Annotated in this window: 94 protein-coding genes, 1 tRNA gene and 5 pseudogenes; 50 read left to right on the forward strand and 50 right to left on the reverse strand. The window is 67.8% G+C overall.

From position 1 onward, the window contains the following. Window positions 1-215: pseudogene (locus BN996_RS08205) on the reverse strand (prephenate dehydrogenase); the annotation flags it as partial. Between the two features lie 145 nt (window positions 216-360). Here BN996_RS08205 and BN996_RS08210 point away from each other — a divergent pair. Continuing rightward, the gene (locus BN996_RS08210) at window positions 361-1206 is read left to right on the forward strand and encodes an SDR family oxidoreductase (RefSeq protein WP_089778161.1); all 846 of its coding nucleotides are present in this window, start codon (window positions 361-363) and stop codon (window positions 1204-1206) included. Window positions 1207-1378: 172 nt separating this feature from the next. Next, on the forward strand, window positions 1379-1900 hold the full coding sequence (locus tag BN996_RS08215; RefSeq protein WP_089778163.1) for a hypothetical protein: 522 nt from the start codon (window positions 1379-1381) through the stop codon (window positions 1898-1900). A gap of 39 nt (window positions 1901-1939) precedes the next feature. On the opposite strand, the gene BN996_RS08220 is transcribed toward BN996_RS08215, so the two are convergent. Further along, window positions 1940-3115, reverse strand: coding sequence for a M24 family metallopeptidase (locus BN996_RS08220; RefSeq protein WP_089778165.1), 1176 nt, complete (start codon window positions 3113-3115; stop codon window positions 1940-1942). A gap of 321 nt (window positions 3116-3436) precedes the next feature. Between BN996_RS08220 and aroA the strand changes: the two genes are divergently transcribed. Then, window positions 3437-4729, forward strand: coding sequence for a 3-phosphoshikimate 1-carboxyvinyltransferase (gene aroA / locus BN996_RS08225; protein ID WP_089779884.1), 1293 nt, complete (start codon window positions 3437-3439; stop codon window positions 4727-4729). A 66-nt stretch (window positions 4730-4795) separates the two neighbouring features. Then, window positions 4796-6034, forward strand: coding sequence for an alkaline phosphatase family protein (locus BN996_RS08230; RefSeq protein ID WP_089778167.1), 1239 nt, complete (start codon window positions 4796-4798; stop codon window positions 6032-6034). Here the strand turns inward: BN996_RS08230 and BN996_RS08235 are convergent. Next, window positions 6023-6562, reverse strand: a complete 540-nt coding sequence (locus tag BN996_RS08235) for a DUF6653 family protein (RefSeq protein ID WP_089778169.1) — start codon at window positions 6560-6562, stop codon at window positions 6023-6025. The genes BN996_RS08230 and BN996_RS08235 overlap by 12 nt on opposite strands. Window positions 6563-6668: 106 nt before the next feature. Here BN996_RS08235 and aroC point away from each other — a divergent pair, with 106 nt between their 5' ends. The 6 genes from aroC (at window position 6669) to BN996_RS08265 (ending at window position 14718) form a co-directional block, all read left to right on the forward strand. Next, entirely contained in the window at window positions 6669-7877 is a 1209-nt protein-coding gene (aroC, locus tag BN996_RS08240) for a chorismate synthase (RefSeq protein WP_089778171.1), read from the forward strand. A gap of 199 nt (window positions 7878-8076) precedes the next feature. Then, on the forward strand, window positions 8077-9972 hold the full coding sequence (locus BN996_RS08245) for a 2-oxoacid:acceptor oxidoreductase subunit alpha (RefSeq protein ID WP_089778174.1): 1896 nt from the start codon (window positions 8077-8079) through the stop codon (window positions 9970-9972). Window positions 9973-9975: 3 nt separating this feature from the next. Then, window positions 9976-10914 (forward strand): thiamine pyrophosphate-dependent enzyme, encoded by a 939-nt coding sequence (locus BN996_RS08250; RefSeq protein ID WP_089778175.1) that lies wholly within the window; start codon window positions 9976-9978, stop codon window positions 10912-10914. A 118-nt stretch (window positions 10915-11032) separates the two neighbouring features. Further along, window positions 11033-11461, forward strand: coding sequence for an HTH-type transcriptional regulator LrpA1 (gene lrpA1 / locus BN996_RS08255; protein ID WP_089778177.1), 429 nt, complete (start codon window positions 11033-11035; stop codon window positions 11459-11461). A gap of 104 nt (window positions 11462-11565) precedes the next feature. Beyond that, window positions 11566-12894, forward strand: coding sequence for a DNA polymerase IV (gene dinB, locus BN996_RS08260; protein ID WP_089778179.1), 1329 nt, complete (start codon window positions 11566-11568; stop codon window positions 12892-12894). A 63-nt stretch (window positions 12895-12957) separates the two neighbouring features. After that, window positions 12958-14718, forward strand: a complete 1761-nt coding sequence (locus BN996_RS08265) for an ATP-binding protein (protein WP_089778180.1) — start codon at window positions 12958-12960, stop codon at window positions 14716-14718. Window positions 14719-14772: 54 nt separating this feature from the next. Here the strand turns inward: BN996_RS08265 and tpiA are convergent, their stop codons facing one another. The 11 genes and pseudogenes from tpiA to BN996_RS08320 form a co-directional block, all read right to left on the reverse strand. Further along, entirely contained in the window at window positions 14773-15417 is a 645-nt protein-coding gene (tpiA, locus tag BN996_RS08270) for a triose-phosphate isomerase (protein ID WP_089778182.1), read from the reverse strand. A gap of 155 nt (window positions 15418-15572) precedes the next feature. Further along, window positions 15573-16094 carry a multiprotein bridging factor aMBF1 gene (locus BN996_RS08275; RefSeq protein WP_089778184.1) on the reverse strand — a complete coding sequence of 174 codons (522 nt, stop codon included), beginning with the start codon at window positions 16092-16094 and terminating at the stop codon, window positions 15573-15575. A 104-nt stretch (window positions 16095-16198) separates the two neighbouring features. Then, window positions 16199-16633: a hypothetical protein gene (locus BN996_RS08280; RefSeq protein ID WP_089778186.1), complete on the reverse strand. Its 435-nt coding sequence runs from the start codon at window positions 16631-16633 to the stop codon at window positions 16199-16201. Between the two features lie 54 nt (window positions 16634-16687). Then, a pseudogene (locus BN996_RS08285) lies at window positions 16688-18101 on the reverse strand (ATP-binding protein). A 196-nt stretch (window positions 18102-18297) separates the two neighbouring features. Continuing rightward, a complete protein-coding gene (locus BN996_RS08290; protein ID WP_007273592.1) occupies window positions 18298-18900 on the reverse strand; it encodes a CDP-alcohol phosphatidyltransferase family protein in 603 nt (200 codons plus the stop codon). Next, window positions 18897-19406 (reverse strand): adenylate kinase family protein, encoded by a 510-nt coding sequence (locus BN996_RS08295; RefSeq protein WP_089778189.1) that lies wholly within the window; start codon window positions 19404-19406, stop codon window positions 18897-18899. Before BN996_RS08295 ends, BN996_RS08290 begins: the two co-directional genes overlap by 4 nt. Further along, window positions 19403-20488, reverse strand: coding sequence for a histidinol-phosphate transaminase (hisC, locus tag BN996_RS08300; RefSeq protein WP_089778191.1), 1086 nt, complete (start codon window positions 20486-20488; stop codon window positions 19403-19405). Before hisC ends, BN996_RS08295 begins: the two co-directional genes overlap by 4 nt. Before the next feature lie 78 nt (window positions 20489-20566). Then, window positions 20567-22147, reverse strand: a complete 1581-nt coding sequence (locus tag BN996_RS08305; RefSeq protein WP_089778193.1) for a GMC family oxidoreductase — start codon at window positions 22145-22147, stop codon at window positions 20567-20569. Then, on the reverse strand, window positions 22140-22757 hold the full coding sequence (locus BN996_RS08310; RefSeq protein ID WP_089778195.1) for a gluconate 2-dehydrogenase subunit 3 family protein: 618 nt from the start codon (window positions 22755-22757) through the stop codon (window positions 22140-22142). The genes BN996_RS08305 and BN996_RS08310 overlap by 8 nt, the downstream gene beginning before the upstream one ends. A gap of 41 nt (window positions 22758-22798) precedes the next feature. Further along, on the reverse strand, window positions 22799-23167 hold the full coding sequence (locus tag BN996_RS08315) for a DUF1648 domain-containing protein (RefSeq protein ID WP_089779886.1): 369 nt from the start codon (window positions 23165-23167) through the stop codon (window positions 22799-22801). A gap of 63 nt (window positions 23168-23230) precedes the next feature. Further along, a complete protein-coding gene (locus tag BN996_RS08320; RefSeq protein WP_089778196.1) occupies window positions 23231-23962 on the reverse strand; it encodes a fumarylacetoacetate hydrolase family protein in 732 nt (243 codons plus the stop codon). 308 nt (window positions 23963-24270) lie between these two features. Here BN996_RS08320 and BN996_RS08325 point away from each other — a divergent pair, with 308 nt between their 5' ends. Both BN996_RS08325 and BN996_RS08330 read left to right on the forward strand, forming a co-directional pair. Next, on the forward strand, window positions 24271-24987 hold the full coding sequence (locus tag BN996_RS08325; protein ID WP_089778198.1) for a metal-dependent hydrolase: 717 nt from the start codon (window positions 24271-24273) through the stop codon (window positions 24985-24987). 104 nt (window positions 24988-25091) lie between these two features. Next, window positions 25092-25490, forward strand: coding sequence for an OsmC family protein (locus BN996_RS08330; RefSeq protein ID WP_006600356.1), 399 nt, complete (start codon window positions 25092-25094; stop codon window positions 25488-25490). Between the two features lie 100 nt (window positions 25491-25590). Here the strand turns inward: BN996_RS08330 and BN996_RS20665 are convergent, their stop codons facing one another. The 3 genes from BN996_RS20665 to BN996_RS08340 form a co-directional block, all read right to left on the reverse strand. Next, window positions 25591-25725 (reverse strand): hypothetical protein, encoded by a 135-nt coding sequence (locus BN996_RS20665; protein ID WP_004968055.1) that lies wholly within the window; start codon window positions 25723-25725, stop codon window positions 25591-25593. Between the two features lie 78 nt (window positions 25726-25803). Then, window positions 25804-26400 carry a DJ-1/PfpI family protein gene (locus BN996_RS08335; RefSeq protein WP_042663859.1) on the reverse strand — a complete coding sequence of 199 codons (597 nt, stop codon included), beginning with the start codon at window positions 26398-26400 and terminating at the stop codon, window positions 25804-25806. Window positions 26401-26525: 125 nt separating this feature from the next. Further along, window positions 26526-27308, reverse strand: coding sequence for an HAD-IIA family hydrolase (locus BN996_RS08340; RefSeq protein WP_089778200.1), 783 nt, complete (start codon window positions 27306-27308; stop codon window positions 26526-26528). Window positions 27309-27386: 78 nt separating this feature from the next. Here BN996_RS08340 and BN996_RS08345 point away from each other — a divergent pair, with 78 nt between their 5' ends. From BN996_RS08345 to BN996_RS08365, 5 genes are all read left to right on the forward strand, one after another. Continuing rightward, complete coding sequence (locus tag BN996_RS08345; RefSeq protein ID WP_042663858.1) at window positions 27387-27641, forward strand: hypothetical protein; 255 nt, start codon at window positions 27387-27389, stop codon at window positions 27639-27641. Window positions 27642-27713: 72 nt separating this feature from the next. Then, a complete protein-coding gene (locus BN996_RS08350) occupies window positions 27714-28499 on the forward strand; it encodes a GTP cyclohydrolase III (protein ID WP_089778202.1) in 786 nt (261 codons plus the stop codon). A gap of 3 nt (window positions 28500-28502) precedes the next feature. Next, entirely contained in the window at window positions 28503-29501 is a 999-nt protein-coding gene (locus BN996_RS08355; protein ID WP_089778203.1) for a zinc-binding dehydrogenase, read from the forward strand. Window positions 29502-29507: 6 nt separating this feature from the next. Next, complete coding sequence (locus tag BN996_RS08360; RefSeq protein ID WP_042663854.1) at window positions 29508-29885, forward strand: 6-pyruvoyl trahydropterin synthase family protein; 378 nt, start codon at window positions 29508-29510, stop codon at window positions 29883-29885. A 1-nt stretch (window position 29886) separates the two neighbouring features. Beyond that, window positions 29887-30984, forward strand: coding sequence for a glycosyltransferase family 4 protein (locus BN996_RS08365; RefSeq protein WP_089778205.1), 1098 nt, complete (start codon window positions 29887-29889; stop codon window positions 30982-30984). Here BN996_RS08365 and BN996_RS08370 read toward each other — a convergent pair. From BN996_RS08370 to BN996_RS08380, 3 genes are all read right to left on the reverse strand, one after another. Then, window positions 30981-32291, reverse strand: coding sequence for an MFS transporter (locus BN996_RS08370; protein WP_089778207.1), 1311 nt, complete (start codon window positions 32289-32291; stop codon window positions 30981-30983). The genes BN996_RS08365 and BN996_RS08370 overlap by 4 nt on opposite strands. 98 nt (window positions 32292-32389) lie before the next feature. Continuing rightward, window positions 32390-32875: a dihydrofolate reductase HdrA gene (gene hdrA, locus BN996_RS08375; RefSeq protein WP_089778209.1), complete on the reverse strand. Its 486-nt coding sequence runs from the start codon at window positions 32873-32875 to the stop codon at window positions 32390-32392. 89 nt (window positions 32876-32964) lie between these two features. After that, complete coding sequence (locus tag BN996_RS08380; RefSeq protein ID WP_042663850.1) at window positions 32965-33345, reverse strand: DUF7522 family protein; 381 nt, start codon at window positions 33343-33345, stop codon at window positions 32965-32967. Between the two features lie 105 nt (window positions 33346-33450). Between BN996_RS08380 and BN996_RS08385 the strand changes: the two genes are divergently transcribed. From BN996_RS08385 to BN996_RS08390, 3 genes and pseudogenes are all read left to right on the forward strand, one after another. Then, window positions 33451-33708, forward strand: a complete 258-nt coding sequence (locus tag BN996_RS08385) for a hypothetical protein (protein ID WP_089778211.1) — start codon at window positions 33451-33453, stop codon at window positions 33706-33708. A 613-nt stretch (window positions 33709-34321) separates the two neighbouring features. Beyond that, window positions 34322-34450: pseudogene (locus BN996_RS20900) on the forward strand (toxin-antitoxin system TumE family protein); the annotation flags it as partial. 23 nt (window positions 34451-34473) lie between these two features. Then, window positions 34474-34878 carry an HVO_A0114 family putative DNA-binding protein gene (locus tag BN996_RS08390; protein ID WP_089778213.1) on the forward strand — a complete coding sequence of 135 codons (405 nt, stop codon included), beginning with the start codon at window positions 34474-34476 and terminating at the stop codon, window positions 34876-34878. A 73-nt stretch (window positions 34879-34951) separates the two neighbouring features. Here the strand turns inward: BN996_RS08390 and BN996_RS08395 are convergent, their stop codons facing one another. The 5 genes from BN996_RS08395 to BN996_RS08415 all read right to left on the reverse strand — a co-directional run bounded on the left by BN996_RS08395 (window position 34952) and on the right by BN996_RS08415 (window position 37069). Then, window positions 34952-35251: a plasmid stabilization protein gene (locus BN996_RS08395; protein ID WP_089778215.1), complete on the reverse strand. Its 300-nt coding sequence runs from the start codon at window positions 35249-35251 to the stop codon at window positions 34952-34954. Continuing rightward, window positions 35244-35438, reverse strand: a complete 195-nt coding sequence (locus BN996_RS08400; RefSeq protein ID WP_042663455.1) for a DUF7557 family protein — start codon at window positions 35436-35438, stop codon at window positions 35244-35246. Before BN996_RS08400 ends, BN996_RS08395 begins: the two co-directional genes overlap by 8 nt. Before the next feature lie 46 nt (window positions 35439-35484). Continuing rightward, window positions 35485-35676 (reverse strand): hypothetical protein, encoded by a 192-nt coding sequence (locus BN996_RS20505; RefSeq protein WP_089778217.1) that lies wholly within the window; start codon window positions 35674-35676, stop codon window positions 35485-35487. A 164-nt stretch (window positions 35677-35840) separates the two neighbouring features. Continuing rightward, on the reverse strand, window positions 35841-36878 hold the full coding sequence (locus BN996_RS08410) for a tyrosine-type recombinase/integrase (protein ID WP_006600358.1): 1038 nt from the start codon (window positions 36876-36878) through the stop codon (window positions 35841-35843). Then, entirely contained in the window at window positions 36878-37069 is a 192-nt protein-coding gene (locus BN996_RS08415) for a hypothetical protein (protein ID WP_006600359.1), read from the reverse strand. Before BN996_RS08415 ends, BN996_RS08410 begins: the two co-directional genes overlap by 1 nt. 544 nt (window positions 37070-37613) lie before the next feature. Here BN996_RS08415 and BN996_RS08420 point away from each other — a divergent pair. Further along, window positions 37614-37925, forward strand: coding sequence for a helix-turn-helix domain-containing protein (locus BN996_RS08420; RefSeq protein ID WP_226908724.1), 312 nt, complete (start codon window positions 37614-37616; stop codon window positions 37923-37925). 519 nt (window positions 37926-38444) lie between these two features. Here the strand turns inward: BN996_RS08420 and BN996_RS08425 are convergent. From BN996_RS08425 to BN996_RS08450, 7 genes are all read right to left on the reverse strand, one after another. Beyond that, entirely contained in the window at window positions 38445-40085 is a 1641-nt protein-coding gene (locus BN996_RS08425) for a hypothetical protein (RefSeq protein WP_089778219.1), read from the reverse strand. Between the two features lie 289 nt (window positions 40086-40374). Next, on the reverse strand, window positions 40375-41049 hold the full coding sequence (locus BN996_RS20510; RefSeq protein ID WP_226908725.1) for a hypothetical protein: 675 nt from the start codon (window positions 41047-41049) through the stop codon (window positions 40375-40377). Between the two features lie 81 nt (window positions 41050-41130). Beyond that, window positions 41131-41307 (reverse strand) — tRNA-Trp (locus BN996_RS20080). A 56-nt stretch (window positions 41308-41363) separates the two neighbouring features. Then, entirely contained in the window at window positions 41364-41591 is a 228-nt protein-coding gene (locus BN996_RS08435) for a DUF5795 family protein (protein WP_013035372.1), read from the reverse strand. Between the two features lie 102 nt (window positions 41592-41693). Further along, window positions 41694-42080: a secondary thiamine-phosphate synthase enzyme YjbQ gene (locus BN996_RS08440; protein WP_042663866.1), complete on the reverse strand. Its 387-nt coding sequence runs from the start codon at window positions 42078-42080 to the stop codon at window positions 41694-41696. Between the two features lie 42 nt (window positions 42081-42122). Further along, window positions 42123-43037 carry a DUF5794 domain-containing protein gene (locus tag BN996_RS08445; protein ID WP_089778221.1) on the reverse strand — a complete coding sequence of 305 codons (915 nt, stop codon included), beginning with the start codon at window positions 43035-43037 and terminating at the stop codon, window positions 42123-42125. 84 nt (window positions 43038-43121) lie between these two features. Then, window positions 43122-43319, reverse strand: coding sequence for a DUF8099 family protein (locus BN996_RS08450; RefSeq protein WP_081603265.1), 198 nt, complete (start codon window positions 43317-43319; stop codon window positions 43122-43124). A gap of 392 nt (window positions 43320-43711) precedes the next feature. Here BN996_RS08450 and guaB point away from each other — a divergent pair, with 392 nt between their 5' ends. The 4 genes from guaB to BN996_RS20085 all read left to right on the forward strand — a co-directional run bounded on the left by guaB (window position 43712) and on the right by BN996_RS20085 (window position 47628). Next, window positions 43712-45208 (forward strand): IMP dehydrogenase, encoded by a 1497-nt coding sequence (guaB, locus tag BN996_RS08455; protein ID WP_089778223.1) that lies wholly within the window; start codon window positions 43712-43714, stop codon window positions 45206-45208. Between the two features lie 228 nt (window positions 45209-45436). Then, window positions 45437-46525 (forward strand): TrmB family transcriptional regulator, encoded by a 1089-nt coding sequence (locus BN996_RS08460; RefSeq protein ID WP_089778225.1) that lies wholly within the window; start codon window positions 45437-45439, stop codon window positions 46523-46525. Between the two features lie 153 nt (window positions 46526-46678). Then, window positions 46679-47266, forward strand: coding sequence for a HalX domain-containing protein (locus BN996_RS08465; RefSeq protein WP_042663842.1), 588 nt, complete (start codon window positions 46679-46681; stop codon window positions 47264-47266). Window positions 47267-47487: 221 nt separating this feature from the next. Continuing rightward, window positions 47488-47628: a DUF7503 family protein gene (locus BN996_RS20085; protein WP_167344118.1), complete on the forward strand. Its 141-nt coding sequence runs from the start codon at window positions 47488-47490 to the stop codon at window positions 47626-47628. On the opposite strand, the gene BN996_RS08470 is transcribed toward BN996_RS20085, so the two are convergent. The 5 genes from BN996_RS08470 to BN996_RS08490 form a co-directional block, all read right to left on the reverse strand. After that, entirely contained in the window at window positions 47629-49659 is a 2031-nt protein-coding gene (locus tag BN996_RS08470) for a hypothetical protein (protein ID WP_089778227.1), read from the reverse strand. It lies immediately after the preceding gene. A 134-nt stretch (window positions 49660-49793) separates the two neighbouring features. Then, the gene (locus tag BN996_RS08475; RefSeq protein ID WP_089778229.1) at window positions 49794-50510 is read right to left on the reverse strand and encodes a DUF7504 family protein; all 717 of its coding nucleotides are present in this window, start codon (window positions 50508-50510) and stop codon (window positions 49794-49796) included. 149 nt (window positions 50511-50659) lie between these two features. Beyond that, entirely contained in the window at window positions 50660-51085 is a 426-nt protein-coding gene (locus BN996_RS08480) for a universal stress protein (protein ID WP_089778231.1), read from the reverse strand. A gap of 95 nt (window positions 51086-51180) precedes the next feature. Further along, window positions 51181-52332 (reverse strand): pyridoxal phosphate-dependent aminotransferase, encoded by a 1152-nt coding sequence (locus BN996_RS08485; RefSeq protein ID WP_042663839.1) that lies wholly within the window; start codon window positions 52330-52332, stop codon window positions 51181-51183. Further along, window positions 52329-52814: an Lrp/AsnC family transcriptional regulator gene (locus tag BN996_RS08490; protein ID WP_089778233.1), complete on the reverse strand. Its 486-nt coding sequence runs from the start codon at window positions 52812-52814 to the stop codon at window positions 52329-52331. The genes BN996_RS08485 and BN996_RS08490 overlap by 4 nt, the downstream gene beginning before the upstream one ends. 136 nt (window positions 52815-52950) lie before the next feature. On the opposite strand from BN996_RS08490, the gene BN996_RS08495 reads away from it, so the two are divergent. Beyond that, a complete protein-coding gene (locus BN996_RS08495) occupies window positions 52951-53580 on the forward strand; it encodes a PH domain-containing protein (RefSeq protein ID WP_089778235.1) in 630 nt (209 codons plus the stop codon). Next, the gene (locus tag BN996_RS08500) at window positions 53577-54209 is read left to right on the forward strand and encodes a PH domain-containing protein (protein WP_089778237.1); all 633 of its coding nucleotides are present in this window, start codon (window positions 53577-53579) and stop codon (window positions 54207-54209) included. The genes BN996_RS08495 and BN996_RS08500 overlap by 4 nt, the downstream gene beginning before the upstream one ends. 49 nt (window positions 54210-54258) lie before the next feature. Here the strand turns inward: BN996_RS08500 and arcD are convergent, their stop codons facing one another. Continuing rightward, the gene (arcD, locus tag BN996_RS08505; RefSeq protein ID WP_089778239.1) at window positions 54259-55716 is read right to left on the reverse strand and encodes an arginine/ornithine antiporter ArcD; all 1458 of its coding nucleotides are present in this window, start codon (window positions 55714-55716) and stop codon (window positions 54259-54261) included. 230 nt (window positions 55717-55946) lie between these two features. Here arcD and BN996_RS08510 point away from each other — a divergent pair. The 7 genes and pseudogenes from BN996_RS08510 to BN996_RS08540 all read left to right on the forward strand — a co-directional run. Further along, window positions 55947-57518, forward strand: a pseudogene (locus BN996_RS08510) (vWA domain-containing protein); the annotation flags it as partial. Between the two features lie 52 nt (window positions 57519-57570). Beyond that, window positions 57571-59892, forward strand: a complete 2322-nt coding sequence (locus BN996_RS08515; RefSeq protein WP_089778241.1) for a vWA domain-containing protein — start codon at window positions 57571-57573, stop codon at window positions 59890-59892. Next, the gene (locus tag BN996_RS08520; RefSeq protein WP_089778243.1) at window positions 59889-60512 is read left to right on the forward strand and encodes a uroporphyrinogen-III C-methyltransferase; all 624 of its coding nucleotides are present in this window, start codon (window positions 59889-59891) and stop codon (window positions 60510-60512) included. The genes BN996_RS08515 and BN996_RS08520 overlap by 4 nt, the downstream gene beginning before the upstream one ends. Window positions 60513-60522: 10 nt before the next feature. Beyond that, a pseudogene (locus BN996_RS08525) lies at window positions 60523-60751 on the forward strand (DUF7502 family protein); the annotation flags it as partial. Continuing rightward, window positions 60744-61760, forward strand: coding sequence for an AAA family ATPase (locus BN996_RS08530; protein ID WP_089778247.1), 1017 nt, complete (start codon window positions 60744-60746; stop codon window positions 61758-61760). The pseudogene BN996_RS08525 and the gene BN996_RS08530, both read left to right, overlap by 8 nt. Before the next feature lie 7 nt (window positions 61761-61767). Next, entirely contained in the window at window positions 61768-62658 is an 891-nt protein-coding gene (locus tag BN996_RS08535; protein WP_089778249.1) for a DUF58 domain-containing protein, read from the forward strand. Between the two features lie 66 nt (window positions 62659-62724). Beyond that, the gene (locus BN996_RS08540) at window positions 62725-63963 is read left to right on the forward strand and encodes an MFS transporter (protein ID WP_089778251.1); all 1239 of its coding nucleotides are present in this window, start codon (window positions 62725-62727) and stop codon (window positions 63961-63963) included. Between the two features lie 41 nt (window positions 63964-64004). Here the strand turns inward: BN996_RS08540 and BN996_RS20090 are convergent, their stop codons facing one another. Continuing rightward, a complete protein-coding gene (locus BN996_RS20090) occupies window positions 64005-64157 on the reverse strand; it encodes a hypothetical protein (RefSeq protein ID WP_167344119.1) in 153 nt (50 codons plus the stop codon). 149 nt (window positions 64158-64306) lie between these two features. Between BN996_RS20090 and BN996_RS08545 the strand changes: the two genes are divergently transcribed. After that, window positions 64307-64753 (forward strand): ester cyclase, encoded by a 447-nt coding sequence (locus BN996_RS08545; RefSeq protein ID WP_089778252.1) that lies wholly within the window; start codon window positions 64307-64309, stop codon window positions 64751-64753. Window positions 64754-64790: 37 nt separating this feature from the next. Here the strand turns inward: BN996_RS08545 and BN996_RS08550 are convergent, their stop codons facing one another. Beyond that, window positions 64791-64988 (reverse strand): DUF7501 family protein, encoded by a 198-nt coding sequence (locus BN996_RS08550; protein ID WP_004063678.1) that lies wholly within the window; start codon window positions 64986-64988, stop codon window positions 64791-64793. 197 nt (window positions 64989-65185) lie between these two features. On the opposite strand from BN996_RS08550, the gene BN996_RS08555 reads away from it, so the two are divergent. Both BN996_RS08555 and BN996_RS08560 read left to right on the forward strand, forming a co-directional pair. Then, on the forward strand, window positions 65186-65611 hold the full coding sequence (locus BN996_RS08555) for an EamA family transporter (RefSeq protein ID WP_004968015.1): 426 nt from the start codon (window positions 65186-65188) through the stop codon (window positions 65609-65611). A gap of 82 nt (window positions 65612-65693) precedes the next feature. Continuing rightward, window positions 65694-66257, forward strand: coding sequence for a thioredoxin family protein (locus BN996_RS08560; RefSeq protein WP_089778254.1), 564 nt, complete (start codon window positions 65694-65696; stop codon window positions 66255-66257). A gap of 39 nt (window positions 66258-66296) precedes the next feature. Here the strand turns inward: BN996_RS08560 and BN996_RS08565 are convergent, their stop codons facing one another. After that, the gene (locus BN996_RS08565) at window positions 66297-66725 is read right to left on the reverse strand and encodes an RNA-binding protein (RefSeq protein ID WP_004977322.1); all 429 of its coding nucleotides are present in this window, start codon (window positions 66723-66725) and stop codon (window positions 66297-66299) included. Between the two features lie 35 nt (window positions 66726-66760). Continuing rightward, window positions 66761-66967 (reverse strand): DUF1918 domain-containing protein, encoded by a 207-nt coding sequence (locus BN996_RS08570; RefSeq protein WP_089778256.1) that lies wholly within the window; start codon window positions 66965-66967, stop codon window positions 66761-66763. Window positions 66968-67127: 160 nt separating this feature from the next. Here BN996_RS08570 and BN996_RS08575 point away from each other — a divergent pair, with 160 nt between their 5' ends. Further along, window positions 67128-67703, forward strand: a complete 576-nt coding sequence (locus BN996_RS08575) for an NUDIX hydrolase (RefSeq protein WP_089779889.1) — start codon at window positions 67128-67130, stop codon at window positions 67701-67703. Between the two features lie 13 nt (window positions 67704-67716). Here BN996_RS08575 and BN996_RS08580 read toward each other — a convergent pair whose 3' ends face one another. Further along, a complete protein-coding gene (locus BN996_RS08580; RefSeq protein WP_089778258.1) occupies window positions 67717-68094 on the reverse strand; it encodes a 2Fe-2S iron-sulfur cluster-binding protein in 378 nt (125 codons plus the stop codon). Between the two features lie 182 nt (window positions 68095-68276). Between BN996_RS08580 and BN996_RS08585 the strand changes: the two genes are divergently transcribed. The 3 genes from BN996_RS08585 (at window position 68277) to BN996_RS08595 (ending at window position 70387) form a co-directional block, all read left to right on the forward strand. Next, on the forward strand, window positions 68277-68960 hold the full coding sequence (locus BN996_RS08585; RefSeq protein WP_089778259.1) for a DsbA family protein: 684 nt from the start codon (window positions 68277-68279) through the stop codon (window positions 68958-68960). Window positions 68961-69107: 147 nt separating this feature from the next. After that, the gene (locus tag BN996_RS08590; protein ID WP_089778261.1) at window positions 69108-69695 is read left to right on the forward strand and encodes a TlpA family protein disulfide reductase; all 588 of its coding nucleotides are present in this window, start codon (window positions 69108-69110) and stop codon (window positions 69693-69695) included. After that, window positions 69695-70387, forward strand: coding sequence for a cytochrome c biogenesis CcdA family protein (locus BN996_RS08595; protein WP_089778263.1), 693 nt, complete (start codon window positions 69695-69697; stop codon window positions 70385-70387). The genes BN996_RS08590 and BN996_RS08595 overlap by 1 nt, the downstream gene beginning before the upstream one ends. 39 nt (window positions 70388-70426) lie before the next feature. Here BN996_RS08595 and BN996_RS08600 read toward each other — a convergent pair whose 3' ends face one another. Then, window positions 70427-71725: a DUF7405 family protein gene (locus tag BN996_RS08600; protein ID WP_089778265.1), complete on the reverse strand. Its 1299-nt coding sequence runs from the start codon at window positions 71723-71725 to the stop codon at window positions 70427-70429. A gap of 145 nt (window positions 71726-71870) precedes the next feature. Between BN996_RS08600 and BN996_RS08605 the strand changes: the two genes are divergently transcribed. Genes BN996_RS08605 through BN996_RS08615 form a run of 3 tightly spaced genes read left to right on the forward strand, consistent with a single transcriptional unit; the run spans window position 71871 to window position 74874 of the window. Further along, a complete protein-coding gene (locus BN996_RS08605) occupies window positions 71871-72542 on the forward strand; it encodes an SCO family protein (protein WP_089778267.1) in 672 nt (223 codons plus the stop codon). Further along, window positions 72539-73600, forward strand: coding sequence for an iron transporter (locus BN996_RS08610; RefSeq protein WP_089778268.1), 1062 nt, complete (start codon window positions 72539-72541; stop codon window positions 73598-73600). The genes BN996_RS08605 and BN996_RS08610 overlap by 4 nt, the downstream gene beginning before the upstream one ends. Before the next feature lie 56 nt (window positions 73601-73656). Then, window positions 73657-74874 carry an MFS transporter gene (locus BN996_RS08615; RefSeq protein WP_089778270.1) on the forward strand — a complete coding sequence of 406 codons (1218 nt, stop codon included), beginning with the start codon at window positions 73657-73659 and terminating at the stop codon, window positions 74872-74874. Here BN996_RS08615 and BN996_RS08620 read toward each other — a convergent pair. Both BN996_RS08620 and BN996_RS08625 read right to left on the reverse strand, forming a co-directional pair. Further along, entirely contained in the window at window positions 74850-75344 is a 495-nt protein-coding gene (locus BN996_RS08620; RefSeq protein ID WP_089778272.1) for a hypothetical protein, read from the reverse strand. The genes BN996_RS08615 and BN996_RS08620 overlap by 25 nt on opposite strands. 43 nt (window positions 75345-75387) lie before the next feature. Beyond that, on the reverse strand, window positions 75388-76362 hold the full coding sequence (locus BN996_RS08625) for an aldo/keto reductase (protein WP_089778274.1): 975 nt from the start codon (window positions 76360-76362) through the stop codon (window positions 75388-75390). A 211-nt stretch (window positions 76363-76573) separates the two neighbouring features. Between BN996_RS08625 and BN996_RS08630 the strand changes: the two genes are divergently transcribed. The 4 genes from BN996_RS08630 to BN996_RS08645 all read left to right on the forward strand — a co-directional run bounded on the left by BN996_RS08630 (window position 76574) and on the right by BN996_RS08645 (window position 81785). After that, the gene (locus BN996_RS08630) at window positions 76574-77695 is read left to right on the forward strand and encodes a bactofilin family protein (RefSeq protein WP_007273536.1); all 1122 of its coding nucleotides are present in this window, start codon (window positions 76574-76576) and stop codon (window positions 77693-77695) included. Window positions 77696-77758: 63 nt separating this feature from the next. Continuing rightward, window positions 77759-79375, forward strand: coding sequence for an acetate--CoA ligase (locus BN996_RS08635; protein ID WP_089778276.1), 1617 nt, complete (start codon window positions 77759-77761; stop codon window positions 79373-79375). Window positions 79376-79444: 69 nt separating this feature from the next. Further along, complete coding sequence (locus BN996_RS08640; protein WP_089778278.1) at window positions 79445-80239, forward strand: creatininase family protein; 795 nt, start codon at window positions 79445-79447, stop codon at window positions 80237-80239. A 49-nt stretch (window positions 80240-80288) separates the two neighbouring features. Then, the gene (locus BN996_RS08645) at window positions 80289-81785 is read left to right on the forward strand and encodes a cryptochrome/photolyase family protein (RefSeq protein ID WP_089778280.1); all 1497 of its coding nucleotides are present in this window, start codon (window positions 80289-80291) and stop codon (window positions 81783-81785) included. Between the two features lie 139 nt (window positions 81786-81924). Here the strand turns inward: BN996_RS08645 and BN996_RS08650 are convergent, their stop codons facing one another. The 3 genes from BN996_RS08650 to BN996_RS08660 form a co-directional block, all read right to left on the reverse strand. Beyond that, on the reverse strand, window positions 81925-82119 hold the full coding sequence (locus BN996_RS08650; RefSeq protein ID WP_004967996.1) for a cold-shock protein: 195 nt from the start codon (window positions 82117-82119) through the stop codon (window positions 81925-81927). Between the two features lie 84 nt (window positions 82120-82203). Continuing rightward, on the reverse strand, window positions 82204-82785 hold the full coding sequence (locus tag BN996_RS08655; protein ID WP_050458946.1) for a peroxidase-related enzyme: 582 nt from the start codon (window positions 82783-82785) through the stop codon (window positions 82204-82206). A gap of 75 nt (window positions 82786-82860) precedes the next feature. Then, window positions 82861-83355 (reverse strand): metal-dependent hydrolase, encoded by a 495-nt coding sequence (locus tag BN996_RS08660; protein WP_089778282.1) that lies wholly within the window; start codon window positions 83353-83355, stop codon window positions 82861-82863. Between the two features lie 96 nt (window positions 83356-83451). Here BN996_RS08660 and BN996_RS08665 point away from each other — a divergent pair, with 96 nt between their 5' ends. Beyond that, complete coding sequence (locus tag BN996_RS08665; RefSeq protein WP_089778284.1) at window positions 83452-84663, forward strand: mechanosensitive ion channel family protein; 1212 nt, start codon at window positions 83452-83454, stop codon at window positions 84661-84663. Window positions 84664-84752: 89 nt separating this feature from the next. After that, window positions 84753-84890, forward strand: a complete 138-nt coding sequence (locus BN996_RS20095; RefSeq protein ID WP_167344120.1) for a hypothetical protein — start codon at window positions 84753-84755, stop codon at window positions 84888-84890. Between the two features lies 1 nt (window position 84891). Here the strand turns inward: BN996_RS20095 and BN996_RS08670 are convergent. Continuing rightward, window positions 84892-85781 (reverse strand): DUF5059 domain-containing protein (locus tag BN996_RS08670; protein WP_139043127.1); only part of this gene is annotated, 890 nt, incomplete at its 5' end.

The raw sequence follows: 85781 nt of genomic DNA on the forward strand, positions 1-85781 counted from the left end.
TTGTCGGCGACGGCGTCGGCGGCGAGGCGCATCGGGACCGCGAGACAGACCACGTCGAACCGCTCGTCGCCGTCCAGCGGGACCGCCCGGCCGCCCAGCGCGTCCGCTGTGGCGACCGCTTTCTCGGGGGCCGCGTCGGCGAACGCGAGGTCGGCGTCGACGGTGCGGCCGAACCAGCGTCCCATTGCGCCCGCGCCGACGATGAGCACGTCCATCGGTACGGGTGTGGAGGTGCGGCGGGCAAAAGGGAATCGGTGGCGGCGGGTGTGGCGAGACGGCCGTCCGCGCCCGACCCGCAAACCCCGTTCAACGGACACCCGGTGTCCGAACCGTCAAGTGGTCGTTAGCCGATAGGAAACCATGGCATTCGATGATGTGGATTTCGAGGGTCGGACGGCCTTCATCACGGGAACCAGTCGCGGCATCGGGAAGGCCATCGCGCTCGATCTCGCCGACCGAGGCGTAAACGTCGTCTCGACGGGCAAGACCGTCGACGGGCGCGAGGACCTCCCCGGAACCATCGTCGAGACGACGGAGGAGATACGCGAGCGTGGCGGGAACTCCATCTGGTGTCAACTCGACGTGCGCGACGACGACTCGGTGCGGACGGCCATCGACGAGACGGTCGACGCCTTCGGCGGCATCGACTTCGTCGTCAACAACGCGGGCGCGATTCACATCGCCGGCTTCGAGGACACGCCGCCGAAGCGGTTCGACCTCCTCATGGACGTGAACGCCCGCGGGGCCTACGCGACCACGCACGCCGCGCTCCCGCACCTCCGCGAGAGCGACCGCGCCCACGTCGTCACCTTCTCCCCGCCGATGCCCGCCCGCCCCGCGCCGGGCAAAGTGGCCTACGCGCTCTCGAAGTACGGCATGACGTTCATCGCGCAGTCGCTGGCGGGCGAACTCGCCGCCGACGACATCGGCGTGAACGCGCTGTGGCCGGTCGCCGCCATCGAGTCCGAGGCGACGCGACACTTCGGGATGGGCACGCCCGAGGACTGGCGCACCCCGCAGATAATGTGCGACGCCGTCGCCGAACTGTTCTCGCGCGACCCGACCGACTGCACCGGCAACGCGTTCTACGACGAGGAACTGCTGTCCGAGGCGGGCGTCGACGACTTCTCTTCGTACGCCGTCGTCGAGGGGAGCGACCCCGGCCCGATGTCGGCCCGGCTGTTCGACCCCGACTACGAGCGATGACGCGCCCCGGTTATCGGCGCTGAGACTCGGAGGCAGACGTTTATACCGCGTGAACTCGATAACACGCACGATGAGTTCACGTGTCGTCGATACTGTGGAAACAGCCTCTCCGACGCGATGTTTTACCGAATCGGCAATTAGACTTATCTACCGGTGGGGAATCGCATAGCGCATGGAGTTCCCTCGCCTCCCGACACGAGACACGAGCGGTCAGAAGGTCGTCCTTCCCGACGACTTGGAGGGCGAACAGACGCTCGTGCTCATCAGCTTCGACCGCCGCCAGCAGTCGCTGGTCGGGTCGTGGCGCGGGTTCGCGAAGGAGCTATGCGAGACGTACGGCCATTTCGGGTACTACGAACTGCTCGTCCTCGGCGGGCGAAGCGGGATGATGCCGCCGATGGCCGGCGGCGGGATGTCTCCGGAGGCGGCCCGGAGCCGACCCCACGACAACGCGCTCGTCGCGCGGGTGGACAAGACCGCGCTCCAGCGCCGCCTCGGACTGCTCGGCGAGGGCAACATCTACGCGCTTCTCATCGAAGACGGGACGGTCGTCCGGCAGGCCGCGGGCGTGCTCACGCCCGAGACGGGCGACGCGCTGGAAGACCTACTGAAACAGTGGCGCGAGGCCAACTCCGGATGGACCGACGCGTCGGCCGTCGGCAGTCCGACGGGCGACAACGCTCTCGACAGCTGATTTTCCGCGCCGACCGCGATTTCGCGTCCGCCGCGCCGGCTACTCGACGACGAGTTCGACCGGGTACTCCGTCAGGTTCTCGTAGCCGTCCTCGGTGACGACCACGAGGTCTTCGATTCTGACGCCGCCGACGTCGGGGTCGTACAGGCCCGGTTCGATGGTGATGACGTGGCCGGGGCGAAGCTCCTCGCCGCTCGGACTCAGCGAGGGCAGTTCGTGCACGTCCAGACCGACGCCGTGGCCGGTGCTGTGGATGAAGCCGGTCTCCGCCGAGGGGTCCGCGCGGAGCGTGTTCTCGCCGGCCGCTTCGTACACGTCGCAGACGGCGTCGTGGACGTCGGCTCCGGTCGCGCCGGGTTCGACGGCGTCGAGGGCGGCCTCGAACGCCTCCTCGGTGAGGTCGAACCACTCGCGGATTTCGGGCGACGGCTCGCCTTTCACGAACGTCCGGGTCATGTCGCCGTTGTACTTCGTCTCCTTGTCGCGCGGGAAGATGTCGATGATGACGGGCTCGTCGGCGCGGAGCGGGCCGCTCCCGCGGTCGTGGGGGTCGGCGGCGTCGGCCCCGCAGGCGACGATGGTCTCGTCGAGGGCGCAGCCGTGTCGCAGGAGCGTCACCTCGATTTCCTCCCTGACGCGCTCGCTCGTCAGGGGGTCGCCCTCGTGGGTGAGCGTGCCGTCGTCGGCCACGTCGGCGTCGCGGATGAGGCCCTCGGCGGCGCGCATCGCGGCCTCGTTGGCGTCTTGGGCGGCGTGGACGTGCTCGACTTCCTCGTCGGTCTTCACCGCGCGGATGTTCGTGAGCACGTCGTCGGTCTCGGCCTCGACCGCGACGCCCTCGTCGCGCAGGCCGTCGGCGGTGCCGAGCGGGAAGTCCGCGGGGACCGCCAGCGAGTCGACCTCGTGGTCGGCGAGGAACGCCGCGACCGTCTTGGCCTTCCCGACGACCGCGCCGTGTTCGGCGTGCTTGTCGCGGTAGTCGTAGTCGGAGAGCCGCGAGACGGTGTCCGCGCGGCTCTCCTTCTTGGCGCGCCCGAACTCCAGCGTCGAGACGAGGAGGTGGATTCCCTCGGGCGTGTAGAGCGTCACGTACGGGTCCGGCGCGTCGAACCCGGAGAGGTACAGCTGGTTGGAGTCGCCGCCGTCGGCCGAGATGAGATAGCCGTCGAACTCGTCGCCGAGGAACTCGGCCAGCGGTGAGAAATCGGGTTCCATACGCCGGAGTTCGCCCGGCCGGTAGTAAAGCCCTCGCGTCGCGGTCGGCGGGTTCCGGTATCGGCACCGCGACGCTCCTCTTCGGGCGGGAGACGCGCCGCGGATGGACCGCCGGAACTCGCCGTGAGCGGTGACTGAGTGCCGCAATCCCGGCGCGACTCGTCCGCGGTTGCGGCGGTTCGCCGCCGGCCGTACGATACGCTCCCACGCGATATATGTTTGTTGGCAAACACGAAATCGAGCGACCGCGGTGCCGTCGTCGCCCGGGAGAACGTCGCCGCGTCCGGTACCCTGATACCGGACCCTGCCGACCCCTCGCGTATGGACGCCCACGTCTCCCCGTCTCGGGTCGCCGGACGCACCCGAGCGCCGCCGTCGAAGAGTTACACCCACAGAGCCGTCCTCGCCGCGGGCTACAGCGACGAGGCTGTCGTCCGCGACGCGCTCGTCAGCGCCGACACCAAGGCGACCATGCGCGCGGTCGAGGCCTTCGGCGGGTCGGTCGACCGCGACGGACAGACGGTCGAGGTCGCCGGCTTCGGCGGCCGACCGGGCACGCCCGACGACGTGGTCAACTGCGAGAACTCGGGAACGACGATGCGCCTCGTCACCGGCTGTGCCGCGCTCGGCGACGGCCTGACGGTCCTCACGGGCGACGCGTCGCTCCGGTCGCGCCCCCACGGCCCGCTTCTCGACGCCGTCTTCGACCTCGACGGCCGCGCCGAGAGCACGCGCCGAAACGGACAGGCCCCGCTCGTCGTCGGCGACGGCATGACCGGCGGCACCATCGAGATTCCCGGCGACGTGTCCTCGCAGTTCATCACCGCGCTCCTCATGGCCGGCGCGGTCACCGAAGAGGGAATCGACATCGAACTCACGACGGAACTCAAGTCCTCGCCGTACGTCGATATCACGCTCGAACTCCTCGCCGACTTCGGCGTGGAAGCGAGCCGAACCGACGCCGGTTTCTCGGTCCCCGGCGGCCAGTCGTACGCCCCCGAGGGCGGCGCGTACAGCGTCCCCGGCGACTTCTCGTCTATCTCGTACCTGCTCGCGGCCGGCGCGGTCGCCGGCGCGGAGGGCGAGGACGTCGTCATCGAGGGCGCGCGGCCGTCCGCGCAGGGCGACAGCGCCATCGTCGATATCGTCCGCGACATGGGTGCGAGAGTCGACTGGGACGAGGGCGCGGGCGAACTCACCGTCTCCGCGGCCGACCTCACCGGCACGACCGTGGACGTGGGCGACACGCCCGACCTGCTGCCGACCATCGCGGTCCTCGGCGCTATCGCCGACGGCGACACGGTCATCGAGAACTGCGAGCACGTCCGCTTCAAGGAGACCGACCGCGTGAGCGCGATGGCGGAGGAACTCGCGGAGATGGGCGCGAACGTCACCGAGCAACAGGACCGCCTCACGATTCACGGCGGCGAGACCGACCTCGTCGGCGCGGCGGTCGACGGCCGCGGCGACCACCGAATCGTCATGTCGCTCGCGGTCGCCGGCCTCGTCGCCGAGGGCGAGACGACGATTGCGGGCAGCGAGCACGTCGACGTGTCGTTCCCGAACTTCTTCGAGGCGATGCGCGACCTCGGTGCCGAGATGACCGAGCGCTGAGGGCGCGACCCCACAGCGACCCGCCCGGACGGAACTTTTTTCGCGCGCCCGCACGCCGACCGTGGTATGTTCGACGCCGACGCGCAGGCGCTCCGCGAGCGACAGTCGGACGGTGACTACCTCCTGCCGGCGTACGACGACTGGTGTTTCTCGCGGGTACCGGGGACCGTCGCCGACCTGCTCGGCGCGGACGCCGGGCCGCGACTCCCCGCCGAAGCGACCGCGGGCTACGACGACGTGTCGCGGGTGGTCGTCTTCCTCGTCGACGGCTTCGGCCTCGCCCAGTGGGACGGCGAGCGCGACCGGATTCCCTTCCTCCGCGAGTTCGAGCGCGCGGGCCGGGTCACGCCGCTCACCACAGTTTTCCCGTCGGAGACGGCCGCCGCGTTGAACACGTTTCACTCCGGGGCGCTCCCGGCCGAACACGGCGTCGTCGGCTGGAACGTCTACGACCCCGACGCCGACGAGCTGTTCGAGGCGTTGCCATTCCTTCGGAAGGACGGCACCGAACCGGAGCGAATCGACCGCGCCGACGTGGCCGACTGCGAGAGCGTCTATCCCGACCTCGCCGCCGCGGGCGTCGAGACGCACCACGTGACGCCGTTCCCCTCCGAGGAGACGGTCCCGCACACCTACGACCCCGAGGACCTCTCGACGTTCTCGGACGCCTTCGCCGAGGCCGCCGAGGAGGCCGCGGACCCGTCGTACGTCTTCGCGTACCTCCCGCAGACCGACGCCGTGGCGCACCCCGAGGGCGTCGACTCCGAGGCGTACCGCGAGACGGTCGCCGAGACGTTCGCCCGCGTGGAAGACGCGATAGCGACGCTCGCCGAGACGGCCGACGGAGACGCGGGCGAGACGCTCGTCTGCGTCACCGCCGACCACGGCCTCGTCGACACCGACCCCGAGCGCAACCCCGACCTCTCGGAACCGCCGTTCGACCTCGTCTCGGACCTGCGGACGCTCACGGACGGGACGCCGATTCGGTTCTCGGGGAGTCCGCGGAACGTCCACCTCCACCTGAAGGACGACCGAATCGACCCCGTCTACGACCTGCTCACGACCGAGTTGGACGCGCGGGTGTTCCGGAAACGGGAGGTGCTGGAGCGGGAACTGTTCGGTCCCGACCCCTCGCCGACGTTCGAGCGGCGACTCGGCGACCTCGTGGTCGTCCACCGCGACCTCGGCGTCTGGTACGGCGACGAGGAGCCGGGGAACCTCGGCTTCGTCGCCATGCACGGCGGCCTCCACCCCGACGAGATGCTGATTCCGCTCGCCACGGCGACGCTGGACTCACTCCGCTGAGTCGGAGTCGGGGCCGCGGCCCGTCACGCCCGTCTCCCGCACGACGGCGTCGACCCACCAGAGCTTGAGGACCATCACGCCGAGCGTGCCGAGGAGCGTTCCGACCGGCCTACGCCGTATGGCCGAGGCGAAGGCGTAGAGCGTGACGGGGACGTTGAGCACGTTGAGCACGTTCGGGTAGTCCAACCCCATCGTCCCCCGCTCGGCGTCGAGCCACTCGCGCTCGGCGAGGACGATTCGGCTGAGGTAGTTGTCCGTGCGCGCGGGCCGCGGGAACAACACCGGGTTGACCGCGGTGAACGCGAGGGCGGCGAGGAAGAGCCGGCGGTCCCGCCGGTAGACGGCGTACATCAACACCGGGTAGACGAGGATGCGCGTGCCGGCGCTCCACGGGTTGGCGTGGCGCTCCCAGAACGCCGCTTCGAAGCGGTCGCGGAGGCCGGAAGCGGAGGTGGAGGCGGAGGCGGGGCCGCGGTCGGGGGCGGACCCGCGGTCGCGGTCGGGGCCGGTGGAGGGCGTCGATGCCATACGCCCGATTCGTCGGCGTCGACCATGAACGTGGGGTCGCGGGACCCCCTCCCACGATTGCGGCTTTCTACAAACACTAAATGGGCGGCCACCCGAGGGGCGGGTAATGAACGGCAACGAATTCGGTCGTCTCTTTCGGATGACCACCTACGGCGAGAGCCACGGCGACGCGATGGGCGTCACGGTGTCCGGCTGTCCCGCCGGCGTGGAGCTATCGGTCGAGGACGTACAGCACGAACTGGACCGACGCAAACCGGGCCAATCGATGATTACGACGAGCCGCGGCGAGCCGGACGCCGTCGTCGTCAACTCCGGCGTGCAGGACGGCTACACGACGGGCACGCCCATCGGGATGGTCGTCCAGAACAAGGACGCCCGCTCGGGCAAGTACGAGCCGTACGTGACCGCGCCGCGGCCCTCCCACGGCGACTTCACGTACTCGGCGAAGTTCGGCACGCGCAACTGGGGCGGCGGCGGTCGCTCCTCCGCGCGCGAGACGGTGAACTGGGTCGCCGCCGGCGCGGTGGCGAAACAGGTCATCGAGCAGAGCGACTACGACATCGAAATCAAGGCGCACGTGAACCAGATCGGCGACGTGGAAGCGCCGGAGGTCTCGTTCGAGGACCTGCGCGAGCACACGGAGGAAAACGACGTTCGGTGTGCGCACCCCGAGACGGCCGCCGAGATGCAGGAGCTCATCGAGGAGTACCAGAAGGAAGGCGACTCCATCGGCGGCTCGATTTACTTCGAGGCGCAGGGCGTCCCGCGCGGCCTCGGCGCGCCGCGGTTCGATTCGATTTCGGCGCGACTCGGACAGGCGCTCATGTCGGTTCCGGCGGCGACGGCGTTCGAGTTCGGTCTCGGCCGCGAGGCCCGCGAGTGGACCGGCCACGACCGCAACGAGAACTGGGAATTTGACGAGAGCGAGTCGCAAAGCGACTCGGAAGACGCGAGCGGTGACGAACCGCGAGCGCACGGCGACCCCCGACCCGTCGGCAACAAACACGGCGGCATCCAGGGCGGCATCACGACCGGCGAACCGGTGTACGGCGAACTGACGCTCCACGCGCCCACGTCCATCCCGAAGAAACAGCGGACCGTGGACTGGGAGACCGGCGAGGAAAAGGAGATTCAGGTCGTCGGCCGACACGACCCCGTGCTCCCGCCCCGCGGCGTCCCGGTCGTCGAGGCGATGCTCTACGTGACCATCCTCGACTTCATGCTCCTCGGCGGACGCATCAACCCCGACCGCCTCGACGGACGCGCCGGCGAGTACGACACTCCGTACCACCCGTCGAGTCCGGACAACGAGTAGCGAACGCGATTCCGCGTTATCGTTCGCGCTATTCGGCGAGCGTGATAGCCCGTTCGTCCACTTTCGATGGTGGGACGGTGAGTCAGTTTAACAATATTAAGTCCTTCATTATCTTTCCTTGTTAATCCATAGCAAAGTCTTTAATCGGACCCTCCCCAACTTTTCAGGTAGCGCCCCAGCGGGGCCGTGAGCTCAACATATGACTGACCACGAACTTATCTGGCGGATCGCAGGGGGTTCCGGTGACGGTATCGCCTCGACGAGCCAGAACTTCGCCAAAGCCCTGATGCGAGCGGGGCTACACGTTTTCACGCATCGCCACTATCCATCGCGCATCCGCGGCGGCCACACGTACACCGAAGTGCGCGTGAGCGCAGACCCCGTCAAGTCCCGCGGCGACGGGTACAACTTCCTCCTCGCGCTCGGTGACTCCTTCGCCCGCAACCCGAGCGAGGGTGCCTACTACGGCAACGAGGAGATCAAGCCGCTGTCGGAGAACCTCGACGAACTCAACGAAGGCGGCGTCATCGTCTACGACTCCGGTCTGCTCGACGCCTCCGAAATCGAGGACTTCGACGAGCGCGTCGAGGAGAACGACTGGCACGTCTACGACATCGACCTGCGTACCATCGCCCGCGAACACGGTCGCGAGGTCATGCGCAACACCGCCGGTGTCGCCGTCACGTGCGCCATCGCCGACATCGAACCCGACGTCATCAAGAGCCTGATGTCGGACGCGATGCCGGACAAGATTCTCGAACCGAACCTGACCGTCTTCGACGACGCCTACGAGATGGTCCAAGAGGAGTACGACGTCGAGGCTCCCGACGTGTCCGCGCCGACCGGCGAACACGACGAAGAGCAGGTGCTCCTCTCCGGCTCCGACGCCATCGCGTACGGCGCCATCGACGAGGGCTGCCGCTTCATCGCGGGTTACCCGATGACCCCGTGGACGGAAGTCTTCACCATCATGACCCAGAACCTCCCCGAACTCGGCGGCATCTCCGAGCAGGTGGAGGACGAAATCGCCGCGGCCGCGCTGGCAATCGGTGCCTCCCACGCGGGCGTCAAGGCGATGTCCGGCTCGTCCGGTGGCGGTTTCTCGCTCATGTCCGAGCCGCTCGGGCTCGCCGAGATCACCGAGACGCCGCTGGTGCTCGTCGAGGCCATGCGCGCCGGCCCCTCGACGGGGATGCCGACGAAGCCCGAGCAGTCCGACCTCGAACACGTTCTGTACACCTCGCAGGGCGACTCCCACCGCATCGTCTTCGCGCCCGGTAACGCCGCCGAGGCGTACTACCAGACGCGCAAGGCGTTCCAGATCGCCTACGAGTACCAGATTCCGTCCATCGTCCTCTACGACCAGAAGCTCGGGGGCGAACTCTCGAACGTCCCGGCGTCGGTCTTCGACGAGGAGCCGAACGCCGACCTCGGCTCGGTCCTGACGGAAGCGGAACTCGAAGACGCGCCGCACGACGACTCCGGCAAGTACCAGCGCTTCCAGCACGACACCGAAAACGGCGTCTCGCCGCGTTCGCTGCCGGGCCAGAAGGGCGGTCGCTACCTCGCGACGGGTAACGAGCACATGCCCGCGGGTCACATCTCGGAGTCCCCCGAGAACCGCGTCGCGCAGATGAACCGCCGCATGCAGAAGGTCGACAACATCCGCGCCGAACTCGACGCCGACGGCGAGTTCAACACGGTCTACGGCGACGAAGACGCCGACCTCGGTCTCATCACCTTCGGCAGCCAGCAGGGCACCGTCGAAGAGGCCGCCGACGTCCTCAACGAGAAGGGCCACTCGGTCAAGGTCCTCGGCGTCTCCGAGATGATGCCGTTCCCGAAACAGCAGGTCGCGGAGTTCCTCGACAGCGTCGACGAGGCGCTCGTCATCGAGATGACCGCCTCCGCCCAGTTCCGCGGACTCATCTCCAAGGAACTCGGCGGCTACGGCGACCAGATGTCGAGTCTCCTCAAGTACAACGGCAACCCGTTCGAGCCCGCCGACATCGTCGAGGGCTTCGAGACGGCGCTCCTCGAAGGCGAGGAGCTCCCAGACAACCGCACGAAGTTCGTCCCCAAGGTGGGTGAATAAATCATGAGTGCATTCAGCGCAATCGGTGAAGAAACGGAGCAGGACCAAAACGAGTTCACCCCCGGACTCGAACCCCAGCCGACGTGGTGTCCGGGCTGCGGTGACTTCGGTGTCCTCAAGGCGCTCAAGGGCGCGGCGGCCGAACTCGGCCTCTCGCCCGACGAGATGATGGTGACGACCGGTATCGGCTGTTCCGGCAAGCTCAACAGCTACTTCAACAGCTACGGCTTCCACACCATCCACGGTCGCTCGCTGCCCATCGCCCGCGCCGCGAAGCTGGCGAACCCCGGGCTGACCGTGGTCGCCGCCGGCGGCGACGGCGACGGCTACGGCATCGGTGGCAACCACTTCATGCACACCGCCCGTGAGAACCACGACATCACCTACATCGTGTTCAACAACGAGATCTTCGGCCTCACGAAGGGCCAGACCTCGCCCACGTCGCCGATGGGTCACAAGTCGAAGACCCAGCCTCACGGCTCGGCCAAGACGCCGCTGCGTCCGCTCTCGATGTCCCTGAACGCCGGGGCGTCGTACGTCGCGCGGACGGCCGCCGTCAACCCGAACCAGGCGAAGGACATCATCGTGGAAGCCATCCAGCACGACGGCTTCTCCCACGTCGACTTCCTCACGCAGTGTCCGACGTGGAACAAGGACGCCCGTCAGTACGTCCCGTACATCGACATCAACGACTCCGACGACTACGAGTTCGACAAGACGAACCGCTCGGAGGCCTCCGAGATGATGTTCGAGACGGAGAACGCCCTCCACGAGGGCACCGTCCTCACCGGCCGGTACTACGTCGACGAAGACCGCCCGTCCTACCAGCAGGAGAAACAGCGCATCGGCGAGATGCCCGAAGAGCCGCTCGCGGAGCGCTACTTCGACGACTCCTACGAGTGGGAGCGGACGTTCGACAACTTCCTCGACAAGCACAAGTAACGTCGCCGACGTCGTCGGCGGCGTTCGGTTTCCGGCCGGCGACCGCGCCGGTTCGATGTGACCGAGAACCCTTTTCGGATTCGCAAGATATTTTTTACCCGTGAGAAAACCAACGGGCATGGAAACCACGTCCACGGAGGGACGCATCCTCGCGGTCTTGGAGGAAGACGCGAAAGCGTCGTACGCCCAGATCGCGGACAGGGCGGGCGTGTCGAAGCCGACGGTCCGGAAATACATCCGCAAACTCGAAGACGACGGCGTCATCATCGGCTACTCCGCCGACGTCGACCCGAAGAAACTCGCCGGGCAGTCCATCGCCATGGTCGGCATCGACGCGACGAGCGAGCGCTACGTCGAGGTCACGCGCATCCTCAAGGAACTCGACTCGGTGGAGGCGCTGTACACGTCCTCCGGCGACCACATGCTGATGGCCGAGGTCCGCGCCGTCGACGGCGACTCCCTCGGCGACGTCATCTCCGACGAGATTCTGTCTATCGACGGCGTCACGGCCGCACACCCCTCGTTCCTGCAGGAGCGACTGAAGTAACGCGACCGACTGCGACCGCGACCGACCCGCCGCGTCCTTCCTCGTCCGTTCACTTTCGCCGCGCTATCTGAAGCTTCAGGTGCGTCGCGCCCGTCCCCTCGACTATGGCGGAGGAGACGCTGCCGGGCACGGCCGACGACGACGGTCCCGACAGCATCGTCCTTCACGTGGACATGGACTGCTTTTACGCCGCCTGCGAGCGCCTGCGCGAGCCCGAACTCGAAGGCGAGCCGGTCGTCGTCGGCATGGGCTACGAATCCGGCGAGGGTCACGGCGCGGTCGCGACGGCGAGCTACGAGGCCCGCGAGTTCGGCGTCGAGAGCGCCCAGCCGATTTCGACCGCGCTCGAACGCCTCCCGCGAATCGACGACCTCGCCCCCGACGACGACCCCGCGGCGGCGGGCCACTACCGCACCGTCGACCTCGACTTCTACAAGCGCGTCGCCGCCGACGTGAAGGCGATTCTCCACGACTGCGCCGACGTGGTCCGCGAGGTGAGCATCGACGAGGCCTACCTCGACGTGACGGACCGGACCGCGTGGGACCTCGCGGCCTCGGGCGACCGGACGCTGGCGGAGGGCTTCGCCCGCTACGTGAAACAGCGCATCGCCCGCGAGGTCGGCGTCGCGGCCTCCATCGGCGTCGCGCCGAACATGTCGACCGCGAAGATCGCCTCCGACTTCGACAAACCCGACGGGCTGGTCGTCGTCCGCCCCGGCGAGGTGCGGTCGTTCCTCGCGCCCATCCCGGTCGAGGAGGTCCACGGCGTCGGTCCCGTGACGGCCCGGAAACTCGGCTCGCTCGGCATCGAGACGGCGGGCGACCTCGCCGAGGCCGACGCCTCGGCCCTCGAAGCCGAGTTCGGCTCCCGCGGCCGCGAACTCCACGACCGGGCCCGCGGCTACGACGACCGGACGGTCACGCCGACGGGCCGGCCCAAGAGCCTCTCTCGGGAGTCGGCGTTCACCGAGCCGACGGCCGACATCGAGGACAAGCGGGAGGTCGTCCGCGCGCTCGCGGCCGACGTGGCCGACCGCGCGCGCTCCCGCGGGGCGATGTACCGAACCATCGGCATCAAGGTGGTCGTCCCGCCGTTCGATATCAACACCCGGGCCACGTCGCTTTCCGGCCCCGTCGACGACCCCGAGCTGGTCGAGTCGGTCGCGCTCGACCTGCTCGACGCCGAGTTCGCCGAGACGATCGTCAGAAAACTCGGCGTCCGCGTCTCGAAGCTCTCCTTCGCGGACGCCGACCAGTCGAGCCTCGACGGTTGGGAGTCCGCTGGTGCGGACGGCGACGGCGGCTCTGACGACCGCGTCGGCGACGACCGGCACGACGACGACACCGGCCGCGACACCGATGACGACGAGCCACCGGCCGGCCGCGAGACCACCTCGCGCGGCGGCCAGTCGTCGCTCGTCGAGTTCGACTGACCCCGCGAGACCGGCGGGGCGAGGGGGAGGAACTATGGCCTCCGAGGGAGTCCACCAACTCGGATGACGGATTCGGACACGGAAACCATCTCGGTCGCCGAGATCAGCGACGGACCAGGGGGAGAGGGAACCGAAGAACCGGGGACGAGAGTCGACCTGCCGGTGGTCGACATCCTCACCGGTCGGGGGTTCGTCACCGGCAAGTCCGGGTCGGGCAAGTCGAACACGGCGTCGGTCATCATCGAGAACCTGCTGTCGGCGAACTTCCCGGTGCTCATCGTCGACACCGACGGCGAGTACTACGGCCTCAAACAGGAGTTCGAACTGCTCCACGCCGGGGCCGACGACGAGTGCGACATCCAGGTGAGCCCCGAGCACGCGGAGCGACTCGCCACGCTCGCGCTCGAACAGAACGTACCCATCATCCTCGACGTGTCCGGCTACCTCGACGACGCGGCCTCCGACGAGCTGGTGACGGAGGTCGCAAAACACCTCTTCGCGAAGGAGAAGAAGCTCAAGAAACCGTTTTTGATGCTCATCGAGGAGTGCCACGAGTACATCCCCGAGAAGGGCGGGATGGACGAGGCGGGCAAGATGCTCATCAAAATCGGAAAGCGCGGGCGCAAACACGGCCTCGGCGTCGTCGGCATCTCCCAGCGCCCCGCCGACGTGAAAAAGGACTTCATCACCCAGTGCGACTGGCTCGTCTGGCACCGCCTCACGTGGCGCAACGACACCAAGGTCGTCGGGCGCATCCTCGGGTCGGAGTACGCCGACGCCATCGAGGACATGGGCAACGGCGAGGGCTTTCTCGTCACCGACTGGTCCGAGTCGATTCGGCGCGTGCAGTTCCACAAGAAACAGACGTTCGACGCGGGCGCGACCCCCGGGCTCGACGACTTCGAGCGCCCCGACCTGAAGTCCGTCGACGGCGACCTCGTCTCCGACCTCAAGGAGATTTCCGACGAGAAGGCGAGACGGGAGAGCCGCATCGCCGACCTCAGACAGGAGATAGACAAGAAAGAGGCGCGGATTCGACAGCTCGAACGCGAGTTAGAGGAGGCGCGGGACCTCTCGCGGATGGCCGACCAGTTCGCGCAGGCGATGTTCCAGAAGGCCGAGTCGCCCTACCGCGGCGGCGACGGTCGCAACCTCAACCGCCCCACCGAAAAGCAGGCCGCGCTCGGCGAGTACAACGAGCGTGCCGAGGGTGAGGCGGCAGACGCCGCGGCCGACGCCGACTCCGCAGGCGGCGATGCCACCCCCGGAGAAGCGGACGACGCGCCACCCCGGCGGTCGCTCGAAGCGCCCTCCGGGCCGCCGTGGCCGACCCACGGACTGCTCTCTGAGGGCGGCGAGGCGTCGGCCGACGGCGCGGCCGACGGGGGCGGAGTGACCGCGCCGACCGACGGCGAGTCGTGGCTGGCTGACGCCGAGATGGGCGACTTCGAGCCGGCGGAACTCCACCCCGCGCCGGGCGCGGAGAGCCGCCGGGACGTCGTCGACCGCATGACGGCCATCGTCGACGCGCTGGGCGACGCCCACCACGGGATGCTCGCGCACTACCGCGAGCGCGGCGTCTCCGACCCGCTCGCCGCCCACGTCGCCGCCGGCGAGACCGGCGACCAGCACCTCGCCTACGGGCGAAATCGGTCGCTTCGACGGGCGGGGTTCATCCGGCACGCCGGCCGCGGGAAGTACGAGTACGCGCTCCCCGACCTCGTGAGCGACGAGTACGCGGACCTCTTGGACGAGGACGAACTCCGGGAGACGGTCGCGGCTATCGAGGCGTCGTTCGTCGAAGAAGAGGCCGACGGGGAGTAGACGCGAGACGCGACGCGGGCCGTCGGCCGGAGTCAGAGTGTTTTTTCGACGCGCTTACAGCCCGGAGACGAGGTCTTCGAGCGCCGCGCGCGGGTCGTCGGCCTTGGCGACGCCGGAGGCCAGCAGGATGCCGGACGCGCCGAGTTCCTCGGCGGTCACCACGTCGTCGCCGGTCGAGATGCCAGCGCCGCAGTAGACTTCGACGTCCTCGTCGACGTTGGCCGCGGCGTCGACGGCGTCGGTGACGATGCCGGGGTCGGCCGTCGCGACGGAGACGTCGCCGCCGATGAGCTCCGGTGGCTCGACGGCGACCGAGTCGGGACCGAGCGCGGAGACCGCGCCGATCTGGGCGGGGTTGTTGGCGCAGACGCAGGTTTCGAGGCCCGCTCGCTCGGCGGCCTGTACGGAGCCGTCGATGTCGGCGAGCTTCAGGCGCTTTTCGGAGTGGTTGATGAGCGTGCCGACCGCGCCGGCCTCGGCGACGGCCTCGGCGAGGGTGCTGCCGGTGTGGCTGCCGTGGCCGTTCGGGTCGACGTGCTGGGCCCACGTCTCGACGCCGGTGTCGGCGACGCGGGAGACGTCGGCCGCCTGCGGGGAGACGGCGATGCGGACGCCGGACTCCTCGGCCACGTCGCGCGCGGCGGTGGCGACTTCGATGGGGTCACACGGGTACGCCTTGAGGTTGACTAGGATGAACACAAGCGAAGTCGGGCCCGACGAGACTAATAAATTGGTTTTCGGGGCCGCGATTGCCACGAGACGGCGTCTCGCGGGCGGAAAATCGTGATAAACTCCGCGGGGACTCGGCCGTGCGGTTCCCGCGACGGGTCGGCGGAACTAGTCGCCGACTCGCGTCAGTCCTTGCGCTTGACGACGTCGCCGAGGGTGGTCGTCGTGGAGCCGCCGCCGGACCACTCGGAGTCGTCGTCGCTCTCGCCTTCGACCAGCGAGATGTCGAGCTTGCGTTCGATCTTCTTCCGGACGGAGTCCGGCGGCATGATGTCGCCGCGTTCGAGCTTGCGGATGAGGCTCGCCTTCTCGTTGAGCGACTGGGCGAGCTCTTCTTGGCTCAGCCCGCGGGACTCCCGCGCCTGCCGGATGCGGTCGTCGTAGTCGGTCGCGATTTCGTCCATGTCGTCGAACATGTCGCGGCGACGCCGCTTCGACGAGGAGGAGGAAGACGACCCCGAGGAGCGAGAGGAGTCCGAGCCCGACGAGGAGGAGGTGGAGTACTTCGTGCTCGCGCTGGAAGTCGACTCGGTGCGGACCTCCGTGCCGAACTCGGCGCAGTCGTCACACAGCTGTAGTTCTGCGCCTTCGACCTTCACAGTCTTCAGAGAGGCTTGGTCGGAGCCGCACATCTCGCACTGAGGCATACACTCACGTACCCGCCCGCCGCGTATAAAAGGCACGCCACCGGCCACCGAATCGGCGCGGTCGGGTTGTGACGGAACCGTCCCCGGAACGCGACCCCTCCGTCTTACTGGCGTCCGAGACGCTGCCGAACCTGCCGTCGGAGCGGTTCCGTGACGACCCGGTGGCCTCGCCGGTAGACGACGACGTACGCAACCGGCAGGAGTGCGACGAACGCGACGATGAGCCAGCGCCCCTGCGTGAACGGGTCGGGCGGGAGCGTGAACGCGCCGGCGTACGAAGCGACACCGGCGAGCATCACGGCGAGCGCGGCGCGCTCGGTCCTCGACGGCGGTCGCCGCCTCGACGACCCGCTGACGAAAAACAGCAGGTAGGCGACCAGTCCGACCGGAACGAAGGCGACGAGCGCCCCGAGGAGGTTCGGGAACCCGTGGCCGCGGGCGGCGGCGTTCTGCGAGACCCAAAGCGACGTGGCGACGAGGACGACGACCGGAACGAAAAACAGCGTCGCCTCCGCGGGCGACGGAACGATGGAGGGCACGAATCCTCGTCGTTCGTGTCATCTAATAATCGTTTTGGCGGGGGGTCGGAACAGTCAGTTCCGGCTCACGTCCGCCAGCGGGAGCGTCAGTCGGACGGTGCTCCACCCGTCGCGCCGGTCGTAGTCGACTCGCCCGCCCGCGGACTCGACGACCCATTTGACGACCCACAGCCCCAGTCCGGAGCCGTGGCTGAGTTGCGTGATGTCCTCGTCGCCGAAGACGGCGGCCCACTCGATTTCGGGGATGCCGTCGCCGTCGTCGCTGACGCGGACCGTGGCGTCGTTCTCGCGCCGCTCCGCGTCGATGCGGACCGTCACGTCCTCGGAGGTGTGTTCGAGCGCGTTCTCCACGACGTTGGCGAGCGCCTGCGCGAGTTTCGGCCCGACCGAGACTGGCAGCGACGGCGGGAGGTCGAGGTCGAACATCGCCGCGGGGTATCGGTTCCGCCGCGACTCGACGACGGCGCGGACCGTCGCGGTCGCGTCGACCACCTCGTCGGGTCGTCGGTCGTCGAGGACGGCGGCGGCGGTTCGGGCCTTCTCGCTGACCCGCAAGAGCGTCTCCGTGTGGTCGGCGATGCGCCCGGCGGCGTGGTCGACGCGCGGGTCGCCCGTCGCCTCGCGTATCTCCTCGGCCATGCCGAGAACCACGTTCATCTCGTTTCTGAGGTTGTGTCTGAGGACGCGCTGGAGCACCTGCAGGTGCTCTCTGGCCCGGCGCTGACCGGTGATGTCCGAATAGATGGAAAAACCGTACCGCCTCCCGTCGCCGCGGCTGTAGGGGATGCCGCGGTAGAGGAACTCCCGTCTGCCCCACGCGGTCTGCCGGGTGACGATGGCGTGGTTGGCCTTCCCGTCGGCCGTCCGCTGGTCGAAGTCGACCGCCTCGCCGTCGGCGTCCGGCGGGACGATGAAGTCGTTGAGCGACTCGCCGCGCACCTCGTTGGCGTCGTAGCCGAAGACGGTCTCGAACCCCGGATTGACCGCCCGCACGACCGGCTCGATGCCGACGATTTCGAACTCGATGACGGCGTCGTCGATGAGGTCGAACAGGTGGTCGAAGCGGTCGCGCTCGGTGTGCAGTCGCGCGGTCGTCGGTTCCGCGGTCTCGCGGCGCACCGCGCCGACCACCCGGTCTGCGTCGGGGTCAGGGGCGTGACATCCGTCGCCCCCACTGCCGTCGTCCCCACCACCGCTGTCGCCCCCGCGGTACGGGGCGAACTCGATTTCGACTTCGGCTTCGGTGGCCGGAGCCGCCGCCCCCCGAGAGCCGACAGCGACACCGCCGGCTCTCCCACCCGCTCGCCGCTCGCACGGCGGCCGCGGCCTCGCGAACCTCCGGCCAGTCTCCGTCGGCGACGAACTCGGAGAACGGCCGTCCGCGGAGCGCCGCGGCGTCCGCGCCGAGATGCGCCGCGAACTCGTCGCTCGCGTGGACCACGGTTCCCGCCGCGTCGAGGACGAACATCACCTGAGGAGAGCCGAGCGCCGCGGGCGCTCACCGTCGGTTAGAGAAAACGGGCATCGTGGGGACGCGCGGTGAGATTGCGCGAGTATATGAGAGTATACTGCGCAGTTGTGCATCATTCAATTCGTTCTCAGATGGTGATCTGAAATACATAAATCCGCGTTCCCGGGCAACATCCTCGGGCAGTCGAACGGGGTTACGTCAAGTCGCCCCACGCGCCCCAGAAGCGCTGGACTGCGGTGAGGTGACCGACGACGGCGAAGAACACGAGGAGCCAGCCGACGAGCGTCAGCCCGCCGACGGCGTCGGGGTAGACGGCGGCCGCGAGGCCGACGAGACCCATCAGCGCCAGTCGGTCGGCGCGGCCGACGAGGCCGCCGTAGGCGCGCCCGAGGCCGACCGCCTGAATCTGCGTGCCGAGGTAGGAGGTCATGAGGACGCCCGTGACGGCGGCGAGGCCCAGCGCGAACGAGTCGATACCGGCGGCGAGACCGACGAGGACGACGATGTCGGCGTAGCGGTCGAGCACGTGGTCGAGCAGGTCGCCGGCCTTCGAGGAGACGCCCTGTTCGCGGGCGAGCGCGCCGTCGACGAGGTCGAGCCAGCCGTTGCAGAAGACGAACACCGCGCCGAGGCCGTACCAAAGCGGGTCGGCGAGGCCGAAGGCGACGCCGGCGGCGACGGCGAACCCGAAGGCGACGACGCTCACGCCGTTCGGCGAGAGGCCGACGGCGTCGGCGACGGAGACGAACGGGGCGAGCAGTTTGTCGGCGGTGTCGCGGTACTGGTCGAGCGTCATAGATATTCGATGAAGTCGACGGTCCCCGCCGAGGGGTTGCGCTCGCCCGCGACGACCGCCGCGATGTCGTCGGCGACGGCGTCGGGGTCGCGGTCGGTCGTGTCGATTTCGTACACCGCGTCCTCGCCGTGGAACTCGACGGCCTCGCCGAGAATCACGTCCAGCGCCTCGGACTCGCGGTTCTCGCGCGCCTTGGCCTCCGACTCGCCGCGGTCGAGGAGTCGCTGTTCGAGGATATCGGGGCGACACCGAAGCACGACCACGCGGTCGGCCTCGAAGTGGTGTGCGAGGTGGCTCTCGACGACGCCGTCCCAGTCGCCGAGGTGGTCGCGGGCGGCGTCGAGGTCGACGACGAGCGTGTCGCGGTCCTCGTCGCGCTCGGTCCACAGCCCCTCGTCCTTGACGAGTCGGTTGAGGTGGACCACGTCGAGGTCGAGGTCATCGGCGACGCGCTCTGTCGCCGTGGTCTTGCCGGTGCCGGGCGTGCCGGTGACGACGACTCTCACGCCGGCGGCACCTCCGAGACGATGCGGTTGAGCACGTCCACGGCGCGCTTGGTTTGGGCTTCGGTGCCGCAGGAGACGCGGATGCACTCCGGCAGGCCGAAGCTCCCGCAGTCGCGGACGATGACGCCCTCGCGCTGGGCGGCCTCGGTGACGGCGGTGGCGTCGCCGACCTCGACGAGGACGAAGTTGCCCTCGCTTTCCCACGTCGGCGCGTCGAGCCGTTCGCGGAGGTACCCGCGGGACCACCGGGCCGACTCGACGGATTTCTCGACGTGTTCCTCGTCGTCGAGCGCGGCGAGCGCGGCGCGGCAGGCGAGCTCGCTGGCGGCGAACGGCGTGTTCACGCGGGCGTAGGCGTCGGCCCACGCCTCGGGCACGCAGGCGTAGCCGATGCGGAGCCCGGCCAGCCCGTACGCCTTCGAGAACGTCCGCAGGACCGCGATGTTGTCGTACTCCGAGAGGAGGTCGATGGCCGACGGCTCCTCGGCGAACTCGCCGTAGGCCTCGTCGACGACGAGGAGCGTGTTGTCCTCGACGGACTCGGCGAGTTCGCCGAGTTCGTCGCGGGGGAACACGGACCCCGTCGGGTTGTGCGGCGTCGTGAGGTAGACCATGCGCTCGCCGTCGTAGGCGTCGAGGACGAGGTCGGAGGTCTGTTCGAAGTCGTCGCCCTTCGACACCTCGTACTGGACGGCGTCGCCGTGGTGGTAGCGGGCGCTCATCGAGTAGTACGAAAAGCCGGGCGACGGTTCGAGAATCCGGTCGTCGGGTTCGAGCATCGCGCGGGTCAGGTAGTCGATGGAGCCGTCGGCCCCGGGCGACACCCACACCTGTTCGGATTCGAGGCCCCACTTGTCGGCGAGACGTTCGGTCAGGTCCGTGTGGGCGGTCTTCGGGTAGACGCTCACGGTCGGCGCGGCGTCCTCGATGGCGGCGACCGCCTTCGGGCTCGGGCCGTGGGGGTTCTCGTTCGAGGAGAGTTTCGTCAGGTCCTCGGGGTCCATCCCGAGTTCGCGGGCGACCTCCTCTGTCCCGCGGCCGGGTACGTAGGGAGCGTGCGCGGAGAGGTCCCGTGGTTGCATGGTCGGAAAATGCGGGTCGCGGTTCTTAAGCGTGCGTACTCCGGGTCGGCGCAGACGGAACGGACACGCCGACGGCCGTCACCCGAGTTCGGCCCGGAGCGACTCGGCGAGCCGGAGGGAGAGCGCCGCGATGGTGAGCGTCGGGTTCATCGCGCCGCCGGTCGGGAAGACGCTCGACCCCGAAATCCAGAGGTTGTCGAGGTCGTGGGCGCGGCAGTCGGCGTCCACGACGCTCGATGCGGGGTCGTCGCCCATCCGCGTCGTCCCCATGTGGTGGTACGCGGGGCCGGTCTCGTCGGGGCCGACGGTCCAGCGGTCCTCGACGCCGAGTTCGTCCAGCACCCGCGTCTGAATCTCGTTGGCCCGCGAGAGTGCGGCCCTCGTCCGCTCGTCGACCGACCAGTGTATCTCGGGGACGGGGTCGCCGAGGTCGTCGGTCGTCTCCCGGTCGAGGCCGACGTAGTTGTCCTCGCGGGGAAGCTGTTCGACCAGCGCGCCCATCGAGACGTGCGTGCCGTAGCGCTCGTCCAGTTGGTCGAGCAGGTCGTCGCCCCACGTGTCGGCGGCGAGGGCGTCGATGACCGGCGACGGGCCGGCGTAGTTGAGAAACTCCAGTTTGAGGCCGTTGACCGGCTCGGCGTCGTCGTAGAACTGGTGGCACTCGCTGGTGTTGAAGCCGACGTGGTTCTGCCGCGTGGGCCGGTCGAGGCGGCCGCCCATCCCGGCGAACAGGTGGTCCATGAAGTACCGGCCGACCGCCCCCGAGGAGTTGGCGAGGCCGTCGGGGTGGCGGTCGGACGCCGAAAGCAGGAGCAGTCTGATGTTCTCGACGCCGCCGCAGGCGAGGACGAACCGGGTCGCCGCCTGCCTGTGGGTCTCGCCGTCGGGCGTCGTGTAGGCCGCGGCGACGACGCGCTCGCCGGCCGCGTCGTGTTCGAGTCGCCGGACCCGCGCCCGGTCGATGACCCGCGCGCCGGCGGCTTCGGCCTTCTCGACGTGGGATTCGGCGGTGTACTTCGCACCCGAGGGACACACCGGCTTGCACGTCCCGTAGCCGACGCAGGGCGACCGGTCGTCGTAGGGCTCGGAGTTGCGGGCGTTGCCGACCGAGTGCATGTCGATGCCGAGGCGTTCGCAGGCCTCGGCGAAGATGGAGTCCGAGTGCGACGGCCGGAAGGCGGGAAGCGGATAGGGCTCGTCCCGCGGCGGCGCGTAGGGGTTGTCGGCCGCGCCGGCGACGCCCAACTCGCGCTCCGCGGCGGCGTAGTGCGGCCGGAGGTCGTCGTAGCCGATTGGCCAGTCGACTCCGACGCCGTGTCTGGAGTCGAGTTCGAAGTCGCGCTCGTGGAGGCGCATCACCATCCCCTGCCAGTGGAGCGTCGACCCGCCGACGCCCTTCACCCGGGCGGCGTTCAGCGGGTAAAACGAGTCGCCGGAGGAGGAAAACGCGTCCCGCGGGCCGCCCATCTCCCACGGGCCGCCGAGGCCGGGGCGGATGTGCTGTTCCAACTGCTCCCGCCTGTCGCCGTCGAACCGCGGTCCGGCTTCGAGGACGACGACCGACGCCCCCGACTCTGCGAGGCGGTGGGCCACGATACCGCCGGCGGGTCCCGCACCGACGATGCACACGTCGGCGTCGGCGACGGGCGTTCTATCCATCGCTCTCACCGCCGGAGTCGGTTGCCTCGCCCCCGTCCATCGTCGCCCGCCGGTAGCTCTCGGTTCCGCCGGGGTGGCCGATGGGGTTCTCGATGCCGACGAGGCGGCCGCCGGTCGGCGAGGCGTAGAAGGCGTACAGCAGTTCGTTCACGACGTGAAACCGGAGGCGCTCCGAGAGCGTCCCGTCCGGAACCGGGTCGGCGGTGTTGACGCCGAGTTCGCGCAGGAGGCGGTCGCGGTCGCCCGCCGGCAGGTCGGCGAAGGCCGCGTTCTCCCAGTCGCGGGCCACGCCGTCTAACTCGGCCACGGCGTCGACCATCGCATCCCGGCGCGCGTCGTCGCGGGCGCGGCCGACGACGTAGGTCTCGACGAACTCGGGTATTCCTTCGACGGCGCTCGGGTAGACCACCTCGCCGGCGGCGACCATCGTCTCGCGCACCGCGGTCGGTGGGGTGTCACCGTCGCCGTCACCACCGCGCTCGCCGCCCGAACCGCGCCCCTCACCGGTCGAATCGGCGGTCGACGGGTCGAACTGCGTCAGCGAGACGGCCCCGGCGGTGACGCCGAGACCGGCGAGCACGGCCAGCGCGTCCCGTCGGGTCAGTCGCATTCGACGGGGATTAGGCCAGCCTAATTATAGGGTTTGTCCTCTCACCCCGCGCGGTCGAGAACGACGCCCGCGACGGCGCCGAACGTGACGACCGCGACGGGCATATCGAACCGCGCGCCGAGGTTGTACGCGAGGACGAGCGCCTGCACGTACGCGAGAAACGTCGCCAGCACCGTATCGAAGACGGGCGGGACGCTATCGCCGATGGCCGTCGCCCCGGCGAACCGGGTGACGAGGAGCGCGCCGACGCCGATGGTCGGGACCAGAAACACGCCGAGCGGGGCGGCGACGAAGGAGTCGGGTTCGCCCCCGGTTCCGAAGTGAACCGCGACCGAGGGGGGAAGCGCGGGAAGGAGAACGACGCCCACGACGGCGCTGAGTGCGAGTATCGCGACGCCGACGAGTGTCATTCGAGGGACACGCATGCGGTCGGGTTGTGACTCGGCGACGAAAAAACGAGATGCCGGTCGCGCTCAGTCCTGTCGCACGTCGTGTTCGAGGACGCCGACGCCCTCGACTTCGACTTCGACGGTGTCGCCGTCTTCCAGCGGGCCGACGCCCTCGGGCGTTCCGGTCGAGATGACGTCGCCGGGTTCGAGCGTCATGTAGGTCGTGATTTCGGCGACGAGGTCGGGAATCGAGAAGATGAGGTGTTCGATGCTGGAGTCCTGTCGCGTCTCGCCGTTCACGCGGAGCGAGATGCTCGCGTCCTCGGGGAGGTGGTCGGGGTCGGCGAGGACCGGTCCGAGCGGGGCGGAGCCGTCGAACGCCTTCCCGCGGACCCAGTTCGTTTCGATGTCCTGGTCGTCGCGGTTGGACACGTCGTTCATCACGGTGTAGCCCGCGATGACGTCCTCGGCGTCCTCGGGGGCGACGTTCCGGCACTGCTCGCCGATGACGACCGCGAGTTCGGCCTCGTGTTCGACGTTCTCCTTGCCCGCGGGGAGCGTGACGGTGTCGCCGTGGCCGGCGACCGCGTTCGGCGGCTTGAGGAACAGAAGCGGTCGGTCGGGGACCTCCTCGTCGCGCTCCTCGGCGTGCTTGGCGTAGTTGCGGCCGATGCAGACGATTTTCGACGGCTCGCACGGGGGGAGTACCTCGACCTCGTCGAGGTCGTAGTCCTCGCCGCCGAAAGAGACGGAATCGCCGTGCCACTCGCCGGTTCGGACTGCGCCCGCGGGGTCGCGGAATCGAGCGTGATGCATGCCCCACGCCTCGGCGGGGGGCGTGATAGGTTTTTACATCGCGCGGGACGGCCGGTGACGTGAGACATTCTTGCACGATTCTCATCGCTTTTGTAGTCGTGGGATGACGGACGTGTATCGGCCGCCCCGGACAGTTCGTTCGAGTGGACTCCGGCGGCCGATTTTACTGTCGAAATCGACGCGAGAGCGGCGGGGCTGTCCCGTCGAACGACACCGAGAGAACCCCGACGAGCGGGCCCGCCGAAAAGCGGTCACACCGCCCCCTGCGAATAACTTTTTGTGTATTTCGCATGTAACAACCGAGTGCTATGGAACTCACCTGGCACGGTCACTCGACGTGGTACGTCACGGTCGGAGACACCTCGCTTCTCATCGACCCCTTTTTCGACAACCCCGCCACGTCACTCGACCCGAGCGACGTGGAGACGCCGGACTACGTGCTTCTCACCCACGGGCACGCGGACCACATCGCCCACGCAGGCGAGTTCGACGGCGCGACGGTCGTCGGCACGCCCGAACTCACCGGCTACGTCGAAGCCGAGATGGGCGTCGACGACACCATCGGGATGAACATCGGCGGGACGGTCGAACTCGGCGACGCGTTCGTCACGATGGTCCGCGCCGACCACACCAACGGCATCAACACCGGCTACGAGCACGAGGCCGGGATGCCCGGCGGCTACATGATCAGCGACACGGTGCCGACACAGGAGTCCGACGACGAGTCGACGACGTTCTACCACGCCGGCGACACGGGACTCATGACCGACATGCGCGAGATTTTCGGTGCCTACTTCGAACCCGACGCGGCCGCGCTCCCGGTCGGCGACCACTACACGATGGGGCCGTGGCAGGGCGCAGTCGCCGCCGACTGGCTCGGCGTCGACCACGTGTTCCCGATGCACTACAACACGTTCCCGGCCATCGAAATCGACGTGCGCGACTTCGAGCGCGAGGTGAAAGCCGCCGGCAGTCAGGCCGAGGTCCACGCCCTCGACGGCGACGCATCGTTCACGCTCGAATAACCCCGGCCCCCGGTCGGCGGCGACCCGTTTTGGGGTCGGCGCTTGTGCACACCGTTGTCCTATTGAGGAACTTTTAGGGTCGGTCGCTCCTTTCCTCGGAATGAATGTCCGACATCCAGACCTCTACTGTCAGCGAGGACGGTTTCGCATGCACGAGCCAGGTCGGCGACTTCGACCTCCAGATCGACGCCACCGACGAGACGGGACCGAACCCGAACGCCGCGCTCGTCGCGACGTACGCCTCCTGTTTCCTCCCCGCGTTCCGCGTCGGCGGTCAGAAGACGGGCTTCGACGACCTCGGTAAGGTCCAGATCGACGCCGACGCCGACCTCGACGACGGCGACGACCTCACGAGCATCAGCTTCGACGTCTACGTGGAGTCCGACCTCTCGGACGACGAGTTCGCCGAGATCACGGAACTCGCCGAGGACATCTGCCACGTCCACGACGCCCTCCGCGACGAGCTGCAGGCCGACGTGACCGTCGTCGGCGACGCGTTCTAAGCGTCGCTCGCGGCTCGCGCCGACACGTATCCATTCTTTCGCAGAAATCGACGCCGCCAGCGACGGGTGTCGCGGCGGACGCTGAACCGCGCCCGCCGGGTCAGTAGCGGCGCTTCTTATAGCTTCGAAGACTCATAGCCTCGCCTTCCACGATGATAACCTCGCGGTCTTGGGGGTCCGATTCGACGACGTCGTCGACCTGTTCGCGGAAGTACGGGCTGTTCGGCTCTTCCATACCACTCCCTTCGTCGCCCCTAATAAAAATCTTTGTCAGACATTCTCACACGCGATATCGTGTGAGCGGTTCGGCGAATCAGTCGTCGGCGGCCGCTGCGGCCGGTTCGTGGCTGATTTCGGTGCCGAGCACGTCGAGGAACGCCGCCAGCCACTCGGGGTGGTCGGGCCACGCCTGTCCGGTGACGAGGTTGCCGTCCACGGTCACCTCGTCGACCCACGAACAGCCCGCGCGCTCGACCTCCGCGCGGACGGCGGGGTAGGCAGTCATCTCGTAGCCGTCGAGGACGCCCGCGGCGGCGAGAATCTGCGGGCCGTGGCAGATTGCGGCGACCGGCTTCCCCTCGTCGAAGAAGTGCCGGACGGCGTCGAGGACCTCGTCGTAGCCGCGGAGGTACTCCGGCGCGCGCCCGCCGGGGACGACGAGCGCGTCGTAGTCGGCGGGGTCCACGTCGGCGAACGTCGCGTTCAGCGCGAAGTCGTGGCCGCGGGTCTCCAGATACGTCTGGTCGCCGCGGAAGTCGTGGACGGCGGTCTTACACCGGTCGCCGTCCTCCTTTTCGGGACACACCGCGTGGACCTCGTGACCCACCATCTGGAGCGCCTGAAACGGTACCATAATCTCGTAGTCCTCGACGAAGTCGCCGGCGAGGAGCAGAATCTTCTTTCCGGACATGGGCTTCACCCGACCAGTAGTTGTCGCGTCAGAACGATAATGATTGTGCAGGCGGGGAGCGGCGGCCGAGATGTCGAGAGTCGCCGGCTCTCGCGGTCGAACCGGGGTGCGCCGAGACGATGCGCCTACTTCGAGACGATGCGCCCGATGTCGCCGAGGCCGTCGAGGACGAAGTCGGGTTCGTAGTCGCTCGCCGCGAGCGCCGCGTCGTCGGTCACGCCGGTTCGGACCAGCGCGGTTCCCATACCCGCGTCGAGGCCGAACGCGATGTCGGTGTCGAGGCGGTCGCCGACGATGAGGACCTCCTCGGGCGGCAGGTCCAACTTGTCGAGGACGAACTCCTGGGCGACCTTCGAGGGCTTGCCGAGAATCGCCTCGGGGTCGCGCTCGGCGACGCCCGCGACGGCGTTGATAATCGCGCCCGACCCGGGGATGTCGCCGTCGGCGGTCGGGATGATGACGTCGGGGTCGGTGCCGTAGAAGGCGGCCCCGGACCGGAGCGCGCTGTTGGCGTCGCGGAGGTCGTCGTAGTGGAACTCGCGGTCGATGGCGACGACGACGACTTCGGGCTCGTCGCCCGGCCCGACGAGTTCGAGGCCGGCGTCTCGAAGCTGGTCGCGGAAGCCCGACTCGCCGATGCAGAAGGTCCGCGCGCCGGGATGTCTGTCGGCGAGGTACGCCGTCGTCGTCGTGCCGGAGGTGACGACTTCGTCGGCGGTCGCGTCGATGCCGGCCCGACGGAGCCGCGCCTCGTAGGCGACGGGCGCTTTCGTCGGGTTGTTCGAGACGAACAGCCGGTCGAGCCCGGCGGCGTCGACGGCGGCGAGGCCGTCGAGCGCGCCCGGAATCGCTTCGTCACCGCGAACGACGGTTCCGTCGACGTCGAGAACCACTCCTCTGTAGTCCATCGTCCTCGGTAGGGAACCGGGGCTGTTGAACGTTCGCCCGAGAGAACCGTTATGTTCCACGGTGGCATATGTCACTGTATGGATGTCTCTTCGAAGCGGCTGGTCGGGTGGCTCCGCGGCCCGGCGACCGGCAACAGCCCCATCGGCGTCTACGGGCTCGTGACCGCGATGGTCGCGGTGTTTCTGACCTACTCCATCGTGGCCACGGTCTCCGTCGTCGGCCCGTTGCTGTCGACGACGGCCCTCCTCCTCCTGTCGGTCGGCGTGTGGCTCGCGACGTGGGCGGTCCTCGACGTCGTCGCCAGTCGGACGCTCCGGGAGTCGGAGGGCTGAACCGTCTCCGGGGTTGCGGCGGAACCGTCACAGAACCAAAGACCAATATGCGCGTCGCCCCACTCGTCTACCGTGACGAACACGCAGCTGACACTCGTCCAAATCGACAACTACGGGCCGTGGACGGTCACTCCGGACCCGCGGCGGGAGATGGACCTCCAGACGCTCCAGTCGCGGCTCTTCGCCGACTTGGCCCAGTTCGTCGGCGCTCGCGACGGGTACGCGTTTTTCACCCGGTTCGACAACATGGTCGCGGTCACGAACGGGCTCGACCGCGACGACCACGAACTGCTGCAGGAGTCTATCGCGAACCGCTATCCCGTGACGCTCAGTCTCGGCATCGGCGTCGACCGGTCGCCCGCGGTGGCGCTCGAACGCGCCACCGACCGCATCCAGCGCGTCGGGAGCGCACAGGACGGCGACCGCCGCGAAGTCCTCTCCGGTGAGACCCTCCCAGAGGCCGACCGCTCGGACACCGACCTCCAAATCGCGCACTTCGACGTGAACGACGCGACGGGCAAGTACACCGACCGCCTCAACGAGTTCGACACGTTCATCCACATCGAACAGGGCTACGCGTCGCTCATGCGCCACCTGCGGGAGGAACACGGCGCGCTGTCGTTCTTCGTCGGCGGCGACAACATCATCTCGGTCACGCCCGACCTCACGGAAGACCAGTACCGCGACGCCATCGACCACGTCGAGGCCGAGGCGGACGTGGAACTCAAAGTCGGCGTCGGCACGGCGTCGAACGCCCACGAGGCCGGCTTCGCGGCGAAGCACGCGCTCGAAGACTGCCGCCACCGCGGCACGACCGTCGAGTTCGCCGACGCCGCCGTCGAGACCGCAGACGACTGAGCGATGGAGGGTCGCGCGGTCTACTTCGTGGCCCCCGAACGCGTCGAGGTCCGCGACCGCGACGTGCCCGCGCCCGACCCCGGCGAGGTCCGGGTCCGCACGCTGACCTCCGCCGTGAGTTCCGGGACCGAACGGCTCGTCTACCGCGGCGAGGCCCCGACCGACCTCGCCGCCGACGAGTCAATCGCGGCGCTCGACGGCGACCTCTCGTTTCCGCTCCGCTACGGCTACGCCGCCGTCGGCGAAATCGAGGCCGTCGGCGACGGCGTGCCCGACTCGCGGCTCGGAAGCCGCGTCTTCGCGTTCAACCCCCACGAGAGCCGCTTTCTCGCGTCCCCGTCGGAACTCATCACCGTCCCCGACGACGTGCCAGACGAGCGCGCCGCCCTCCTGCCGACGATGGAGACCGCGCTCAACTTCGTGATGGACGGTCGGCCGCTCATCGGCGAGCACGTCGTCGTCTTCGGACAGGGCGTCGTCGGGCTCGTGACCACCGCGCTCCTCGCGGCGTTCCCGCTGGGCAGTCTGACCGCGGTCGATTGTGTGGCCGAGCGCCGGACCATCGCCGAGAGCCTCGGTGCCGACGAGGCCGTCCACCCCGAGTCGCTGGACGCGCCCGCAGACGGGGCCGACCTGACGCTCGAACTCTCGGGCGACCCCGACGCGCTCGACGACGCGCTGTCGGTGACGCGGTACGACGGCCGGGTCGTCGTCGGGTCGTGGTACGGCACCAAGCCCGCCACGCTCGACCTCGGCGGGCGATTTCACCGCTCGCGCATCAGCGTCGAGAGCAGTCAGGTCAGCACCATCGACCCCGACCTCCGCGGGCGCTGGGACGCCGACCGCCGCTTTTCGTTGGCGTGGGACCACCTCGAAGACCTCCCGCTCGACCCGCTCGTGACCCATCGAATCGACGTCGACGAAGCCGCGCGGGCCTACCGACTCCTCGAAGACGCCCCCGACGAGGCCGTCCAAATCCTCTTTACCTACCGGAACTGTTGACAGTTCATGTACCGCGTCTCGGTCCGCAGGGACCTCATCGCCCAGCACTACCTGACGGTTCCGAACCCCGGCCCGGAGGGTGAGCTGCACTCCCACGCGTTCACCGTCGAGGTCGAACTCTCGGGGCCGGAGCTCGACGAGTACGGCTACCTCGTCGACATCGACGACGTGAAGGCCGCGCTGGACGCGACGCTGTCCCGCTACCGCGACGAGACGATGAACGAGCTCGTGGAGTTCGCGGGGGAGAACCCGAGCGTCGAGCGGTTCGCCCGCGAGGTGTGCGAGCGGTTCGTCGAGGCGGCCTCTCTCGACGCGCCCCAGCACGTCTCGGTCCGCGTCTGGGAGGACGACGTGGCGAGCGCGACCTACGAGACCCCGCTCTGACGTGCGTGTCGGACTCGTCGTCTACGGCCCGCTCGACGGTCGCTCCGGCGGCTATCGCTACGACTCCGAACTCGTCCGCGGACTCCGCGCCGCCGGCGACGACGTGACCGTCGTCTCGCTCCCCGAGCGGCCGTACCGAACGAGACTCCGAGACAACCTCACCGCCGTCCGCCGCCTCCGGAGCCTCGACGCCGACGTGCTCCTACAGGACGAACTGTGTCACCCCTCGCTCGTCGGCGCGAACGCCCTGCTCGACGACGGCGTTCCGGTCGTCTCGGTCGTCCACCACCTCCACTCGCTGGAGCGGTTTCGGTGGTGGCGACGACGCGCCAGACGCGCCGTCGAGAGCCGGTATCTCCGCTCCGCCGACGCGTTCGTGTTCAACAGCGAGACGACGAAACGGACGGTCGCGGCCGTCACCGACCCCGAACCGAGCGTCGTGGCGCACCCGGCCGGCGACCGCTTTTCGTCGTTCGGCGCGCCCCTCGGCGACGACGAGATACGGGCGCGCGCCGCCGACGGCCCGCTCCGAATCGTCACGGTCTGCAACCTCGAACCGCGGAAGAACGTCGACGGCCTGCTCCGCGGCCTCGCCCGCGTCCGCGGCGACTGGGAGCTAACCGTCGTCGGCGCGCCGGTCGACGGCGATTACGCCGACTCCCTCTCGACGCTCGCCGTTGACCGCGGCATCGACGACCGCGTGACCTTCGCGGGCCGGCTCTCGGACGCCGACCTCGCGGCGACGCTCCGGGAGTCCCACCTGTTCGCGCTCCCCTCGCACTACGAGGGGTTCGGCATCGCCGCGGTCGAGGCGATGGGGTTCGGCCTCCCGGCGCTCGTCTCGTCGGCCGGCGGCGCGGGCGAACTCGTCGCGCACCGCGAGAACGGCTTCCTCGTGGACCCGACCGACTCGGCCGAAATCACCGACGCGGTGGCCCCGCTGTGTCGGAATCGGCGGCGACTGCAGTCGCTGTCGCTTTCGGCCCGCGACCGATTCCTCGCGCACCCGACGTGGGACGAGACGGCGGCGACGATTCGCTCGTTCCTGCTCGATATCGTTGGGGATGCAGACGCGGCGTCGCATCCGAACCGCGATTAGCCGCCGGCGGGCGCGGGACCGCCACCGCCACCGCCGCCACCGCCGTCGGCATCGACGGTTTCTCCGACCTGCGTGTAAACGAGGAAGAGCCCGACCGCGCCGAGCGCGGTCGCGGCCACGAAGGGGACCGCGAAGCCGAAGCCGACGAGGACGCCCGAGAACAGCGCGCCGATGGCGACGCCGAGGCCGAACCCCATCGTGAGAATCGAGAGCGTCGACCCCGACTGGCCCGCCTTGGCGAGGTCGCCCGCGAGGGCGAGCGAGGGGGCGAAGACGGCCGCGACCGCGACGCCCTGCAGGAACCGCGCGAGAATCATCAGCCCCGGCGTCTGGACGAACCCCTGTGCGAGCGTCGTCGGCAACAGGAGGACGAAGCCGCCGACGAGGAACGGCCGCCGCCCGTAGCGGTCGCTCAGTCGGCCGATGGGGTACTGGAAGACCACGTTGGCGAGGACCGTCGCGCCGAACTGCACCGAAAACAGGAACGTCCCCTGGTCGAGGTGCTCGTTGATGACGTTGGCCAGCGGGGCGTACATGGCGATGCTCAGCGCCATCACGACGGTGGCGACGCCGAGGGCGAACACCGGGTCGAGGCCTGACCCGTCTGGGTTCCGCACCGAAAGCGAGATGTCGTCGGCCGCCTCGCTGTCGGTCCGTTCGGGGTCCTCGATGAGCAGTACGATGAGGACGAAACTGACCGCCGCGCCGACGACGGCGACGAGGAACGCGGCGTCGAAGCCGGATAGCTCGACGCCGGCGACCGAGTAGGGGCCGGCGGTGACCACGCCGCCGGCGACGAGCGGGCCGGTCCCGAAGCCGAGCAGTCGGAAGGTGTTGAACAGGCCGAAGTTGCCGCCGCGTTCGTCTTCCCCGGAGAGTTCGTTCACGAGCGCCACCGTGACCGGGATGGTAAACGCCGCGCCGATGCCCTGCAACGCGCGCATGACGAGTATCGAGCCGTAGTCCGCGAACACGAGGTAGCCGGCGCTCCCGACGGCGACGAGCGCGAGGCCGGTCAGGAGAAAGACCCGCCGCCGTCCCGTCCGGTCCGACAGCGACCCCGTGAACGGCTGGCTCAAGCTGTTGAGAAAGCCGAAAAGCGAGAGCACGACGCCGATGAGGAGCTCGGTCGAGAGGGGCAACCCGACGGGGCCGAGCGGGAGCGTCGTCCCGACGAACGACGGCATCGACACCAACTGGCTCCCGATGTACAACGGGAGGACGACGACCAGAAACGAGTTGGCGAGGGCGTCGACCATCCGGGCCAGCGCGAGCGCGAGAATCCGCGTGTCGACGTTCGGGCGCATCGTCGCCCGCTACGGCCCTCCGGCGTATCAAGCTACGCGCCCCAGCGACCCTCGCCGCGAGGTACGCGGACGCCGGCCGTGCTGGCGTGGCCCCGACCTCAGTCGCGGTCGGCCCGGACCCACTCTTGGAGCGTGAAGCCCTCGTAGTCGGTCGCGACGTCGAGTACCCACTCGTCGTCGTCCCACTCGGGATAGAACGCGTCGCCCTCGTACTCGCCGGGGACGCGGCTCAGCACCATCCGGTCGAGGTGGGGCTGGAACAGCGCGTAGATGGCGGCGCCGCCGATGACGTAGGCCGTCTCCGCGCCCAGCGACTCCGCGATGTCGACCGCGTCCTCGACGCTCGCCGCGCGGTGGGCGGTGTCGACCGCGAAGGACCGTTCGCTTCGGCTCATGACGATTTGGGCGCTCCCCGGCAGGTCGTCGCGCATCGACTCGAACGTCGTCCGGCCGAGGACGACCGGGTCGTCGGCGATGCGGGCGCGGTACTGCGCTTTGTCGGCGGGAATGCTCGGCCACGGGAGTTCGCCGTCGCGGCCGATGACGCGGTTCTCGGCGAGCGCGGCGACAGAGACGAGTTCCATCACTCACCCCTCGGGCGCGGGAGAGAAAATCGTTGTGCAGCGGCGACGTCGCCGCGGTCGGCGGGGCCGCGACGCGACCGCCCCGGCACTCAGCCGCTCCGGTCGACGATGCGCCGGCAGTCCTCGATGAACCAAAGCAGGTCGGTCCCCGCGTCGGTTCCGACACTGATGATGATTCGCTCCGTCTCGGAGAAGGGAAACTGCAGGACGAACGCGTTCTCGTAGTAGTAGACGACGGCGCGGCGCTCGCCGGCGGGCGGCGAGTCGACGCTGGGAGCCGAAAGCGGCGTTTCGACCCGGAGGTCGGAGACGACGTCGGCCAGCGTCCGTTCGGTGTACCGCTCCGAGAGGTCGTCGCGGATGTATTCCAGTTCGTACCCGTCGCCATCGGCGATGACGACCGTCCGGAGTTCGTCGCCGATGCGCCTGCTCAGGTACTCGGCGAGTCGATGCGCTGTGTCCCGTACCATACCGCGCCGTCACCCCGAGCGGCTATAATTGATTGGTATTTTTGTGGTAATATCTTCCGGGTCGGGCGCCAATTCTTTTCAAACGAGCGACAGAGGTTGCGACGCATGGAGAAACAGTCGCGGAATCTCCGCCGTGACGGCGCGTTGGTTCTCGTCGGACTCGCGGGACTGGTTGCGCTCAGCGTGTCGGTTCCGGCGGACTCGGTCGCTGGCGCGGCCGGGGTTCTCCGGGGCGCGCTCCTCGGTGGGTTCGTTTCGGTGATGGCGTCCGGCGTCTTCCGCGTGGACGACGAACAGGCGCTTCGCTTGGTGGTCGTCGTGGCCGCGGGCGCTGTGCTGGGCTCTCTCGCGCTTCTCCTGTGAGTACGGGTTCGTGGTTCTGGGGGAGAACGTACCTCCCGGAGTGGTGGTAAACCTCCCCGAGAGCGTCGCTACTCCGTGATAAAACCCTGCGGTAGAATTAATATTAGAGTGGCCCGGAGGGATTCGACGTTCTGATCCCCGGTTTTGTCGCGTTCTCGCGTCTCTTCTTTCGAATGAGCGAAACTGGGCGAATGAACGAATCCTAGCGCAGTCTGTCGATTGGCAAGGTGAGCGAATCAGTTAGATCGAGCCTGTCGAAGTCATTAGGAACTGACAGAGATCGCGTGACTCGGACAGAGAGATGTGTTCAGCACGGCCCGCTCATTCAGTTTAAGAATGCTCGATTGAATCAACCGGTAGATAGGTGTGCAGAACGGGACAGTCTGATCAATGTCTGTACAATGATTGGTCAATTTAGAAGAAGTATTACCACTACCTCGGCCGAAGGTCATCTCAGGGGGTACTCATCAAAATGCTCGACTACTTACCGCACGTTGTTGACGTTGCGCTCAGTTCTGAGCTAGGCGCTATGGCCTTAGAACTAGCCAGCGTTGGTGTCGTCTTCACTGCACTGTTCAAACGAACAACTGAGTAAATCAGACCACGGGCGCAGCGTGGTAATGAGCGACATGCCGGGTCCGAAGTCGAGATAATCGACTTCCCTGGGATGCTGACGCTCTACGACCGGTTCAAAGAAGAGGCCGAGGAGATGTCGTCCATCTCTTGGGACTGGGAAACGTGAGAGATCACGGCAAGGAGACAGACATGATGAAGCTCAAAGTGACGGTTGGAGAGGGGAACAACCTCGATAAAAGTACGAGACAGCGGCTCAAGGCGGCTCAAGCAGGCGAAGAACTCGAAGACGCTCAGCCGGTGCTGAACTTCGACTCGTTCGAAGAACTCAGTCGACTGCTCAGCCCGAAGAACCTCGAACTGCTAGAGGCGATTTCCGAGTCCGAGCCAGACAGCATCCGCGAAGCCGCGGAGTTGGTGAATCGTGACTACAAGCAGGTTCACCGGAACCTGACTGAGCTGGCCGACATCGGTGTCATCGACTTCGAAGGCGATGGGCCGGGACTCCCGAAGAAACCCATACTCACCTACGACGGCCTCAAAATCGACCTTCCGTTCAAGGACTCGAACAACAACGTCGGTGCCGCCACGCCGTAGCCTGTGAGATTGACCACCTCCCGCGCTGAGGCGCGAGGATTCCTACCGCTGGATTGGGATCGTTAATAGATTGTCAGAAGTCGTATCGCTTGTGGGCATCATCGATTGGTAATATCTCGAGGATGCGAACCTCTCTTTCCTCTTCCAAGACGGTGTAAATCGCTGTGTAGGTCCGCGAGACGTGCATTCGGAACCTATCGCGTCGCCCGTCGATGGGCAACTTCTCTTTATCCCCGCGTCCGCGCCCCGGATATGGGTTCTCACTCAGGTACCCCAGCTTCTCCTTGCAAATTCGTGTCGTCTTCTCATCGGCGACATTCAAGAACTCGCGTGGTTGATCAGCAAGAAGAACAGCGTGGTCGTCCTCAGACATCCTCAAGAGAGGTTAGATCATCACTATCTGCGTCCTCCAACTCTTGGAAGCGCTTTTCGAGGTCCTCACGACGACGACTTTGGGCAAGTTCCTTGAGGAGATCGTCGTATGTCTGCCCCGGCTTTTTCAGTTCGTGAAGTTCCTCCCGAGTCTCTTCGGTCACCGGGATTCGTTTGTCAGCGGACATGCGTTGTAAGGGCGTATCGCCTTGACAGTATTAACCGTTTTGTCACTCACGGCTCGACGAGTCGATACCGGGTCCCTCGCGTCGCGCCTTCTTGTTCGATGAGTCGGTACCGTTCGAGCGCACCGAGATACCGACGACGGGTCGCCTTCGACTTCGGTGCGGCTTCGAAGCCGTCGACGCGCTGGATCTGGTCTGCTTCAGCGCGTTCTCCCGCGCGCTTCGAGGGCGCGAGACTCACGCGGAATCACCGCCTGAGAGGGGACTAACGTAAGGTGAGCGCGGTTGCTCTCTTCCTTTATTACTCCCTACGAAAAGGTTATTTTAGGTATGGGGCCGGAGGGTTGAGTAAAATCGGCAGACAGCGGCACGGTGCCCCGTGAAACTGCCGAACTCTCGCATCCCTCAGTCATGGTTCTGGATGTCGAGAGATGCGCTCAGTTCACGACGCCGCTCACGGAACCGCTCGTGCACGTCCGCCTTATCGTAGTACCGCCGAATCGTCGAAGGCGTCGCGTTCACACGCTCAGCCACCAGTTCGATAGGCACACCGCGGTCGAGTTGCCACGTAATCGACCCCGTCCGAATCGCGTGCGGCGACCGAGAAGACGGGCACTTGCTTCCAGCGCCGCGAGTCGTGTACGAACACGCGTGACGCTCCCGACCGTGGGGGCAATCTCTGTACAGACACGGTTGCGTCCCGAGGTACGACCACGACCGAATCGTCGTCCGCGACGGTCGCCCCTGTCGGCAGGAGAACAGCGGTTGACGCCCATACTCGTCGCGCTTGTCCGACCGCTCACGAGCGATGTACTCGTCGAGAGCATCGACCACTGGCTCAGGGAGACCGACGACACGCTCGCCGTCCTCCTTGTTCTTCAGCGGCGTCTCAGTCTCCGGCTGGTGACGGAACTCCAGCGACCGTTCTTCCCTATCGAAATCGCCGAGGTCGAGCGCCCGGATGCCGCCCATCCGAGCGCCCGTGTGCCACGTCACCTCCAGAAACGCGTGCCACGCCGTTCCGTAGAGCCGACGAGACTCACGGTACATCGACAGCAGGTTCAGCGCGTCCTCAGCGGCCAGCGTCTCGTCGCTGGTCTGCTGGGCCTTCGACAGCTTCGGCACCTTGATTTTGTCCAGCAGGTCCGGGTCTACGGCCTCGATGCGGTGGCAGTACTTCACCAGTTGCCGCAGTGCGACAACCGCACCCTTCACCGTCGACGGCGACATTCCCTGTCTCTCACGGTACGCCTGATACTCGTCGACGAGCCAGCCGTTCAAGTCCGCCATCGACTCCACGTTCTCCGACTCGCACCAGTGAACGAACGCGTTCAGCCGATTCCGGTACGACCGAATCGTCGCTTTCGCCTGTGTCTGCGCCCGTCGAGCAAGGAACCGCTCACGCGCTTCACGCGGTGAGAGGTCCCGCAGTTCGTCGCTCATCACAGCACCTCCCGCGTCACCCGCCGGGTGTTCACCTCGGCGTCGAGGAACTCGGCCAGTCTCTCCGCGTCGATCTCCTCCGGCGTCACGAAGATAATCGACTCGTCGAAACCGAAGGTCGCGCTTCGACCATCGGCGAGGGCTTCCCGCTGTTCCTCGGACAGCTGAAGCACGGTGAGTTCCTTACTCATCGTGCCGCACCTCCGGTTCGGCTACACTCCGTTCGCTACGCTTACGGTGGGGGCTTTCGTAGGGTGTCATGGGTTCTTGGTTCCGAGGCTCCAAACTCCCGGATTCCTGATTTCTGGGTTCGATGGCTTCGGTATCGGGACCGGAACGCACGGGGAGCGTCCTGTCAGACTGTTTCTCTCCGTGCCGGACCTTCAACCGAGAGAGACGTTGGTGGGTAGACGTATAAACCCCAAATCCACTCCCCGGAGTGAAAGTGAAGGTTCTAGCGAAAGTGAAACTCAGACGTGCCGTCGAGGTCGATTCTGCCGGGATTCGTAGGGGTTCAAGGCCCCTCGGATTGTTGTTGAACATGCTTCCGTAGGCTGTTTACGGGAGCCACCGCGGGCCAGTGGTGCAACACTGGGTCCGCTTTGATTCTGGATGGACCCGACCACGGTCAGGTCCGCGTGTAGCTTCCGTTACTCTCCTTCTGGGTGGGACTGCGCAATAAAACTAACCCTGTTCGTTGCATCCTGCAACATGCAGGGCTAACTTATCATTTCCGTGAGCATTAAGAAACTAACCTGTGTCCCTGTGGACGTGCAACCCACTTGGTGGAGCAAGTACGACGACCCTATCCTCCAGTTCTTAGCCGATACTGGTGCCGCTGTTCCACCACGGGTGATTCTATTCAACCTCGAACGTAGGGAGATTGCTTCTCCGCATCGTTCGACTATCAAGAGACGACTCCAGCGACTGCAGAAGTACGGGCTCGTCGAAAAGGTCGGTGAGGAAGGCTACTACGAGATTTCTGAGCTGGGCAAGGCCTACGTTTCAGGCGAACTCGACGCCAGCGAACTCGACGCCGACGAGTGAGCACCCACCACCCTGACCCGTAAAGGGGGCGGGTGGATGGGTGGGTGGCTCCGTTATTGACTTAACTAAGCATTGTTGATTTTCACACGTATTCATATCGAATATTTCATGTTTCGGAGAAAGCGTTATACCGGTCAAAACACGAACATTATCCATGGATAATTGTATTTTCTGTAGAGAATTGACCAATAGTATGACCGCTTTACTCGATCCTGACTCCGAATTTGTCGGATCCGTTTGTGACCTGTGTTCAAAGATACTCACTACGAAAACAAACGTGAATCCTGGAAGTTGTGCCTACTGCGAAAACGATGAGCACATATACTCTATTCAACTCCCTGCGACACGTCACCAATTTCAAGGTAGTACTGACCCAGTCACGAACAACCCAGAGCCACGTGAGATTCTCTGCCATGACTGTTTCATGAAATATACAGAACCCGAAAACCAGCTACCAGGAAGAGTCTGATAAGTTGTGAAACATATCTGGCATCCTATTACGATTCCAGATAAGCCACCTTATCTGGAGTCGTGCCGCTCCGCTGGGTGCCGCATACACTCTCTGTCTTCGTCGTAGTAGTCATCGACCAGCAGGACATGGTCCGCGCTCTCTGGGTCCGTGATACCGTGCTCCCCGACGAAGTGACGTGCGTGCATCGTCCCGTCGTCGTGGTACGCGAAGTTACACTTCGAGCACCGCCACATCTCTCCACGTCCGAGACTGTGCTGTAGTCTCGTCTCGTCGAGGATGCGCTGTACCGGGAGCTTCAGCGGGGCCATGTCGACGCCGCCGCCGTTCGGCGCGTGCTCCTCGCCGTCGCGGTCGACGATGGCCTCTAGGTGCCACTCGGAATCGAGTGACGCCCGGCGGAACGATTCCGGTTCGGAGTCGTCCTCGCCGTTCATCACCGATTCGACAAACTCGGCGTGCTTCGGGTCTATCATGTTCCGACCGAGCATTCCGGCTACCGTTGGTACATCGTTACAGTACTTCAACTCCGCTTCGACGCGCTTCCGTATTCGAGTCTTCGTGGTCGACTCTCCGACGCTCGCCGCCGCGGTCGCGGTCGGCCAGCGTTCGGCCAGCGTCAGCTCGCGCTCAGTCTCGTCCGACTTCCCTTCGGCGTCGAGGGCGTCGCTCAGGTCGTCGTCGGAGACGGGCGCGTCGAGCCGTGACTGGTCTATCGCCCATCCAGAACCACAGCACTCGCAGACGACATCAGGGCCACGGCCGTCGTCCCACACGACCGCGTCGCCGTGCGCGTCGGTCTGGTTCGACTCGTCGGACTCAGCCCGCTGTTCGCAGGCGTCCGCGGCAATCGCTTCGGTGAGCACCTTCGAGCGTGAGGTTCGACGGCGCGCCGCCGACCAGTAAATCGAGCCCCACGCGAGGTACTCGATTGGCTTCTCTAGGAGTTCTTCGGTGTATCCGCCCATGTACGCCGCGAGGTACGAACCCATGTTCTCCACGCTTGCGTTCAGGGAGATACAGCCGTTCGACTCCTCTACGTAGTCGATTATCGTATCGTAGTCGTGTGCCGACCGACCGGCGTACTCGCACACTTCGACGTGTTTGTCGATGACCCGCTCGAACTCGGAGCCGACGCTGTGCAGGTCGTCGTCGAGTCCCAGCGGTTCCGTATCGAAGTACACGCCCACGTGGAGATGCGTGTAGCACGCGTTCATCCCGCTCCCGTCGCCGCCCATTCCGTGCGGCTCTGCCTGTAGCCAGTAGCCCCACTGGTCGGCGTCGAGCCCGAGATGATACTCCATCGTGTTGCGGAGTGTGTCGCGCACGCCGTCGTACGAGAACGAGTCGTGTACGGCGTCAGCGTGTTCTACCGGCGGTACCCGAGTCCCGTCAGGAACCGACGACGCGGTGAGGGTGAGCATCGCGGTCGCGGGCGAGTCCCACGCCGCGATTGATTCACCGCCACTCGGTCGGTCGCCACCGGCCATCTGGCGCTGGAGCGCCATCGCCCGTGCGTACTGTTTCTTCGAGTACTCTTCTCCCCACGCATCTACCAGCGGTATCTCGAACTCGTCGCCCTGCTCGTTGGCGAACCGGGCGCGGAGTCCGTCGTACCGTGCGTGCGCGGTGAGGAAGGCACTCAGAGCGTCCGCCCACGTCGAGGCTTCACGTTTCGCTAGCTCCGTCACTTGGAACGCGTTTTCGGTGGGCTGTTCTGGTTCGACCCACTGGTCTCGCCAGTCCGCTTCCGTAACGATGCGTCTCAGCTTGCGCCCGTGTGTTTCGCACAGGGGCGTCTCGGCCAGTTCCGGGTACTTCTGTGCGAACTCTAGAACTCGTTCGTGTACGAGTTCGTCGGGTTCGTCAGAGTCCCGTGAACGCTCGCGTTGAGCCTCTACAGAGTTAGTCTCCTTGGAGGGCCAAGGCTCAGCCCCCGGTTGAGTCCCTTCGACTCCTCCGGTGGGCTGGTCGCCATCGCTACTCACGCTCCCCGCCGTCGGCTGCCAGTAACTCGTCAGACTGCACCGCACCGCCTCTCGTCTGAGCCCGGCGTCCGCCGGACTCGTGCGGCCCGGCTTCCGGGTCGAGGGGCGAGCCCTCGCTTCCGGCAGGACGGTCAGGGCGGTCGCGCGTGTGCGCCGCGCTCCCGCCGAGAACCTGACCGTCCTCTCCGGACCTTGCGGTGGAATCTCGGGCGGCCATGTGCGCCCACAACAAACTGGTGAGACGGTGGTCTCTCAGCTTGTCGTCGAGGGCGGGAACCCGCGCGCAGTCCCTACACTGCCGGAGCTTCACGGCGCGCTCGGCGTGGTCGACGAGGCACCGCTTCTTACAGCTTCCACAGTTGTAGCGGATGAGCCGCCAGCTGTCTTCCTTCGCTGGTGGTTCCCGGTAGGAGCCGTCGATGACGTGACTCTTTGGCTCGTAGGGCGGGTCTGGGTCCGTCCAGTAGTTATCGTAGCGTCCCGGTCCGCGCGACGCCTCTAGAGGAAGTGCGTTGAACGCGACTTTCCTCCCGTGCTCTGTCGGCACGGGTGAGAGTCCATCGAGTCGTTTCTTCCCCAGCTCCGACTCGTCGACTTCGGCGTCGTACCAGAGGTCGCCGTCCCCGTCGTCGAGGTCGTCACTCTCCTGTTTTGGAGAGTCAGACACGGGGAAACACCCCCGTGTCACAGGGTCGATTACAGCGCTTCTGCTCCTTGTTAAAACCCTGCGTTAGAATTAAGGTTAGAGTGGGGCCGGAGGGATTTGAACCCCCGATCGACTGATATCTCCGGTGGGCACCTCGGAACTCCAGAGGGTCGTCAACACGACCGATGATCAGTCGGTCGCTCAGTATATCAGCTGGAGTGTCGTCCCGGGCGCCAAGCCTCTGGAGTCAGTCGCCATGCCGGGCTTGGCCACAGCCCCGATTCGCTCTGTCTGCACTCTCTCGTATGGCGATTTTTCTTAAAGGGGTTTCGATTCTACTCGTCGCGGTCGTCGTCGGCCCAGTCGCACTCCTGGCACTTGTAGGCCGTCACGAACTCCGTCACGCTCGGCATGTAGCCCACTTGGATGACGTTCTCGCCGCACTCCGGGCAGTCGAAGTCGGCGTCCTGAATCGGCTCGGCGTCCATCGGGCGCTCGCCCTCGACGAGTTCGGCGAGCGTCTCGGGCGTGACCATCCGTCCTTGCACGACGCGGTTGCTCATACCCGTGCAACCGTCCCGAAGTAAGTAAGCCCTCCGCCAGCGGTCGGCGTCGGTTTCGGGTTCGACGCCGCCGATGCCTGCGAGGCCGCGCCCCGGGTCGACTCAGGGCGTCGCAACCGTCACGGTCCGGGTGCGCGGGCCGTCGCACTCCACGAGGAGGACGGACTGCCACCGGCCGAGGTCGAGGTCGCCGTCCGCGACGGGTATCGAGACGCCGTTGCCGACGAGGAGCGCCCGGAGGTGCGAGTCGGCGTTCCCGTCGAGGTCGTCGTGGTCCCAGCCGTCGTCGGGGACCGCCTCGGCGAGCATCGACTCGATATCGCCGAGCAGTCGCGGTTCGGATTCGTTGACGCAGACGCCGGCGGTGGTGTGTTTCGAAAAGACCGTACAGACGCCGTCTGAGTCGGAGGCAAGCGCCGTTTCGACCTCGTCGGTCACGTCGACGACCTGAAGCCGGCGCTCGGTTCGGATATCGAAGCTCCGTCGCATGCGACGGGGTTCGTCGGCCGGGAGAAAAAGTCGCCCGGCGGGTTACAGCCAGGGCGCGCGGGACTCCTCTTCGCCGGGGTAGCCGTACCCCGGACCGGAGCCGTCGTCGTCGGTCTCGTCCGCGCCGTCGTCGACCAGGGCGTCGTAGTCCTCGGTCAGGTCGCCGTCGTCACCGCCGTCTGCGACCGCCCCGTTCGCGTTGGCGCTGGGGGTGGCCGACTCGGTGGCGGAGGCGTCGTCGACGAACTCGTCGAGGTCCGCGTCGTCGGAGCCGGGGTCGAACGCGAACAGCGCGGTGACGGCGAGGACGCCGAGTGCGACGGGCGCCTGCGTCGGCATCAGGCCGAGCACTTCGAGCGCCAGCATGCCGAGTGCGACCGAGCTACCGAAGCGGAAGAGGTCGATGTCGACGTTGCCGCGGAGTTGCGGGGCGAACAGCGCGACCGCCCCGGCGAACCCGACGCCGGTACCGGCCGCCGCGCCGGCGCTGAGGAGGCGCACCGGGTTAGCGGTGAGCAGGTTCGTGTCGGGGCTGATGAGAGCTTCGATGCCGGAGGGGTTGAAGCTCGCAACGAGGCCGAGGCCGACGATGACGCTCGGCGACGGGAGGTACTCGCCGACCTTCGAGGAGGCCGTCTTCGCCGCCACGGCGAGGATGACGAGGCCGGCGAACCGGTGGAACCGCTCGAAGTACAGGACCTCCGCGATGACCTCCGCGAGGGCGGCCTCGGCGACCGCGACGGGGATGAGCAGCGCGCCGAGCAGGAGGATGGACGTGAGCTGTTCGCGGCGCGTGCCGTCCATCTCGGCGAGGATGACCGCGACCGTCGCGGAGCCGCCGAAGATGAGCAGGCCGGTCTGGAGGATGCCCGTAATCGAGGGGTCGCCCGCGGTGGTCGTCAGCGCCCCCGCGATGATGAGCGCGGGGAAGATGCCGTCGATGAGGGGCAGCCCCATGACGGTTGCGAGCAGTCGGGTGGCACCCCCCACCTGCTGCTCAAGGCGAAGGGCGACTGGGTGGCGTGAGACACTCATTCGATGTTACTGGCCGTCACCATGGCCCAAGCGGCGATAGGGACGCAATTCGGACAGCGGGGTGCGGGCGCTCCGCACGCGAAGCCCATTTCGTCCGATATTGAACTCCCGTTTAAATGTCTGCCACATCGCTGTAAAGAGAATGCCGGAGTCGGAGGTCGTTTGACCGGCAATGCGCGATGCGGCGGGACGCGTGGAGTCCATACGAGATTACAATAGGACAGGAGTATTAAACGTTGTGTGGGATACGACCGCATGCAACACAGAAATTTCTGCTTTATTTATAAGCGTAGCTGAAGATTCGTCGGATATACTCTGAAATCTCGGAAATGTTGGGATACACATTCGTGAACATGGTGATTATTCACGATAGTATTGCCATTCGGTACACCATGACGAGGAACGGGTGCCTCGGCAGTCGTGCCGGCGTATCCAGTCGACGCGGCCACGGCCGCGTGTTCCGATTGTGCGCCTCGCCCGCCGACGCGGCGGCCGCGTAAGCACACACGTGTACATATTGCCGACATAGTTTGCGATACATCGACACGCCCGTGCTATCTCGCAACCCTTTTGTCGTCGCCGCAACCACGCTTGATATGGCGAACGACGTTCCTGACCGAGAACCCTTCACCGAGAAGCTACGGGTACCCGAATCCCTCACATTCGACGACGTGCTGCTCCGCCCGATGGAGAGCCGCGTCGAACCCGACGACGCCGACGTGTCGACGCGCGTCTCGAAGAACGTCGAACTCAACATTCCCATCCTCTCTGCGGCGATGGACACCGTCACCGAAAGCGGGATGGCTATCGGGATGGCCCGCGAGGGCGGCCTCGGCGTGCTCCACCGCAACATGAACGCCGAGCAGATGGTCCGCGAGATCGAGCGCGTCAAGCGCGCCGACGAACTCGTCATCCGCCGCGAGGACGTGGTCACGGCCAACCCCGGCCAGACCATCAGCGAGGTCGACGAGATGATGGAGCGCGCCGGCGTCTCCGGCGCGCCCGTCGTCGACGACGACGACGTGGTCCTCGGCATTATCTCCGGCACGGACATCCGCCCATACCTCGAAGTCGGCGAGTCCGACGAGGTCGGCGAGGCCATGACGGACGAGGTCATCACGGCCGAACGCGACGTGACCGCCCGCGACGCGCTCGAACTCATGTACGACCACAAGATAGAGCGCGTCCCCATCGTCGACGACGACAGCCGCCTCGTCGGCCTCGTCACGATGCAGGGCATCCTCCAGCGCCGCGAACACGAGAACGCCGCCCGCGACGACGACGGCCGCCTCGTCTGCGGCGTCGCCGTCGGCCCGTTCGACGACGAGCGCGCGCAGATGGCCGACGACGCCGGCGTCGACGTCATCTTCATCGACTGCGCCCACGCCCACAACCTCAACGTCATCGACACCGCCCGCGACATCAAGGAGTCCGTCGAGGCGGACGTCGTGGTCGGGAACGTCGGCACGCGCGAGGCCGCGGCCGAACTCGTCGACTTCGCCGACGGCATCAAGGTCGGCATCGGCCCCGGTTCCATCTGTACGACCCGCGTCGTCTCCGGCTCCGGCATGCCCCAGATTTCGGCCGTTGCGGAGGTCGCCGACGTCGCCGCCGACTACGACATCCCGGTCATCGCCGACGGCGGCATCCGCTACTCCGGCGACGCCATCAAGGCGGTCGCCGCCGGTGCCGACGCCGTCATGCTCGGCTCCTACTTCGCCGGCACCGACGAGGCCCCCGGCCGCGTCATCACGATGAACGGCAAGAAGTACAAGCAGTACCGCGGCATGGGCTCCGTCGGCGCGATGCAGTCCGGCGGTGCCGACCGCTACCTCAAAGAGGACAACGAAGACGAGGAGTACGTCCCCGAGGGCGTCGAGGCCGCGACGCCGTACAAGGGCTCGCTCGCGTCCGAACTCCACCAGCTCGTCGGCGGCATGCAGTCCGGCATGGGCTACGTCGGCGCGGAGACCATCTCCGGGGTCAAAGAGCGCGCCCGCTTCGTCCGCGTCTCGGCCGCCGGGCAGACCGAGGGCCACCCCCACGACGTGATGATCACCGACGAAGCGCCGAACTACAGTCCGAGCGAGTAACGCGTTCTCGCGTTTCTCCGGTCTCTCTCGTCTCTGCCGTCTCTGCCCCGATTTCACCGCGCTCCGGCCGTGATTCCCGAACGCCGGCGTTTTTCTGGGACACCGCTCGGGGTCCCGCCGCGCTCACCCTCGCGTCGCATTCGCAATCTAACGACTCGACTCCCGGAACGACCGCGGGACGAGAACATGCGATAATTAATAGGGATGTATGTCGTCCGTCTACAAGCGATGGATACCGCGGAGCTACGCACCGCACTTCGGAACGCCGGGTTGTCACAGTATCAGGCGGAAGCCTACGTCGCGCTCCTCCAACTCGGAGCGGCGAGCGCGACCGAACTCGCCGACGCCTGTGCCGTGCCGACCGCCCGTATCTACGATGTTCTCCGCGACCTCGAAGCGAAAGGCTACATCGAGACGTACGAACAGGACAGTCTGCACGCGCGGGCGTGCGACCCGAAATCCGTGATGGAGGACCTCAAGAACCGCGCCGTCCAACTGGACGAAGCGGCGGAGGAAATCGAGACGCGCTGGCAACAGCCCGCGGTCGACCGGCACATGCTGAGCATCGTCAAACGCTTCGAGACGGTGTTCAGCCGGGCCGAAGAGATGATTCGGGAGGCGGATGGCGAGGTCCAACTGTCCGTCACCCCCGAGCAGTTCGACGAGCTCAAGCCGGCGCTCGCGGAGGCGTACGAGAACGGCGCGCTGGTGAAGATCGTGCTCCACCCCGATCGGACCGACGAACTCGAACCGGTCGCACAGCGGGAGTACCGCGGGGTCGCCACGGAGGTCAGACACCGGACGCTGCCGACGCCGTTCGTCGCCATCGTCGACCGGACGGGCGCGTGTTTCGCGCCGCACGACAACTCGGTGAACCAGTACGGCGTCCTCGTCGACGACTACACGCTGGCGTACGTCTTCCACTGGTACTTCCAGACGGCGCTGTGGGAGGTCTGGGACGTCGTCTACGACGCCCAGACCGACGAACCGCCGATAGTGTACTCCGACATCAGACACTTCGTTCAGGACGCGGAACCGCTCGTCCGCGACGGGAACCGAATCGTCGCCCACATCAAGGGCTACGAGACCGACGAGCGCGACCCCATCGAGTTCACCGGCGAAGTGACGGACGTGTACTACACGGCGGTCTCCACGCCGACGGACACGTTGTCGTTTTCCGAACTCGCGGGACAGGTCTGTCTCACCGTCGAGACCGACGGGGAGACCTACACCGTCGGCGGGTGGGGTGCGGTGTTGGAAGACGTCGAGGCGAACCGCATCACTATCGAGTCGATTTCGGGGACACCTGACGGGTAGTATCTGTTCGGTTCGCCGGAATGTATAACAACTCCGGGGGGTAATTAGTGCCCACAAGTGCGGTTTCGGACGGCGTTAGACAAGAGGTATTTTGATATACCACTGCACGACATTGAGTTTCGTGAGCGTCCCCGGAACACCACTACAATACCAATGAGCGCAGAACAGCCACTGGTGCTCATCGTTGAAGATGAGCCTGACCTCGCCGACCTGTACGCAACCTGGCTTAGGAACGACTACAGCGTTCGTGTCGCCTACGGCGGCCGCGAGGCGCTCGATAAGCTCGACGACGAGGTTGACGTTGTTCTCCTCGACCGTCGAATGCCCGACCTCTCGGGCGACGAGGCGCTCTCGGAGATCCGGGACCGTGGCTTCGAGTGCCGCGTCGCGATGGTGACCGCGGTCGAACCCGACTTCGACATCATCGCGATGGGCTTCGACGACTATCTCGTCAAGCCAGTCTCGCGCGAAGCGCTGACCGAGACGGTCTCTAACCTCATCTTACGAAACGCCTACGACGTGGGCATTCAGGACCTGTTTTCCCTCGCGTCGAAGAAGGCGCTGTTAGAGTCCGAAAAGGACGAGGCTGCGCTCGAAGAAAACGAGGAGTACCAGCGGCTCACCGCCCGTCTGAACGAGCTACGGCGCGAGCTCGACGAGACGCTCGGCCAACTCGACGAGACCGAAGGAATCTCCGCAGTGTACCGGGACATCGGCGGCGAAGCCGATATCGACAACTGAACGAGCCCGCCCGTTTCGGACGCCGACCGTTCTCTCTGTCTGCCGTCTTCGTCGGTTAACGGGCCGTTTTTCGTACCCGGCGGGTCGTTTCTCGCACTCACACGGGGACCGTTCGTCTGATTGACGATTACTTGCGAGTCCCGCCCACTTAATTCATTTAATTTCATATCAGATATACACGAAAAATTATATTTTGAGCTCGCTCCTTGAGGTAACTGCACATGTCCGACGACAGCAACCAGATGGTCGCGTACCTTCGTCAGAACCCCCGCATGATGGGCGTCCTGTTCACGCTCGCGCTCCTGCTCTCACAGGCCGGCAGCGTGGCGGCCGGAAACACCAGCGTCATCTACGGGCCGTAATCACGAAAGGAACTCGCGGTTCCAGTAGACGGTATCGTCGTAGATGACCGGAATCTGTTCTAGCGCGAGGAAGTCCCGGAGTTCGTCCTCAGTCAGCTCGGTGTTCGAGACGCCGGAAGAAGAGAGATAATACGGCATACTGTCGGTGAGTGCGGGCCTGATCAGCGACCCGATTCCCGCCCGCGACGTGTTGAACGCGCGGTATGAAACGTCGAACTGGCCGTCTGCTTTGTCGAACACTTCGCAGTAGACCGCGACTCCGCTCTCGGACTGTACCACAGAGAGACTCCCGTCCCCGACGACGCCGTACTGGTGTGCCACGTCGCTGTCGATTCGGACCACCTCCAGCGACGCCTGTAGCGGGAACCCCCCGTTGAGGAGGCGAGCCAGCGTGCGCCCCACACCGACCGCCTGACTGTTGACGACCTCGCTGAACGTGACGATGCCGCCGATTGCGCCGGCCTCGACGAGCGCCAGCCCCTGGTCGTACGACTGACACGCGTTGAGGAAAAACGCCCCCGTGCCGACGGTGTCGAGCGTCTCCGCGTCGACCCTGCCGTCGCGGCACTGGAAGCCGTCGTCGTCGATGTGACCGATGTAGTGGAGGAAGTCGGTCGGCTCCGCGAGCGTCTCCCGAAGCGCCGCCCCGCTGAGGTCGTAGTGGGCGTCGACGTCGAACGACAGTCCGTCGCGCGAGCCGTACACCTCGTCGACGATATCCGTCTCGGCGAGCATCTCGGGGTCGTTACAGACGACCGTGATACCGATGTCACCCTGCGTCGGCTCCCGCTGAAGGCGGTTCCGGTAGGCGGCGGGCGTGGTCTTGCTCGCGCCGACGGGCGTCCCGTCGCTGATCCACGCCTGCTCGACCGAATCGGTCGAACTGGGTTTGACGTACGTCTCGCTCGGCGTCGTCGTGCCCGCGCTCCTGACGACGTCGCCGTCGCCGTCGTCCCTGAGAAAGTCGTCGACGACCGCCGCCTGAACCGCCGAGTGGTGAACCTCGGTTCCCGACGGCGTCCGGACGACCGCGAGGTCGTTCGTGACGAATGGGAGAAGCTCGATGTTGTCGGCCCGGGGCGCGACGTGCGTCGTCAGTTTCCACTCCGGGAGGAGGTCGGCGATCCGCTCGTAGGGAATCTCGAAGTACGCCGAGAGCCGTTCGCCGAGCGACGCGTCGTACAACTCCTTGACCTCGATGTCCGTCCGCGATTCGACGGTCTGGCGCTCGTGGAGCGGCACGTCGTAGATGCCCTCCGTCCGAACGACGCAGTCGAGGAAGAACGTCCGCTTGAGCGCGCGCGCGACCGCCTCCTCGAAGCCGTGGGGGCCGTCGAAGTCGTGGACGAACCCGCTTTCGGCGACGAGTCGCGGGGCGTCACCGGGGACGAGCCGCGCGCCGAGGTAGTACGCCAGCGGCGTCGCCACGAACACGTGGCGAAGCGTCGGCGGGAGTTCGATGCGGACGCCGGTCTCGGGGACGTCGAGCGCTTCGGGGACGACGAGTTCGTCGCCCAGTTCGAGAAGCGGCGGGTGGCCCCGGAGCGTCGGGTACGACCGCTCGACGCTCGTGGTCTTGAGCGCGGAACTGAACGCCGAGACGGCCGCCATCACGTCGAGCGGATCGTCGGTCGTCGTAATCGTCGCCGCCGGGCTCTCGTGGGACGACCGCGCGCCGACGGACACCGGCTGCGGGTCCTCGAAGGAGAGCACGGTTTCGAACGGTCGCGCGTCGACGGTCAGCGGTCCGTCGGCCCGGAGGTACGTCTTGACCGCGCCGAAGAGTTCGATGCTGTACGTTCCCGCCCCGAGTTCCTCGCGCCCCTGTTGGTCGACCTGCGCGAGCATCGATCCCGCCTCGTCGCGGACGCAGACGACCGTGTTCGCCGCCAGCCCGATGCGGCCGGTCTCGATGCGGACCGCGGCGTCCGTCGGAAGCGAGAACCGACGGCGGTCGGTGGGTTCCGGCGCGACCGGCGACGGCGTGCGGAGCACGAACTGGTGGCGTTCCACGTTGTCCCGAACGACCAACCCCGTTCCTTCTGAAGGGAGCGAAAAGCCGACTTCCAGCGTGGAAGACGCGTCAGCCCGCTCGCCCTGCCCGGGCGGTTCCATTGTGTCTATGTGACACGATTAAGGTGAAAAACGTACTGGTCGCGAGAAGTTCACGACTCCAACGGAAACCAGCCGGACGAGACGTCTTTCCGCCGGAGACACCACCGCTGGCGGGCCTCGGAACCCTCGACGTCGAGTTCGACGACGGCGTCGAACAGCGGTTCGAGCAGTCGGTTGACCTCGTCTTCGCGGTCACCGGGTGACCAGACGTGGACCATCCCGTCTCGCGCGCGAACGTGGGTGGTCATGACGTGGAGAAACCGAAACACGTGGTCTCGGTCGTACCGCGAGAGGAGCGACGGGAGACAGTCGAACGCGACGCGGAGTTCGGCCGGAGAGAGCCCGCCGGCGAGCGTGTCGAACTCGGTCACGTCGTTGGCGAGTTCCGCGCCGAGTCGGCCGAGGCCGCCGTCGATCCAGCGCTCGCAGGTGTCGTCCGCACTCGGCACGGCGGCGGCCGGCGACGGCGATGCCGCCGCGCTTCGTTCGAGCGTCGCGTACCGAACCACGCGCGTCCACTCCGCGGAGCGTTCGACGCCGGAATCGAGCCGGTCGTCGAGCGGCGTCGAACCGTTGAGAACCAGTAGACGACGCCGCGGCTCGTCGGGAGCGCCGAGCATCTGCTTGGACGCACGCGAGTAGAGTTCGGTCGGAACCGATCCAACGACGAGGAGCGCACTCCCCCGTCGCTTGAGGTCGTCCAGCCCGAGTTGGAACGTGGACGTGTCCTCCGTCACGGCGGTGTCCGTGTCACCTCCCGAAACCATTCGTATCGAACGACGAAACCACATTTAATAAGACTTTGCGTGTTGGTCCCCCGAGATGTGCCAACAGTGGTCGGCACCGATGACACACTCCGCCCGGCGGCGTCAACGGCCGTTCGAACGGCCGAGTCGCCGTGTCCGCTTCGCCCGGACTACTCGGTGGCACGGACCGTCAACACGGGGACCGGCGCGGTCCGAACCACGCGCTCCGTCACGCTCCCGAGGAGCACGCGTTCGACGCCCGTCCGCCCGTGGGTCGCCATCGCGATGACCGCCACGCCGTGTTCGGTCGCGTAGTCGAGGATGGCGCCGTGCGGCGCGCCCCGACGCACGGCCCCGACCGTCTCGATACCGCGGCTCTCGCCGCGTGCTGTGACCTCATCGACGACGCGTTTGCCCTCCTGTTCCAGCGTTTCGAGGACCGGCCCGCCGACGATACCCGCGTTGTCCCGCGTGGTGTTCACGACGAACAGCACGTGGACCGTCGCGTCGTACCGCTCGGCGAGGTCGAACACGTGCGGCGCCGCCTGTTCGGCCGTCGGACTCCCGTCGACGGGGAGCAGGATCTCGTCGTACATCGCTGAACGTACGCGCCCCAACCGTGTGAATGCTTCGCATACTTTGGTGCGGCGCTCGTTCGGGAAAAAGGGGGTGCGGGTGTCGTCCGGTCGGCTCAGTCGCTGACGTACGCTTCGATGCGGTCCATCGCCTCGCGGAGTTCGCGCATCCCCGTCGCGTAGGAGACGCGGAGGTGGCCCGCGCCGCCCTCGCCGAAGACGCTTCCGGGGACGAGCGCGACGTTCTGTTCTTCGAGGAGGCCCTCGGCGAACGCCTCGTCGTCGCCGTCGGGGGCCTCGGGGAAGACGTAGAACGCGCCCTTCGCCTCGAAGCAGTCGAGTCCCATCTCCTCGAAGCGGGCGAGGACGAACCGCCGGCGGCGGTCGTACTCGCGGCGCATCTCCTCGACGGAGTCGTCGCAGGACCGCAGGGCTTCGAGCGCCGCGTACTGCGCCGTCGTGGGCGCCGACAGCATCGCGTACTGGTGGACCTTGTTCATCGCGTCGATGGCTCCCGCCGGAGCCATGGCGTAGCCGAGGCGCAGGCCGGTCATCGCGTAGGCCTTCGAGAAGCCGTTGAACACGATGGTCCGCTCGCGCATCCCGGGCTGGGTGGCGATGGAGGCGTGGTCGTCCTCGTACCGGAGGTCCGAGTAGATTTCGTCGGAGAGCACGACGAGGTCGTGGTCCCTGACGAACGAGGCCACGTCGGCGAGTTCGTCGTCGGTCATCACCGCGCCGGTCGGGTTGTTCGGGTAGCAAAGCACCAACACGTCGGCCTCGTCGGCCCCGGCGGCTTCGAGCGCCTCGGGAGTGAGCTTGAACTCGTCTTCGGCGCGGGTCGGAACCGGTAGCGGCTCGCCACCGGCGAAGATGGCCCCCGGCGTGTACGAGATGTACGACGGCTGGGGAATCGCCACCACGTCGCCGGGGTCGACGAACGCCCGGAACGCGAGGTCGACGGCCTCGCTCGCGCCCGTCGTGACGATAATCTCGTCTTCGGGGTCGTACTCCTGCCCGTAGCGGGTGACGCGCTCCGAGATGGCCTCGCGGAGTTCGCGCATCCCGCGGTTCGACGTGTAGGAGGTCTTGCCGCGTTCGAGCGAGTCGATGGCGGCGGTCCGAGCGGCCCACGGCGCGGAGAAGTCGGGTTCGCCGACGCCGAGGGAGATGACGTCGTCGACCTCCTCGGCGAGCTCGAAGAACTTCCGAATCCCCGACGGCGGCACCTGTTCGACGCGGTCCGAGAGCTGGTCGCCGAGCGTCATGGCGACACAGACAGCCGGTCGTCGTCGTCGCCGTCGCCGAGTTCGATGCCCTCCTCCTTGTAGGAGTCCATCACGAAGTGCGTGACCGTCTTCGTGACCTCGGGGATGGGGGCGATGCGCTCGGAGACGAAGTTCGAGACGGCGTGCATCGACTCGCCTTCGACCTCGATGAAGAAGTCGTAGTCGCCGGAGACGAGTCTGAGCGTGGCGACCTCGGGGAACCGCGCGATGCGGCGGGCAATCTCCTCGTAGCCCGTCTCGCGGTCGAGTTCCACGTCGACTTCGACCTGCGCGCGAACGTGTTCCTCGTCGACGCTGTTCCAGTCGACGACCGCCTGATAGCCGCGGATGACCCCGTCGTCTTCGAGTTCTTCGAGCGCTGCTGCCACTGCTTCGGCGTCTGCGCCCAGCTGGCGGGCGATGTCATCTACGCTCTCGCGAGCGTCGTGACGCAGCAAGTCGAGCAGTGACTGCTTGTCCATGGAAACCCCGTTGCGGGCATCCGTAAAATGGTTTGCCCAACCGGGCGGAATTGTCGTGGTAAGTGGTACCGTCACTCACTGGCGGCGGCCTTAGTCGGCGGAACACTATTCCACCGCCGCCGGAAACGTGTCAGCCATGACCACCGAGTTCGATTGGCTCACCCTCGACGACGACGAAGAGGTGCTCTGGGCCGACACCCCGCATCCCTACAGCCTCGTGCCCTCCTTCATCGTCGGCGTCCCGCTCTCGCTCGTTCTCGTGGGTATTCCGCTCCTCGTCGGGTCGTACCTCTCGCACACGAACACGAACTACGTCGTCACCTCCGACGCGCTCTACCGGAAGTCGGGCGTCCTCTCCCGGAGCGTCCAGCGCATCGAGTTCGACAAGGTGCAGGACACCTCCTACAGCCAGACGTTCCTCGGCGCGCAGTTCGGCTACGGCTCCGTCAACATCAGCACCGCCGGCGGCAGCGGCATCGAGATGAGCTTCCAGAACGTCGCCGACCCGCAGTCGCTCCAGACGCTCGTCAACGAGCGAATCAAGCGCCGCTCCGGACCGGAGACCGACGCCGAGGGGAAGGCGGCCGTCCTCGACGACATCCTGACCGAACTCCGCGCGATTCGGCGGGCCGTCGAGGGTGAGGGGGAGGCGGCCGGGGGCGACGACGCGCCCGACGGGGACGGAACCGACTCCGACTCCGACGCCTCGTCCGACGCGCTCGAACCGAGCGACTTCGAGTTCGACGCGACGACCGACGAGCGATGACGGACGGCGATTCACGACCCGCGGACTCGCCGGACGACCCCGCCCCGACCGACTCGGCGGCCGACTCAGTGGCCGACTCGGAGACCGTCGCGGCCGTCGACGACTGGCTGGCCCGCGGCGACGACGAGACCGTCCGCTGGGCGGGTCGCCCGCGGATACAGACCGTCATCCCCGCCGCGGTCGTCGGAGCCGCGATCGCCGTCGTCTCGGCCGCCGTGGCCGTCGTGAACGACGTGCCGGCGCTCGCGCTCGTGGCCCTCGTCGGACCCCTCTTGCCCGCGTGGTCGTACCTCCGCGTCACCAACACGCGTTTCGTCGTCACCGACCGGGCGCTGTATCGGAAGACGGGCGTCCTCTCTCGGACGGTCCAGCGCGTCTCCCTCGACCGCGTCCAGAACAGCGCGCTCTCGCAGGGCGTCACCGGGTCGCTGTTCGGTTACGGGACAGTCGCGGTCGAGGCCGCGGGTGGCGGCGCTATCCGTTTCGACGACGTGAACGACCCCGGAACCGTCCGCGACCGAATCGAGGGACGCGACGACCGCGATAGCGACGAGATTCCTGGCACGGTCGAGCAGTGGGCCGCCGTCCGCGACGAGGTGCGTGCGCTCAGAGCGGCGGTAGAGCGGTAACGAAAAACCGAGATTTCGGTTCGGTATCGCGGCGCGGGTTCGCGTCGCGTCAGTCGTCGTCAGACGCGGCAGCGGCGGGGCCGGGTCGGGTCGTGCCGTTCCCCGAGAAGCCGACGCCCGCGAGGACGAAGGCGAACAGCACGAGCGGCGAGAGGTAGCCGAAGAAGTAGTACGGGACGTACTGGAGCGTCGAGACGCCGAGGACGCCCGCCATGTACGCGCCGCCGGCGTGCCACGGGAGAAGCGCGCCGGTCGGCGTCCCGGCGGACTCGATGGCCTGCGAGAGGTCCGAACTGTCGAGGCCGAACTCGTCGTAGGTGTCGCGGAGCGTCATGCCGGGGACGACGATGCTCATGTACTGCTGGGCGGTGAGCGCGTTGGTCACTATCGCCGAGAGGCCGGTCGAGGCGACGAGCAGGCGCGGGCTCCGAATCCCGCGCTGGAGGCGGTGGGCGAGGACCGCGAGCACGCCGGTCTGTTCGAGCAGGCCGCCGAGCGTCAGCGCCGCGACGACGACGGCGATAGTCCACGCGGAGCCGGAGACGCCGCCCGAGGCGAGCAGGCTGTTGACGAGTTCGGAGCCGGTCTCCGGCCCGGTGCCGCTCATGAACGTCTGCCACGCCGCGACGAACGACGCGCCCTGCACGAGGACGCTCGTGAACGCGCCGGCGAACGCGCCGGCGAGGAGGACGGTCAGCGCGGGGTAGCCCGCCGCGGCGAGGCCGAAGGTGACCGCCAGCGGCAGGAACGCGAGGAGCGTGATGTCGTACGAGGAGGCGAGCGCGGTCTGAATATCGGCGATTTGGCCGGCCGGAATCGTCCCGGTGATGCCGAGGCTGAGGACGACGAAGCCGACGAGCGAGAGGCCGAACGCGACGGCCGTTCCGTTTCGCATCGCGCGGATGTGGTCGTAGAGGTCGGTGTTCGTGACGGCGGCCGCGAGGTTCGTCGTGTCCGAGAGCGGGGACTGCTTGTCGCCCGCGTACGCGCCGGTGAGAATCGCGCCGGCCGTCATCGGTTCGGGGACGCCGAGCCCCGAGCCGATGCCGATGAAGGCGACGCCGAGGGTTCCGACCGCGGTCCACGACGAGCCGATGGCGAAGGTGGCGATACCGACGAGAAGCGCCGTCGCGGGCAGGAACACCTGCGGCGACAGCAGGTCGAGACCGTAGTACATCAGCGTCGGAATCGTCCCCGCGGCGACCCACGTCGAGACGACGCCGTAGATGGTAAACAGGATGAGAATCGCCTGTAGCCCCATCGACAGACTGCGTTCGATGCCCTCGTAGAGGTCCTCCCAGGTGTAGCCCCAGACGAACCGGCCGAGGAGGCCGACCAGCGCGATACTCCAGACGAGCGGGATGTGCGGGTCGAGTCCCAGCCACGCCGACCCGAGACCGAGGAAGGCGACGAGTCCGACCACCGGAACGAGCGCCTGTTTGAGCGTCGGGCGCTGCTCCGGGGCGATGTCGTCGTACGACCGCGGTGTGTACCTATCAGTTCCCATCGTAGTTCGATAAATAACCTTAGAGCATAAAATTGTGTCGTGTTATAATTCAAGTGCATTGTTATGCAATGACGTACTTTCAATTGACAGTCTAATGCACCGCGGTTATTCAATCGGCGAATCGGCCCGCGCGAGCGCCCCCGACGTTCACGTATTCCGACAGGTCGATATTCCGGAACGTGTCAACGAATAGGGAAACAGCCATACCGGAGGCGCGCCACGGGTCGGGCATGGCCCTCGACGAGTTCTTCTTGTTTCCCCTCGGGTTGGTCGCCCTCCTCGGTGCGGTCCCGCTCGTCATCCTCTATCTGTTGCGGCCGGAGCCGGTCCGGCGCACCCTCCCGACCTTCCGGTTCCTCGCGGACGCGGCGGGGCGAAGCGCCTCGAACCCCATCTTCGACCGCCTGCTTCGGAGCCTGCTTCTCCTCATCCAACTGCTCGCGCTCGTCGCGCTCGTCGGGTCGCTGGCGACGCCCTACGTGTTGGTCCCCGAGTCGGAGACGGTCCAAGAGACCGTCCTCGTCGTGGACACGAGCGCGAGCATGGGCGTCCGCGACGGCGGCGGGACGCGATTCGACAGCGCCCTCGCCGCGGCGCGAGACGAGGTCTCCGGCACGACCTCGGTCGTCGCGGCGGGGGCGAACGCGGACGTGGTGCTCCGCCGGGGGAGCGCGACCGACGCCCGAGCCGCCCTCGACGGCCTGCAGGCGAGCGCGGCCCCCGGCGACCTCCGCTCGGCGATCACCGCCGCCGCCTCCGTCGCCGGCGAGGACGCCCGCGTCGTCGTCCTGAGCGACTTCGCCGACGACTCGCCGTGGAGCGACGCGGTCCGCGAGGCCCGCGCCCGCGGGCTCGTGGTCGAACTGCAACAGTTCGCGGGCGGCGGGCAGGGCAACGTCGGCATCGTCGACCGGCGCTTCTCCGGCCCGAACGTCACCGTGACGGTGAAGAACTACGGCGAGTCGGCCGTCACGCGGACGCTCTCGCTCGCCGGGACCACCCGCGAGGTCCGGCTGGACCCCGACGACGTGGCGACCGCGACGCTCCCGGTCCCCGCGGGCGGCGGCCGGGTCGCGCTCTCGCCGGGCGACGCCTTCCCGACCGACGACGCGCTGTTCGTCGCGGCCCCCGAGGACGCGTCGGTGGACGTGCTCGTCCTCACGAACGACGAGAACCGCTACCTGACGGCCGCGCTGTCGGTCATCCCCGAGGTGTCTCTGACCGTGGACAACCCGCCGACGGCCGTCTCGACGGACTACGACGTGGTCATCTACAGCAACGTCAACCCCGGTCGCCTGCTCGCGGGCAACGTCGAGGCCGGCCGGGAGATCGTCGCCGACGGCGGCGGCGTGGCGATTCAGGCCCAAGAGGAGTCGCCGAACTACGGCGACCTGCGCCTCGTCTCGCAGGGGCCCATCGAGACGAACCCGACGGTCGGGACCGTCGAGAGCCACCCGATAACCCGCGACATCACCTTCCCGCCGCCGACCGAGTACGTCGCGGGCGACCTCCGGGCGGGCCAGTCGCTCGTGAACACGACCGGCGGAACCTCGCTCGTCGCCGTCGAGCGCCGCGGGGCCGGTCGCGTCCTCTACTACGGCTTCATGGAGGACAGTTCGGCGTTCAAGTACAACTACCAGTACCCCGTGTTCTGGAAGCGCTCGGTGTTCTACCTCGCCGGGCGCTCGACGCTTTCCGAACTGAACCGCGAGACGGGCGGGTCGCTCGCGGCGGGCGCGAACCAGACCGTCGGGACGCCCGCCGGCGAGGCGACCGGCCCGGAGGTCCGCCTCGACGACGCCCCTCGCGTGGACCGTCGAGGCCGCCGGGCGGACGCTCGGCCTCCAGCGCCCGCTGTTCCTCGTCGCGCTCCCGGTGGCCGCGCTCCTCGCGTGGGCGCTCATCTTCCGCGGGGCCGACGGGACCGCCGGCGGGCGCTCCCGGCGGCTCCTGTTCGCGTCCCGGCTCCTCGTCGTCCTGTGCTTGGTCGTCGCGGCCGCGGGGCCGTACACCGTCACGACGCGGCAGACCGACGGCGACCCGCAGGTGACGCTCCTCGTCGACGACTCCGACAGCGCGGCGGTCACCGAGGACGTGGCGTCGCAGCTCGCGGCGGACATCGAGGACGAGGGCGTCCCCGTCACGACCTCGACGGTCGCCCGCGGCGACGAGTCGCCCATCGGGGACGCCGTCGCGGCCAACCTCAGACCGGACGGGACGGTTGTCCTCGTCTCCGACGGACAGGTCACTTCGGGGCGGAGCCTCGCGTCCGCGACGACGCTCGCCCGCGACCTCAACGCGACGGTGAGCGCGGTCGGCGTCGAACCGACCGAGACCGAACAGTACGTCACCGTCAGCGGCCCGTCGAAGACCAGCGTCGGCGTCGAGAACGCGTTCCTCGCGCAGGTCGACGGGGTCGTCCCCGACGACGTCGAGACCGCGACCGTCGAACTCGCCGTGGAAATCGACGGCGAGGAGGTCGCCCGCGAGACGGTCAACACCACCGACGGCATCGAGTTCTCGCGGACGTTCGAGACCACCGGCACCCACCGCGTCACCGCCCGCATCGACAGCGACGACCGCTTCGAGACGAACGACGTGTTCCGCAAGACGGTCCGCGTGGTCGAGCCGCCGCGGGTGCTGTACGTCTCCCGCGGCGACTATCCGTTCCGCGGCTACCTCTCGCAGCTGTACGACGTGGAGACCGCCGAGGCCGTCCCCGCGGACCTCTCGTCGTACCACGCCGTCGTCCTACAGGACGTGCGCGCCGAGGACGTGGGCAACACCGAGTCGCTCCAGCGGTTCGTCATCGACGGCGGGGGCCTGTTGACCGTCGGCGGGCGCAACTCGTTCGAAAACGGCGGCTACGACGGGTCGAGCCTCGCGTCGATGCTCCCGGTCACGACCGGCGAGGGCGCGTCCCAACAGACGAACCTCGTCTTCGCCATCGACGTCTCCGGCAGCGCGGAAAGCGGCATGCGCGTCCAGAAGTCGGTCGCGCTCGACGCGCTCGACCAGCTCGGCGACGAGAACCGGGTCGGCATCGTCGGCTTCAACTACCGCGCCTACGACGTCGCGCCGCTCCGCCCGCTCGGGCCGAACCGCGAGTCGACCGCCGACCTCATCCGCCGCCTCCAGTCCGGCGGCGCGACCGACATCGCGGTCGGTCTCGACGGCGCGGCCCAGCAGCTCGGCGACAGGCGCGGGACGATTATCCTCATCAGCGACGGTCACGACCGGTTCCAAGACGCCGCGACGCTCGCGGACCAACTCGGCCGCGACGGAGTCAGCGTCATCACCATCGGAACCGGGCCGAGCCCGAACGAACGGACGCTCCGGGCCATCGCGCGGGCGTCCGGCGGGAACTACCTCAGGGCCGACGAGACCGACCGGCTCCGCATCCTCTTCGGCGGGTCGAACCGCCAGTACGCGGGCGACGGCCTCACGGTCGTCGACCAGAACGACTTCGTCACCGCCGGGGTGGAACTGACCGCCAACCCCGGCAGCGTCAACGACGTGTCGGTCAGGAGCGGCGCGAACTTCCTCGTCGCGGCCGACGACGGCACGCCCGCGGTCGCCTCGTGGCGCTACGGCCTCGGCCGCGTCGCCACCGTCACCGCCTACGCGGGCGACGGCACGCTCGACGGCCTGCTCCAGCGCCCCGACTCGCTCCTGCTCACGAAGACCACGAACTACGTCATCGGCGACCCCGAGCGGAAGGCGTCCGGCGTCGCCGAGGCGTCGGACACCCGGGTCGGCGAGCCGACGACCGTCGTCTACCGCGGCGGCGAGCGCCCGCGGGGCGTCGAGGAACTGTCCTTCTCGGCGGTCGATACCGGCGTCTACGAGGCGACCGTCGTCCCCACCGAGACGGGCTACCGAGACGTGCTCGACACCGCCTTCGCGGTGAACTACCCCGTCGAGTACGCCGGGTTCGGCCGGTCGGCCGCGCTCGAAGCCGCCGTCTCCGACAGCGGCGGGACGATGTACGGCCCCAACGACGCGGCCGAAATCGCCGCGTCCGCCCGCGACAACGCCGCCGGCGTCCAACCCGTGCGCGACGACTGGGCGGCCGCGTTCGTCGCCGCCGCGTTCCTCCTCTACCTCGCGGAGGTGCTCGTCCGGCGTCTTCAAGTGTATCGGGGTCGAACGCAAAGTGAAGGTGGTCTGATATGAGCGCCCTTGGTCGGTCCCTCAACGTCGGTCTCGTCGTCATCGTCGTCCTCCTCACCGCCGGAACCGTCGGCGCGACGATGTTCTACCAGTACTCGGTCGACTCGCTCGACGAGCAAAACGAGCAGTTGCGCGAGCGAAACGCGGCGCTCGAAGAGGACCTTTCGCAAACCCGACAGAACCTGTCGGCGACGCGGACGGAGCTACGGGAGCTGAACGACAGCCTCGAACGCACCCGCGGCGACGTCTCGCAGGTCTCCGACAGCCTCGAAGACACGGAGTCGCAGCTGTCGTCGACGCAGGGCGAACTGTCGTCGACGCGGGGCGAGCTTCAGGAGACGGAAAACAGCCTCGAAGACGCCCGGAGCCGAATCAGCGACCTCACGGCGACGCTCGACGACCTCGAAGAACAGCGCAACCGCCTCGAAAACCAGATAGACGACCTCGAAACGGACAACGAGGAGCTCGAAGCGACGAACGACCGACTGGAGGACCGCATCGGGTCGCTTCGGTCCGACGTCTCCCGCCTCGAAGACCGGGTCAGCGAACTCGAAGCGGAACTCCAGCAGGCCTGTTCCGGCTACCAAGCGGGCAACGAACCGGCGGTGTGTAGCGATGTCTGAAACGACCCCCGACGACGCCGACGTCGACGCCGATGTCGATGACGCCGACGCCGCCGCCAACGAGGCGGGTTCGCCCGACGACGCGGGACCCGCTCGCCGCGGCCTACGACTCGACCGGCTACGGCGGCGACGGCGCCGTCGAGAGCCAGCGCGCCGGCTACCTCGCCGACGACACGCTCGAAGAGGCCGACCTGATTCGCGACTACAGCTTAGAGATACGAGAGAACGAAGATGAGTGACAACCCAGACCGGCCCGGAGACGACGGACAGCAGACCGCAGTTGACGGCGAGGCCGCGGTCCCGACAGACGACGACCTCAGCATCGAGGAGCTCCAAGCGAGCGTCGGCGCGGTCAGAGACGAAGTCGGAAAGCGCATCATCGGCCAGCACGACGTGGTCGAGCGACTCCTCGTCTGCGTCCTCTGCGACGGCAACGCGCTCCTCGAATCGAACCCCGGACTGGGGAAGACGACGCTCGTGCGCGCCCTCTCGGACGCGACGGACCTGGGGTTCTCGCGCGTGCAGAACACGCCCGACCTGATGCCCTCGGACATCACCGGCACCGAAATCATCCGCGAGACGCCGGAGGGCCGGGACTTCGTGTTCGAGCGCGGCCCCATCTTCGCCAACGTCGTCCTCGCCGACGAGATAAACCGGGCGACGCCGAAGACGCAGGCCGCGCTCCTCGAAGCCATGCAGGAAAAGCAGGTGACCGCCGCGGGCGAGACCTACGAGCTTCCGGACCCGTTTTTCGTCCTCGCCACGCAGAACCCCATCGACCAGGGCGGAACCTACCCGCTCCCGGAGGCGCAGACCGACCGCTTCCTGATGAAGATTCTCGTCGGCTACCCCGAGTTCGACGAGGAGCGGACCATCGTCAAGCAGTACGCCGAGGGCGCGGCGTCGCCCGAGGTCGAGCGCGTCCTGCCGCGGACGCACCTGCTCGCGGCCCAGCGGTTGGTCCGGCAGGTTCCCATCTCCGACGACATCCGCGACCGGACCATCGAACTGGTCCGCCGGACCCGCGAGGACGAGCAGGTCGAGTTCGGCGCGAGCCCCCGCGCGAGCATGGCGCTCGTCCTCGCCGCGAAGGCGCGGGCGTTCGTCCACGGGCGCACCCACGTCTCGTGGGAGGACGTCGTCGAGATGGCCCCGCCGGTCATCAGACACCGCGTCATCCTCGACTTCCGGGCGGAGCGCGAGGGGCTGTCGCCCGACGACGTGATTCAACGGCTGTTGAACGAGTGACCGACGGATGATAGACCCCGGCTTCCTCGACGAACTCGACCGCTTCGACACCTCGCTGAAGCGCGTCTCGAACGCCCGACGGCAGGGCGAACAGGAGTCGCCGGACGTGGGCGAGGGGCTCACGTTCAGCGACCACCGCCGGTACGCCGCCGGCGACGACCCGCGGCTCATCGACTGGAAGGTGTACGCCCGGACCGAGGAGCTGTTCATAAAGCGGTTCGAGGCCGAGCGGAACCTGACGGTCCACGTCCTCCTCGACGCCTCGGCGTCGATGGACTTCGGCGAGGCCGACGCGAACAAGTTCGAGTACGGCGCGAAGCTCGGTCTCGGCTTCTGCCACCTGACGGCCGAGGAGAACAACGACTTCCGGTTTTCGCTCCTCGGCGATTTGCCCGACCGCATCGACACCGACGCGTCGAGCCGCGGCGAGGTGCTCCGGCTCGTCGAGCACCTCAACGAGACGACGCCCGGCGGCGACGGCGACATCACGGCGGCGCTCTCGACCTACGCCGAGAGCATCCACTCGCGGTCGCTCGTGGTCGTCGTGAGCGACCTGCTTTTCGACCCCGACGACGTGGCCGCCGGCCTCGCAGCGCTCGCGCGGAACGACGTGCTCGTCGCGCAGGTGCTCACCTCCGAGGAACTCGGCCCCGAGGCGACGGGCGACGCCATCTTCGAGGACCCCGAGTCCGAGGCGACCCGCCGGACCTACTTCGGCGGGTCGGCGGCCCGACAGTACACCGACCGACTCCAATCGCATCTCGCGGCGGTCGACGAGCGGTGTCAGGCGCTCGGCATCGAGCGCGAACTCGTCGACACCGGCGCGGACTTCTTCGACACGTTCGCCGACCTCTGGCTCGGCGCGCGGCTCGGCGGCGAGCGGCGCGGTGGCGGCTGACCGGCGTCTCGGACCAACGTCGCCGCGGACCGCGGGCTTTTCACGAATCACCCCCCATTGACCGGTGTGACGGAGACACAGGAGCGCCGCGTGGTCGGCCTCGTCGCCGGCTCGCACGTCGTCAACCACGCGTATCTGGTCGCGCTCGCGCCCGTTATCGGCCTCGTCGCCGACGACTTCGGCGTGAGTATCGCCGCCGTCGGCCTCGCCATCGGCGTCCAAGGCGGCGTCGTGACGCTCCTGCAACTCCCCTTCGGCTACCTCTCGGACGCGCGGAGTCGGACGCTCGTCCTCGCAATCTCGCTCGTCGCCGGCGCGGCGGGCATCGTCGCCACCGCGCTCGCGCCCTCGTATTCGTGGCTCCTCGCCTCGCAGGCGCTTCTCGGCGTCGGCATCGCGGGCCACCACCCCGCCCACTACCCGCTTTTGGCGACCGCCTCCTCGGAGACGAACCGCGGGCGGGCGTACTCGCTGCACGCCCTCGGCGGGTCGCTGGGCTTCGCCGTCTCGTACGCCATCGCCGCCGGCGTCGGCGCGCTCGGCCTCGGCTGGCGCTGGACCGTCGCGGGAATCGCCGTCTTCGGCGCGGCGTTCGCGCTCGTCGCGCTCCCGGTCGCCCGCGGCTTCCCCGAGCGAATCCGGAAGCCGGCGGCGGAGGACCGCCCGTCGTCGCGCCCCACGCTCGCGGGGATTCGGCGGGGCGCGTCGGAACTCCTCTCGTCGTCGGGGCTGCTGGGCCTCACGGTCCTCTCGTTTCTCACCTCGGCGGCCGCGTGGTGCATCCGGACGTACGCGCCGCAGCTGCTCACCGCCGGCTACGGCCTCGCGCCGGGGACGGCGAACCTCCTCGTCTCGGCGATGCTCGTCGTCGGCGCGGGGACGATTCTCGTCGGCGGCGCGCTCACCGACCGGGTCGGCCCCGGCACCGTCGCCCTCGGCGGCTACGCCGCGCTCGCGGGGCTGGCGACGCTCCTTGCGAGCGGGTCGCTCCCGCTCGCGCTCGTCGTGTTGATTCTCCCGCTGAGCGGAACCATCAGCGTCTCTCGCCCCGCGCGCTCGACGCTCGCCGACCGCCTCTCCGAGCGCGCCGACCTCGGGAAGAACTTCGCCGTCGTCACCGTCGGCATCTCGCTCGGCGGGGCCGTCGCGCCCCCGGCGTTCGGGGCGCTCATCGAACTCGCGGGCGTCCGCGTCACCTTCGGCGTCGTCGCCGTCCTCGGCCTGCTCTCGGTCGGGCTGACGCGGTGGCTCCTCGGGCGAGTCGACGGGTCGGCGCGGCGGCCGCAGACGGCCCCGAGCGACTGACGGCGGCGCGTTCGTGCTCGGTTACTCGCCGCTCCTCGCGTTCAGTACTCGTCTTCTCGACCCACGAGCACCCCGAGCGCGATGCCGACGGCCGCGCCGAACCCGGCACCGAACGGCCCCAGAAACGCGAACCCCGCGCCGCCGAAGACGAGCGCCGGAACGAACACCGCAATCGGCGAGACAGCAGCGGACATACCCCACGATTCCGTCCCCACGGTGATAGTTCCGTTGACACTTCGCGGTCGCGAGAGACTGAATCCCGATTCCCTTCTCCGGCGACGTTCGTGATGCCAAGAACCCATAACTAAGCCGCTGTCGGCCGTCTCTCCGAACGGTGGTGGAAATGGCAGCAACATCCGAGAGAGAACAACAGCACCGAGACTCGTTCATGCGCGTGGCGGACGAACTGTGGAACAAACGCGAGTACGAGGTCATTGGAGAGGAGTACGACCCGCTGGTCGAGGTCCACGCGTTTTCCGACCCGGAGGGAATCATCGGGACCGACGCGGTCGAGGAGTGGGCGCGGCGGTACCACGACGCCTTCTCCGACTTCCACGTCGAACTGTTCGACGTGACGGCGCGGGATGACAGCGTCTACGGCCGGTATCGACTGACCGGCACCCACGACGGGACGCTCCGGAGCGCCCGCGGCGACATCCCGGCGACCCACCGGAAACTCGATACGTGGGGTATCGTGCAGGCGCGCTACGAGGGCGGCCTGTGCGTCGAAGAGTGGAACAGCACCGACATCATGTCGATGCTGTCGCAACTCGGCGTCGCTCCCGAGTGAACCGACCGCACCGCGAAAAACAACCGTTTTTGGCCGCCTATCCGGACCATTCGCCGCGAACGTCGTCGGCGACCGCATCGCGCCACATGCCGAACCCCTGTTGACAGATGGGGCTCTCTTCGAGGTGGTCCATGAACCCCTCCCCTTCGCTCTCCAGTTCGTCGAGACAGAACGGACACCGAGTCGGGTCGTCCCACGTGTGCGCGATGACCGAGGGTTGTACTTCCTGGGACATACACACCATTACGAGGCAATACTTGATAAAAATTTGGCTGATGGCCGAATGGGTTGTCGTTTGTCTATATATGGTATTGGTATGTACCTGATTCTAAATATGGTTTCACTGGCCCGTCTCCGTGTTATCACGGCTCGTTCACGCCGACTCGGCGCTGAATCGTAACCCTATACACGACTCGGGGCCGCGTTCTATCCGTGAACTACATCTCGTGGGCGGTCGTCGCGCTCGGGGCCTACTCGCTCGTCGCACCGCTGATGAAAGTGGCGACGACCGGACAGGACAAAATCCCGAGCGACGTGGCCGCGTTGGTCGCCAACGGCGTCCTCGTCGTGGCGACGGCCGGGGTCATCGTCGTCTCCGGCCAGCGCGTCACAGACTCGGTCGTCAGCCCGAACCTCCCCTACGTCCTCGCCGCCGGTGTCTGCCTCGCGGTCGGCATCCTCGCGTACTACCGGGCGCTCGCGCTCGGTCCCGTCTCCGTGGTCGCCCCAATCTTCGGGATGTTCCTCGCGGTCTCGTCGGTCGTCGGCATCGTCGCGCTCGGCGAGCCGCTGACGGTTCGCAAGGTCGCCGGCATCGGCTTCGCGGTCCTCGCAATCGCCCTCGTCTCCCTCGACTGAGCGGGCGTCCCGGGGCCGCCGACGCCGACGCGGGACTGCCGCGGGCCAACCGCTTTTCATGCTCGCGGGCCAACGTGGCGGCATGGTACTCCTGGAATCCGACTCCGAGCTCGAACGCGGCGACGCCGCGCCCGACTTCGAACTCCCCGGCACCGACGGAGAGACGTACTCCCTCTCGTCGTTCGCCGACTACGACGCCCTCCTCCTCGTCTTCACGTGTAACCACTGTCCGTACGCGAAGGCGAAGTTCGAGGAACTGAACCACCTCGCCAGCGCCTACGACGACCTCGCTGTCGTCGGCATCAACCCCAACGACGCCGAGGACCGCCCCGAGGACTCCTTCGAGCGGATGCAGGAACTCGTCGAGGACGGCACGATTGGGTACACCGCGTATCTCCGCGACGAGTCACAGGCGGTCGCCGCCGAGTACGGCGCGGTCTGCACACCCGACCCGTTCCTCTTCGAGAACACCGGCGACGACTTCGAACTCGCGTTCCACTCCCGCATCGACGACGCGATGAGCCCCGACGACGAGGTGACCGACTACGAGATGCGCACGGCCGTCGAGGCGCTTCTCGCCGGCGACGACATCCCCGTCGAGGAGTACCCCTCGCAGGGCTGTTCCATCAAGTGGAAAGACGCGTAGAATAGTTCACCGCGGGAATTCGACCGACTTCGGACGACCCTACTCGTCGCCGAGGAGGGCTTCGCGGGCGTTCTCCACCGCGGCTTCCTTCTTCGCCGGGTAGGCCTCGACTTTCGCGCGGAGCGTGAGGCCGCCGCCGCGGCGGGCCTCGCCCTTGAACGCGGCCTGTTTGTCCAACCGCAGGAAGAACTCCGTGTTGTCCGTGACGCGCTGGTCGAGTTCGTCGAGGAGCGTCTCGAAGTCGGGGAGGTCGCGAATCTTGGCGAGGACGTGCCGCACGTCGTTCGCGCGCTCGACGCGCGCGGAGAAGACGATGATGCGGTCGCCGTGGTGGCCGGTGCTCTCGACGCGGTCGACGTCGAACTCGTCGGGGAGGAACGTCCGAAGCGCCTCCTCGACCCGTTTTTCGTCTTCCGTCTCGTAGCAGAACGTCCGGAGGTCGATGTAGTGGAACGGAACGCGTGGCATAGTGGGTCTGAGAGGCGTCGGTCGGTGTCGGTCGCTTACTCTTCGTCGGCTTCGTCGTCGTCGCCGTCGGCGGCTTCGAGCTGGTCCTGCGCGATGCCGACCTCCTGACCCTCGTCGAAGCTGATGGTGTAGGTCGGCTCGCCGAACATGCTCTCGATGACCTGCGTGACCGTGCCGGTCTCGCCGTCGAACTCGCTGTGCTTGTCGTGCAGAACGACCTTGTCGTCTTTCTCGAAGCTCATACGCACAGGTTCCGCGCCACCGGATAAAAGGGCGATGATTGGCAGCGAAGTCGCCGCTTCCCCCGCGGACGGCGCGTGTCGAAGCCGATTTGTGGAGCCGCGCCGAACCGTGGGGTATGCCGAGTCGCCCGCTCGCACATCGACCGCCGGCCGCGCGCCGATGACGGTCGACGACCTGTGGTTCCTCGCCGACGAGGCGCGACAGCGCGCGGAGCAGGCCTACCACCGCCTGCGCCGGAGCCACGCCGACGCCGACTACCTCGAACCGGTCCACACCCGCCGCGTCTCCCGCCCCCGCTTTCGGACGCTCGCCTCCCGCGTGAAGTCCACGGGGACGCCCTACGGCGTCCACACCGTCGTCCGCCGCCGCGACGACGAGATACTGCTCGTCCGCCACGAGGGCGTCGACCTCTGGGTCCTCCCCGGCGGCGGCGTCGACGGCGACGAGGGCTTCACCGAGGCCGCCCGGCGCGAACTCGCCGAGGAGGCCGGCATCAGCGCCGACTACGGCGGCCTCGCGATGGCCACGCGAATCGACATCCGCTGCGACGGCCACCAGACGTGGGGCGTGATGCCCGTCTACCGCGCCCGCGCCGACGAGACCGCCGAACTCAGCGTGAACGACCCCGACGAGGAGATATCGGCCGCGCGGTGGTTCCGCGTCTCGGAGCTCCCGGCGGACACCCGCGACCGCGACGACCTGCTTTCGTGGTACGACCACGTCGCCGGCGACTGACCGGGCCGCCGGCTCAGTTGGTCGTCCCTCGCGCGTCTCGTTCGTCTTCCGCTTCGGCGTCGTCACTCTCGTCGTCTCCGACGTGTTGGCCCCAGAAGCCGGGGTACTTCTCCACCCAGAGGTCGCCGAGGACGACCGTCTGGCACGCGAGTCGAAGCCCCGAGTCGGGGTCGTGCGGGGGGAACCGGAGCCGGCGGCGCTCCTTTTTCGTCCGGTAGGTCACGGGGCCGCGAACCTCGACGGCGCAGGTACCGCAGGAGCCGCCGCCGCGGCAGTTGAACCACGACGAGTGACCGTTGTGCGGCGACTCACCGGCCGCGCGGAGCACGTCGCGGAGGACGTCCCCGCGGTCGCACTCGATTTCCCGGCCGCGGAAGTGGACGGTTGGCACGTGTGAGGGGACGCCGCAGGGGGGTTAATCAGTGTCGTTTGTGGGACGACGGAAACCGGATCGGGACCGGCGGCCGCCGCGCCGCGTCGATTCCCGAATCGAACCACGGGAAGCGGCAAGCACCTCCGAAACCCCGCGATTCGCCTCGGAGAATCTAAGTTCGTTCGCCCCCGAGGCCGACCATGCGCAACACACGACGCGCGTATCTCGCCGCCACGGCGGGTGCGCTGACGCTGGGCACCGCCGGGTGCCTCGGCGGCGGAAGCGGCGGTTCCGGCGACGACGCCGTCGCCGCCATCGGTTGCGAGGTCCCCGAACGCGACGCGGTCAGCTCCCTCCCCACGCCCGTCATCGGGTCCGAGGACGCGAGCGTCGTCGTCGACGTCTGGGAGGACTTCGCCTGTCCCCACTGCGCGACCTTCGCGGTCGACGTCGCTCCGCAACTCCGGTCCGAGTACGTCTCCGAGGGCGTCGTCCGCTACCGCCACCACGACTTCCCGATTCCGGTCGACGACTGGTGGTCGTGGAAGGGCGCTTCGGCGGCCCGCGCCGCTCAGGACGAGGCCGACGACGAGACGTTCTTCGACTTCGCCCACACGCTCTACGAGAACCAGTCGGAGTTCGGCGGCGGCGACGCCGAGGGCTCGCTGTCGACGCTCCAGTCGCTCGCGAACGACGCCGACCTCGACGGCTGTTCTGTCGCCGCGGCCGCCGCTCGCGAGCGTTACCGCCCGCTCATCGAGGCCGAACGAACCGATGCCGTCGACGAGCGCGGCTTCCAGAGCACGCCGACCGTCCTCGTCGACGGCGAGCAGGTCGCCCCGCGGTGGTCCGACCTCCAGAGCGCCGTCGAGAACGCCCGGTAACCGGACGCGAATCGCACGATTCGACGCCCGCACCACCTCCCGCGCGGGATTCGTGCGCGACACCAGCGACGCTTTACGGCGGGGGTCACTAGCCACGAGTATGCACACGACGCGACCGCGGTCCCGACTCCGACGAGGTGACGCCCGGTGAGACGACGCGCCCTCCTCTCTCTTCTCGCGGGCGCGGGCGTCGCCGGCTTCGCGGGCTGTCTCGGCGACGGGACGGCATCCCCGGAGACGACCGAGGCGACAGCCGGAGCCGCCGACGAGAGCACCGAGACCGCCTCAGCGACGGCGTCGTCCGAGGCCGGCGACCTCCCGCTCGTCGTCGACACCGTCGACGCACGGGGGTCGTCGGCCGGCGAGGTTCGAATCCCCGCCGAGGGGACGCCGACCGTCCTCGACCTCTTCGCGACGTGGTGTGCGCCCTGCGTCGCCCAGATGGAGTCGCTTCGGGCGCTCCACGATGAGTTCGGCGACGACGTGGCGTTCGTCTCGGTGACGAACGAGCGCCTCGGCGGCGGCCTCACGATGGACGATATCCGCGACTGGTGGGCCGAACACGACGGGAACTGGACGGTCGGCCACGACCCCGACAGCGACCTGATGCGCGCGGTCCGCGCCAACGGCCTCCCGTATCTCGTCGTCTTCGACGCCGACGGGTCGATAGCGTGGACGCACCGCGGCCTCGCCAGCGAGGAGAACCTCCGGGCGGCCGTCGAGGACGTCGCCTGATGCCCGGGTTCGGTCTCGGTCCCGCGCTGGGACTCGACCCCGGATTCGCCGGCACGCTCGCGTTCGCCGTCAGCGCGGGCGTCGCCACCTTCTTCGCGCCCTGCGCCTACCCGCTTCTCCCGGGCTACGTCGGCTACTACCTCTCCAGCGAGGAGTCGGACCTCGGCGGCGCGGTCGTCCGCGGGGCGGTCGCCTCGCTCGCCGCGCTGGTCGTCCTCGGCGCTATCGGGAGCGCGCTCGCGGTCGTCGGCGGCCGCATCGCCTCGCATCTCGCGCTCCTCGAACCGCTCGTCGGTGCGGCGCTCGTCTGCTTCGGCGTCCTCATGTTCACGGGTCGCGCGCCGAGCCTCCACGTCGTCCTCCCGGAGTACCGGTCGTCCGTGACCGGCTTCGCCGTCTTCGGCGGGGTGTACGGCCTCGCGGCGGCCGGCTGCGTCGTCCCGATTTTCCTCGGCGTCGTCACCCAGTCGCTCGCGCTCCCGACCGGGCAGGCCGTTCTCTCGCTGGGGGCCTACGCCGCGGCCGCGGCGCTCCCGCTTGCGGTCGTCACCGTCGCGGCCGCGCTCGGCGACGGGCTCGCCCGTCTGTTTTCGGGCTACGTCGGATGGATTCAGAAGGTCGCCGCGGTCGCGATGGTGCTCGCCGGTCTCTGGCAGATTTGGCTGGCGCTGTCGTTCTTGGGACACGTCTGAGGGCGCGGCTGGCTGAACACGTAACCGAAGGCGCTCGACTCAGTCTTCCAGCCCCGGCACCTCGCCGGTCGGCGTCGGCAACGCTCGAAGCCGCCGCGGCGGCACGAGGAAGTTGCCGCGGCGCTTGACGAAGATGTACTCTAAAATCCCGTTGTTGACGCGCTGGCGGACGGTCGGCACGTCGGTCAGGTCGGTGCCGTTCATCGCCTCGCGGACCTCCTCGAACGCCGAGATACCGCGCTGGAGCGACGGGAAGTGCAGGCTCGCCACGCCGTCGTCGTCCGACTCGAAGTGTCTGCGGAGGAGTCTGACGTTGCCCTCCTCGTCGCGGTTGGCGCGGGCGGCCTTCTGGGCGTGGCCGACGTGCCCGAACTCGAAGGCGTCGTCGCGGAGGCTGTCGAGCATCGCGTCGATACCGCTGTCGTCGCCGAGGTTGTCGCCGACGCCCTCGACGAGGTCCTGCTCGGCGTGCGCGGGCGAAAACAGCTTCATGACCCGGTGGTAGCGGTCCTCCTCGTCGTACCAGTCCGAGAGGCGCTGGCGGATGTTCGCCACGTGTTTCGTGGTCGCGCCCGCGAACGGCCCCTCGTCGATGGTGACGTACGCTTCGGTGGCCTGATTCCCGGCGAAGCCCGCTTTGAACCCCATGAACAGCGGCGATTCCTCGGGAACGGGGTTCCCGTCCGGGATGCCGTTCAGGTCGGACTGGTGCTCCGCGGGGAGTCCGGCCCCGACGAAGCCCGTCCGCCGGGAGGCGACCGAGAAGACGCCCGAGAGGTCGGCGGCGACGGCGACGCCGTTTGCCTCGTCGGTCTCGCCGAGGAGGGCTTGTTCGGCTTCGAGAACCGCGTCGGCGCGGTCCGACGCGAGGTGGACGAGCGCGTCCTGCCGGTCGAAGTCGGGCGTCTCGAACGGCGACAGCGCCCGCGGTTCGGGCAGGTCGACGCTGTCGGGAAGCGGGTCGTCGAAGCGGTCGAAGTACCGCGGGGTGTAGGCGGCCGACCAGATGACGCCCTCGTGGCTCCGCTCGTAGGCGCGGTCGAGGACGCGGAAGGCGCGCTCGACGGTCTCGCGGTCGGACTCGTCGGGCGGCCCCTCGCCGTCGAGGTCGAGGTAGAGGAGCACCTGATGTCTGGGCATCTCGGCGTTGCCGTGGTCGTCCTCACGGCAGAACTCGTTCCACGCGTGCTGTCGGCTCGGAAGCGTCTCGAACGCGTCGGTCCCCGCCGGGACGGGGTCGTCCGGTGCCCTGTCGAGGCAGGCGGACAGCGCCGCCGCGCCGCCCGCGGCGACCGCGGCCTTCAGGAACTCCCGGCGGGACGGAGACCCGTCGAACATACCTCGGCTAAGGACTTCCCGGGGAAGTCCGTTCTGGTGTGTGCGTCGAAGCTTTCACCCTCGGTCGTGCGGAACGAGAACACGCGCGCTGGCGTTCGAAACGCACACCAAACGGCATTTCAGTACCGGGGCGCTAGCGAGGGTAATGAAACGACGTACGTATCTCCGCGCCGCCGGGGCGGGCGCGGCCGTCGGGCTGGCGGGCTGTCTCGGTGGCGGCGACGCCAACCCGAACGTGTCGCTGTCGAAGCCAGACCGCGAGAACGACGTGTCCAGCGAGGACCTCCCGTACCCGGCGTGGGGCCAGCGGGTCCCCGACGTGACGCTTTCGGACCCCATCGCGGGGAGCGAGGTGTCGGTCCGCGACATCGACGGGCCGCACTTCCACACGTACTTTTTCACCAACTGCATGACCGTCTGTCCGGTCCTCATCAGCGCGCTCCGCGAGGTCCAGATCCACTCGGTCAGCGAGGGCTACGCCGACGAGGTGTCGTTCTACCCCATCACGTTCGACCCCGCCCGCGACGACGCCGACGCCTTCCGCGCGGAGGCCGACCAGATGAACGTCGACATGGACACGGGGAACTGGCACTTCCTCCGCCCCGCCGACGAGGCCGAGGCGAAGTCCGTCGTCGAAGACCGGTTCGGCGTCTTCTTCCAGAAGAACGAGCCGAACGACGAGGGCAACTACATGTTCACCCACCTCGGTCTCGTCTCGCTGGTCAACGGCGACGGCTACGTCGAGCGGACCTACCGCGGCAACCAGCCGGACGAACAGACGCTCATCGACGACCTCACCGCGCTCCGGGAGGCATGACGAGTCGGCGTCGGTTCCTCGCGGCGGGCGGGACCGCCGCGGCCGCCGGGCTCTCGGGCTGTCTCGCCGAACTCGGCCGGCTCTACACGTCGAGCGAACCGCCGGTCGTCTCGGACCGCCCCGACGAGGTGTACGTCCCCACCCACACCGAGGGGATGCGCACGGTCGGCACCGCCGACGCCGGCGACCTCCGGGTGGGCGTCTTCTACAGCTATCCCCACCGCTTCTGGGTGATGGCCGACGAGGGCGACGGCTTCGGCACGTCGCGGACATCAGTCGAGACCGGCGACGACGTGCATCTCATGGCGTCCGTCTGGGACCCCGAGACGGGCGTCGTCGTCCCCGACACCGGACTCTCTATCGAAATCGCCCGCGACGGCGACCTCGTGAGCGAGGAGGTCGTCTACGCGATGCTCTCCCAGCGGATGGGCTTCCACTACGGCTCGAACTTCGGCCTCGACGGCGACGGCACCTACGAGGTGACGGTGGACGTGGGCGTGCCCTCCCTGCGCCTGTTCGGCGACCTCGCCGGGCGATTCGAGTCGCCCGCGACCGCGACGCTCGACTTCGAGTACAGTTCCGGCGACCGCGACGACCTCCCGTACACGATGTTCGACGACCAGCAGGGCGACCCCGGCGCGGTCAGGCCGATGGAGACGGACGGTCTCCCGCTCGGCCGCGGCCCCGAGACGCTTCCGGGGACGGCGCTGGGAGCCGCGACGACCGGGAGCCTCCGACTCGTCGGCACCGCCCTCGACGCCGACCGCTTCGGCGACGACCCGTACCTCGCCGTCTTCCCGCTGACGCCCTATAACCGGCTTCTCGTCCCGCGACTGGGCCTCACCGCGACCGTCGCGTCCGGCGGGTCGACCCGCTTCGACGGCCGCCTCGAACCCGGCCTCGACGCCGACATCGGGTTCCACTACGGCGCGTCGGTGCCGGGGCTCGCCGGCGACGACGCGACCGTCGACCTCGCGGTGGACGTGCCGCCGCAGGTCGCCCGCCACGAGGGCTACGAGACGGCCTTCCTCGACTTCGACCCCGTCCGCCTCGGGTAACGGCAACCGAATCGAACAAGGACAGGGCTATTTTCGTCCGGACCGACCGACCCCGTATGGACTCGACGCGCCGCGAACGAGCGACGCTCGCCCTCGCCGTCTGGGGCGTCCTCGTCTCGCAGGTGCTCCTCTACCCCGGCGTCTCCGACCTCGTGACCGCCCTCGGCGGCGGACGGGGGGAGTACGACCTCTCGGCAGGGATGCTGTTTCTCGTCGCCGAGTTCGCCTCGTTCGTCGCCTTCTCCAGCGTCTGGGGCGCGCTCTCGGACGCGCTCGGCCGGCGGACGTGGCTCATCGTCGCGGGCGCGCTCGGCGGCGCGGCCAGCTACGTCGCGCTCCTCGCGCTCGCGACGCTCCCGTGGCTCGACGCGACCTTCGGCGCGGTGCTCGCCGTCCGCCTCGTCGGCGGCGCGATGACCATCGGCGCGTTCTCGCTGTCGATTACGATGCTCGCGGACCTCTCGGGGGGCAACGGCCGGAACATGGGCGCGGCGGGCATCGCCATCGGCCTCGGCGCGGCGCTCGGCTCGGTCGTCGGCGGCCAACTCACGACTATCGACCCCCTCGCGCCGCTGTACGCGTCGGCCGCGTCGCTCACCGCCGTCGCCCTGCTCGTCACGACCGTCACCGACCGGACGCCCGACTCGACTCGCGTCGGCGTCGGCGTCGTCCTCAAGAAACTGGCCGCCCGGCCGGCGTTCGCGGTCCCGTACGCCTTCGGCTTCATCGACCGCATGACCGCCGGCTTCTTCGCCCTCGTCGGGGTGTACTACTTCCGCGAGGCGTTCGGCGTGGACGCCGCCGTCGCGGGCGGGGTGCTCGCGCTCTTTTTCGTCCCCTTCGCGCTCCTGCAGTACCCCCTCGGCTCGCTGTCCGATCGCGTCGGCCGGTTCGTCCCCGTCGTCGCGGGGTCGGTGCTCTACGGCGTGTCCATCGTCGCCGTCGGCGTCGCGCCCGCCTTCGAACTCGCGGCCGGGCTGATGGTCGTCGTCGGCGTCTTCGGCGCGCTCGTCGCGCCCGCGACGATGGCGCTCGTCACCGACCTCGCCGACTCGGGCGAGCGCGGGGCGGCCCTCGGCGGCTTCAACGTCTTCGGGAGCCTCGGCTTCCTCGCCGGCTTCCTCATCGGGGGCGTCGTCGCCGACGTGGTCGGCTACCTCCCGTCGTTCCTCGTCGTCGGCTTCGCCGAGGTGGCCATCGCCGTCGTCGCGCTCCGGGCGGTGAAGCGACTCGACGGCATCGACGCGAGTCAGACGCCGTCGAGCGCCGACTGAAGCTCGGCGTTCACGACGAGCCACATCCCGCGGAGGCAGACGACGACGGCGAGGCCGACGCCCGCGAGGACGAACGCCAAAAACAGGCCGACGAAGACGCCGCCGCCCCGCGGGTCGGGGACGGTCGCCGCGAACGCGCCGAGCTGGACCGCGAAGGCGACGATACCGGCGACGAGGAACGCGAGCAGCAGTTCGAGGAGACGCCAGAACGTCTCGATTCGCAGGCCGCCGCGGCCGGTGAGGAGGAGGGCGATTCGCCGCGACGCGGCCAGAAGCGAGACGGCCGTGAGAAGGAACGTCGCGGCCGCCGCGAGCGCGAAGCCGACGTGGGCGAGCGGGAGCGTCGGCGCGAGCGACGAGACGAGCGTCAGCGCGACGCCGAGGAGGACGCCGGTCGCGAGGACCGACTCGACGCCGAGAATCGCCGTCTCCGGCTCGTCGCGGGCGATTCGAGCGAGTGTCCCGTACACGGTCGTCCCTCGCTGCGGGCGCTGAAGGCTGTTTCCCTTGGGCCTACTCGTGCCCGGAGACGCGGACCGGCCGGTAGGGCTCTTCGAGGTAGTCGATGTCGGAGTCCGAGAGCTTGATGTCGAGGGCCTCGACCGCGTCTTCGAGGTGTTCGATACTGCTGGTGCCGACGATGGGCGCGTCGACCCAGTCCTTGTGGAGCACCCACGAGAGGGCGAGTTGCGCCATCTTGACGCCCTTCTCGTCGGCGAGTTCCTCGACGCGCTCGTTCACCTCGCGGCCGCCGCCCTCGAAGTAGGGGTGGCCCTTGGCGTGTTCGTCGGTCCGGCCGCGGGTCGTCGCCTCGAACTCCTCGTGGGGGCGGGTGAGGTAGCCGCGGGCGAGCGGCGACCACGGCATGACGCCGACGCCCTGCTTCTCGCAGAGGGGGAGCATCTCGCGCTCCTCCTCGCGGTACAGCAGGTTGTAGTGGTTCTGCATCGTGGCGAAGCGGTCGAGTCCGAGCGAGTCGGCGGTGTACTGCGCCTCGGCGAACTGGTGGGCCCACATCGACGACGCGCCGACGTAGCGCGTCTTGCCGCGCCGAACCGCGTCGTCGAGCGCGCGCATCGTCGTCTCGATGGGCGTGTCGTAATCGTAGCGGTGAATCTGGAGCAGGTCGAGGCTGTCCATCCCGAGGCGGGAAAGCGAGTTGTCGAGTTCCTGCTCGATGGCCTTCCGCGAGAGACCGCCGGAGTTCGGGTCCTCGTCGTCCATCTGGAAGTAGACCTTCGAGGCGACGACCGCCTCGTCGCGGCGGCCCTCAAGCGCCTTCCCGAGGACGCGCTCGGACTCGCCGTTCGAGTACATGTTCGCCGTGTCGAAGAAGTTGATACCGAGTTCGATGGCGCGGTCGACCAGTTCGAGCCCCGCCTCCTCGTCTAAGACCCACTCGCGCCACTCCGGCGTGCCGAAGCTCATACAGCCGAGACAGATTCGGGAGACCTCCATGCCGGTGTCTCCGAGCGTCGTGTACTCCATGCTCGAACATCTTCGCGAGTCGGCAAAAAGGTGGACCAAGCGGTAGCTTCGGTGGGGAACCGGGCCGACAGCCGGAGCGCGTCCGCGCGCCCGAGCGGCGATTGCTGACAGTCAGGCGAACAGGCCGTTTCCCGGCGTCTGAAACCGTCTGTCTCGGTTTATGCTCTCCGGCGTCGTATCATTAATCCGAGGCGTAGCCTCGGTGATTCCGATGTTCACAGCGAAACAACTGGTCGCGCTCCTCGTGAGCCTCCTCGTGGTGGGGTCGCTCGCGGGCGTCGCGGCCGCACAACAGGGACCGTCAGCCGGCGGTGCCGTCGTCGTCGACGAAGGCGAGACCTTCGACGGCGACCTCGACGCGGTCGGCGGCACGGTCGTCGTCGCCGGGACGGTAACCGGCGACGTGTCCGCGACGGCCGGGACCGTCCTCGTGACGGAGACGGGCGTCATCAACGGGAACCTCGACGCAGTCGCGGGCTCCGCGACCCTCGAAGGCACCGTCAACGGCGACGTGAGCCTCGCTGGCGGCGCGGTGTTCGTCCGCGACACCGCCGTCATCGACGGGTCGTTAGACGCCGCCGGCGGCACCGTCCGACTCGACGGCGCGGTCGACGGAAACGTCCGCGTCGGGGCCGAAGAGCTCGCGGTCGGCCCGACCGCTCGGGTCGGCGGGTCGCTCGAATACGACGCCGCGACCGCGACCGTCGACGCCGCGGCCGTCGTCGACGGCGGCGTGCGACAGGTCGACGACCTCGCGGTCGCCGCGCCCGTCGTCGCCGGGACGCCGTTCCAGGTCGGCCAGTTCGAAGGCCCGGTCATCCCCGGTTGGGTGGTCTCGGGCTACTGGCTCCTCGCCAACTTCGTCGTCGGCGCGATTATCGTCCTCGTCGCCCCCGACTTCGCCCGCCGCGTGACGGGTCTCGGAACGAAGAAGGCCGTGCGGAGCGGCGGCGTCGGCCTGCTCGCCATCGTCGCAGTACCCATCGTCCTCCTGCTCCTGCTTTTGACCATCGTGGGCATCCCGCTCTCGCTGGCCGGCGGGGTCGGCTTCCTGCTCGTCCTCTGGGTCGCGGGCATCTACGGCGCGCTCGTCCTCGGGACGTGGCTCCTGTCGCTCGCCGACTACGACAACCGCTGGGTCGCGCTGTTCGCCGGCCTGTTCGTGCTGGCCGTCCTCGATTTCGTCCCGCTCGGGGGCGTCCTCGAATTCGTCGTCCTCCTCGTCGGGCTCGGCGCGTTCGCGCTGGCGCTCCGCGGGGAGTCCGGCGACGACGGCGACGAGAGCGTGAGCGCGCCGGACGAGGGCCCACAAGAGGGCTCGCCGATGGCCTGACGGCGCGGCTCCCTCGCACAACCCGGACGAACAATTATTATGGTCTGTTCTGTCTGTCGAGCCATGGCAGTCGACTACGCGGCCGAGTCGGAATCGTTCGAGTGGGACATCCCCGAGGGGTACAACATCCCCGCGGTCATCGAATCGCACGCCGACGCCTTCGGCGACCGCGTCGCCCTGAAGTTCCGCGACGCCGACGGCGGCCGCGAGGAGCGGACCTACGGCGACCTCCGCGACGACATGAACCGCTTCGCCAACGCGCTCGAATCCATGGGCGTCGGGAAGGGCGACCGGCTCATCCACCTCCTCCCCCGCGACCCCGACGTGTTCGCCGTCCAACTCGGCGCGCTCAAGCGCGGCGCGCTTCTCGTCCCCAGTTCCTCGATGCTCAAGCCCAAGGACATCGCGTTCCGCGCGAACGACTGTAAGGCGACGACCGCCGTCGTCCACGAGTCGCTCGTCGGCATGGTCGACGAGGTGCGCGACGAGACGCCGCTTTCGAACTTCGTCGTCCTCGGCGGTGACGCCGACGACGCCGACGGCTGGACCTCCTTTTCCGACCTCGTCGCCGACGCGTCCGCCGAACACGACGGCCCCGACCTCCGGGCCGAAGACCCGATGTCCATCAACTACACGTCGGGGACGACCGGCCAGCCCAAGCCGGTCCGCCACCGCCACCGCTGGATGCGGTGTTTCGAACTCGTCAACGCCCCCTACTGGTGGGGCGTCACGGCCGACGACGACCTTTCGGAGGAACTGCTCTGGGCGACGACCGGCACCGGCTGGGCCAAGTGGTTCTGGAGCCCCGTCGGCGTCGGCCTGACGACCGGCGCGACCCAGTTCGTCTACCGCGGCGACTTCGAACCCGACACGTTCCTCGACATCATGGAAGAAGAGGGCGTCACCCGCCTCTGCGCCGTCCCGACCCAGTACCGGATGTTCGCCCAGCGCGACCTCGGCTCGTACGACCTGCAACTGACCGAGGCGCTGTCGGCGGGCGAACCGCTCAACCGCGAGCCGATAGAGGCGTTCCGCGAGGCGTTCGGCGTCATCCCGCGAGACGGCTACGGCCAGACCGAGACGGTCGCGCTCCTCACGAACTACCCCGGCATCGACGTGAAGCCCGGCAGTATGGGCAAGCCGACGCCCGGCCTCGGCACGACCATCATCGACGAGAACGAGGAGGTGGTCGGCGTCGACGAAATCGGCGAAATCGCCGTCCCGGTCGGCTGTCCCGGCATCTTCGACGGCTACTACGAGAAGCCGAACCTCGACGAGAAGACGTTCTCGGGCGACTACTACCGCACCGGCGACCTCGCCTCCCGCGACGAGGACGGCTACTTCTTCTTCGAGGGCCGCGCCGACGACATCATCATCTCGGCGGGCTACCGCATCGGCCCCTTCGAGGTCGAAGACGCGCTGGTCTCCCACGAGGCGGTCGCCGAGGCCGCCGCGGTCGCCAGCCCCCACGAGGAACGCGGCAGTATCGTCAAGGCGTTCGTCGTCCTCATCGACGGCTACGAGGGCTCCGACGACCTCGTCGAGGAGTTACAGGCGTTCATGAAAGAGCAGACGGCCCCGTACAAGTACCCGCGCGAAATCGAGTTCGTCGCGGAACTGCCGAAGACCTCCTCGGGGAAGATTCGGCGCATCGAACTGCGGTCCCAAGAGCGGGACTGAGCCGGCGCGCTCCGGGAGTCCATTTCCCCTTTGGCACCTTTCTTTAGGCGTCGTCGCCTGGTGACGCCCATGTACATCGCGGACCAGACGTGGCCCGAACTCGGCGACTACGTGGCCGAGTCGTCGCTCGCGGTCGTCCCCCTCGGCTCGACGGAACAGCACGGCCCGCACCTCCCGCTCGCAACCGACCACCTCATCGCGGAGGCGTTGGCCCGCGAGGCGGCCGACCGGACCGGCTTCCTCTGCACGCCGACCGTCAACGTCGGCGTCAGCCCCCACCACCGCCAGTTCCACGGGACGATGTGGGTCGACCCGCCGCAGTTCCGCGACTACGTGGAGTCGATGACGCGCAACCTCGCGTACCACGGCGTCGACCGGGTCGTGTTCGTCAACGCCCACGGCGGCAACGTCCAGTACCTCCGGGAGGTCGGCCGCCGCCTCCGCGACGACGGCACCATGTACGCCATCGAGTGGATGTGGGACGAGTCGATTCCGGACCTCGTGACCGACCTGTTCGACCACCCCGGCCCCCACGGCGGGCCGAAGGAGACCTCGATGATTATGCATATCGCCCGCGACCTCGTCCGCGAGGGCGAACTCGAATCCGCCCGCGACGGCGGCGTCCCGGACCTGAGCGACGACCACCTCCGCGAGCACGGTGCGCGGACGTTCTACGACGCCGTCGAGAACTCCGGAAACGGCGTCTTCGGCGACCAGACCGACGCGTCGCCCGAGGCCGGCGAAGAGCTGTTCGAGGCCGCGACCGACCAGCTCGTTCACCTGCTGTCGTGGCTCGACGACCAGCCGATAGACGACCTGCTCGCGCCCGCGCACGTCGACCCGCAACCGGGGTCGCGTCGCTAACCCATCGACTGGCCGACACGCTCTTTTTGCCGCCGCCGAAGGGACGCCTATGACCGTCTGGGTCCTCGGCGACCAACTCGACCCGTCGGCCGCGCCGCTCCAGTCCGACGACCGCGTGCTGATGATAGAGGCGCACGCCTTCGGCGACCGACTTCGGTACCACCCCCAGAAGCTCGCGCTCGTCTTCTCGGCGATGCGGCACTTCCGCGACGACCTCCGCGACCGCGGCTACGAGGTGACGTACGTCGAAGCCGAGACGTTCGGCGAGGGGCTCGACCGCTACTTCGACGCCGCGGCCGGCGACGACCTCGTCGTGATGGACCCGCCGAGCCACGGCGCGGGCGAGCGGCTTCGGGAACTCGTTTCCGCCCGCGGCGGGTCGCTCACGCTCGTCGAGAACGACCTGTTTCTCACGACGCCCGCCGACTTCGACGACTGGGCCGGTGACGCCGACAGCTACCGACAGGAACGCTGGTACCGGCACGTCCGCCGGGAGACGGGCGTCCTGATGGACGGCGACGACCCCGCCGGCGGCGAGTGGAACTACGACGACCGGAACCGCGAGACGCCGCCGGAGGGGTGGACGCCGCCCGAGGCCCCGCGATTCGAACCCGACGAGACGACGCGCGAGGTCATCGCGTTCGTCCGCGAGCGCTACCCCGACGCGTGGGGGTCGCCCGAGCCGTTCGGCTGGCCGGTGACGCGCGCGGAGGCGAGACAGGCGCTGTCGCACTTCGTCGAGGTCCGCCTTCCCGAGTTCGGCCCGTATCAGGACGCGATGGTCGACGGCGAGTGGGCGCTCTGTCACTCCCTGCTGTCGGCGGCCATCAACCTCGGCCTGCTCCACCCGCGCGAGGCGGTCGAAGCGGTCGAGGAAGCTTACGAGACGGGCGACGCCCCGCTCAACAGCGCCGAGGGGTTCGTCCGGCAGGTCCTCGGCTGGCGGGAGTTCGTGCGGCACGTCTACCGGCGGTCGATGCCCGAACTGGCCGCGGCGAACCAACTCGACCAGACCGAATCGCTCCCGGAGGCGTACTGGACCGGCGAGACGGACATGCGCTGTCTCTCGGAGGCCGTGGGTCACGTCCGCGACCGCGGCTACGCCCACCACATCGAGCGCCTGATGGTGCTTTCGAACTTCGCGCTCGTCTACGGGGTCGACCCGGCGGAACTCGACCGCTGGTTCCACCTCGGCTTCGTCGACGCGTACCACTGGGTGACGACGCCGAACGTGGTCGCCATGGGCTCGTTCGGCACCGACGTGCTCTCGTCGAAGCCCTACGCCTCGTCGGGGAACTACGTCAACGAGATGTCCGACTACTGCTCGTCGTGTCCCTACGCGGTGTCGAAGACGACCGGCGAGAACGCCTGCCCGTTCAACGCGCTCTACTGGGACTTCCTGAAGGAGAACGAAGAGCGCCTCCGGGGGACGGGTCGGATGGGACTCATGTACTCCCACGTCGACCGGAAGGACGACGAGGAGTGGGACGCCATCCGGGCGCGGGCCGACGAGATTCGGCGGATGGGCCGAGCGGGAACGCTCTGAGGCGAGCGACCGGAGCGACGACGAGCGACCACGACCCGACCGAGGCCGGCGACCGCGAACCGCGAACGCCGCGGCTGGCGGGGTGAAAATGCAGAACTCTGTTCGCTGTCGAGTCGTCGTCGGGCGGAACGCGCCGGACTCAGAGTCGCGTGACGTTGACCGCTCGCGGGCCCTTGTCGGCCTGCTCGATGTCGAACTCCACTTCCTGACCCTCTTCGAGGTCGGGGCCGCCGATGTCCTCCATGTGGAAGAACACGTCGTCGTCGTGGTCTTCGGTCTCGATGAAGCCGTAGCCGCCGGAGGACTTGAAGAATGCAACCTTACCTTTCGCCATTGCGTGTCGAAATGCACCGCTATCGGCCATAAGGATTCCGCCGATTGCTACCACAGACCGTGGTACTGTTTACTACCCTCCGAGTCAGTCGTCGCGCGGCTCTCGGCCGAGCGTGTGGAACTCCTCGTTCGGCCGCATGTCGGCGAACATCGCCATGCGGTTGCTGAGGTTGAAGAAGGCCGTGACCGCGCCGATGTCCCAGACCGCCTCCTCGGAGAAGCCGGCGTCGCGGAGTCGCTGCAGGTCGTCCTCGCCGACCTCGACGGGCGACTCGGTGAGTTTCACCGCCACGTCGAGCATCGTCTTGTGCTTCTCGGGGATGTCGGCGGTGCGGTAGTTGGCGACCAGTTGGTCCGCGAGCAGCGGGTCTTTCGCGTAGATGCGGACCAGCGCGCCGTGGGCGACGTTGCAGTAGTAACAGTGGTTGACGCCGGAGACGGCCACGATTATCATCTCGACCTCGTGGCGTTCGAGGTCGGTGTCCTCGACGAGGGCGTCGTGGTACTCGAAAAAGGGCCGGAAGTGCGAGGGCTTGTACGCGAACGCGGCGAAGACGTTCGGCGTGAAGCCGGCGCGCTCGGTCTCGTCGTCGATGCGCTCGCGCAGGTCGTCCGGGAGGTCGTCGCGGTCGGGCACCGGGAAGCGGCGCATGGCGTCGTCGTCCATGCGTCCCCGGTCTCTCGGGTAGACCTTAACGATTCCTCAGGTTCGAGGGGCGCTCGCCGTTCCGAGTGCCGGGGCTCAGAGCGCGACCGAGAGGTACGCCGCCGCGGCCACGGCGAACACGCCGACGGCGAACAGGCCGTAGTTGGCGACGGTGTTGTCCGCGGTCCAAAGCGAGAGCGTGAACTTCCGGGACGAAAGCGGCCACAAGGGGCGGATGCCGGCCGGCGTGAGCGCGTCGGCCAAGAGGTGCGCGATGATGGTCAGCGCGCCCACGGCGAAGCCGAACGCGCCGAACGTCGTCGCCACGGTCTCGGGTTGGCCCGCGTTGCTGGCGAGGAGGTACGCGCCGCCGCCGCCGACGCCGCCGACGAGGGCGGCGAAGAGGACGGTGTGGGTCGGCCCGCGGTGGGAGATGCCGGGGACGCGCATGTCGTAGTCGGGGAGCATCGCCAGCCAGCACATCGCCGCGCCGGCGGCGAAGGCGAGTTCCGGGCGGCCGGCCTGCACGAGCGCGAAGCCGAGCGGGGCGAACACGAGGAGCGAGACGCCCCAGTGACCGAATCGGTACATCTGGTGTGCCCTCGCGCCCCCGGCGAACAAAACCTTTCGGCCTCCGCGACCGTCAGCGGAGCAATCGTTATCCCCGGTGGCCGCGATTTCCGCGGCATGAGCCAACACCTCTCGTCGTTCCTCTCGGGCCTGTCGGCGCTTGAGGTGACGGCCCTCGTGCTTCTCATCTCCGTCGGCGGCGCGTTCGTCATGGAGAAGGTGGTCATCCGCCTCCTGTTTCGGTACACCAGCCGAACCGAGACCTCTCTGGACAACATCGTCGTCCAAGAGCTTCGGTGGCCAATCGTCGTCACCGTCTCGCTGGCCGGCGTCTTCCTGTTCTCCAGAGCCCCGGCGGTCGCCGAGGCGCTCGTCGTCGAGGAGGGCGTCCTCAACGACTTCTTCGGCCTGCCGTCGCTATCCGTCGGCATCGTCGTCTGGGCGTGGGCGCTCAACCGCCTCGTCAACCGCCTCGTCGACGCGGTCAAGGACAAGGGCAGTCGCTACGACTTCGCGCCCGTCTTCTCGAACGTCTGGACCATCGTGGTCTCGGTCGGCACCATCGGCGCGCTGCTGTACATCTGGGGCATCGAAATCACGCCGCTTTTCGCCGGCGCGGGCATCGCCGGCATCGCCGTCGGCTTCGCCGCCAAAGACACCGTCGCCAACTTCTTCGGCGGCATCGCGCTGTACTTCGACGACACCTACAAAATCGGCGACTACGTCGTCCTCGACTCCGGCGAGGCGGGCACCGTCGTCAAGGTCGGCATCCGCTCGACCACGCTTCTCACCCGCGACGAACTGCTCGTGACGGTGCCGAACTCGGTGCTCAACGCCGCCAAAATCATCAACGAGTCCGCGCCGAACCGCCGCCGCCGGCTGAAGGTCCCGGTCGGCGTCGCCTACGGCACCGACGTGGACGAGTTCGAGGAACTCCTGACCGACATCGCCCTTGACGAGCCGCTGGTCCTCGACACCCCCCGGCCGCGGCCGCGGCTCCGCCGGTTCGGCCCCGACGCGCTGGAGTACGAACTCGTCTGTTGGGTCAACAGCCCGCTCAAGCGCGGGAAGGCGACGCACAACCTCAACCGCGAGATATACAAGCGCCTGAACGACGCCGGCATCGGGATTCCGTTCCCCCAGCGGGACGTCCACGTCCACTCGGCTGACGCCGAGGCGACCCGGCAGTCGCCCGCGGCCGGACTCTCGAACGGCGGGGTCCGGCGACCGGCTCGCACCCGCGACGCGGCCGGCGGGACGGTGACCGACGACGTCGCGGACGCGGACGCGGCAGACCCGGACGTGGACGACAGCGCCTACGACGAGTGAGCGCCCGGCGTCGCCCTGAACGAGCGCCCGCGACGACCGACGGGACCGCTCGCCGGGAACGTTATCCGCGGCGCGGCCGTGGCTCGGGTATGCTTCAACTCGGTCCCGTGGACGGGCTCATCGAGACGTTCGGCCCCTTCGCGATTCCCGTCTTGCTGTTCGCCGCCGGGTTCGTCGGCTACCTCGTGCTCGTCGCGCTCGGGCGGACCGGGCGCGACGAGAGCTGAGTTACTCCTCGACGACGACGGTTCCGGTCATGCCCGCGGCCTCGTGGGGCACGCAGAAGTACGCGTGCTCGCCGGCCGTCTCGAAGGTGTGGACGTAGGACTGGCCCGACTGGACCGCGCCCTTCCCCTCGCCCCATCCGGTCTCGGCCGCCTCTTGGGACTCGAAGCCGCCGGAGGCCCAGTACGCCGCGCCCTCGGGGAGGTCGTCGCCGTAGGCCGTGACCGAGTGCGCCTCGCCGGCGGCGTGCTCGAAGGCGACCGTGTCGCCGACGGAGACGGTCAGCTCCGCCGGTTCGAACGCGACGGCGCTCATCTTCACCGCGTGGTCGGCGTCCTCGGGAACGCCCTCGACGACGTTCAGACCGCCGGTGAGTGACGTGTCCGCGGAGCCGCTTTCATCGGCACTCCCGGCCGCGGGGGCCTTCCCGACTTCGCCGACGACTGCGAACTGGGCGCGGGCGGTCGCCGTCGCGTACGCCTCCGCGGCGGCGTCGACCTCGCTTCCGTCCTCCAGCGCGGCGACGTAGTCCGACAGGGCCGCCTCGAATCCCTCGTAGGCGTCGTGGTCGGCCTCCTCTAATGCCTCGTGGACGCGGGCCTCCTCGAACGTCTGGAAGACGCCGCTCATACGCTCGGACGCGGCGGCTCCGAGGCCGGCGTCCGCGGCCGCGGTGGCGACGACGGCGTACATCGAATCGACCGCCTTCTGACCGTAGGTCTTGGCCGCGCCGTAGGCGTCGCCGCCCTCCTCGGCCGCGGTTCGGACCAAGCCGAGCGCGCCCTCGAACGACTCGTAGAGGTCGTGGTTTGCTTCCTCCAAGGTCTCGTGGTAGCCGCCCGCGCCGGCCTCGAAGAAGGCGAAGGTGGACTGGACGACCGCGCCGGCGCGGG

Source organism: Haloferax massiliensis (assembly GCF_001368915.1).
GTDB lineage: Archaea > Halobacteriota > Halobacteria > Halobacteriales > Haloferacaceae > Haloferax > Haloferax massiliensis.

Bases quoted from the DNA above. Each gene is read 5' to 3' on its own strand.
- BN996_RS08210 (WP_089778161.1), top strand. From the start codon at position 361: ATGGCATTCGATGATGTGGATTTCGAGGGTCGGACGGCCTTCATCACG.
- BN996_RS08215 (WP_089778163.1), top strand. From the start codon at position 1,379: ATGGAGTTCCCTCGCCTCCCGACACGAGACACGAGCGGTCAGAAGGTC.
- BN996_RS08220 (WP_089778165.1), bottom strand. From the start codon at position 3,115: ATGGAACCCGATTTCTCACCGCTGGCCGAGTTCCTCGGCGACGAGTTC.
- aroA (WP_089779884.1), top strand. From the start codon at position 3,437: ATGGACGCCCACGTCTCCCCGTCTCGGGTCGCCGGACGCACCCGAGCG.
- BN996_RS08230 (WP_089778167.1), top strand. From the start codon at position 4,796: ATGTTCGACGCCGACGCGCAGGCGCTCCGCGAGCGACAGTCGGACGGT.
- BN996_RS08235 (WP_089778169.1), bottom strand. From the start codon at position 6,562: ATGGCATCGACGCCCTCCACCGGCCCCGACCGCGACCGCGGGTCCGCC.
- aroC (WP_089778171.1), top strand. From the start codon at position 6,669: ATGAACGGCAACGAATTCGGTCGTCTCTTTCGGATGACCACCTACGGC.
- BN996_RS08245 (WP_089778174.1), top strand. From the start codon at position 8,077: ATGACTGACCACGAACTTATCTGGCGGATCGCAGGGGGTTCCGGTGAC.
- BN996_RS08250 (WP_089778175.1), top strand. From the start codon at position 9,976: ATGAGTGCATTCAGCGCAATCGGTGAAGAAACGGAGCAGGACCAAAAC.
- lrpA1 (WP_089778177.1), top strand. From the start codon at position 11,033: ATGGAAACCACGTCCACGGAGGGACGCATCCTCGCGGTCTTGGAGGAA.
- dinB (WP_089778179.1), top strand. From the start codon at position 11,566: ATGGCGGAGGAGACGCTGCCGGGCACGGCCGACGACGACGGTCCCGAC.
- BN996_RS08265 (WP_089778180.1), top strand. From the start codon at position 12,958: ATGACGGATTCGGACACGGAAACCATCTCGGTCGCCGAGATCAGCGAC.
- BN996_RS08275 (WP_089778184.1), bottom strand. From the start codon at position 16,094: ATGCCTCAGTGCGAGATGTGCGGCTCCGACCAAGCCTCTCTGAAGACT.
- BN996_RS08290 (WP_007273592.1), bottom strand. From the start codon at position 18,900: ATGACGCTCGACCAGTACCGCGACACCGCCGACAAACTGCTCGCCCCG.
- hisC (WP_089778191.1), bottom strand. From the start codon at position 20,488: ATGCAACCACGGGACCTCTCCGCGCACGCTCCCTACGTACCCGGCCGC.
- BN996_RS08305 (WP_089778193.1), bottom strand. From the start codon at position 22,147: ATGGATAGAACGCCCGTCGCCGACGCCGACGTGTGCATCGTCGGTGCG.
- BN996_RS08310 (WP_089778195.1), bottom strand. From the start codon at position 22,757: ATGCGACTGACCCGACGGGACGCGCTGGCCGTGCTCGCCGGTCTCGGC.
- BN996_RS08315 (WP_089779886.1), bottom strand. From the start codon at position 23,167: ATGACACTCGTCGGCGTCGCGATACTCGCACTCAGCGCCGTCGTGGGC.
- BN996_RS08320 (WP_089778196.1), bottom strand. From the start codon at position 23,962: ATGCATCACGCTCGATTCCGCGACCCCGCGGGCGCAGTCCGAACCGGC.
- BN996_RS08325 (WP_089778198.1), top strand. From the start codon at position 24,271: ATGGAACTCACCTGGCACGGTCACTCGACGTGGTACGTCACGGTCGGA.
- BN996_RS08330 (WP_006600356.1), top strand. From the start codon at position 25,092: ATGTCCGACATCCAGACCTCTACTGTCAGCGAGGACGGTTTCGCATGC.
- BN996_RS20665 (WP_004968055.1), bottom strand. From the start codon at position 25,725: ATGGAAGAGCCGAACAGCCCGTACTTCCGCGAACAGGTCGACGACGTC.
- BN996_RS08335 (WP_042663859.1), bottom strand. From the start codon at position 26,400: ATGTCCGGAAAGAAGATTCTGCTCCTCGCCGGCGACTTCGTCGAGGAC.
- BN996_RS08340 (WP_089778200.1), bottom strand. From the start codon at position 27,308: ATGGACTACAGAGGAGTGGTTCTCGACGTCGACGGAACCGTCGTTCGC.
- BN996_RS08345 (WP_042663858.1), top strand. From the start codon at position 27,387: ATGGATGTCTCTTCGAAGCGGCTGGTCGGGTGGCTCCGCGGCCCGGCG.
- BN996_RS08355 (WP_089778203.1), top strand. From the start codon at position 28,503: ATGGAGGGTCGCGCGGTCTACTTCGTGGCCCCCGAACGCGTCGAGGTC.
- BN996_RS08360 (WP_042663854.1), top strand. From the start codon at position 29,508: ATGTACCGCGTCTCGGTCCGCAGGGACCTCATCGCCCAGCACTACCTG.
- BN996_RS08370 (WP_089778207.1), bottom strand. From the start codon at position 32,291: ATGCGCCCGAACGTCGACACGCGGATTCTCGCGCTCGCGCTGGCCCGG.
- hdrA (WP_089778209.1), bottom strand. From the start codon at position 32,875: ATGGAACTCGTCTCTGTCGCCGCGCTCGCCGAGAACCGCGTCATCGGC.
- BN996_RS08380 (WP_042663850.1), bottom strand. From the start codon at position 33,345: ATGGTACGGGACACAGCGCATCGACTCGCCGAGTACCTGAGCAGGCGC.
- BN996_RS08385 (WP_089778211.1), top strand. From the start codon at position 33,451: ATGGAGAAACAGTCGCGGAATCTCCGCCGTGACGGCGCGTTGGTTCTC.
- BN996_RS08390 (WP_089778213.1), top strand. From the start codon at position 34,474: ATGATGAAGCTCAAAGTGACGGTTGGAGAGGGGAACAACCTCGATAAA.
- BN996_RS08395 (WP_089778215.1), bottom strand. From the start codon at position 35,251: ATGTCTGAGGACGACCACGCTGTTCTTCTTGCTGATCAACCACGCGAG.
- BN996_RS08400 (WP_042663455.1), bottom strand. From the start codon at position 35,438: ATGTCCGCTGACAAACGAATCCCGGTGACCGAAGAGACTCGGGAGGAA.
- BN996_RS08410 (WP_006600358.1), bottom strand. From the start codon at position 36,878: ATGAGCGACGAACTGCGGGACCTCTCACCGCGTGAAGCGCGTGAGCGG.
- BN996_RS08415 (WP_006600359.1), bottom strand. From the start codon at position 37,069: ATGAGTAAGGAACTCACCGTGCTTCAGCTGTCCGAGGAACAGCGGGAA.
- BN996_RS08435 (WP_013035372.1), bottom strand. From the start codon at position 41,591: ATGAGCAACCGCGTCGTGCAAGGACGGATGGTCACGCCCGAGACGCTC.
- BN996_RS08440 (WP_042663866.1), bottom strand. From the start codon at position 42,080: ATGCGACGGAGCTTCGATATCCGAACCGAGCGCCGGCTTCAGGTCGTC.
- BN996_RS08445 (WP_089778221.1), bottom strand. From the start codon at position 43,037: ATGGGGCTGCCCCTCATCGACGGCATCTTCCCCGCGCTCATCATCGCG.
- BN996_RS08450 (WP_081603265.1), bottom strand. From the start codon at position 43,319: ATGGACTCCACGCGTCCCGCCGCATCGCGCATTGCCGGTCAAACGACC.
- guaB (WP_089778223.1), top strand. From the start codon at position 43,712: ATGGCGAACGACGTTCCTGACCGAGAACCCTTCACCGAGAAGCTACGG.
- BN996_RS08460 (WP_089778225.1), top strand. From the start codon at position 45,437: ATGGATACCGCGGAGCTACGCACCGCACTTCGGAACGCCGGGTTGTCA.
- BN996_RS08465 (WP_042663842.1), top strand. From the start codon at position 46,679: ATGAGCGCAGAACAGCCACTGGTGCTCATCGTTGAAGATGAGCCTGAC.
- BN996_RS20085 (WP_167344118.1), top strand. From the start codon at position 47,488: ATGTCCGACGACAGCAACCAGATGGTCGCGTACCTTCGTCAGAACCCC.
- BN996_RS08475 (WP_089778229.1), bottom strand. From the start codon at position 50,510: ATGGTTTCGGGAGGTGACACGGACACCGCCGTGACGGAGGACACGTCC.
- BN996_RS08480 (WP_089778231.1), bottom strand. From the start codon at position 51,085: ATGTACGACGAGATCCTGCTCCCCGTCGACGGGAGTCCGACGGCCGAA.
- BN996_RS08485 (WP_042663839.1), bottom strand. From the start codon at position 52,332: ATGACGCTCGGCGACCAGCTCTCGGACCGCGTCGAACAGGTGCCGCCG.
- BN996_RS08490 (WP_089778233.1), bottom strand. From the start codon at position 52,814: ATGGACAAGCAGTCACTGCTCGACTTGCTGCGTCACGACGCTCGCGAG.
- BN996_RS08495 (WP_089778235.1), top strand. From the start codon at position 52,951: ATGACCACCGAGTTCGATTGGCTCACCCTCGACGACGACGAAGAGGTG.
- BN996_RS08500 (WP_089778237.1), top strand. From the start codon at position 53,577: ATGACGGACGGCGATTCACGACCCGCGGACTCGCCGGACGACCCCGCC.
- arcD (WP_089778239.1), bottom strand. From the start codon at position 55,716: ATGGGAACTGATAGGTACACACCGCGGTCGTACGACGACATCGCCCCG.
- BN996_RS08520 (WP_089778243.1), top strand. From the start codon at position 59,889: ATGAGCGCCCTTGGTCGGTCCCTCAACGTCGGTCTCGTCGTCATCGTC.
- BN996_RS08530 (WP_089778247.1), top strand. From the start codon at position 60,744: ATGAGTGACAACCCAGACCGGCCCGGAGACGACGGACAGCAGACCGCA.
- BN996_RS08535 (WP_089778249.1), top strand. From the start codon at position 61,768: ATGATAGACCCCGGCTTCCTCGACGAACTCGACCGCTTCGACACCTCG.
- BN996_RS20090 (WP_167344119.1), bottom strand. From the start codon at position 64,157: ATGTCCGCTGCTGTCTCGCCGATTGCGGTGTTCGTTCCGGCGCTCGTC.
- BN996_RS08545 (WP_089778252.1), top strand. From the start codon at position 64,307: ATGGCAGCAACATCCGAGAGAGAACAACAGCACCGAGACTCGTTCATG.
- BN996_RS08550 (WP_004063678.1), bottom strand. From the start codon at position 64,988: ATGTCCCAGGAAGTACAACCCTCGGTCATCGCGCACACGTGGGACGAC.
- BN996_RS08560 (WP_089778254.1), top strand. From the start codon at position 65,694: ATGGTACTCCTGGAATCCGACTCCGAGCTCGAACGCGGCGACGCCGCG.
- BN996_RS08565 (WP_004977322.1), bottom strand. From the start codon at position 66,725: ATGCCACGCGTTCCGTTCCACTACATCGACCTCCGGACGTTCTGCTAC.
- BN996_RS08570 (WP_089778256.1), bottom strand. From the start codon at position 66,967: ATGAGCTTCGAGAAAGACGACAAGGTCGTTCTGCACGACAAGCACAGC.
- BN996_RS08575 (WP_089779889.1), top strand. From the start codon at position 67,128: ATGACGGTCGACGACCTGTGGTTCCTCGCCGACGAGGCGCGACAGCGC.
- BN996_RS08585 (WP_089778259.1), top strand. From the start codon at position 68,277: ATGCGCAACACACGACGCGCGTATCTCGCCGCCACGGCGGGTGCGCTG.
- BN996_RS08595 (WP_089778263.1), top strand. From the start codon at position 69,695: ATGCCCGGGTTCGGTCTCGGTCCCGCGCTGGGACTCGACCCCGGATTC.
- BN996_RS08600 (WP_089778265.1), bottom strand. From the start codon at position 71,725: ATGTTCGACGGGTCTCCGTCCCGCCGGGAGTTCCTGAAGGCCGCGGTC.
- BN996_RS08605 (WP_089778267.1), top strand. From the start codon at position 71,871: ATGAAACGACGTACGTATCTCCGCGCCGCCGGGGCGGGCGCGGCCGTC.
- BN996_RS08610 (WP_089778268.1), top strand. From the start codon at position 72,539: ATGACGAGTCGGCGTCGGTTCCTCGCGGCGGGCGGGACCGCCGCGGCC.
- BN996_RS08615 (WP_089778270.1), top strand. From the start codon at position 73,657: ATGGACTCGACGCGCCGCGAACGAGCGACGCTCGCCCTCGCCGTCTGG.
- BN996_RS08625 (WP_089778274.1), bottom strand. From the start codon at position 76,362: ATGGAGTACACGACGCTCGGAGACACCGGCATGGAGGTCTCCCGAATC.
- BN996_RS08630 (WP_007273536.1), top strand. From the start codon at position 76,574: ATGTTCACAGCGAAACAACTGGTCGCGCTCCTCGTGAGCCTCCTCGTG.
- BN996_RS08635 (WP_089778276.1), top strand. From the start codon at position 77,759: ATGGCAGTCGACTACGCGGCCGAGTCGGAATCGTTCGAGTGGGACATC.
- BN996_RS08640 (WP_089778278.1), top strand. From the start codon at position 79,445: ATGTACATCGCGGACCAGACGTGGCCCGAACTCGGCGACTACGTGGCC.
- BN996_RS08645 (WP_089778280.1), top strand. From the start codon at position 80,289: ATGACCGTCTGGGTCCTCGGCGACCAACTCGACCCGTCGGCCGCGCCG.
- BN996_RS08650 (WP_004967996.1), bottom strand. From the start codon at position 82,119: ATGGCGAAAGGTAAGGTTGCATTCTTCAAGTCCTCCGGCGGCTACGGC.
- BN996_RS08655 (WP_050458946.1), bottom strand. From the start codon at position 82,785: ATGGACGACGACGCCATGCGCCGCTTCCCGGTGCCCGACCGCGACGAC.
- BN996_RS08660 (WP_089778282.1), bottom strand. From the start codon at position 83,355: ATGTACCGATTCGGTCACTGGGGCGTCTCGCTCCTCGTGTTCGCCCCG.
- BN996_RS08665 (WP_089778284.1), top strand. From the start codon at position 83,452: ATGAGCCAACACCTCTCGTCGTTCCTCTCGGGCCTGTCGGCGCTTGAG.
- BN996_RS20095 (WP_167344120.1), top strand. From the start codon at position 84,753: ATGCTTCAACTCGGTCCCGTGGACGGGCTCATCGAGACGTTCGGCCCC.